Source organism: Stutzerimonas frequens, assembly GCF_024448335.1.
Classification (GTDB): Bacteria; Pseudomonadota; Gammaproteobacteria; order Pseudomonadales; family Pseudomonadaceae; genus Stutzerimonas; species Stutzerimonas frequens.
The window spans coordinates 1-106,819 of sequence record NZ_JAMOHM010000014.1; the positions used below are offsets into that span (position 1 = coordinate 1).

Genomic DNA, 106,819 nt, shown 5'->3' on the forward strand with positions numbered 1-106,819 from the left:
CCCGCACTGAGGGGCACTTTCGGTGTTCACACAACGCTGACTGAGAGCAATCAGTATCGGATGGCCAATCAACGAAATTGGTTCTTGCAACAAGATTTGATATTGTATCGATATCGAATTTCGGAGAGGCGGCATGATTTCAGGTCTGAATGGCGGCAACTGCATCTTAAGCTCTATGGCGAAAGAGAGGGTTAAGAGCGGCATGCTGAAACAAGCCCATATTTGTGGCAAAAAAGGGGCGTACACCGTGATTTTCCGTGGCACTGATTGGAAAGGCGAACCGCTAGTACTGAGTAGTTCTAGGCAACCTTATGAAGCCAGAATTTTTAAAAGCGTAGATGGTGCATTATCCGAGCTACTACGGATCGGACTAACAGAAGCGTCGATTGAAATTAGTCAGCCGTCCAACTAGCCGAAAGCAATTGAGATTAAAAGTGAAGATTCAAAAAGAAACTCTCTATTCTGAAATTGAAACCACAAATAGCAAACAACTGAAAGCTCTCAAGAAATTGCTGCCCAACTGCTTTGACATGAAAGGAAACCTTATCCAAGAGCGTCTCCTTGAAATCGTACAGAGCAGTGATATCGACTTATCAAAAGAAAGCTACAGCCTTAACTGGCTTGGCAAGTCGTATGCCCGCCTGCTCGCGAACCTCCCACCTAAATCCCTTATCAACGCTGATAACGAACACAATAGCGAAGCACCACACAAAAATAGCAAAAACCTGCTCATAAAAGGTGACAACCTCGAAGTTCTCAAGCATCTAATCAACGCGTACAGCGAGAAGATCAAGATGATCTATATTGACCCGCCATATAATACCGGGTCAGACGGGTTCGTGTACCATGACGATCGAAAATTTACCGCAGAACAGCTCTGCGACCTCGCCGGGTTAGATCTGGAAGAAGCTGAGCGTATCCTCAGTTTCACTGACAAAGGTTCTAGTAGTCATAGCGCTTGGTTGACATTCATATACCCAAGGCTTTACGTCAGCAAAGAATTGCTTACCGACGACGGTATTATATTTATATCGATTGACGATAATGAATTAGCGCAGCTCCGATTGGTGTGTGACGAGATATTTGGTGAGCATAACTTCATTGGCATTATCTCCCGCTCGACCGGAACCCGTATGGGTTCTGGCAGCAGAGGCGTAGCTAGAGAACTTGATTACCTAGTAGTCTACGCGAAGTCAGATGCAGGTACGCTTAACAAATTGCTAATGACTCCTGAGCAGACTGAGATATACAACGAAGAAGACGAAAAAGGTAAGTATCTACTTCGCTCTTTAAGGCGCACCGGCGGAGAAAACAGACGCGAAGATCGTCCCAGCATGTTTTACCCTGTAATCAATCCTGATGGCGAAGAGGTCTATCCACTTGCCCCTGAAGGATGGGAAAGCAGATGGGTTTGTGGTTACGATACATACAAAGAACTACTAAAAGCCAATGAGATCGTTTGGAGAAAAGTAAAGAAAGCAGAAATTGAAAAATGGCAAATATACCAAAAGCATTACTTGAATGAAGATGGACGAGAAGTGTCTGATCTATGGACTGCTGAGGCAGGTAATAAAAAAGCCACCAAAGAGGTGAGCGCTTTATTCGGCGGCTCAAAAGTCTTCACCAATCCGAAATCTGTCGACTTGATAAGTAAGACTATTCTTCTGGGCTCTAATGCCAACGATATAATTTTGGATTTTTTTGCAGGATCTGGAACCACTGCACATGCAGTTTTTGAGACCAACATCAAGCGAGAAGAAAATCGTAGCTTCATATTGGTGCAGCTACCAGAACTTACCGATGCCGACTCAGTCGCCTATGAGAAAGGGTACACATCAATATTTGATATCACCAAAGACAGAATTATAGAGGCGGCAAATACTCTTAGGCAGAAAAACCCCGAATATCAAGGCGACCTCGGGTTTAAGATATTTGAGATTACTGAAGACTTCAGAGTAACTGACGAGAATCAGGAGCTCACGCTTTCAAATCTTACAATGTTTGACGATGTATTACTCAACAAGCATCAGTACAACACTCTTCTCACTACATGGGCATTGTATGACGGAAGCGAGCTTACTTCGCCAATGCATGAAGTTGACTTAAACGGCTATAAGGCTCACCTCTGTGATAGACGTCTTTATCTTATAGACTCGGGCTTCACCACTGAGGCTCTGAAAGCACTAATCCTAAAGCTTGACGACACCAACGATCAAAATTTTGATCCGAACAAAATAATATACTTTGCTAACAACTTTGACAGCGTCAAACAAATGGAACTTAATGAGGCCCTAAGAAGCTACTCCAATAAAAAGTCCATTGAAATAGATATTGTGGTGCGAAACTAATGGCCAAGGGATTTACATTCGAGAAAAACCTCCCCCATCAAACTGCGGGAGTCGATGCAGTCCTTGAGATTTACAGGGGAGCAACGCTTGGACACTCATCGGACGCTGGTGTGCGTCTCCTGGCAAACCCCGAATTAAAGCTTGACAAGAAACAGTACGCCGAAAATGTCAAAGCTGTCCAAGAGCACAACAATATTGAAAGAATAAAAGCTCATTACGACGAAAATACACGTGTTATTGACGTATCTATGGAAACAGGTACAGGCAAAACATACACTTATACAAAAACCATATTTGAGCTGAATAAAGCCTATCAACTAAACAAATTTATTGTTGCCGTACCAACGCTTTCGATTAAGGCTGGCACAGTAAACTTTTTGAAAAGCGAAGCTTTGAAAGAACATTTCCGCGAAACCGGAAAAGAAATAAAGCTATATGTAGTTGAGAGCAAGAAGAGCGTCAAGAAAAACACCAAGTCTTATATGCCACAAGCAATCTATGACTTCGTTGAAGCCACTAATTATAATAAAAAATACATACACGTACTTATAATTAATTCAGGAATGATCAATTCCCCGTCATTGACAGACACCTATGACCGAGGTTTACTGGACAATAGATACAACACTCCTGTTGATGCAATAAGCGCGGTTAAGCCTATAATAGTAGTTGATGAGCCACATAAATTTCCGGCTGGCAAAAAAACTTGGGAAAACATCGCTAAATTCAACGCACAAGCAGTGATTCGCTATGGCGCGACATTCAACGAGCAATATTATAATCTAGTCTATCGCCTGACTGCGGTCGATGCTTTCAATAATGACTTGGTTAAAGGGATAAGTGCTTTCATAGAAGACATGGTCGGGGATGACTATGCAAGCCTTACTCTCAAACAGACAACCACGAAAGAGGCAGTATTTGAGCTTAACGAAAGCGGCTTGAAAAAAACCTTCAAGTTAAGCAAAGGTGAGTCTCTTGCAAAGACGCATCCGGTGATTCACGACCTGTATATTGAGTCGATGAATACTAAGATGGTCGTGCTGAGCAACGGAATTGAACTTAGAGTCGGCAAATCAATAAATCCGTATTCTTACTCGGACACGCTCGAGAACAACATGATCCGCCGAGCGATTAAAGAGCATTTCAAACTGGAACGAGAAATGCTCACGCAACGCCCGCGAATTAAACCACTCACCCTCTTTTTCATCGATGACATCGAGGGATATAGAGACGGAAATAATATCTCCGGCAGCCTAAAGTCTGTTTTCGAAGAGTATGCACTCGCAGAAGCAAAAGAACTCTTGAAAAACGAAAAAGATGCATTCTACAGAAAATATCTAGAGAAGACGATATCAGACATCAGCAATATTCATGGCGGCTACTTTTCCAAGGATAACAGTGAAAGCGATGAGAAAATTGAACAAGAAGTTAACGAGATCCTACATGACAAAGAACTTCTTCTGTCGTTAGATAATCCTAGACGCTTCATTTTCTCAAAGTGGACCCTTCGTGAAGGGTGGGACAATCCTAACATATTTAACATATGCAAGCTGCGATCGAGCGGTAGTAACACCTCAAAGCTGCAGGAAGTGGGAAGAGGTCTCCGCCTTCCAGTGAACGAGTATATGGCACGTGTAAACGACCGCCCGTTCACGCTCAATTACTTTGTAGACTTCACCGAGAAAGATTTTGTTTCTTCACTAATTGAGGAAATCAATACGACGTCCTATAAGCCTGAGGCTCCTGCTAAGCTGACCCCAGAAATAAAAGCAATGGTGGCTGCCGCCTACCCTGCTCTATCATGGCTTAAAATCATGATGAATTTGGTGCAGAAGGGCATAATTGACGAAAACGAAAACTTCACTGGCATCGATGCCTATAATCGATTTAGAGATGAATACCCTAATGCATTCCCAGCAGGTTTGAAACCTAATAAAATCAAATCTGCCAGCCTATCCAAAACCCGCGTAAAAATGCGTGAAGGGAAGTTTGAAGAGCTTCGAACTCTTTGGGAAATCATTAACCGAAAAGCGATCTTAGAATATAAAATTGCAAATGAAGATGAATTCTTTCATCTATTTAAAGCATATCTACAACAGGACTCCTTTAGATTCCGAAAAACTGGCATTCAAACCCGAATTGAGAAGTTGTATATTCATAATGACACTGCAATGTCGAAATCAGTCTTTGGGGACGACGACGACTTTGCAAGGTTAAGCACCATGAATTACAAAGAGTTTGTCAACCGGCTAGCGGAGACCACCTTCATTAAACGCTCCACGCTGCACAGAGCCTTTACTGAAACGCAAAATGTATTTGACATAACTGAATTTCTTAACATTCACACAATAAGAAAAATAAAGTCAGGATTTAACAAGTTCTTGCTCCTCAACTCGTTTGCAAAATTTGAACTTGGATACAATATTATTTCGAACTCCGTCCACCCGACGAAGTTCACCGATACCACGGGAGATCCTTTCTCTGAGGTAAATGCTTCGGACTTAGGGGTTCTGAGTGATAATTCGCTCAGACCGTTAGACAGCTATCTTTTTGAAAATGCTTTCTACGACTCCGAACTCGAAAAGCTTAATATTACTTACCATGAAATTGAGAGCGTGGTTGTATTCACTAAAATACCAAAAAACTCAATCAAAATACCCGTTTCTGGCGGATACACCTACTCTCCAGATTTTGCTTACGTAGTCAAAACTGCGAACGGTGAATATTTAAATTTCATTATTGAAACAAAGAATGTTAATGGGAATGACCAGTTAAGAAAAGAGGAAGAACGAAAAATTGAGCATGCAAAAGAGTTGTTCAGCAAAATAACCAAAGATATAAACGTTGAGTTCAAGACACAATTTGAAGAAGACGTCATTTACGACCTTCTAAAAAAAGCGCTTAACGCCTAATTCCAACTTCCAGTATAGGCCAGTATAAACACTGCGCCTATACATTTAGACGCTCATCACCTTAACAACTCATCTTTCACCGCCGAGTTAGCGAATGCAATTTCTATATATCTTACAACGTTAATAATTTCATCCAGTTGGCCATTCCGAAGCACCTCGTTGAATAGCTCTGCGGCGTAACCAGGGTCAGCACGAAACACTCTAGCCATAGCGTGGACATGAGAAACATCCTTCATCTGCATTCCTCCTGCTAGCTCTAAACTTGTGTTAAGCAAGTCCCTCCAGCCTGAACTATGTCATTTATGAGTCTTTAATATTTCCCCCATCTGTTCACAGAGCCGGGTCTGAAGTCGTCTAAAACTAACCATAAGGGTCTCCACATCAATCGGCCCTCCGCCCCTCACAGGTCCGGCTGATAGCAAAAGTTTCAAAAGGCCAGCGACCCGCCCAAGGTCTCCATTGATCTTACCCAAGTCTGCAATAGCTTGCAGGTCAACAATCGACCGGATTGGCTGATTCAAACCAACAGCTCGCAGGAACGCTGACTGAGACATGCCCGCTTGCGCGGCACGCTTTACCAGCTCAACGTGCTTATCTCCGTCACGAATACCTTAATGTATTCGTTCCGGGGCCGGGTGCCATAGGTCGTCTTTTTCTTCTCTGCCATTCGTCTCTCGCTCATGCCGGAGCGCCATCCAGGTGGGGCAGCAGCGCGCTTTTCCTTTGGTGCCGATCAGGCTTCCGTATCAGGTCGCGGCAGCGACTGTCTGCCTCGCAGAGCAAGATACTGTCGAGCCGCAGGCGAGTAAGGGGCGGTGGTGGAGGCCCTAGCTACGAAGTAGCGTAGGCCTACAACACACATCTTGCCAGCCATACTAACGCGATACTAGGCGATGAAAAGCGCAACTTAAAATATTCAATTCAAAATCGCGTACATTCGCATAGTGTCGCGCAGGATCGCATAGCGTCGCATAGCCTCGCGCACTGTCGCATTCAATCGCATAGATTCGCGTTAATTAAGTGCTAATACCCGAACTTATTAGATCCTGTTAATTTAATAATCGAATCGCACGATGCGCGGTTGGAATGACTAACCACACCACCACCGAATCAGACGGGTCACGCTATGGCACGAAAAACTTTATTGGATCGGCGCTCTGACGCTGTTCTTGAGCTAGAGACCGCAAAAGCAAAATTGGCGAAACTTGACAATGAAGCGGCAGAGAGAATTGCCCGAATTGCAATTAAGTCAGGACTGATTAATCTTCAATTGACGGACGAGAGAATCCGTGAAGAATTCGGCAGAATTGTGGAGCGAATCAGCAGAGAGGAATGATGATGAAGACAGCTCGCCGCATCAGCGCAATGGCTAATGAACTCAACGAACTCCAAGCCTGCCTGGGGCGGGCCAGCTTAAGGCCTTGCAACGACATTCAAGCAGCCCAACGCATTGCCGCTGAGCTGGCTTCGGCTTTGGAAGAATGGCACCTAGAGGCTTTGCACATCCCGGAGGCTGAGCGCGACGTATATCGATCTACAAACCCCTACTTTTTTCGCATTAACTAAAGTCTTTTCTATGCGAGCTTGAAGCCCACTTAGGTGGGCTTTTTTGTCCGCCAACCGTTAGAAGACGGACAATATCCCTTTAACGCAAGCCAGGAATCTAGCGGCACTCGTTCAATCTATTCAAAATGATTTACGGACAGTTTCCGGACAACGGAACAGCGCTCTAACGGATAGAATTCTATCCGCATATTCCAATATCTCTAACGACCCACAATAATGGATCTCGGAATATCCAAAAACAGAGGCTGCGACATGACGTCTAATCCACGTAATTCGCGTTATCGGAGCGCGTCGGTATCTGTCCGCAAAGGCATTATCAGCATCGTAACGAGCGGAGCCATAGCCTCAGGAGGTGTAACTTTCGTTACGCCGACTCCTGCTTACGCGATCTACTGCTCAAATTGCTCAACCTTCTATCAGCAAATGTTCGAGTATGCCGAAGCGGTAAACACCGCTTTAAACACTGCTGAGTCGCTTCAAACTCAAATCCGGCAATACCAGAACATGGTCATTCAGGGCACCGCCTTGCCGAGGTCAATGTTTAGCAGCATCGCGGCCGACCTTGGATCTGTCGTTAGCCTCTATAAACGCTCGCAAGCGATAGGTCGCCAAATCCAGAATATGGATTCGCAATTTAACGCGGCTTTCCCAGGTTTCGAGTTCTACCTGAGTCAGGCTGCGAACTCGGCAGAGGTCTCGGCACGGGATCGCTACCAGAAATGGTCGGCGCAAGGTCGAGACAACGTAAAAACAGCACTCGAAGCAGCGAACCTCAACACGAGTACATTTGAGTCGGAAGACGTCCGGCTAGACCGCATGGTGGCTCGCTCACAATCTGCCGTGGGACGGATGCAAGCCATTCAGGCGGGTAACGAGATCGCTTCGCAGAACGTGCAGCAACTGCAGAAGCTACGGGACCTTTTAGCGACGCAAATCAACATGCAGGGCAATTACATGGCTCAGGCAGACGACCGGAAGGCCGCTAGCGAAGCCGCCGAACAGCAATTCGAGGCCCGGGAAAATAACTGGGGCCCTTCGGAGGATTTCTGACCATGTTGAAACATAAGAGCTTTATCGCTGTGCTGTGCATCACTTCTGCTCTGGGTGGTGCCGCTGTATCCGGATTCGTTATTCCGGTTAGCACCGACTGCATGACTGCTCAGCAGGCTACGCCGGATGCCGACAGGAAATTCGAAGCCCGGAAAAACAATTGGGGACCTTCTGAGGACTTCTGACTATGCAACGCACGGCACTGCTCGCACTTTCTGGTGCTGCATTCTTGCTATGGGCCGGCACTGCTGCGGCCGCAGGTGACATAACCCAAGGTAATGAAATGAACGGGCTCTTGCGGATGCTCTATGGCGCCGCAAACGAATGGTCGCCCCGGCTACAGGGCTACGCCCTCACGCTGCTGGGGTCTCTTGCGCTCATCCAATTGGTGTGGACGTTCATCCCGTTGGCCATGAAGCAAGCGGACCTCGGCGAGATTCTCGCTGAGTTGATCCGTTTCTTCATGGTGATCGGTTTTTTCTACGCGGTAATTCAGCATTCCGTCCCTTGGGCGACGGCGATAGTAGATAGTTTCCGCGAGGCAGCGGGCACCGCTAGCGGTTTGGGTCGTGCGCTTCAACCGGGTGATATGTTCGCCGTAGCTGTCGATTTCTCGCGCACCATAGTAGAGGGAATCTCAGTTTTTTCTCCGGGGAAAGCGGTCCTCATCGCACTTGTGGGCTGCTTGGTTCTTCTGTGCTTCGCATTTATCGCGGCGTTCATGTTTGTGACGCTCGTGGAGTCGTACGTAATCATCAACGCGTCCGTGCTGTTCTTCGGTTTTGGTGGTTCGCAATGGACACGTGATTTTGCAATCGCCCCGCTCCGCTTCGTTATTGCGGTAGGAGCCAAGTTGTTCGTTTTGACGCTAATCGTAGGAATCATCGTCTCGTCTGCGAAGTCATGGTTAGCGGCCTATACCAACGACGAAGCATCTTTGATGACGTTGGCAGGCCTTGCTCTGGTATGTGCATACCTGACAAAGACGATCCCTGAACTGATCGGCGGAATGATCAGCGGCACATCGATGGGCGGCGGCTCGGCCATTGGCGGTATGGCGGCGGCCGGTGCTGCCGGCGCCGCAGCCGCTGTAGCAACTATCGCCACAGCCGGGGCGGCCGCTCCGGCTGCTGCCAGCGCGCTTGGCGCGACCCGTTCTGGTGGCACAGCCGCATCGGGTGCCAGTGGACTTGGCGCCGGGGGCCTAGCGAGTGCGACCAATTCCAGCTTTGCCGGAGGCGGTGCGCCCGCTGCGGCGGCCACCGGTAATAGCGCGGCATCTGGCCTCGGCGCTAGCACTGGCGGCCAAGCTACTGCCAAGAGCGCGTCGCCGAGCGGTGCCCGAGTAGGCGGCAGCTCAGCGTCTAAAATGCCAAGCGCCACGGAAAAGCAGCCCAACAGCGGCGTACAGCATGCCGCTAAGCAAGCTGCAAAGGCCGAGCACGGCAGCAACAATTCAGAGCAACAAGCGGCACCAAAAGGAAGAGCAATCAGCTCTGGCCTCGTCGCCCACCAAGCGGCAAATGGCGCGGCGAAGGTGCTCGGCGTGATGGCCTCGATGGGTGTGCCGGGCATGGAGAACGCGCACGCTTTGTCTCTAGGCGCAGGATCTTCTGTTCAGGACACCTCCACTTCGATCGATCCAGCTAACCCCGCAGAACCAGATGCGGAAGCAGGGCAAGCAGAAGATAACGTCATCCGCCCTGCCGCATACGAAAGCTCTAATGATGCTCAGCTTGCCTCGCTGAACGTGCCAGGTATGGCCTCGAATACTGACCAACCGGAGAAATAACCATGATCGACATTCTGATGTTCGCTGGATTTGTAGTATTCGCTTCAACATTTTCCATCGGTATGTGGGCGCTCGGCCGGTGGCTACGCAGCAAGGGCTACGGGCCAAAGCTCGATTGGCTGGATCGCCATTACACAGCCTTACAGCTTCGAGTCAGCCCGCTCGCCCTATCAGCGTCCTATCACATGTTTACAGGAGCACAGACTCTAAATCGCATACCGTTGCTGGGCAGCAAAAATAACGCTGCCCTGAACCTGCAAGTGCTAACGGCCGTCCAAGCCGCGCAGGACGCGCAGAAGCGCGCGAATCGCTGATCACTGGTCCGCCTCTCAGCAACCCCGCCTGAGTGCGGGGTTTTGTTTACCTATCTCATTTTCCTCCGTCTATTACACACCGGAAAGAGAGTGCTATGAGCACGGATCGGTTGTGGCGGAGCGCACCTTGGGTGGAGCCGCTGCCTATAGAAGCCCGGAACCGGGCTAGCAGCAGCCTGGAGATCCAAGCTGCCTAGTGAAAGAGCTGTTTGTGTTGATGTCCGCCACTCCGTCTATTACCCACCACCATCGCGCTAGCGATTTCCAATAATGCGCAGCCCTCACACCTCCGGTGGGTTTCCGCTCCCGTTGTGGTAGCCCTTTCCTTTTGGTGTCAGGCCGTAGGCCACCAAGCAAGCATGCGCAGCGCCCAAAGGCGCGGCGCTCAGCGCGCAGGGTAGAGATTCATGGAGAATCTTGGATCGACGGTGAAGGCTGGCTGCTAAGCCGCGGCTCGGGGGAAGGTCGGGCATCTGTCTGGATGCCGTTAACGTGGGCTATGGATGTCGAAAACGTGGGGGCCTGGTGTCGTTAACGTGGTGCTAACGTTGATTTTGGACGCTTTGGGACGCTCGATTAACCACTTCCCTTTGACGTATTCGCTCAACGTCCAGCCGACTGCAGCGAGCTCGCCTAACGCGTTGCGCGCTTTTTGGCGGCGTGCTTTTACAGTGTTGGCATTCTTCGCTTCGTCTGGCCAGATGTAGCCGCAAAGCGTGTCTAACTCAACCCGCCGGGACCTACCTGGGTCGATGAAACCGCATAGTCGTTGATGAATCAGCCTGGCAGGATCGGTCCGCAGAACCCTCACCTCGGCCATATCTATGCGAACGTGCTGCCCGCCCATCACTGCGCGAGCAATCATTGGATTTAACGCTACATACAATTTGCCTTGAAACTCATCTCTTCTGTATTCAGACAGCATGCGAAAACCCTGTCGTTTTCGGCCGACCTGGGCAATGACTGAAACTTTCCATAGCCTCTCGATACAATCGCGGACGGGTCTAGTATCTTCGATGTTGGCATAGCCTACCTCGCGTGCCAGCGACCGATAGCTGCCTTTGACTACCATCGCATCGTTCTGAATAGCTTCCCATTTCGGCTCAAGGAATTCGCGAAGTCGCTGGCCAGCTTCGGTCTGTGGGTCCGGAGACAGGATAAGGCCTGAAGGACCAGCCATCGCCACCAAGCCCTGCAAGATACGAAGGTCGTCTACGCCAAGTGGTTCTGGGCCACTAAACTCGATGCGTTTACCGTCCCCATAGTCATAAACCACGTCAAGCTTTCTGCGTTTGCGCTCCCCCCGCTTGAGGCTCCTAAACAAGCCCGGCGCCAAGCAGTGCGCCGGGTCATGTCGAGCGTGCGTCAAATCAAACTTGCTCACGGCGCCACCCCTTCCCGCCGGTATGCTTGGTGTCTAGCAGGTCCACCGGCAGCAATACGCCGCCACTGTGCTGCTTGTACCAACGCTCTCTCGAGGTGAGGCCATAGTTCTGTTTGTTAACACCGAAACGGACGAAGAAGCCACGGTGGTCTTCTCCGATAGGTTGCCCGCCATAGGCATGCTCAGTGAGATTCTGGGCTTCTTTGTCGGCCATTCTGGCGACAAATCCGCACCACCGAACATTATCGACGAGAGCGGAAGCGCCTCGTGCTGCCTGTTGCTGATCTGTCTGCCCATCGCGAGCGCTGCCTTTGCTGACATGATGAAGGTACAGAACCGACGCTCCAGTGCTGACCGCGACGTGCTCTAACGTAGCGACAAGCTGCGCCATCTCACCGTTGCTGTTTTCATCAAGGTTGTGAATCCGGCTCAAAGTGTCCAACACAATCAGCCGCGAATCCGAACAGTATTCGATGACACGGGCAAGGTGCCGATCGTCCATTACGTTCAAGCGCTTGCCCAATATCGCTTCGATAAGCAGGTTATCTGCGATGGCCTCACGCGCCTGCGGACCTAAATGTTTGCCGATGGCATGAATACGCCCGATCAGGGCTGATTCTGGGTCTTCTCCCGCAAAGTAGATAACACGGCCGGCTTTAGTAGGCGCGAGTCCTACCAGGTCGCCACCGACCGCTCGACTTTCAACGGTTGCACCGCAGGCAACGGACATTGCCGCCTCGAGCGCCCAAAAGCTCTTACCAGTAGCGCCCGGAGCAACCAGCGCTCCTACAGTGCTAGCAAGGAAGCCGGGCCATATAAAGTCCAGCGTCGGTGGCTCGCTCTCGAATGCTGCCCGTAAGTCAATCGCCACAGCTCAGCCCCCCATCCCTGGGCGATGTGCCGACCCTGAATGCGTGCATGAATCAATCCATGCCTCGACCTCAGCCAAATTCCACACGACCTTACGACTGCTAAGAGCGATGCGACGCGGAAACTTCCCTTTTTTCTCAAAGTTGTAAATCGTCCTTTCGCAAAGCGGGATCATGGCCAGCAATTGCTTCTTGCTGATCAGCACATTGTTCGTATTCCTCGCTTCCCTCTCCATACCGGAAACCTCGTCTTTGTCTTCTTTCGAGGTCGGATTTTTGCCCTGTTTTTCCAGTAATTTCCAGCACCGTTTGGCTATTTTTCTCTTTATAGATCAGTAGGTTACTGTCCCGAAAACGTCTAATTTTCGGACAGCCTACTTATCCTATTCCCTTGTTTTTCTTTTATTTTTTCTAGGTGAATCCGGAACATGGAGCTTGTCCCACAAACGTTAGTATCGGGACAAAAAATATTTACCTGTATAGTCTGGGTATCCGGATTAAGTGGTTGATGGGCCTTCCAGCCCCATCCAACCCTTAGTCCTTCCAGAAGGTTGATAGATCGACACCGAAGTTCTTCTCAGGCTCGGGGAGTCCCATGTTGTAGGTCATGGTGGCTCTGCCCAGAAACGGGGATTCCTTGACTTGTGGCGCCTTCTTCTTGTGCTTGGTGGTATAGAGCATCCGGGCTCGCATTACCTCGAACGAATAGCCCCGGCCATCACGGTTTTTGTCCTTGGCTAGGCGGTTTATCGACTACGTGAAAGCGTTGGTGATCGGGAGTCGGTCTCAAAGTAGGTCAGCATCTCTTCACGCCAGCCACTGACGGCGCTGACGAGATCCTTCCAAACCTCCTTCTGCCCCTGAGGGATGTTGTCAATCCAGGTGGCGAGAGCCTGTTCGGCACCACGCCGATTGGTACAGTCCCAGATATGGTAGAAGCGCTCCTTGTGCTCGTAAGCCGCCAAGAGCTGGGGGGAATGCTCCTGTCCAGGTTCTCCATGATGAGCCGTTCGCGGTCTGAAACGTCGTGAGCGCGCTTCAGCAGGATTTTCCGGTCACCTTTGAGGGTCCGGCGCTGATTGGGCTTCAACTCCTTCCTTAGGCCTTTGCGGATCTTCTCTAAGGCCTCGTTGGCCATGCGCACGACGTGGAACTTATCGACCACGATACGGGCCTGTGGCAGCACCGTCTGGAAGGCGCGGCGGTAGGGCTTCCACATGTCCATGCTGACGATCTCGACCTGGTGGCGGTTGGCCATGCTCATGAGGCGTCTTGTCACCCTCTCTTGCTGACGACCGGGTAGCAGGTCCAGCAGGGTGCTCTTCCAGATTGGTTAGGATGCAGCAGAGCCCTTGGCAGCAGTCGTGCATCAGGAACGTACAGCTGGCTCATGAAGGCGTGCCGCCTTATCAAGGCCCAGGACGCGCCTATTCCGGAAGTCAAGCATGCGATAGCGAAGACGCTAGGCGATTCAGCGGCGGCGGCTGCCTGGTTGATGTCGTATTTCCGCCCAAATAAAGAGGGCGACACCGAGGAAGATCCATACGTCCGCTAGGTTGAACGATGGCCAGTGCCACTGGGCATAGTGAAAATCGAGAAAATCCTCTACGTAGCCTAACCGCAAGCGATCTGCGACATTGCCCAACGCGCCGCCGAGGATCGCACTGAGGGCGAGCCGATAACTCAGTACGCGTGGTGAACGCCAAAGCCAGTACACCAGTAATATCGAGATAACCAGGGCCAGTCCGATGAAAAGCGGCTGCTGCCAACCGCCGACATCCGCGAGAAAGCTGAAGGCCGCCCCCGTATTGTGGCGGTGGACCCAATTGAAGAAGGGTGCGGCAGGCACGCTTTCACCATGCGCTAGCATGGTGCTGGCAAGGTACTTGCTCGCCTGATCGACAAACAGTAACAGGAGCGAGAGCCACAGCCAGCGCATCGCCTTTCCCGGCTCGTGGGCTTTCTCTGCGAGCCGACTGCCATAAGTAGACATATCCCCTTCCTCCTGACCCAATCTAGAATTTGCTCGCTGCTAAATAACAAGCGTCATGTACCCAACCGATGATGCCGACGAATTCGACGGAGCAGGAGCAGGCCGAGTCCGAGTGCGGTCAGGCCAAGGACAGGCCAATCCCGCCAGCGCACATAAGGGGGCGCGCCAGTTCGCGGTGTCACTTCGGCGCTGAGGGTGGCCACTTCGAACTGCGGAGCACGCTTGAGCACTTTGCCCTCATGATTGATGGCTGCTGTGATACCGGTGTTCGTGGCTCGAAGAAGGTCACGTCCGGTTTCGATGGCACGCATGCGTGCCATCTGGAAATGCTGGAGGGGGCCGAGCGAGCTGCCGAACCAGGCATCGTTGCTGACATTCACCAGTAACTGCGCTTCGGGCAGAAGCTCAGTGACTTCGGCACCAAAGACCGCCTCGTAGCAGATGAGTGCCCCTACGGGCACCCCTGCTGCATTCAGGACGTGCGCTTCCCGTCCCGGTGTGAAGTCGGACATGGGCGCCCCGAGCACGTCGAGGGCCGACCCCAAAAGATCCCGAAACGGAACATATTCACCGAAGGGCACCAGGTGGCGTTTGTAGTAGAAGCCTGAGGGATCGGAGAGGCTTACCACGGCGTTGTAGGTACGGCCCTCCGCCTCGCGTACCGGGACGCCAATCATTAACGATGTGCCTGCCTGATCGGCTAACGCCTCAAGCTCAGCAAGATATGCTTTGGCCTGGTCATGCCACATCGGGATTGCCGCTTCTGGCCAGATCACGATATCGGCTCCGAGATGCTGCGCGGTAAGCGCCTGATAGCGCTCAAGTGTGATGTCCCGGTATCTCGGGTCCCATTTCTTGTCTTGCGCGATGTTTCCTTGCAAGAGGACGACATCGATCGGGTCAGCGGCTGGCTGCGTCCATTCACGATCCAGCAGTTGCAAGCCGGCGAGGGTAGCGACTAACACGGCACCGACTACCGCAGCACGGCGCAGGCTTGGCCCCTGGACAACCCAGGCAAGCCCGCCAGCGAGAAGTGCCACCAGTAAACTCACGCCAAGCACGCCAAAGACGGGAGCGATAGTGGCAAGTGTGGTGTCGGTCTGGCTGTAGCCAATGAAGAGCCAGGGAAAGCCGGTCAAGAACCAGGTGCGCATCCATTCACTCAGCACCCATGCCGCAGGTAGCCCTAGCCAGAGTGCCATTGCATCCATCTCAGGGCGCAGGCAGCGCACGAGGTACGCGACGCCCCATGGAAAGAGGGCGAGCAGCGAGACAAAGGCCGCCGTGACTAACACCGCCACCACGGGGCCATTGCCGTACTGGCTAATGCTGATAAAGACCCAGGAGACACCCACGCCGAAGTAGCCAAGGCCAAAGAGGTAGGCCGACCACAGCGCCTGACGCCTTGAAGACTGCGCGGTCAGGACAAAAAATGTTGCCAGAGCGATCACCGCAAGCCATGCCCAGCCCACAGGGGCAAAGGCAAGCGGCATGGCGCCTCCAGCAAGTAGAGCCATCCCCCCTGTCAGAAGCGGCTTATAGCGCACGCCCGTGTATAGGCTAGAGGGTAGCGCGCACTTATCACCCAATGCTCTCTCGCCTCCGAATCCAGGATCAACCCTGTGGCTCATGCTTTCTTGCTCCGCTTAATCAAGCTGCGTCAATTCATTCGGCCGGCTGGCCAGGGTGGCAAAGTGAATGTTTCTGGACTCGACTAGGTGCGCCGTAAGCTGGGAGCTGCTTCGTATTCGGCCAGCACGACAGTGGCTGTGTTGGGGAGCAGTACGTTAGCTTTGCGATACCACCCCTTCCAAGCCCGCTGATACCAGAACGAACAGGACGAAGCCGCCTATGAAAGCCAGCGGTGAGATGTGCGTATCGTCACCGCTCTCGTGAGCCTCGGAGACCATATCTTCGATGGCAGCGACCGTGAGAAGGCCTGCCGTGAACGTCAGTGCCGCTAGCTTAAATGCCTCCGGCTGGTTCCTGAGTACGAAGTAAGCAAAGACGGCTGCCGAGAGCACAGGAATCGCGAAGGAAGCAGAGAGCAGTATCCGCTTGCTACGAGGGATTCCTTTATCTTTCATGGTGGCGATCGTCGCAAAGCCCTCAGGAACATCGGCGAGAACCTGACCCGCCGCCAGGATTATCGCGACCGACGGTGAGACCGCCGACCCCGCCCCGATCAGGAGGCCATCGCTGAACAGGTCGATGGATACGGCGATATAGATCATCCAGACACTCGTCTGACCGCCTTCTCCCTGCTGGCCTTGTCGCTTCTGGAGACTCTCAACGAGCTTCTCGATACCTACGTAAGCAATGCCGCCCAGCGCGAAAGCGAGGGCGATTACCCAGGCTGAGAGGTTCTCTAGCACGCGCGGCATGATTTCAACCGCCACCACCGCAATGACGAGGCCGGCAGCGCCGTGAAGGGCGTAATTGAGACGGCGCCCGGTAGTTCGGGAGGCCTCCGCAGCGAGCCCACCACTAAAATTGCCTAAGGCGGGCAACAGCGCCAGGCCGAGTACCAGCCAGATACTATCCATCATCTTCCTTCCTTGGTTGATTCCTAGATACGCTACCTTGCTGGCTCCGAGCCTTCGCGCTATATGCTGTCGTTCAGGCCTAGCGCGCTTGTACAGCCACTTCGATCAAGTGTCCCAGGCATCGATAGCTGCGTACCGTGCAGCCTCACCCCTTGAGCGCCAGGATGCGCCGAGCGCCGTTGAGGACGATCAGGCCCACGATGGTACCGATAATCAGGTCAGGGTAGCTGGACCCCGTCCAGGCGACCAAGGCACCGGCGGCGATGACGCCCATGTTGATCACCACATCATTGGCCGAGAATATCCAGCTTGCCTTCATATGCGCGCCGCCTTCGCGGTGCTTGGATATCAACAGCAGGCAACCGGTATTGGCGATCAACGCGACGAAGGCGATCGCCATCATCATCAGCGATTCAGGCTCACTACCGAAAACAAAGCGTCGCACCACCTCGACGAGTACGCCGATAGCCAAAATCAGTTGCAGTACCCCTGCCAGATGCGCGGCACGTACCTGCATTTTCGCACTGCGCCCTACGGCATAGAGAGCCAGGCCATAGACGGCTGCATCGGCAAACATATCCAGGGAATCAGCGATCAGGCCGGTAGACTGGGCGATCAGGCCAGCAGTCATTTCCACCACGAACATGATCGCATTGATACCGAGCAACACGCGCAGAGTGCCTGACTCCTGCGTAGCAGAGACTGCCGAGCTCTCAGCGGCCTTGATCGTCTCTGGGTCGGCAATGACGGTTTCCTGAAGAGAGGCGCCTAGCCCCAAGGTCGCCAGTTTCGCGGTAATGGGCTCAGCCTCGCCGTCATGCACGACCTCCAATCGGCGGTTCGACAAGTCGAAGGACAGCGTTCGAATCTCATCAAAGCCGTTCAGCGCCAAGCGGATCATCCGTTCTTCTGAGGGACAATCCATCTTCGGCACAGCATACACGCTGACCCATTCCCCTGACGCTTCGGAGGAGACCGGCATATCGGTATCCGCTGCAGGCGTTGCATCGCAGCTACATGGGCCACCACAGGCTTTACTCACGATACGGCTCCAGTTAACCAACATAGATTGCTAGTATTAAAAACTATATAGCTACTATAAGGTCAATGGGACAGATGATCCGTTGAGGAGTAAGCCTGATGCGCATTGGTCAGTTAGCCCAGATAGCGGGTATCGACACGCAGACGATCCGCTTCTATGAGCAGCAGGGCCTGTTGCCGCCGCCAGAACGGCAGGAGAATGGTTACCGTGTCTATACCGAGAAGCATGGCGAGTGGCTTGCCTTTATCCGCCGCTGCCGAATTCTGGACCTGTCACTGACAGAGATTCGCGAGCTACAGAGCTATCAGGACGACCCTCGCCAGCCCTGTACCGCCGTCAACGCCATGCTCGATGACCACATCTCTCATGTGCGGTCGCAGATAACTGCTCTGCAAGCGCTTGAGCAACAACTCGTTTCACTGAGGGCGAGTTGCAACGAGGGTCGGGAGATCAATGCCTGCGGCATCCTGACGGGGATCAGCGAGGAGAGCAAACAACAGCTGTATAGGGCTAGCTCAGGCCGTAAGGACTGAGCAGAGACATGCCGGACCTTGCAGTGACATTGTGAATGCATGGTGTGTTGATCGCGAAGCCTCACTGCGTATCTCGGCATGCGAACCTGGGCGTTGCTGCAAACTTGCAGGGGCCGTGAAGAAGAGTCGTCATCAACCAGGTAATCCGCTGAGCTGATGGTTGGTTCCGTCATCATGATATGAGCCAATCAACCAAAAAATCCGGATACCCTATAGTCTTTCGTACCGGTAGAAAATGCTCACTGGGGCTTAGTGCAAGGAGGGGTTTCAGTCACTAGTGGGGCGTTTTCGGATGGTCCATTCGTCAATCATGTCTGCCCAATCCTGAAGCATCGCCCTGCGCTGATCACGGTACTCAGCCTTGTTGTAAACGGCCCGTACACCTTTCTGCTCGTGTGCCAAGCATTTCTCGATCCAGTCAGTGTTGTATCCCGCCTCATGCAGCAACGTGCTGGCCGTGCGGCGCAAATCGTGCGGACCGAACTTGCCCAGCGATTGCCCCTCTTTCTGGGCTAAACGGTAGGTCAACGTCAGCACCTGATTGAGCGTTGCGCTGCTCATAGGCGCGTCGGAGTCATAGCGCGATGGAAGGACGTATTCCGAACCGCCTGCGAAGGTTTTCAGCGCTATGAAAATGTCCAGCGCCTGCCGGGAAAGAAACACCAAATGTGGATTGCGCCGCTTCATCCTCTCCTTGGGAATCGTCCAAAGCGCTTCACTGAAGTTAACCTCGCTCCACGTTGCATTGGTCAGCTCACTCTTACGCACCATGGTCAGTAGCAGGAGTTTGGCCGCCGCTCGCACCGAAGATGCCGTGCCGATACGCTCCATGTATTGGTACATCAAGCCGATTTCGTCAGGCGTCAGCGCTCGATCACGCGGCTCGAATCTGGCGATTGTCGCAGGACGCACCAAATCGGCAGGGTTCTCTACCTTCTGGCCACGTCCAATTGCCCAGCGGTACACCTGCAACACGATCTCCCGCGAATGCACTGCCGTGGCGGGTGCCCCACGCTCAACAATTGCGTCTGTAAGGGCTCTTAAGTCCTCGTGCGTAATTTCAACCAACTTCTGGTTGCCGAACCGAGGTTTCAGCTCGCGTTCATAGACCGAACGACGCATATCGCGGGTGCTATCCGCCATCTGGTAACCGCGCAGCCACTTATCGGCCCAGGCACCAAAGGTTTCTGCGTCCTTGATTCGCGCCTTATCTCGCGCTTTTTCCTTCGCTGGAGACTTACCGGCGGCAATCAATTTCTTCGCCTCGCCCAGTCGTTCACGGGCTTCAGCCAAGCTTATTCCGCCGACACCATAACGACCGAAAGTGATGGTCTCCTGCCTGCCGTGAATCGAGTAGTTGTACCGGAACGAGATCGAACCAGCAGGCGTGACGGCTACATAGAGGCCGTCACGGTCGTTCACTTTGTAGAGCTTGTCCTTCGGTTTGAGGTGTCGCAGCTTGGTATCGGTCAGCATGGTCTCCAGAATCCTCCTGCAAAAATACCATGCTCAAAAACCAATCTTCCGCATACATAAAATACTTTAAAATCAGCAGGATATAGGTTTTTGATACCATGCCGCACGAGAAAAACTCAGCATGGTACTCGGCCTGAGCATGGCATTGGGCTCGATCAATGCCCTGTACCATGCCATACAAAATCGTTGCTTGGCGATGCAAAAAGCTGCCAGTGATTGCCAGACGCAGAAACCAAAAAGCCCGCAATTACGCGGGCTTCAGGGCATTTTTTGCTAATCGGTGCCGGTTCGTTCCAGACGTCCGATCATTCCCACTCGATGGTCGCCGGCGGCTTGCTCGACACATCGTAGGTGACGCGGGAGATGCCTTCGATTTCGTTGATGATGCGGTTGGACACCTTCTCCAGCAACTCGTATGGCAGGTGCGCCCAGCGCGCGGTCATGAAGTCGATGGTCTCCACCGCGCGCAGCGCGACAACCCAGGCGTAACGGCGGCCATCACCCACCACACCGACCGATTTCACCGGCTGGAACACCACGAAGGCCTGACTGGTCTTGTGGTACCAGTCGAAGTTGCGCAGCTCTTCGATGAAGATATGGTCGGCGCGACGCAGCAGATCGGCGTACTCCTTCTTCACTTCGCCCAGGATGCGCACGCCCAGTCCCGGGCCCGGGAAGGGGTGGCGGTAGACCATGTCGTAGGGCAGACCGAGTTCCAGGCCGATCTTGCGCACTTCGTCCTTGAACAGCTCACGCAGCGGCTCGACCAGCTTGAGGTTCATCTCTTCCGGCAGACCACCGACGTTGTGGTGCGACTTGATCACATGGGCCTTGCCGCTCTTGGCGCCGGCTGACTCGATGACGTCGGGATAGATGGTGCCCTGGGCGAGGAACTGGATGTTGTCCAGCTTGCTGGCCTCGGCATCGAACACGTCGATGAAGGTGCGACCGATGATCTTGCGCTTCTTCTCCGGATCCGCCTCGCCTTCGAGGTTGGCCAGGAACTGCGCCTCGGCATCGGCACGGATCACCTTGACGCCCATGTTCTCGGCGAACATGGCCATCACCTGGTCGCCCTCGTGCAGGCGCAGCAGGCCGTTGTCGACGAAGACGCAGGTCAGCTGGTCGCCGATCGCCTTGTGCAGCAGCGCCGCAACCACCGACGAATCGACACCACCGGAGAGGCCGAGCAGGACGTTGGCATCACCGACCTGAGCACGCACCTGGGCGATGGCGTCCTCGACGATGTTGGACGGCGTCCACAGCGCTTCGCAGCCGCAGATTTCCAGGATAAAGCGCGACAGGATGCGACCGCCCTGGCGGGTGTGGGTCACTTCCGGGTGGAACTGCACGCCGTAATAGCCACGGGCATCGTCGCCCATGGCGGCGATCGGGCAGCTCGGGGTGCTGGCCAGGATGTGGAAGCCGGTAGGAATCTCGGTGACCTTGTCGCCGTGGCTCATCCACACGTCGAGGCCGAACACGCCGTCGTCATCCATGTGGTCTTCGATGCCGTCGAACAGCTTCGACTTGCCGACCAGATCGACGCGGGCATAGCCGAACTCGCGAACATCGGAGCCCTGCACCTTGCCGCCGAGCTGCTCGGACATGGTCTGCATGCCGTAGCAGATGCCGAACAGCGGCACACCGAGATCGAACACGGCCTGCGGCGCGCGCGGGCTGCCTTCCTCGTGAACCGACTCCGGGCCGCCGGCGAGAATGATGCCGCGTGGCGCGAAGGCACGGATATCGTCCTCGCTCATGTCCCACGGGTGCAGCTCGCAATACACGCCGATCTCGCGCACGCGGCGGGCGATCAGCTGGGTGTACTGGGAACCGAAGTCGAGGATCAGGATGCGGTGGGCGTGAATGTCTTGGTGAGCCATGAGCTTTCCTTCGGAAAGAGCCTGAAGCTGAAAGCCGGAAGCTGGAAGCCGAAACCAGGATTTCTCCCGGCTCCCGCTGCCAGCTTCCGGCGCCTGTCTAGCTGAGCGGATCAACCCACTCGGTAATTCGGGGCTTCCTTGGTGATCTGCACGTCATGCACGTGCGACTCGGCCATGCCGGCACCGGTGATGCGCACGAACTGCGGACGGGTGCGCATCTCGTCGATGGTGGCGCTGCCGGTGTAGCCCATGGAAGCGCGCAGGCCACCCATCAGCTGATGGATGATCGCCGCCAGCGAGCCCTTGTACGGCACGCGACCTTCGATGCCTTCGGGAACCAGCTTTTCGGCACCAGCGGACGAGTCCTGGAAGTAACGATCCGAGGAGCCCTGCGCCTGGGACATGGCGCCCAGGGAGCCCATGCCGCGGTAGGCCTTGTAGGAGCGGCCCTGGAACAGTTCGATCTCGCCCGGGGCTTCTTCGGTACCGGCGAACATCGAACCCATCATCACGGCGTTGGCGCCGGCGACAATGGCTTTGGACAGGTCACCGGAGAAGCGGATACCGCCGTCGGCGATCATCGGCACGCCGGTGCCTTCCAGCGCGGCGGAAACGTTGGCGATGGCGGAGATCTGCGGCACGCCGACGCCAGCGACGATGCGGGTGGTGCAGATCGAGCCCGGACCGATGCCGACCTTGACCGCGTCGGCGCCAGCCTTGACCAGGTCCAGCGCGGCTTCGGCGGTGGCGATGTTGCCGCCGATCACCTGCACCTGCGGGAAGTTCTCCTTCACCCAGCGCACGCGATCGATCACGCCACGGGAATGGCCATGGGCGGTATCCACCACCACCACGTCGACGCCGGCCGCAGCCAGCGCCTCGACGCGGTCACCGGTGTCGGCGCCGGTACCGACCGCCGCGCCGACGCGCAGGCGGCCCTGGCTGTCCTTGGACGCCAGCGGGTAGGTCTTGGCCTTCTCGATATCGCGGAAGGTCACCAGGCCGCGCAGGTGGAAGTTGGCGTCGACCACCAGCATTTTCTCGATGCGGTGTTCGTAGAGCTTGGTCTTGATTTCTTCCAGGCCAGTGCCCTCGAGCACGGTGACCAGCTTGTCCTTGGGCGTCATGATCGCCGCGACGGAATCACCGGCGTTCGGCGTGAAGCGCAGGTCACGACCGGTGACGATGCCCACCAGCTCTTTGCCGGATACCACCGGGAAGCCGGAGAAGCCCAGTTCATGGGCCTTGCGCAGCAGCTCGCTGATCTTGGTTTCCGGGGTGACGGTGACCGGGTCGTGGACGATCGCAGTCTCGTGGCGCTTGACCTTGCGCACCTCGGCGGCCTGCTGCTCGATGCTCATGTTCTTGTGGATGATGCCAATGCCACCTTCCTGCGCCATGGCGATGGCCAGGCGGGCTTCGGTGACGGTGTCCATGGCCGCGGAAACCAGCGGAATGTTCAGCTCGATTTCGCGGGTCAGGCGGGTCTTGAGGCTGACATCCTTCGGCAGAACCTCGGAATATCCCGGGATCAGGAGAACATCATCGAAAGTCAGGGCTTCTTGGCTGATACGCAGCATGGCGGGGGCTCCCAGGCGGGAAAAAGGAAGCGCGGCATTATACCCACGCACCCCCTTGCGCTCAATGCGGATGTGAGCGACGGCACGAAGGACGACAGGCACAGCCTCGCCGGAGTGACCGACCGGTCACGGCCGATCGATCACCAGCGCCACAGCAAACCCTAGGCGCTCGGCAAACTCGTCGAGAAACGACTGACGCAAGCCGGCCTCACCCCATCCGTTGAAAATGAAGCCCAGGTTGGAAAATGCGCAGGCCGGAATGAACAGGAAGCCATTGATGTCGTCCTCGAAGCCACATTCCGGACAGGTGAAATTGTCGGTCTGCTTAGGCATCCACTCGTCAAGGCTTTCAAACAACGCCTCGCCAATCTCGCGGCGGCACTCGGGGCAGCCTGCTTCCTCGGCGAAATCCCGTGTCGGCGTGTAAATGCAGCGCTTGGTGACCACTTCAAGGCCGTTGATGGCCGCGCCAAAGGGCAAATACTCCGGATGCTGCACGACACTGCGCGCACCGGAAGCGATGGCGTAACCCATGCCGCCAACACCGCGGCCACAGGTGGTCGGCAGCGACTCGACGATGCGCCGCTCGGCCAGCCAACGCAGAATCATCCGCGCCTTGGCTTCGTGCGCTGGGAACGTGGAAATGCGCGGCACGATGATGGCTTGACTGTGGCTCATGACGGCTCGGAACCGGAGATGGGGAAAGGCCGCGCAGCTTAGCGCCGCCCGTTGGCTGGTCAAGGCCCGCTGGACGGACGCCAAGCAGATTCGGTTTCCGCTTGGCCGCGCGCGGCTTATCATCGCCGCCATGCTCAAAGATCCCTTCCAGCGCCTCAATCTCGATCGCGAAGTGCTGACCGTCAGTCAGCTCAACGGTCGCGCCCGCCTGTTGCTCGAGGACGTGTTCGCCCAGGTCTGGGTCGAAGGCGAGATTTCCAACCTCGCCCGTCCCGCCTCCGGCCACGTCTATTTCACCCTCAAGGACAGGAACGCCCAGGTGCGCTGCGCCCTGTTCCGCCAGAATGCCGCGCGGGTACGTCAGGCACTGCGCGACGGCCTGGCGGTGCGGGTGCGTGGCAAGGTCTCGCTGTTCGAAGGCCGTGGCGACTATCAGCTGATCCTCGACATGCTGGAGCCGGCGGGCGACGGCGCACTGCGCCTGGCCTTCGAAGCGCTGAAGGAAAAGCTCGCCGCCGAAGGCCTGTTCTCCGCCGAGCGCAAGGCCGCCCTGCCCGCCCATCCGCGGCGCATCGGCATCGTCAGCTCACCGACCGGCGCAGTGATCCGCGACATCATCTCGGTGTTCCGCCGCCGCGCACCGCAGGTGGAGCTGACGCTGATCCCCACCGCCGTGCAGGGCCGCGAAGCCACTGGGCAGATCGTCCGTGCGCTGCAGCTGGCGGACGCCCAGGGCTTCGACGCCCTGATCCTCGCCCGCGGCGGCGGCTCGCTGGAAGATCTCTGGTGCTTCAACGAGGAAGCCGTGGCGCGTGCGGTGGATGCCTGCGTCACGCCGATCGTCTGCGCGGTTGGCCATGAGACCGATGTGTCCATCGCCGACTTCGTCGCCGATGTGCGCGCCCCGACGCCGTCCGCGGCGGCAGAGCTGCTGGCGCCTAGCAGTGCCGATCTGCAGCAGCGGCTGAACGGCCTGCAGCAACGTCTGGTACTGCGCATGCGTGATCGCCTGCACCGCGACGCCATGCGCCTGGACGGCCTGACCCGCCGCCTGCGCCATCCCGGCGAGCGTCTGCAGCAGCAGGCCCAGCGTATCGATGACCTGGAGCAGCGGCTGCTGCGTGCCGTCGACCGTCGGTTGTGCAGTGGTCAGGAGCGTCTGGCCCGGCTGGAAACGCGACTGGCCGCGCAGCATCCGGGGCGCACGCTGAATCTGCTGCGCCAGCGCCTCGACCATCTGTCCTCGCGCCTGCCGCGGGCGATGCAGGCCAATCTCAAAGGCCGCCGCCAGCAGCTGCAGGGCCTCGTACAGACGCTCAATGTGGTCAGCCCGCTGGCCACACTCAGCCGCGGTTACAGCATTCTGTTGGACGAGCGCGGCCAGGCGATCCGCAGCGCCAGCCAGACCGAGCCTGGCCAGCGCCTCAAGGCCAGGCTCGGCGACGGCGAGCTGGACGTTCGGGTGGAAGACAATCATCTGCAACCGGTCACCCTGCCACTGCTCTAAGCAAGCCGCGCCAGAAATCTCCTGACATCCCTGGCCCTTTCTCTTGCCCGAGGTTTACGCGAGGATTGGGCCATTTTCCGCAACGGACCCGCCCATGCCTCGTGTCTTCGCCCTGCTGTTCTCCCTCGCCCTTGCACTGCCTGCGCATGCCGAAGGCTTCATCACCCGTCTACTGAACAAGCCGGTGCCCGGCGGCGTCGCCGTGATCGAACTCGGCAATGGTCCGCACGCACCGCAGGCACGCTACCAGGGCAAACCGACGCTGGTGATACGCGAGGACGGCCAGCGCTGGATTGCCATCGTCGGCATCCCGCTGTCGGTCAAGGCAGGTACCCAGCAACTGGAGGTCGATGGCCGCAGCACGGGTTTTCAGGTTGGCAGCCGCGACTATCGCGCCCAGCACATCACCCTGAAGAATCAGCGCCAGGTCAATCCGAATCCGGCAGACCTCAAGCGCATCGAGCGCGAGCTGGACGAACAGACCCGCGCCTACCGGCAGTTCAGTGCCAACCAGCCAAGCAATCTGCTGTTCGATCGCCCGGTGGACGGACCTTTGTCCTCGCCCTTCGGCCTGCGCCGTTTCTTCAACGGCGAGGAACGCAACCCACACTCCGGCCTGGATTTCGCCGCCAAGAGCGGCACGCCGATCAAGGCGCCGGCAGCCGGCAAGGTCATACTCACCGGTGACTATTTCTTCAACGGCAAGACCGTGTTCGTCGACCACGGTCAGGGGCTGATCAGCATGTTCTGCCATTTGTCCGAGATCGGCGTGAAGGTCGGCGATCAACTGGCGCGCGGCGAGGTGCTCGGCAAGGTCGGCGCGACCGGCCGTGCCACCGGCCCGCACCTGCACTGGAACGTGAGCCTGAACGACGCCCGTGTCGATCCGGCGATCTTCATCGGTGCCTACAAACCCTGAACCACGAGGAAGCACAGCGATGCGCATCAAGGCAACGGATTCCACCCTGTTGATCGTCGACATCCAGGAGCGCCTGTTTCCGGTGATCCTGGACGCCGCCGCGATGGCCGAACACACCGCCTGGCTGCAACAGGTGGCCAAGCGGGTCGGCGTACCGGTACTGCTGACCGAGCAGTACAGCAAGGGCCTCGGCCAGACCATCGCCGCGCTGCGCGACGGCGTGGAAGACAGTGCGATCCTCGAGAAGCTGGACTTCTCCGCCGCTGGCGACGGCGAGCTGTTCAAGCGCCCCGGTGGTGAACGTCGCCAGTTCGTCGTCTGCGGCTGCGAGACCCACGTCTGCGTGCTGCAGACGGTGCTCGACCTGCGTGCCCGCGGCAACGAGGTGTTCGTCGTCGAAGAAGGCGTCAGCTCACGCCGCGCCAGCGACAAGGCCCTGGCCCTGGAGCGCATGCGCCAGGCCGGTGCGCAGATCGTCTCGCGGGAGATGGTCGCCTTCGAGTGGATGGAGCGCGCCGGCACCGAGTTGTTCAAGACGATCAGCCGCGAGTTCATCCGTTAAACCAGCGCCGCCAATCGCAGCCCGGGCACACCGCTGGGGCCGCCCGCCCACCCTTCGATGGAGAAACACATGTCTGACGATCTGGCCACCTGGCTGGACTGGCTCAGAGCCCATGCCGAACTGCAGACCCTACTTGCCAGCGCCACGCTGATCTTCGCCGCCTGGCTATCCAACTGGATCGTCAAACGCATCCTGGTGCGCGGCCTCTACCGCCTGTTACGGCACACGCGCGATGGCGAACTGCAGGATTTCGGCGTCATCAAGCGGCTGTCGAACATTGTCCCGGCACTGGTGCTGTCGATCGGCGTAAGGACGGTCCCCGGCCTGCCGGACGCTGCGGTGACCGTGGTGCAGAATGTCTGCGGCGGCTTCATCGTGCTGACCATCGCACTGGCCCTCGGCGCGGTGCTCGACATCATCAACGTGGTCTACCAGCGCCGGCCGGACGCCCGCCTGCACCCGATCAAGGGCTATCTGCAGGTGGTGAAGATCGTCATCTACGCGATCGCCACCATCCTCATCATCGCCACGCTGATCGATCGATCTCCACTGATCCTGCTGTCCGGCCTGGGTGCCATGGCAGCGGTATTGATGCTGATCTTCCAGGATACCCTGCTGTCGCTGGTGGCCAGCGTGCAGATCACCTCCAACGACCTGATCCGCGTCGGCGACTGGGTGGAAATGCCGCAGCTCAACGCCGACGGCGACGTGATCGACATCGCCCTGCATACGGTCAAGGTGCAGAACTGGGACAAGACCATCACCAGCATCCCGACCAAACGCTTCATTTCCGACTCGTTCAAGAACTGGCGCGGCATGCAGGAGAGTGGCGGTCGACGCATCAAGCGCAGCCTTTATCTGGATCAGCAGAGCGTGCATTTTCTCGACGCCGAAGAGCGCAAGCGGCTTTACCGCTTCAGCCTGCTGGAGGACTACCTGGTCAATAAGCGCAAGGAGATCGACGAGTGGAACGCCAAGCTCGCCGAGCGCGGGCAGGACCCGGTCAACACCCGCAGGGTCACCAATCTGGGGACGTTCCGCGCCTATGTCGAACGCTACCTGCGCGCCCATCCTGGCGTGCATCAGAACATGACGCTGATGGTGCGCCAGCTGAGCCCGACCGCCGATGGCCTGCCGCTGGAGATCTACTGCTTCACCAACACGGTGGCCTGGACACAGTACGAAGCGATCCAGTCGGACATCTTCGACCATTTGCTGGCGATCCTGCCGGAGTTCGGCCTGCGGGTATTCCAGCACCCGAGCGGTGGGGATATGCGGGACTGGCGTGATTCACTGATACCGCGCGGTAATGCCGCGCTGCAGCAGCCGGATGAGCACCCGACCGGGGAGAAAAGCTAATCGTAGGTTGGCGCTGAGGCACGAAGCGTGTGGCATCACCTTGGGCACTGCCCATTGCGTCATCCCTGACGCCAGCGCCGCCAGTGGCACCATCGCGCCCCGCGCCTCAGCGCCAACCTACGTCCGGAGCGGGGACGCCCCCGCTCCTTTACCGCTAGCGTTGCATTCAGAAACTCATGTCGACCCGCGCCCAGTACGTGCGCCCAGGCTCGTTCACCCGACTGGTGGGCTCGAGGCCGTAGTCGGCGAAGCCGGCGCTACCGGCGAGATTGAGATGCTCGCTGTAGTTCTTGTCCAGCAGGTTGTCGATGCCCGCGCTGAGCTTGAAGTGCTGGTTCACCCGATACGCGCCGTTGACCGCCAGCACGCCGAAGCCGGCGGACTCGCCGAAGTCCTTGCCGACCACGGTGCCCTGGTTCTCGGCGACCCGCCCCTGCGCGGCGACCACGCGCCAGAGGCCACTGGTGCTCCAGTTGTCTCGCTCGTAGGTCAGACCCAGGCGCCCTTCCAGCGGCGGGATCTGCGGTAGCGCGCGATCGTCGCTGCGGTTCTCGCCCCAGGCATAGGCCAGGCTCGCATCCCCCTTCCAGTTGCTGCTGAAGCGGTAGCTGGCGCCCATCTCGGCACCGGCAATGGTCGCGTCGACGTTGCTGACCTCGGCGCGGAGCATGCCGGGCATCACACCGGGTACGTAGCTGAACAGGATGTAGTCTTCCACCAGCCCCGCATAGGCTGAAACCCAGGCCTCCAGCGGCCCCTTGGCATACTGCAGGCCGACGTCCAGCTGTGTGGTCTTCTCCGGGCGCACGGAGTCGAACGGCTGCACGGTGCCCACTGGCCCCGGGTTGGAGACGAACAGCTCCCAGTAGTCGGGGAACCGCTCGGCATGGCCGAGGCCGGCATACCAGGTCGCCGGCAGGCTGGTGAGTTCTTCCTCGTAGCGCACGAAGCCGCTGTAGAGCGTGTCGCGACGGGTTTCGCCGGCGGTGGGGTTGTCCCAGTTACGCTTGACCATCGGCATGCTGGAAGGATCGTGGCTGTTGAAGAACTCGCGCTGATCCTCGGCCTCGTGTAGATCTACCCGTACGCCACTGACCACCTTTTGAGTGTCGGTGATATCCCAGGTCAGCTCGCCAAACAGCCCATAACTGTGCAGCATGGCATCTGGCACCCAAGGCAGCGCGGCGCTACCGGCCGCGAGCACCATTTGGTTAACTGCCTTGGTCGGGTCCATGACTTTTCGGTGCTCGCTACGCTGCGCATCGACACCCGCCTTCAGCTCGACATCGGTCCACTGCCAGGTGCCAACCAGCCGCCCGCCAAGGGTACGACGATCGACCCGCGAAAGCGTCGGGTCCGGCATCATCCCGCCCGGACTGCGCAGGCTGTAGTTGTCCATGATGTGGTCGGCGTAGTTGTAGTAGACCTGCGCCTCGAGGCCATAGAAGGTCTCACCGATGTTGGTCTTCTCGAAACGCAGGCCGAGGCTTTCACGCTGGAACTGGCTGCCGTCCATGCCGCGCCCTGCGTAACGCGCATAGCCATCGCCGCGACCTGCGGTCAGTTCGACGAGCGTGTCCGCATCCGGCGTCCAGCCCAGGGCGACATCGGTGTTCCACTTGTCGTAGCGCGACGGCATGGTGTCGCCATTGCCGTCGTCGTAATCGTCGGCCTGAGAGCTGTTGGCCATCAGCCGCGCGTAGCCCTGGGCGTTGCCTGCCGCGGCATCCAGATTGCGGTCGAAGCGCCCGTTGGTGCCGGTCAGCAGGCTGCCGTTGATGCGGTAGTCGGGCTCACTGAACTGCTCAGCCTCACGCTCGAACAGCACTGTGGCTGCTGACGCGCCGGGGCCCCAGAGCACGGTCTGCGGCCCCTTGATGACGGTCAGCTTGTCGAATGTATCCGGGCTGATATAGGAACTGGGCGAATCCATGCGGTTCGGGCAGGCGCCGAGCATCTCGCCGCCGTTGGAGAGCAGCTTGAGGCGCGAGCCGAACATGCCGCGGAATACCGGATCGCCGTTCACCCCGCCGTTGCGCACGGCGGAGAAGCCGGGAATGGTCTTCAGATAGTCCGCGCCGTCGCTGGCCGGCATCGGCTGGCGGGGAATCTTCGGGTCGGTAACAACGGTGAGTGGCGACTGCTGGCTGACACCGGTAATGACCATCGGTGCCAGTTCGACGCTGTCGGCCTGCTCGCCGTGGGCGGCATGATCATGCTCAGCCGCCAGCGCGCCACCGGCGAGCAGCGCCAGGAGTGCGGTATGAGCAACCTGCCAGCGCAAACGGGACGGCTGGACTGAAAATGATTCGGACAGGCGCGCACGCGCCGCACGGCCATGAGTAATGCTGGACATAGATACTTCCACTTCTGCGTGTGATTGAGCCGCCAGGAAGGCGGCTGATGAACATCAGCAATGCAGAAGCGGGGGCGCACGGGGATGGCCACTGCTACGGCGCGTGGCCGGCGGCAGCGGTTGCTCGGGAAGCGGTTGCAGAGTGCCTGGCTCATGCCGCGGCAAGACCAGGTCGACGGATAGGCTGAGCGGTGGATTGAGCGTCAGCAGTTCGCAGTAGCCGCAGAGTTCCAGCGCGGCCAACCATGCCGGTTCCCCTGCACGCGCCTGGCCATGATGACCGTGGGCTGCGGGCTCATGCTCGGCATGATGGTGATGCTGTGCGCTAGCTTGGGCGGCCTGGACGGCGGAGTACAACGGGCCGACATGAATCATCAGCATGGCGAACAGGCCAAGCCAGATACTCATTGTCGATAGCCGTTTGCGTGTCACCGGCATGTCCTTGGTTGACCCGAGCCAAGCCCGCGGGAGGTGCGCGGATGATCGCATGTCCGCCGTGCCTCGTCCGCTGCGACATGAGGCCGCAAGCCGGGCGAGCAATTGAACACGAAGATTTCCCCTGCGATAGAAATAAAACACTCACCAAGCTCAATAATCGAAATAAATCACCAATTTTTTTCCATGTATTGCAATGCGTGCGTACGAAGCAATAGCTTTGCACCATAAACCGGTGCCCGCACCGGGCAGACAAGTTGCTTAGCTCGAGCTTCACCTGGGGAAACGCCATGACCATGCTCAAGAATCCATCGACTAAATACCGCGCCTTCCCGGCCATCGACATTCCGGACCGCACCTGGCCGTCGAAGTCCATCACCCAGGCGCCGATCTGGCTGAGCTCCGATCTGCGCGACGGCAACCAGTCGCTGATCGAACCGATGGATGCCGGGAAGAAGATGCGTTTCTTCAAGACCCTGGTGCAGGTCGGCCTCAAGGAAATCGAGGTGGGCTTCCCCTCCGCGTCGCAGACCGATTTCGACTTCGTCCGCGAGCTGATCGAAGGCGCCCACATCCCCGACGACGTCACTATCCAGGTCCTGACCCAGGCCCGCGAAGACCTGATCACCCGCACCTTCGAGTCGCTCAAGGGTGCCAAGCAGGCCATCGTCCACTACTACAACGCCACCGCGCCGAGCTTCCGCCGCATCGTCTTCAACCAGGACAAGGCCGGCGTGGTTCAGATCGCCGTGAACGCCGGCAAGGTCATCAAGCGCCTGGCCGAGCAGAATCCGGAGACCAACTGGCGCTTCGAGTATTCGCCGGAAATCTTCAGCTCCACCGAGCCGGAATTCGCGGTCGAGGTGTGCAACGCGGTGATCGAGGTGTTCCAGCCGACGCCCGAGCAGAAGCTGATCCTCAACCTGCCGGCCACGGTCGAGGCCGCCACCCCGAACATCTATGCCGACCAAATCGAGTGGTTCTGCCGTCACATCGACCGACGTGACAGCGTGCTGGTCAGCCTGCACACCCACAACGACCGCGGCACCGGCGTGGCCGCCACCGAGCTGGGCCTGATGGCCGGCGCCGATCGCGTCGAGGGCTGCCTGTTCGGCAATGGCGAGCGCACCGGCAACGTCGACCTGGTCACCGTGGCGCTGAACATGTACACCCAGGGCGTCGACCCGCAGCTGGACTTCTCCGACATCGACGCCGTGCGCAAGGTGGTCGAGGAATGCAACCAGTTGCCGGTGCACCCGCGCCATCCCTATGTCGGTGACCTGGTGCATACCGCGTTCTCCGGCTCGCACCAGGATGCGATTCGCAAGGGCTTTTCCCAGCAGGATGCGGAAGGCGTCTGGGAGGTGCCGTATCTGCCGATCGACCCGGCCGATATCGGTCGCAGCTACGAGGCGGTGATTCGCGTCAACAGTCAGTCCGGCAAGGGCGGCATCACCTTCCTGCTCGAGCAGGAATACGGCATCAGCCTGCCGCGACGCATGCAGATCGAGTTCAGCCAGGTGGTGCAGAAGGAAACCGATCGCCTCGGCCTGGAGATGAGCGCCAAGCAGATCTACGCGCTGCTGGAAGCCGAATACCTGCAGGCGACCGCTCCCTATACGCTCAAGGGCCATCGCCTGCAGGAAGAGAACGGCACCAGCGCGGTGGACGTGGAAGTCGCGGCCGATGGCGAAGTCGCCCACTGGCGCGGCATCGGCAAGGGCCCGCTGGAGGCGCTGGTGGCCGCGTTGCCGGTCAAGCTGGAGATCATGGACTACCACGAGCACTCCATTGGCGCCGGCAGCAACGCCAAGGCCGCGGCCTATATCGAGGTTCGCCTGGATGGCGAGCGCCCGCTGCACGGCATCGGCATCGACGAGAACATCACCACCGCCAGCATCCGCGCCCTGTTCAGCGCCATGAACCGCGCGCTGCGTGAAACGCAGGTGGCAGCCGCCTGAGGCTGATCAGGCAGGTCGCTTACCCTGCCCTTGTAGATCCAGCGTAACGACGGGCGCCATCCGCGATGACGCCCGTTTTCGTTTCCAGCCGACAGCGCTCGTCGCCCAGCAGCTGCGAACAACTGAACTGTTCGCCTCCGAACACCCTCCCAGTTCGGTCACCAAGCCGGACCACCCACAGTCCCTTTCCGGCAGAAACGCGTCAGCCATCGGCAGGATTGTGCAAACGGCCCAGCGCCCGTCGCCGTTAGGCTTGGCCGACACATACCGATCAACCAAGGAGCCGTCATGAGCAATACCACCGCATACGCCGCCCTCGACCCGAACAGCCCGCTCGCACCCTATTCGTTCTCGCGCCGCGAAGTGGGGCCGAATGATGTGAAGATCGACATCCTCTACTGCGGCGTCTGCCATTCGGACCTGCATACCGCGCGCAACGAGTGGAACAACACGCTCTACCCATCCGTGCCAGGCCACGAGATCGTCGGCCGTGTGAGCGCAGTCGGCGCTAACGTCAGCAAATTCAAGGCAGGCGATATCGCCGGTGTCGGCTGTCTGGTCGATAGCTGCCGTACGTGCTCGTCCTGTGGCGAAGGGCTGGAGCAGTATTGCGAGAACGGTTTCGTCGGCACCTACAACGGTCCGGCGTTCGGCGGTGGCGAGAACACCCTCGGCGGCTATTCGGACAATATCGTGGTGGATGAAAAGTACGTGCTGCGCATCAACCACACCGACAACCTCGCCGCTGTCGCGCCGCTGCTTTGCGCGGGCATCACCACCTACTCGCCGCTGCGCCAGTGGAAGGTCGGTCCGGGGCAGAAGGTCGGCGTGGTCGGCCTCGGCGGTCTCGGCCACATGGCGGTGAAGATCGCCAACGCCATGGGCGCGAAGGTGGTGCTGTTCACCACCTCGCCGGACAAGCGCGAAGATGCGCTGCGCCTTGGCGCCGCCGAAGTGGTGGTATCGAAGAACAAGGAGGAGATGGCGGCGCACGTCAACAGCTTCGACTTCATCCTCAACACCGTTGCCGCGCCGCACAACCTCGATGCGTTCGTGAATCTGCTCAAGCGCGACGCCACCATGACGCTGGTCGGCGCACCGGCTTCGCCGCATCCGTCGCCCAGCGTGTTCGGCCTGATCTTCAAGCGCCGCCGCATCGCCGGCTCGCTGATCGGCGGCATCGCCGAGACTCAGGAGATGCTCGACTTCTGCGCCGAGCACGGCATCGTCTCGGACATCGAGATGATCCGCATGCAGGACATCAACGAAGCCTACGAGCGCATGCTCAAGAGCGACGTGAAGTACCGCTTCGTCATCGACATGGCCACCTTGAAAGCGGCCTGACCGTTCGGCTGGCGAGCCCAGAGGCGCGCCAGCCCTTCCCTCTTTCATGCGCAGCCGCTAAGGTCGCCGGCCTTCGTCGTGGAGGCGGCATGCGCTATTTGATCTTCGTCACCCTGCTCTGGGCCTTTTCCTTCAACCTGATCGGCGTCTACCTGGCCGGCCAGGTGGACAGCTATTTCGCCGTGCTGACGCGGGTGATCCTAGCCGGCCTGGTGTTCCTGCCGTTGACCCGCTGGCGTGGCGTGGCGCCCGGCTTCATCGCCGGCGTGACCCTGGTCGGCGCGCTGCAGTTCGGCGTCACCTACCTGTGCCTGTACATGAGCTTCAACGTGCTGACGGTCGCCGAGGTGCTGCTGTTCACCGTGCTCACGCCACTGCACGTGACGCTGATCGACGACGCGCTCAATCGTCGCTTCAACCCCTGGGCACTGGTCGCGGCAGCCGTCGCGGTGTTCGGCGCCGGACTCATCCGTTATGACGGCGTTTCCGGCGATTTTCTTGGCGGCTTCCTGCTCATGCAGCTGGCCAACTTCACCTTTGCCGCCGGCCAGGTGGCCTACAAGCATCTGGCGCAGCGTTACCCCTCTGACGTGCCGCTGCATCGCCGCTTCGGCTACTTCTTCCTCGGCGCGCTGCTGATCGTGCTGCCGGCGTGGCTGCTGTTCGGTAACGTCGAGAAACTGCCGACCACCACGACGCAGTGGTCCGTACTGATCTGGATGGGCGTGCTGGCTACCGCCCTGGGCCAGTTCTGCTGGAACAAGGGCGCCACGCTGGTGGATGCGGGCACGCTGGCGGTGATGAACAACATGTCGGTGCCGGTAGGCCTGGTGCTCAACCTGCTGTTCTGGGGCACCACGACCAACCTGCTACTGCTCGCGATCGGCGGCGCGATCATTCTCGCCTCGTTGCGGATCAACCGCCTGGGCCATATGAAGGCCGGATGACATCATGCAAGCCTTTGATTTTTATGATTTTTACTTAAACGAAAGGTAAGATGCCGGCCCGCGCATGGATGCGTCACTCGTTCAGTTGTCGAGAATTCCATGCGCCGCCTCAGTCTCTTTCTGCTTGCCCTGTTCTGCTGCACCAACACTTACGCCGATGCGCCTCGCACCTTCCGCGAAGCGAAGAAGGTGGCCTGGACCCTCTATGCCGACCGGCCGGTGGACTTCTACTGCGGCTGCAGCTTCAAGGGCAATCGCATCGACCTGCGCAGCTGCGGCTACGTCCCGCGCAAGCAGCCCAAGCGCGCTCAACGGGTGGAGTGGGAGCACATCGTGCCAGCCTGGGTCATCGGCCATCAGCGGCAATGCTGGCAACAGGGCGGACGCAAGCACTGCACCGCCAACGATCCGGTGTTCAGCCGAGCCGAGGCCGACCTGCACAACCTGGTCCCGGTGGTTGGCGAGGTGAACGGCGACCGCAGCAACTTCGGCTTCGGCATGCTCAGCGAAAAGCCCAGCCAGTACGGTGCCTGCCCTTTCGTGGTCAACTTCAAGCAGCGCACGGCCATGCCACCCGAGTACAGCCGCGGTGCCATCGCCCGCACCTATCTGTACATGAGCGAGCGCTACAAGCTGCGCCTGTCGAAACAGGACCGGCGCCTGTACGACATCTGGAACCGCCAGCATCCGGTCAGCGAATGGGAGCGCACGCGCAACCAGCGCATCGCCTGCGTGCAAGGCAATGCCAATCCCTTCGTGGGCCCGGCTGATCCGCGCAACTGCCACCGAGGCAAGAAAGCAGTCGCCGCACGCTGAACCGCCGACCGATCGCCTGCTTGCCGTGTCCCGCACATAGCGCCATGCTTGCCAGCACTCGGTCAGGACCGGACAAGATGCCAACAACCAACCTTAACCTTGCGCTCGGGCTGGCGGTTCTGCTGGCCCTGATTGCTTCTGGAATAGACCCATACGATCGCGCGACCTGGTTGCTGGAAGTGGCACCGGTGCTGATCGCCGCGCCGATTCTGCTTTCCACCTACCGCCGCCACCCACTCACGCAATTGCTCTATGTGCTTATCGCAGCCCACGCGCTGGTGCTGATTCTGGGTGGGGCCTACACCTATGCGCGTGTGCCACTCGGTTTCTGGGTGCAGGAGCTGTTCGAGCTGAGCCGCAACCCCTACGACAAGCTGGGGCACTTCATGCAGGGGCTGGTTCCGGCGCTGCTGGCGCGGGAAATCCTGCTGCGCGGGCGGTACCTGTCCCATGGCTGGATGCTCAATCTGCTGGTGGTCTGCGTGGCCCTTGCCATCAGCGCATTCTATGAGTTGATCGAGTGGTGGGTGGCCCTCGCGGCCGGACAGGGGGCGATCGAATTCCTCGGCACGCAGGGCGATCCCTGGGACACCCAGTCGGACATGTTTCTCGCCCTGATCGGAGCCCTGAGTGCACTGCTGCTGTTCGCCAGGTTGCAGGACCGTCAGCTCGCGGCGCTGCCGGGAGCCGAAGCTGCGGCAACCCGGCCATGATCCATCGCATCGGTGCCGACGCCCTGCTGCTTCTGCACCTGGGGTTCATTCTCTTCGCGCTGCTGGGAGGCCTGCTCGCACTCTGGCGTCCGCGGGCGATGCTCGTGCATCTGCCGGCAGCAGGATGGGCGATATTCGTCGAGCTGGCCGGTCGCGGCTGCCCGTTGACCCGCTGGGAGCAGTTACTGCGAGCGCGCGCCGGCGATGCCGGTTACAGCGAAGGATTCATCGAGCATTATCTGCTACCGCTGCTGTATCCCGACTGGCTCACTCTGCCGGTGCAATACGTGCTGGCAGGGGTGGTCGTGCTCTTCAATCTCGCGGTGTACGGCTGGGTTTGGTTTCAGCGGCGCCGGAACGCCGCCGAAGCGCCCTGAAGGCACCGGCCGGTCAGGGCTTGAGCTCGAACGCGTCACCGTCATGGTAGGCCGGGAAGCGCTCGCGGAACGCGGCCAGATCGCGCGCCCGCAGCGTGCAGCGAAGCACCGCGTCGCTGTCGCCGCCGTTAAGCAAGGTGTCGCCCTTGAAATCGAGCACCTGGCTGTCACCGCTGTAGGGGTAGCCCTTGCCATCCTCGCCGACCCGATTGACCGCCGCCACGTAGCAGAGGTTTTCGATGGCCCGCGCCGGCAGCAGACGATTCCAGGCATCGCGGCGCGCCGCTGGCCAATTGGCCGTGTAGAGCATCAGGTCGGTGCCGTGCGGATCGCGGCTCCAGACCGGGAAGCGCAGGTCGTAGCAGATCAGCGGGCGCACCCGCCAGCCATTCACCTCGAACAGCGCCTGTTGCAGCCCTGGCGTGTAGTGCTTGTGCTCGCCAGCCATGCGGAACAGGTGGCGCTTGTCGTAATGCAGCACCTCGCCATCCGGCCGGGCCCAGAGCAGGCGATTGCGATGACTGCCGTCGGCGGCCTCGATGATCACGCTACCAGTGACCACTGCCTCCAGCCGCGCGGCCTGACTGCGCAGCCAGGCATAGGTCGGCCCCTCCTCCGGCTCGGCCAGGGCCGCCGAGTCCATGGAAAAGCCGGTGGTGAACATCTCCGGCAGGACGATCAGATCGGCACCGCGGGCCTGCTCGAGCAGCCCGGCGAAACGCTCACGGTTGGCATCGGCATCCTGCCAGACCAGCGTGGTCTGAATCAGGGCCAGTTCGAGATCGGGCAGGCTGTTCAGATCGCGCATAGTCGTTCCGCCGCCTGACGCAGCGTCTCCTCTCGTTTGGCAAAGCAGAAGCGCACCAGCCTGAGATCGGCCGGCGCATCCTGGTAGAACACCGAGATCGGGATGCTCGCCACACCGTGCTCGCGGGTCAGCCATTCGGCCATGGCGACGTCGTCGAGGTCGGGGCGGATCGCCGAGTAATCGGCCAGCTGGAAGTAGGTGCCAGCGGCGCGGGTGAAGCGGAAGCGGGAGCCAGCCAGCAGGTCGCAGAACAGGTCGCGCTTGGCCTGATAGAACGCCGGGAGCTCGCGGACGTGTTCCGGATGCGCCGCCATGAAGTCGGCCAGGGCCCATTGCAGAGGCGTGACGCCGGTGAAGCTGACGTACTGGTGCACCTTGCGCAGCTCGCTGCTGAGAGCAGGCGGCGCCACCACGTATCCGGTCTTCCAGCCGGTGACGTGATAGGTCTTGCCGAACGAGCTGATGACGAAGGCACGCTGATACAGCTCCTCGTGACGCAGCACGCTGGCGTGCTCCCGGCCGTCGAATACGAGGTGCTCGTAGACCTCGTCGCTGAGCAGGTAGATGTCGCGCTCGCGGATCAGTGCCGCCAGCCGTTCCAGATCGCTGCCATCGATCAACGCACCGCTGGGATTGTGCGGGGTGTTGAGCACGATCATCCGCGTGCGCGGGGTGATGGCATCGGCCAGTCGCTGCCAGTCGATCCGGAAGTCCGGCAGGCTCAGCTGCTGGTGGATACAGGTGCCTCCGGCCAGTTGCACGGACGGCTCGTAACTGTCGTAGCAGGGATCGAAAACGATCACCTCGTCGCCGGGGCGGATCACCGCCTGGATCGCACAGAAGATTGCCTGCGTGGCGCCAGGGGTGATGGTGACTTCGCTGGCGACGTCCACCTGCCGTCCGTACAGGCCAGCCACCTTGGCCGCCACCTGCTCGCGCAGCGCCGGCAGACCGGTCATCGGGGCGTACTGATTGTGGCCGCTCATGACGTGGCGAGCGACGGCCTCGCGCAGCGCCTCGGGACCATCGAAGTCGGGAAAGCCCTGGGAAAGATTCAGTGCACCGGTGTCGGCCGCGAGCTGAGACATGGTGGTGAAGATGGTCGTGCCGACATTGGGCAATTTACTGGTGAGCATGACGATCGTCCGACAGGCCTGCCGTTTGGGACTCGGCAGCGAAGGCGGACAGGATAGCCGATGAGCGCGCCCCGATACGAGACGCGGCGGCCGACCGCCTGCCCGGGCTGCTACAGTTCAGGCAATGGCCAACCCCACCGACCATAAGGAACCTCAATGCCGAACCTTTCCGTCAGCGACCTCTGGAGTGACCTGCAGGCACAGGCGCAACGCGCCTTGGACAGCGAGCCGACCCTGGCCACGATCGTCAGTCAGAGCATCCTCGATCAGCCGGACTTCGGTGGTGCGCTCGCCCACCGTATCGGCCATGCCCTGGCCGACGGCGCCGAGCAGAGCCATACCCTGACCGATCGCTTCGCCGGCCTGCACCACCAGCTTCCTGCGCTCGCCGAGACGGCCTGCTGCGACCTGCAGGCGATCGTCAGCCGCGATCCGGCATTCGACAGTGCACTGGAAGTGTTCCTGTTCTCCAAGGGCTTTCTGGCACTGCAGGCGTATCGCATCGGACATCAGCTGCATGGTCGCGGCGAGCGCTTGCTGGCAATGTTCATCCAGGCGCGCTGCAACGAACGCCTCGGCATCGACATCAATCCGGCCAGCCGTATCGGCAGCGGGATCATGCTCGACCATGGCACCGGAATCGTCATCGGCGAGACGGCGGTGGTCGGCGACGATGTATCGATCCTGCAGGGCGTGACGCTGGGCGGGACCGGCAAGGAAGGCGGCGACCGTCACCCCAAGGTGCGCAGCGGCGTGATGATCGGCGCCGGAGCGAAGATCCTCGGCAACATCGAGATCGGCGAAGGCGCCAAGGTAGGCGCCGGCAGTATCGTCCTGCATCCCGTCGCGCCACATACCACGGTGGTCGGCAATCCGGCCCGCCAGGTCGGCAAGCCGCGCCATGCACGACCAGCCCTGGACATGGACCAGTCGTTCGACGGAGATGGCTGAGCGATCAGCGCTTCTTGTCGCGGCGCTTCTTCTCGGCCTTCTTGTGGTGCGACATGAGGCGGCGCTTCTTGTTGACCTGGCGGTCGGTGAGCGTGTTCTTCCTGCCCTCGTAGGGATTGTCACCGCCCTTGTACTCGATGCGGATCGGCGTGCCGACCAGCTTCAGCACACGCCGGTAGGTATTCTCCAGGTAGCGCGTATAGGACTTGGGCACCGCCTCAACCTGGTTGCCGTGGATCACGATCAGCGGCGGGTTGGCACCACCCAGGTGGGCATAACGCAGCTTGATGCGCCGGCCGTTGACCATGGGCGGCTGGTGCTCGCGCACGGCGTCCTCGAGGATCTGCGTCAGGCGGCTGGTCGGCCAGCGGGTGATCGCCGACTTGAACGCGGCCTGCACCGACTTGTACAGGTGCCCTACCCCGGTGCCGTGCTTGGCTGAAATGAAATGGATGTCGGCGTAGTCGACGAAGAACAGCCGGCGCTCCAGCTCGGTCTTCACGTAGTCCTTCTCGCCCTGCTCCATGCCGTCCCACTTGTTCAGCGCGATGACCAGGGCGCGGCCGGTCTCCAGCACGAAACCCAGCAGGTTGAGGTCATGCTCGACGACACCTTCACGGGCATCCATGACGAAGATCACGACGTTGGCGTCCTGGATCGCCTGCAGCGTCTTGACCACCGAGAACTTTTCCACCGCCTCGAAGATCTTGCCGCGGCGGCGCACACCGGCGGTGTCGATTAGCGTGTACTTTTCCTCGTCGCGCTCGAAGGGGATGTAGATGCTGTCGCGCGTGGTGCCGGCCTGATCGTAGACGATGACCCGCTCCTCACCGAGCATGCGATTGACCAGTGTCGACTTGCCGACATTGGGCCGCCCGATGATGGCGATCTTGATGCCTTCCTTCTCGCTCGGACCCGGGATGCGCTTGGGCTCCTGGCCTTCGGCGACGACTTCCTCGCCGTCCGCGGGCTCGCTGCCCTCCTCGCCTTCCTCGGTCTGCTCGGCATCGTCGCGGGGGAAGATGCCGAGTGCCTGCTCGAGCATATGACTGATGCCACGCCCATGGGCGGCGGCGATCGGTAGCGCGTCGCCCAGGCCCAACGGGCTGAACTCGGCACGGGCGATGTCCGGATCGACGCTGTCGACCTTGTTCGCGACCAGGAAGCAGCGCTTGTTCCGCTTGCGCAGGTGTTCGCCGATCATCTGGTCCGCGGCGGTCAGTCCGGCGCGCGAGTCGACCATGAACAGCACGGCATCGGCTTCCTCGATGGCCTGCAGCGATTGCTCGGCCATCTTCGCATCGATGCCTTCCTCGTCACCGGAAATACCACCGGTGTCGATCACGATGTAGGTGCGCCCCTGCCACTTGGCCTCGCCATATTGGCGATCACGGGTCAGCCCGGCGTACTCGGCGACGATGGCGTCGCGGCTCTTGGTCAGGCGATTGAACAGGGTGGATTTGCCGACGTTCGGACGACCCACCAGGGCGATTACGGGAACCATACGGCTCTCCACTGCGATATTTCAGAAAACACGAAGGCCGCTGCAAGGCAGCGGCCGAATATTCATGGCTCCGCCAGGCGGAGCTGGCGGCTCAGCGGGTGGTCAGTCAGCCTGACGGATCGTCAGCGCCACCAGCTTGCCGTCATTGGCGAAGGCATACAGCCAGTCACCCTCCACCACTGGGCGTGCCCGTACACCAGAGCTGTCGATCCGCTCGCGAGCGACAAAGCGGCCATCGACCTGACTCAGGAAATGCAGATAGCCCTCCCGGTCACCGACCACCACATAGCTGGAAAGCACCGCAGGGGCCGAAAGCTGACGACGGGCCAACGAATCATTGCGCCACAACGCGGTGGTGGAGCGCTCGTCGATGCCCTCGACGGTACCATCTGCCAGGCTCAGGTAGACACTGCCATAGCCGAGCGCCACTCCGGAGTAGCTGGATGCGTCACGCTGCCAGAGCACTCGGCCGCTTTCCAGCTCCAGCGCTGCAGCGCGGCCCTGGTAAGTCGCGACGTACAGCGTGCCGCCAGACAGCAGCAGGCCACCATCGATGTCCACCACCCGCTCCAGCTCGGAGCGACCTTGAGGTATCGCCACTCGCTGCTCCCAGACCGGCAAACCGCGGCGGGTATCCAACGCAATGACCTTGCCACTGGAAAGGCCGGCGATCGCCAGCTGATTGGTCAGCAAAGGCGCTCCGGTACCGCGCAGGGTGAGTACCGCGGGCGAGCTCTCGTAGCTCCAGCGCTGCGCGCCTGTGTCGATTTCCAGGGCGATCAGCCGATCGTCCTGGGTCTGCACCAGTACGATATCGCCGTTGACGGCCGGTGCAGCCAGCACTTCGCTGCTGACCTGGCTGCGCCAGCGCTCTTCGCCGGAACTCACATCCAGCGCCAGCACCTCGCCACGCAGGGTGCCGATCAGCACCAGACCGTAGCCGGCACCTACCGCACCTGACACCGGCGTATCGAGCTTCTTCTTCCAGTTGACCTTGCCGGTCAAGCGATCCATCGACACCACCAGCCCCTCGACATCGGCGGCGTAGATCTGGTCGCCATAAACGACCGGCGTCAGCAGGTTGTAAGTCTCACCCTGACCTTCACCAATCGAGCGGCTCCACTCCTCCTTCAAGGAGATTTCTGCCTCGAACTTGGTCAGCTCGGCCGGCTCCGGCTCTTTGGTGTTGTTGCTGCTGCAACCGGTGGCCAGTACGGCCAGGGTCAGCAACGCGGCAGTTTTCCAACACATCGATTACGCCTCCCCTCGGGCCAGATCATCCAGTTTCATTTGCAGGCCGCCGATGGCCGCATCCTGAGACAGCGACTCCTTGGCCTTGCTGTAAGCGGCATGCGCCTCGTCATCGCGACCGAGTTGCACCAACAGGTCACCCTTGAGTTCCTCACGGCTGGCAGCGAAGGCTTTGTCAGCCTCACCGTCCAGCAGCTTTAGCGCTTCATCCGCCTTGTCCTGCGCCGCCAGTACCCGCGCCAGGCGTTGACGGGCGAGCTCGTCCAGCGTCTTGTCGGCTGGCTTGTCGAGGATCGCACGCAGTTCGCTTGCGGCCTCATCGAGACGACCGGCCTCGACCGCAACCTTGGCGATGAACAGGCTGCCGTACTGCGCATAATGCGTCCCGGCGAAATCCTTCTTGAGCAGATTGCCCAGACGCGAAACTTCGGCGGCATCGACTTCACCCGACTCCAGCGCGGCAGTCAGCAGCTGCTGGTAGAGGACCGAGGCACTCTGCGCCTGATTGATCTGGTGCTTCTGCCAGAATTGCCAACCGAACACCAATACCAGGGCAATCACGGCGCCGAGCATCAACGGCTTGCCGTTGCGCTGCCACCACTCTTTGATCTGCGCCAGTTGCTCTTCTTCAGTACCCGAGGTCACGCTGTCACTCCTTTTTATTCGCTAAGTCTCAGACCTGCTCGAGGCAGGCAGCCAGACGCTCGGGCAGAGCATCCCAGGCAATGCTTTGTTGCTCGCTGTCGTCGCGCAGCGGCTTGCAACCTACCACGCGCCCGGCCAGTTCGTCGTCACCCAGAATCAGCGCATAGCGCGCACCGCTCTTGTCGGCCTTCTTGAACTGGCTCTTGAAGCTACCGCCGCCGGCATTGACCAGCAGGCGCAGCCCCGGCAGCTCGTCGCGCAGGCGCTCGGCCAGGGCCAGTGCGGCCAGCTCTGCGGCCTCGCCGAATGCACAGATGTAGGCATGCGGCGTCGGGTTCAAAGCCTCCGGCACCAACTCGAGGGTCTCCAGCAGCAGCACCAGACGCTCGACGCCCATGGCGAAGCCGACACCCGGCGTCGGCTTGCCGCCGAACTGACTGACCAGGCCATCGTAACGCCCGCCTGCACAGACAGTGCCCTGCGCACCCAGCTTGTCGGTGACCCACTCGAAAACGGTGCGGCCGTAGTAGTCCAGGCCGCGAACCAGCTTGGGGTTGATCTCGTAAGCGATGCCGACTGCATCGAGACGCGCTTTCAGGCCTTCGAAATGCACGCGCGACTCTTCGTCGAGGTAGTCATGCAACGTCGGCGCATAGGCCAGCAGCGCCTGAGTCTGGGCATTCTTGCTGTCGAGAATGCGCAAAGGATTGGTCGTCAGGCGACGCCGACTGTCCTCGTCGAGCTGGTCGAAACGCTGCTGCAGGTATACCACTAGGGCATCGCGATAACGCGCACGTGCTTCACTGGAACCCAGGCTGTTGAGCTGCAGCGTCACTGCATCAGCGAGGCCGAGCTGCTTCCACAGGCGCGCGGTCAGTACGATCAGCTCGGCATCGATATCGGGTCCCGGCTGGTTGAACACTTCCACACCAATCTGGTGGAACTGCCGGTAGCGACCCTTCTGCGGTTTCTCGTAGCGGAACATCGGCCCGGTGTACCAGAGCTTTTGCACTTGCCCGCCACCAGCCATGCCATGCTCGAGCACGGCGCGCACGCAGCCGGCGGTGCCCTCGGGACGCAGGGTCAGGGACTCTTCGTTGCGATCGAGGAAGGTATACATTTCCTTGTCGACCACATCGGTGCCTTCGCCGATGCCGCGGGCGAACAGGTCGGTGAACTCCAGGATCGGCAGACGGATCTCGCTGTAGCCGTAGCTGTCCAGCAGCTGCGCGAAGGTGCCTTCGAGGTAGCGCCAGATCGGTGTCTGCGCAGGCAGGATGTCATTCATGCCACGAATGGCTTGCAGGGACTTGCTCAATGGGATTCCTTAAAGATCAGCTGCGCGCGATAACCGCCGCGTCGGACGCAAGCTTCTCAGCGGCCTTGCGCCGGATAAGCTGCTCCAGCTCATCGACGAGGTTTTCGTTGTTCAGTTTCTGCGCCGGCTTGCCATCGATGTAGACCAGGTTGTTCGGGCTGCCACCGGTCAGGCCGACATGGGCTTCCTTGGCCTCGCCCGGCCCGTTCACCACGCAGCCGATCACCGCGACGTCCATCGGCACCAGCAGGTCCTCGACGCGGTTTTCCAGCTCATTCATGGTCTTGACCACATCGAAGTTCTGCCGCGAACAGCTCGGGCAGGCGATGAAGTTGATGCCGCGCGAGCGCAGACGCAGGGACTTGAGGATATCGAAACCGACCTTGATCTCCTCGACGGGGTCGGCCGCCAGCGACACGCGAATGGTGTCGCCAATACCTTCGGCGAGCAGCATGCCCAGGCCCACCGCGGATTTCACCGTACCGGAGCGCAACCCACCCGCCTCGGTGATGCCCAGGTGCAGCGGCTGCTCGATCTGCCCGGCCAGCAGCCGATAGGCTTCCACCGCCATGAATACATCGGAGGCCTTGACGCTGACCTTGAAGTCCTGAAAGTCCAGACGGTCGAGATGATCCACATGACGCAGCGCAGATTCCACCAGCGCCTGCGGTGTCGGCTCGCCGTACTTCTTCTGCAGATCCTTCTCCAGCGAACCGGCGTTGACGCCGATACGGATCGGGATGCCTTTGTCACGTGCAGCATCGACCACGGCACGGACACGATCTTCGCGGCCGATATTGCCTGGATTGATACGCAGGCAATCGACGCCGAGTTCGGCCACGCGCAGGGCGATCTGATAGTCGAAGTGAATGTCGGCAACCAGCGGTAGCGTCACACGCTGCTTGATCCGCCCAAAGGCTTCTGCGGCTTCCATAGACGGCACCGAGACCCTGACGATATCGGCACCGGCATTGGCCAGGCGCTGGATTTGCCCGACCGTTGCGTCGACATCACAGGTTTCGGTGTTGGTCATGCTCTGTACGGAAATCGGCGCATCGCCACCGACCGCAACGCCACCCACCCAGATCTTGCGGGATTGGCGACGCTTGATAGGAGATTCGGAATGCATGATCACTGTCCGAGCTTGAGGCGCGCTGTCTCGCCGCGCATATGAGAGGCGAGGCTCACGGCCTCACCGTTGTAACTGAGCTGAGCACCACGGGCATATCCCAGATGCACATCCAGCGGCGCCTTGCCGCTAACCGTCCGGCTGGTTCCGGCCTTGGCCAGCGCGCTGTAGAGCACACGTCCTTCCGCGTCCGCTACCCGCGTCCAGCAGTCAGCAGTGAAACGCAGTTCGAGAACCGCCTCACCGGGTGCCGTCGCGCTGGCGCTTTCCGAGGTCTCCACTGGCACGGTTGCATTGCCGGAAGGCAGCTCGACCGGTGTAGATTCTGCCGGCGAGGACGCGACGCCGGACTCAGACTCGGTCAAGGGAAGCGATTGAGCCGCCTCTACACCCACCTCGCCGGATTCGGCATCGGTCGAGGCCTGCGAGCTCTCGACAGGCGTCGACATTTCACCAGGCGACAAGGCTGATCCTTGTTCCGTCGGCTCCGCCAGCTCGACCGCAGCATCCTCATCCGCCCGATCGAGAAGATGGATTTCGGTCGTCCCGTCCGCACCCTCCACTTCGATCCGCTCCAGGGCGGAAACTGGCGGAGTCAGGGCCTCACGGGTTGAGCGCTCCTGCCACCAATACCAGGCTGCCGCAGCAAGAACGAGGAGCAGCACGAAGCCGAACAGGCGCATGAAGCTACGCGACAGCCGGCCCGGCTCCTCGATACGGCCGAGGCTGTTGACGTTACTGCCAGAAGCATTGGTACCCGTGTGCAGATCGAACTCCTGCACAAGACGGGTCTGATCAAGCCCGAGCAACTTGGCATAAGCCCGCACATAACCACGGGCAAAGGTGTGTCCCGGCAACTGGCTGAAGTCGCCGGCTTCGATACGGGCCAGCGCCCGCTCGGTGAGATTCAATTGCTGCGCTACCGCCGCGAGGGTCCAGCCCTTTTCTTCACGCGCAGATCGCAGCGTCTCGCCCGGGTTGTTGCCCATTGGTACAGCGGATTCTTGGTGCGGCGCGGTCATCGTTGCTCCGAAAGATATTGCTTGTACTCATCCGTGCCGGGATACAACCTTCTCAACTGCAGTCCGAGGCTCGCAGCCGTGTCGCGGTCCTGATGGATGTTGGCCAGGCGAATGCCAAGCAACAGGCTACGCGCATTCTGCTCGGCCAACTGGCTGAAGCTGTCGTAATAACGTTTCGCAGGAACGTACTGCTTGTCCTCATAGGCCATGAGCGCGAGCTCAAGCAGGGCTCGCGGTTGCCGGCCGTCGAGACGCAGAGAGCGGGTGAAATATCGTTCGGCCTCGTCCCGCTGCCCCATCTGCAGCGCAGTCATACCGAGGTTCTGAAAGACCCGCGCACGCTCCGGATACAGGTTGTCCTCGGCGGCCTGGCTGAAACGCTCCATCGCTTCGGCATACCGTTTCTGCTCGAACAGAAAGCTGCCGTAGTTGTTGAGGATACGCGCGTCCTTGCGAGCGGAGAGCGCCTCGCGGTAGTGCTTGTCGGCCAGATCGTTCTCCATTTCGGTCTGGAACACCAGAGCCAGCGCGGCATGGGCGTCGGCGCTACGCGGGTCGATCTCGAGCGCCTTGCGTAAAGGGGTCTTGGCGCGGCCGGCAGCGCCTTGCTGCAGATAGCCGATACCCAACTGGATGTAGGCATCACGCGCCTCACGCCGTCCCTGGTCGGTCCTCAGCGGATCAACGGTGCCAGAAGACACACAACCGGCCAACAGGCCGGTCAGTAGAAGCAGCAGCGCAGCGCGCAGAGTCATCAGCATCCCCCTCAGGATCGGTTCGAAGCCATGTGCGCCGCACCCGGCTCGCTCTGCAGCTCGCGCACAGCGATGTAACGCTCGCTTCGACGCGTCCGGTCCAGAACCTGGCCGACCAGCTGACCGCAGGCCGCGTCGATGTCTTCGCCGCGGGTGGTACGCACCGTCACATTGTGCCCGCCTTTGTGCAGGATGTCCTGAAAACGGCGGATGGCATTGTTGCTCGGCCGCTCATATCCGGAATGAGGGAACGGATTGAATGGAATCAGATTGATCTTGCACGGGATACCCGCCAGCAAGGCGATCATCTGCTCGGCGTGCTCGGGCTGATCGTTGACACCTTTGAGCAAGGTGTACTCAACGGTCAGCACACGCTTCTCGCCAAGCCTCGAGACATAACGCTTGCACGCCTCGAGCAGGACATCCAGCGGATACTTCTTGTTGATCGGCACCAGCTGATCACGCAGCGCATCGTTCGGAGCATGCAGCGACAGCGCCAGCGATACATCGATGACCTTCGCCAGCTCATCGATCATCGGCACGACGCCGGAGGTCGATAGAGTCACCTTGCGCTTGGATATGCCGTAGCCGAGATCATCCATCATGATCTGCATAGCGGCGACGACATTGTCGAAATTCAGCAACGGCTCGCCCATCCCCATCATCACCACATTGGTGATGGCGCGATCGATCTTCGCCGGGACGGTGCCGAATGATTTGTTGGCAATCCAGACCTGACCGATCACCTCGGCCGCCGTGAGATTGCTGTTGAAACCTTGCTTGCCGGTGGAACAGAAGCTGCAATCCAGCGCGCAGCCGGCCTGGGAGGAAACGCACAGCGTGCCGCGGCCACCTTGCGGGATGTAAACCGTTTCCACACAGCTGCCCGAAGCGACACGTACGACCCATTTACGGGTACCGTCGCTGGAGATGTCTTCGCTGACGATCTCCGGGCCGCGAATCTCGGCACAGGCCTTGAGCTTTTCGCGCAGGGCCTTGCCGAGATTGCTCATGGCATCGAAATCATCGACGCCAAAGTGGTGAATCCATTTCATCACCTGACCGGCGCGAAAACGCTTCTCTCCGATGGACTCGAAGAAGCTTTCCAGTTGCGACTGGGTCAGACCCAGCAGATTCACCTTACCGGTCGTGGCAATCATTGGATTCACCTTCGCTCACTCAGCGAATGCGTGCGCACACTTCGGTGGCAGCGAAGAAGTAGGCGATTTCGCGGGCGGCCGAGGCTTCCGAATCGGAACCGTGAACGGCGTTCTCGTCGATGGAGACAGCGAAGTCAGCGCGGATGGTACCCGGAGCAGCTTCCTTCGGGTTGGTAGCGCCCATCAGCTCACGGTTCTTGGCAATGGCGTTCTCGCCTTCGAGCACCTGAACGATGACCGGACCGGAAGTCATGAAGGCAACCAGATCCTTGAAGAAGCCACGCTCGCTGTGCTCGGCGTAGAAACCAGCGGCTTCGCGCTCGGACAGCTGAACCATCTTGGAAGCGACGACGCGCAGGCCGGCCTTCTCGAAACGGGTGGTGATTTCGCCGATCACGTTCTTGGCGACAGCGTCAGGCTTGATGATGGAGAAGGTGCGTTGCAGGGCCATGTAGGACTCCAAAACTGATGGGTTAAAGCGAACGAGTAAACCCGCGGATTATACGCGGGTCGCTGGCAAAACATAAGGGTAGAGGGCAGTACCTGGACGAGCCGACCGGCCGCCGAACGGCTGCATCGGCCGCATTCCAGGCAGGAGCGAAAAAAACGCGACGACCTACTCGGCCTCTTCAATCCAGGCAGACTGGATCGCTTCGAGCACCTTCTCGCCGCCTCGCCCTGGCTCGTCGGTAAAGTTCGGCAGCTCCATCACCCAGCGATGCAGATCGACAAAATTCACGAAGCGCGGGTCGACATCGGTCTTGCTCTCGGCCAGCTCGATGGCGATCTCTTGTACATCCGTCCACTTCAGTTGCATGGTCCGCTTCCTCAATGCCCTTCCGACACCTGATTGATCGTGTACTTGGGTATTTCCACGACCAAGTCGGTATCCGCCACAACCGCCTGACAGGAGAGCCGCGAATTCGGCTCCAGCCCCCAGGCCTTGTCGAGCATGTCATCTTCGAGTTCGTCTGACGCCTCGAGCGACTGGAAACCCTCGCGGATCACCACATGACAGGTCGTGCACGCGCAGGACTTCTCGCAGGCATGCTCGATATCGATGCCATTACGCAGCGCGGCGTCCAGCACAGTCTCGCCAGCCTGAGCCTCGATGACAGCCCCTTCGGGGCAATGGTCAACGTTAGGCAGGAAAATGATTTGCGGCATTCGGGTTAATCCTCGATATCGTTGAGCCGCCGTCCGGCCAGCGCGGCCTTGACGGTGGAGTCCAGACGACGCGCAGCAAAGGCGTCGGTGATCTGGCTCAGGCGTTTGGTCTGGCGCTCGATGGCGGACACGTCTTGGCTGTCGAGCAGCGTGCGCAACTCTTCCATCTGCGCTTCGATGGCAGCGCGCTCCTCAGCAGCAAGCAGGCGCTCGCCATCGGCTTCCAATGCTGCCTCGACGGCCTCCAGCAGACGCTGAGCCTCAACCAGCTGCTCACGCAAGGCGCGCGCATGACGATCGTCGTCCGCCTTGCGGAACGAATCCTCCAACATTCGGGCTATTTCGCCATCGGTCAGCCCATAAGACGGCTTGACCTGAATGTTGGCCTCGACCCCTGATGCGAGCTCTCGAGCAGAAACACTGAGCAGGCCGTCGGCGTCGACCTGGAATGTCACGCGAATCTTGGCAGCACCGGCAACCATCGGCGGAATGCCGCGCAGCTCGAACCGCGCCAACGACCGGCAGTCAGCGATCAGCTCGCGCTCGCCCTGCAGCACGTGAATCATCATGGCCGTCTGGCCATCTTTGTAGGTGGTGAAGTCCTGAGCGCGAGCCACCGGTATCGTGGTGTTGCGCGGAATGATCTTCTCCATCAGTCCGCCCATGGTTTCCAGCCCCAACGACAGCGGGATCACATCGAGCAGCAGCAACTCTTCGCCATCACGATTGTTGCCAGCCAGCGTTTCGGCCTGGATCGCGGCGCCGATCGCCACGACTTCATCAGGATCGATATCGGTCAGCGGCTCACGACCGAACAGCTGCCCGACCGCGGAGCGCACCCTGGGCACCCGCGTCGAGCCGCCCACCATGACCACCGCGGTGATTTCTTCAAGCTCCACGCCGGAATCACGCACGGCGCGCCGGCAGGCCTTCAGGCTACGCGCAACCAAGGGCTCGATCAGGGAATCGAAAGTTTCCCGGCGCAGCTCGCCCGACCAACCAGCGTAATTGATCGTGACCGCGTCAGCCGAACTGAGGCGTTCCTTCGCATCACAGGCGAGCTTCAGCAACTCGCGCTGGCTACCCGGAGTCAGGTCGCCGGAGACACCAGCCTGCACGACGATCCAGTCAGCCACGGCATGATCGAAGTCATCACCACCCAGCGCGGTATCGCCGCCGGTCGCCAATACTTCGAACACCCCCTTGGTCAACCTCAGAATCGAGATGTCGAACGTGCCACCGCCCAGATCGTAGATCGCGACGACGCCCTCTGCTTGCCGATCTAGGCCATAGGCCACAGCCGCAGCGGTCGGCTCGTTGAGCAGCCGCAGCACGTTGAGCCCGGCAATACGTGCGGCATCCTTGGTTGCCTGGCGCTGAGCATCGTCGAAATATGCCGGCACGGTGATTACTGCACCGACAAGCTCGCCCCCCAGACTGGCCTCTGCCCGCTGACGCAACGTTCGAAGTATCTCAGCGGACACCTCAACCGGACTCCTGGCCCCCTGCACCGTCTCGATGAAAGGCATTTGCGATTCGCCTTCGCGGAAACGATAGGGCAACTGCTCCCCCAGCTGCTTGACGTCGGCCAACCCACGCCCCATCAGGCGCTTGATCGAACTGATGGTATTGAAGGGATCGCTCGCGGCGGCAAGCTTGGCTTGCGCACCCACCTCAACATAATCAGGGTGATAACGCACGACAGAAGGCAGAATCACCTGTCCTTCGGCGTCGGGCAGCGGCGCGGTGATACCACTGCGCAGCGCAGCCACGAGGGAATTGGTGGTGCCCAGGTCTATTCCTACAGCCAGGCGGCGTTGATGAGGCTGTGGGCTCTGTCCTGGCTCGGCAATCTGAAGTAAGGCCATGTCTGTCTGATATCGGGCGCAGCGTCTGGCACTGCGCGGGGTTAATCGTCGAGGCGCTCTTCGAGTTGGCGCACTTCCTGGGTCAGCTTGTCGAGAAACTGCATTCGCCGCACCAGCCGTTCGGCATCGGCGCGACGCGCCGGAAGTTGCCAGACCTGCGCAAAGTCGTCGTTCAGCTTTTGCTGGGCCTGCTTGAGCCGCGACTTGAAGGCAGCGACGCCGTCCAAATCCGCCTGTTCATGGAGCTCTTCGAGCTCCTCGCGCCAATGCATCTGCTGCATCAGGAAATCAGGATCCTGAACCGTGGCCTCCAGCGGCACGTCATGCCCTTCGAGGGCTAGCAGATAGCGCGCCCGCCGACTCGGAATCCGCAGCGTCTGGTATGCCTCATTGAGATTGGCAGACCGCTCGAGCGCTTGACGCTGCTCGCTCTCGCTGGCATCCGCAAAACGGTCGGGATGAGTCTGACGAGCGAGCTCGCGGTAACGATCGGCTAGTCGCTCAAGATCCAGATCGAAATCCGGCTTCAGCTCGAACAATGCGAAATGACAAGGAGTACCCACAGCGTCCTCAGATGTTGAAGCTCTCGCCGCAGCCGCACTCGCCACGAACGTTCGGGTTGTTGAACTTGAAGCCCTCGTTAAGGCCTTCACGAACGAAATCGAGTTCGGTTCCGTCGAGATAGACGAGACTCTTGGGGTCGATGATCACCTTGACCCCGTGGCTTTCGAACACCGAGTCCTCGGCGGCGGTCTCGTCGACAAACTCCAGCACGTAAGCCAGACCAGAGCAGCCGGTGGTGCGAACTCCCAGCCTCACGCCCACGCCTTTGCCGCGCCCCTCAAGGGAGCGGCGGACATGCTGCGCGGCAGCGGGCGTCATGGTGATAGCCATCGCAACGCTCCTTAAAGCAGACCTTTCTTTTCACGGTAGTCACGCACTGCCGCCTTGATCGCGTCTTCGGCGAGTACCGAGCAGTGAATCTTGACCGGCGGCAGCGCCAGCTCTTCGGCCAGCTGCGTGTTCTTGATGGTCTCCGCTTCTTCCAGGGTTTTGCCCTTCATCCACTCGGTAGCAAGCGAGCTGGAGGCGATGGCGGAGCCGCAACCATAGGTCTTGAACTTGGCATCTTCAATGACACCCTGCTCGTTGACCTTGATCTGCAAACGCATCACGTCGCCACATGCCGGCGCGCCTACCATGCCGGTACCGATGCTCGGGTCTTCAGCGTCGAACTTGCCGACGTTGCGCGGGTTTTCGTAGTGGTCGATGACCTTGTCACTGTATGCCATGGTGAAATCCTCTCTATATCAGGCGATGCGGCGTTAGACGCCAGTCAGTGGGCTTGCCACTCGACCTTGGAAATGTCGACGCCATCTTTGAACATGTCCCACAGGGGCGAAAGCTCTCGCAGCTTGGTCACGGCTTCGCAAACCTTCTGCGCTGCGTAGTCGATTTCCTCTTCGGTGGTGAATCGACCAAAACTGAAGCGAATGGAGCTGTGCGCCAGCTCATCGTTGCGCCCCAATGCACGCAGCACATAGGAAGGCTCCAACGAAGCAGATGTACAGGCGGACCCAGAAGATACCGCCAGATCCTTGAGGGCCATGATCAGCGACTCACCCTCGACATAATTGAAGCTGAGGTTGAGGTTGTGCGGGACACGCGCAGTCATGCTGCCATTGACGTACAGCTCTTCCAGGTGCTCGACCTGCTTGTAGAAGCGATCCCGCAGAGCGCGAATACGCTCGTTTTCCTGAGCCATCTCCAGCTTGGCCAAATGAAAGGCCTCGCCCATTCCGACCAGCTGATGAGTAGCCAGGGTACCGGAGCGCATGCCCCGCTCGTGGCCACCGCCATGCATCTGCGCCTCGAGGCGCACGCGCGGCTTACGGCGAACATAGAGCGCACCGACCCCCTTCGGGCCGTAGGTCTTATGAGCAGAAAAGGACATCAGATCGACCTTCATCTTCTCCAGATCGATCTCGACCTTGCCGGTCGACTGCGCCGCATCGACGTGGAAAAGAATGCCGCGAGAGCGCGTCAGCTCGCCAATGGCGGTGATGTCATTGATGGTGCCGATTTCGTTGTTCACGTGCATGACCGACACAAGAATGGTGTCGTCGCGCAATGCAGCTTCAACCATCGCCGGCGTGACGATGCCATCCTCGCCCGGCTCGATGTAGGTCACCTCGAAGCCTTCGCGCTCGAGCTGTCGGGTGGTATCCAGTACGGCCTTGTGCTCGATCTTGGTGGTGACGATGTGCTTGCCCTTGGACGCATAGAAATGTGCGACGCCCTTGATGGCCAGGTTGTCCGACTCGGTCGCACCAGATGTCCAGACGATCTCCCGCGGGTCGGCATTGACCAGCTCGGCAACCTGACGGCGCGCATTTTCCACCGCCTCTTCGGCTTTCCAGCCGAAGGCGTGGGAGCGTGAAGCCGGGTTACCAAAATTGCCTTCATTGGTGAGGCATTCGATCATCTTGGCAGCGACACGAGGATCCACCGGGGTAGTGGCGGAATAGTCGAGGTAAATCGGCAATTTCATTCAGATATCTCCTATCAGGCGGTCGCCCTGCTCATTCGATGGCGGACGCTTCTATCTTGTCCATTTGCGGCAACGAGCCCCCGGCCTTGCGCATATCCTGGCGCAGAGCGACCTGCTGCACGTCCTGGCGATTGACCAGGTCGGCCAGACTGATGCCACTGAGGAATTCATGGATTCGATCACTGAGATCGCACCACAGGTGATGGGTCAGGCAGGTATCGCCGGAGTGACAGCCTCCTAAGCCTTGGCAACGTGTCGCATCGACGGATTCGTTGACCGCATCGATTACCTGAGCGACCTGAATATCGGCCATGTCGCGCGAGAGCTGATAACCGCCCCCCGGGCCACGCACACTGGTCACCAAAGCGCTGCGGCGGAGCTTGGCAAACAGCTGCTCAAGATAGGAAAGCGAGATCCCCTGACGTTCGGAAATATCGGCCAAAGAGACCGGACCATGCTGGGCATGGAGCGCCAGATCAAGCATGGCGGTCACGGCATAACGGCCTTTGGTGGTCAATCGCATCGGTCTGCACCAAGCATTACGGTTTGGCGCAAGTATGCTATTCCCGAGTATTTAAGTCAACTATAAGACCTATTGATTTAGTCGGGCTTTATTTGTCTGCAGGTGAAGACCGCCCGATCGGAAACAGCCGCATGATACCAGCTGCTGCCAGCACCCGCACTTCATGCACGCGGCTCGCCGCCTTCGGATTTCACCTCCACGAAATCCTCCTCGCGCAGTTCGGGCAACTCCTTGGCGCAATAGTCACTCCCGAGCGCCTTGAGCGCCCCGCACATGCCCTCCAGACGCTCTTCAACCGCCTGCACGTGATCCAGCAACTGCCCAATCGCTCGCGCTACCGGATCGGGCATGTCCTCGCTGACCCCATAGGCATCGAAACCGATCTTCTCGGCGATGGCCTTACGTCTTGCTTCCTGCTCGTCGCTGGACTTCACGATGATGCGCCCCGGTATCCCGACGGCCGTGGCGCCTGGCGGAACCTCGCGCGTCACGACCGCATTCGAACCGATCTTCGCGCCCGCCCCCACAGTGAAGGGGCCGAGAATCTTCGCGCCCGCACCGACGATCACGCCATCCTCGAGCGTCGGATGGCGCTTGCCCTTGTTCCAGCTGGTCCCACCCAATGTCACGCCGTGGTAGAGCGTCACGTCGTCACCGATCTCGGCGGTCTCACCAATGACGATACCCATCCCGTGGTCGATGAAGAAACGACGCCCGATCCGTGCACCCGGGTGAATCTCCACCCCGGTCAGCCAACGCCCGAGATTCGACGACATGCGCGCCAGCCATTTCCACTCATGCGTCCACAGCCAATGGGAAAGTCGATGGATCCAGATGGCGTGCAGCCCCGGATAACAGGTCAGCACCTCGAACGCGTTGCGGGCTGCCGGATCGCGATGGAATACGCTTTGGATGTCTTCGCGCATGCGTTCGAACATCAATCACTTCTCCGCTTGTGAGGTTCGCCGCGGGCCGCCTTTTGCGTCTCGGTGAGAATGCCCCGCAGGATGTTCATCTCCAGCTTGCTGATTCCGCTGCGCCCGTACAGCCTGCGCAGGCGCGGCATCAGATGGCGCGGCTTGGCCGGGTCGAGAAAACCGATATCCACCAGCGTCTGCTCAAGGTGGCCGAAATAGTTTTCCAGCTCGTCCACCGTGACCGGCTGCGCGTCGAGCATTGCCGTGGTCTCCAGCTTTTCCACCTTCGTCGGCCGCCCCTCTGCCGCCAGCCAGGCCATGCGCACCTCGTAGGTAAGCACCTGGACGGCAGCGGCGAGATTCAGCGAGCTGAACTGGGGATCGGACGGGATATGGACATGGTACTGGCAGCGCTGCAGCTCTTCATTGGTCAGGCCGGCGTACTCACGACCGAACACCAGCGCCACGTCGCTACCGGCGGCAGCCTGCTCCACCGATACAGCGGCGCACTCGCGCGGGTCCAGGAGCGGCCAGGGTATGCGCCGATCCCGGGCACTGGTGCCAAGCACCAGACTGCAGCCGACCAGCGCCTCTTCCAGCGTGGCGACGATCTGGGCCGAATCGAGAATATCGGTCGCGCCGGACGCCCGGGCGACCGCGTCCGGGCTAGGAAAATCTTCCGGATCAACCAGCACCAGACGCGACAGGCCCATGTTCTTCATGGCCCGCGCCGCGCCGCCGATGTTGCCGGCGTGGCTGGTATTGACCAGCACCACTCGAATGTTCTGCAACGACACGATGAGTCTCAGCAAGAAAACCAGCGGAAAGCTTACAGGAAGCCGCTCGCCGTCCGCCATCGACCAAAGCCTGCAGCGAGGCCGGTGACGCTACATGCGCCCGAGCTTTCCTGATAGAATTTCGCGCTTTCTTTAACGACCAGGTAATTGATCCATGCAGCCCATGCTGAATATCGCGCTGCGCGCCGCCCGCAGCGCCGGCGAACTGATTGTCCGTTCCACCGATCGCCTGGATGCAATCTCGGTCAACGAGAAAGAAGCAAAGGATTACGTCACCGAGATCGACAAGGCGGCCGAGCAGAGCATCGTTGCAGCGCTGCGCAAGGCCTATCCGAATCACGGCATCCTTGGCGAGGAAGGTGGACTGCTCGAAGGCAGCGGTGACGGCGCCGATTACCTGTGGATCATCGACCCGCTGGATGGCACGACCAACTTCGTGCGCGGCATTCCCCACTATGCCGTGAGCATCGCCTGCAAATACCGCGGCCGTCTCGAGCATGCCGTCGTCCTGGACCCGGTCCGTCAGGAAGAATTCACCGCAAGCCGCGGCCGTGGCGCAGCCCTGAATGGCCGGCGCCTGCGCGTCAGCTCGCGCAAGAGCCTGGACGGCGCCCTTCTCGGCACGGGCTTTCCGTTCAAGGACGGCCAACTGGACAACCTGGACAGCTACCTGAACATGTTCCGCAGCCTGGTCGGCCAGACCTCCGGCCTGCGACGCGCCGGAGCGGCGAGCCTCGATCTGGCCTACGTAGCCGCGGGCCGCTTCGATGCGTTCTGGGAGTTCGGCCTTTCCGAGTGGGACATGGCGGCCGGCGCACTTCTGATCCAAGAGGCTGGCGGCCTGGTGAGCGACTTCAGCGGCGGCCATGAATTCCTCGAGAAGGGACAGATCGTGGCCGGCAATACCAAGTGCTTCAAGGCTGTGCTGACGACCATCCAGCCCCACCTTACGCCGTCGCTCAAGCGCTGAGCGTGAGGCAAAAGAAAAACGCCCCAACAGGGGCGTTTTTTTATGCAGCTTGTTCAGTTCACTGCTGAGACACCATCAGCTGCCCATCCTGTACCGGAATCTGACTGCCCGGATCACGATCCATCCGTACGCGCCCGACCTTGCCAGCCAGATCGTACTTGACGTCATAGCCGACGATCTTGTCGTGCGTGTCGGTGACCGTGCTGCAGCGGGTCTCGGTGGTGGTGTAGGTGCTGTTGGCTTGCATGCGCCCCTGCACCTGATTGCCGGCATAACCACCGCCGACCGCACCGGCGACCGTGGCGATCTTCTTGCCATTGCCGCCACCGACCTGGTTACCCAGCAGACCACCGACGACGGCGCCCACTGCGGTACCTGCGATCCGGTGCTCGTCCTGCACAGGCTTCTGCCGGGTCACTGTGACGTCCTTGCAGACTTCACGCGGCGTTCGGATGGTTTCCTTGATAGGTTCGACCGCCAGCACCTCGGCGAACTTCGGACCGCGATCGACCAGGCTATAAGTAGCGAAAGCTCCACCAGCCGTGGCAACGACCACTCCAAGTGCCGTACCGACCAACATGGACTTGTTCACTGTGACATCCTCTTCCTTCGGGCTGCGCCCGTTCCGCAGCCTTGGACCTCGCAAGGCTGCGGAAGTTCGAAAGAGGATCAGGGGCGCTCGTCGGCCTCTTCTTCCACCACCGGCGGAATCAGATCGTCACGCGTGAGTTTGAGCCAGACCAGCAGCGTGCCGGCAACGTAGACCGACGAGTAGGTACCAACGCCGACGCCGATCAGCAGCGCCAGCGAGAACCCCCACAGATTCTCGCCGCCGAAGACCATCAGCGCCCCAACTGCCAGCAGCGTGGAGACCGAAGTGGCCATAGTGCGCAGCAGCGTCTGGGTGGTGGAGATGTTGATGTTCTCCAGCAGCTCAGCCTTGCGCAGCATGCGGAAGTTCTCGCGGATCCGGTCGAAGATGACAATGGTGTCGTTCAACGAGTAGCCGATCACCGCCAGCACAGCCGCCAGCACCGTCAGGTCGAAGGAGATCTGGAAGAAGGAGAACACGCCCAGGACCACGATCACGTCGTGGAACAGCGACAGCACGGCGCCGAAGCCAAACTTCCACTGGAAGCGGAACGCCACGTACACCAGGATGCCGCCCAGCGCCAGCAGCATGCCGAGACCACCCTGATCGCGCAGCTCTTCACCGACCGCCGGCCCGACGAACTCAACGCGCTTGACGCTGACCGCGTTGCCGCCATCGGCGTTGCGCAAGGCGCTGGCGATGCGCTCACCCAACTGGGGATCGTCGCCCGGCATGCGCACCAGTACGTCGGTAGTCGCGCCAAAGCTCTGCACCACGGCATCGGTGAAGCCGGCCTGGACCAGCTGACCACGAACCTGCTCGAGCTCGACTGGACGCTCGTAGCCCAACTCGATCAGCGTGCCGCCGGTGAAATCCAGCCCGAAATTCAGCCCCTTGACCACCAGGCTTCCCAGCGAGGCGACCGTGAGCAGCACGGTAAGGGCGAAGGCCACATGGCGGACGCCCATGAAATTGATAACGCGCTTCATCGTGCTAGCCCCTTAAATCCACAGCTTCTTGAGATCGCGGCCACCGTAGATCAGGTTGACCATGCCGCGCGTCACGATGATTGCGGTGAACATCGACGTCAGGATGCCGATCGACAGGGTCACCGCGAAACCCTTGATCGGGCCGGTACCCATGGCGAACAGGATGCCGCCCACCAGCAAGGTGGTGAGGTTGCCGTCGAGGATCGCCGAGAAGGCCCTGTCGAAGCCCTCGTGGATGGCCCGCTGGATCGACATGCCATTGGCAATCTCCTCACGAATACGCGAGAAGATGAGCACGTTGGCGTCCACCGCCATACCCATGGTCAGCACGATACCGGCGATACCTGGCAGGGTCAGCGTGGCGTTGAGCATCGACATCAATGCCGTCAGCGCGACCATGTTGAACAGCAGCGCAATGGTGGCAAGCACGCCGAAGAACTTGTAGATCAGCACCATGAAGATGGCGACGAAGAGGAAGCCCCACATCGCGGCCTGCACGCCCAGCTTGATGTTCTCGGCGCCCAGGCTCGGACCGATGGTGCGCTCCTCGGCGAAGTACATCGGCGCCGCCAGACCACCAGCGCGCAGCAGCAGGGCAAGTTCCGACGATTCGCCCTGACCATTGAGGCCGGTAATGCGGAACTGACTGCCGAGCGGCGACTGGATGGTCGCCAGACTGATGATCTTCTTTTCTTCCTGGAAGGTTTCGACCCGCACTTCCTGCTCGACGCCATCGACCATCTGCCGCACGTAGCGAGTCAGCGGCCGCTGCTCGATGAAGATCACCGCCATGCTGCGCCCGACGTTGCTGCGGGTAGCGCGGTTCATCAGATCGCCGCCATGTCCGTCGAGGCGAATATTCACCTGCGGGCGGCCGTTTTCGTCGTAACTGGCTTGCGCATCGGTCACCTGATCACCGGTGATGATCAGGGTACGCTCGAGCTGCACGGGCGGACGACCTTCCTCGCGGAACTCGAAGGTTTCGGTCGAGGCGCGCGGCGCATCGGACTCGGCCGCAAGGCGGAACTCCAGATTGGCCGTCTTGCCGAGAATGCGCTTGGCTTCGGCAGTGTCCTGTACGCCCGGCAGTTCGACCACGATGCGGTTGGCCCCCTGGCGCTGCACCAGCGGCTCGGCGACGCCCAGCTCGTTGACGCGGTTGCGCACGGTGGTCAGGTTCTGCTTGATCGAATATTCGCGGATCTCAGCCAACTTGGCCTCGGTCAGCGTCAGACGCAGCACGAATTGGCCGTTGCGCTCGCTGGTGGTCAGCTCGAAATCGGTGAAGTTCTTGCGAATCAGCGACTGAGCGGCGCTCAGGGTTTCCTGATCGGCGAAGCCCAGCTGCACGGCATCCTTCAGATTCGGCAGGCTGCGATAGCGCACGCGCTCTTTGCGCAGCAGGCTTTTGACCTCGCCTTCGGAGACATTCAGCCGCGTCTCGATGGCCTTCTCCATATCGACTTCCAGCAGGAAGTGCACGCCGCCGGAGAGGTCGAGACCGAGCTTCATGGGGCTGGCACCGAGACTGCGCAGCCAGTCTGGAGTGGTCGGTGCAAGGTTGAGCGCAACGACATAGGCATCACCCAGCGTGCGCCGAACGATATCTTTGGCCGGCAGTTGATCATCCTGACGCTCCAGACGCACGAGACCACCACGGCCCTGTTCGTCGAGCGAAGCGGACTTCACCGCAATGCCGCCTTCCTCGAGCGCCTGGCTTATGCGCTCGAGATCGGCCATACCGATCTCCTGTGCCGCGCTGGCACCGGTGACCTGGATCGCCGGATCGTCCGGATAGAGGTTGGGCGCCGAATAAACAAAAGCAACCGCGAGCACTGCCAGAATCAGCAGGTATTTCCAGAGAGGGAATCTATTGAGCATGACGCAGCCCGTTTAATGAACGCGGGGCGCCTTGCGCGCCCCGTCGGTGTTGAATGAAGTCAGCTCAGATCGCTTTCAGCGTGCCCTTGGGCAGCGTGGCGGCGATAGCCACTTTCTGGAACTTCAGCTCAACGTTGTCGGAAACCTCGATCACCACGAAATCGTCAGCGACCTTGGTGACCTTGCCGGCGATGCCGCCGGAGGTGACCACTTCGTCGCCCTTCTGCAGGCCGGCGATCAGGTTCTTGTGTTCCTTGGCCCGCTTGGCCTGGGGGCGCCAGATCATCAGATAGAAGATGACCAGAAAACCGACCAGAAACACCCACTCGAAGCCGGTGCCGGCAGGACCAGCGGCAGCCTCCTGGGCATAGGCGGCGGGAATCAGAAAGCTCATGTAGCACTCCTGTTGCAGAAAGGATTGTTTTGCTCTGGCACGTCACGCAAGCGGCGGCGTTGGCAGACCGCGCTTGGCATAAAAGGCGTCGACAAAGGCCGCCAATGTACCCTGTTGAATGGCGTCGCGTAAACCAGCCATCACCCGCTGGTAATGCCGCAGGTTGTGGATGGTATTCAACATGCTACCCAGCATTTCGCCGCATTTATCCAGGTGATGCAGATAGGCGCGGGAGAAGTGTTTGCAGGTGTAACAATCGCAGCTCGGATCGAGTGGCGAATCGTCGTGCTTGTGCACCGCGTTGCGAATCTTGATGACGCCGGTGTCGGTGAACAGATGGCCGTTGCGCGCGTTACGCGTCGGCATCACGCAGTCGAACATGTCCACGCCCCGCCGCACCCCTTCGACCAGATCTTCCGGCTTGCCCACGCCCATCAGATAGCGCGGCTTGTCGGCTGGCATCTGCGGCGGCAGGAAGTCCAGCACGCGAATCATCTCCTCTTTCGGCTCGCCCACGGAAAGCCCGCCAATCGCCAGGCCGTCGAAGCCGATCTCGCACAACCCGTCCAGCGAGCGCATGCGCAGCGACTCGTGCATGCCGCCCTGAACGATGCCGAACAGTGCCGACGGGTTGTCGCCATGAGCGACCTTGGAGCGCTTGGCCCAGCGCAGCGACAATTCCATCGAGCGGCGCGCGACGTCCTCGTCAGCCGGATAGGGCGTGCACTCATCGAAGATCATCACGATATCCGAGCCCAGGTCACGCTGGACCTGCATGGACTCTTCCGGCCCCATGAACACCTTGGCGCCATCGACCGGCGACGCGAAGTAGACGCCCTCCTCCTTGATCTTGCGCATCGCCCCCAGACTGAACACCTGAAAACCACCGGAATCGGTAAGGATCGGCCCCTGCCACTGCATGAAGTCGTGCAGGTCGCCGTGGCGCTTGATCACCTCGGTGCCGGGTCGCAACCAGAGGTGAAAGGTGTTGCCCAGGATGATCTGCGCACCGATCGCTTCGATGTCCCGCGGCAGCACGCCCTTGACGGTACCGTAGGTGCCTACCGGCATGAAGGCCGGCGTTTCCACGGTTCCGCGAGGAAAGGTCAGACGCCCCCGACGCGCCTTGCCATCGGTGGCGAGTAGCTCGAAAGACATGTGGCAGGTACGGCTCATCGGGTTTCCTCGGGACCGCGCGCGGCGGGGTTGCGGGTAATGAACATGGCGTCGCCATAGCTGAAGAAGCGGTAGCGCTGAGCCACAGCCTCGGCATACGCCGCCATGGCTTCCGGGTAGCCGGCAAAGGCGGAAACCAGCATCAGCAGCGTCGACTCGGGCAGATGGAAATTGGTCACCAGCGCATCGACCACATGAAAAGTCTTGCCCGGGTAGATGAAGATATCGGTGTCGCCACTGAACGGCTTGAGCTCGCCGTCGCGTGCGGCCGTTTCCAGCGAGCGGACACTGGTGGTACCCACCGCGATCACCCGACCGCCGCGTGCGCGGCAGGCCGCCACCGCATCGACCACCTCCTGCGTCACCTCCAGCCACTCGCGATGCATATGATGCTCTTCGATGCGCTCCACGCGCACCGGCTGGAAGGTGCCGGCGCCGACATGCAGGGTGACATAGGCAGTCTGGACCCCAGCATCGTGCAGCGCACCCAGCAGAGCCTCATCGAAATGCAGCCCGGCGGTCGGAGCCGCCACGGCGCCGGCTCGCTGCGCGTAGACGGTCTGGTAGCGCTCGCGATCGGCGGCATCGTCCGGCCTGTCTATATAAGGAGGCAACGGCATGTGACCGATGCGCTCGAGCAGCGGCAACACGTCCTCGTCGAAGGCGAGTTCGAACAGGGCATCGTGCCGCGCGACCATTTCAGCTGTGCCGCCACCGTCGAGCAGGATCTGAGAGCCGGGCTTGGGGGACTTGCTCGAGCGCACATGCGCCAGCACGCTGCGATTGCCGGTCACGCGCTCGACCAAGATCTCCAGCTTGCCGCCGGTAGCCTTCTGCCCAAACAGCCGCGCCGGAATGACCCGCGTGTTGTTGAAGACCATCAGATCACCGGGCCGCACGTAATCCAGCAGGTCGGCAAAGTTGCGGTGCGACATCTGCCCGGACTGACCATCGAGCACCAACAGCCGGCTCGCTCTGCGCTCGGCAAGTGGATGACGGGCAATCAGGGCGTCGGGGAGCTCGAAGTAGAAATCGGCGACTTGCATGGGCGGTTTCGGGGCGCGGAAAGGGCGCAGATATTAGCCGAAACACGTCGATCTGACCACGCCAAACGATTGACCACTCAGCCCGGCATCCCTATACTGCGCCGCCACTGTGCCTCGATGGCGGAATCGGTAGACGCAGCGGATTCAAAATCCGCCGTTGGTAACAACGTGAGAGTTCGAGTCTCTCTCGGGGCACCATCACAGTATCAAGCCAGTGTTCGGCGAACTCAGATCGATACGCGCACGGGCAATTAACACCCAGTTCCACTGCCTTCTCGCTGACTGACTAACAATGCAGCCAGCCGTGGCCTTGACGATCCGCAGCAGCGGAGCAGCACGTCAAACCACCCTTCACAAGCGCCGAAATGGCGCCGCCTGGACAGGCAAATTCTATGGCTCCGTGGGGTTGGCATTCCCCAGCGAGTTATCGTAGAGTGTGCCCACTGTGTTTGCATGGGTCGCTGTTGAATCGTGACCTGGTGCAGTAGATCTTCAGATCCGCTACTCCGCTCGACTCTCTTACTCCTTGCAACCAGTTCCAGCCTCCTGTTTTTGCGGGAAGCAATTCTACTTTTGAGTTTCAAGGATACAAAGACATGTCGAATCGTCAGAACGGTACCGTCAAGTGGTTTAACGACGAGAAAGGTTTTGGTTTCATCACTCCCGAGAGCGGTCCGGATCTGTTCGTGCACTTCCGCGCGATCGAAGGCAACGGCTTCAAGAGCCTGAAAGAAGGCCAGAAAGTCAGCTTCATCGCCGTGCAAGGTCAAAAGGGCATGCAGGCCGACCAGGTTCAGATCCTGGGCTAAGCCTTCTCTCCGAAAAGCCCCTGATGGCAACATCAGGGGCTTTTTTATGCGCGCAATTCCGTAGAATGCCCCGCCTTCCACTTGATCGAGACACGCAATGCGCCGACATCTGCTGAGCCCGCAGGGCCAATTCCCCGCCGCCGGTCTGATGCGACGACTGGCAGCAATGTTCTATGACAGCCTGCTCTGCATCGCCCTGATGATGGTGGTGACCCTGTTCTATCAACAGGTGCTGCTGCGCCTGCTGTATGGCAGTGAACAGCTGAAGATGCTCGCCGAGGCCGGCCGCCTGGACATCGACCCCCTGCTTTCGACGCTACTGCTGTTCAGCCTGTTCGGCTTCTTCGCCAAGTTCTGGACCCACAACGGTCAGACACTGGGCATGCAGGTCTGGGGCATCCGTATCCAGAACAGCGACGGACGCGCCATCGATCTGTGGCAGGCGCTGCTGCGCTTCCTCATCGCGATCGTCTCGCTGCTGTGCCTGGGAATGGGTTATTGGTGGATGCTGATCGACAAGCAGAAGCGCACCTGGCACGACATCTACTCCGAGAGCCAGGCGGTGCAACTGCCGAAGAACATCCACAAGAAATAATCGCAGCGCCCGGCCATCTCTCACGCCCGGGCGCTTGCCCCTCAATCCATCGCGACCGCCATGCGCGACGGCGTAGCCTCAGCCGGCGCGCCTCAGCAACCAGGCGCCGATCAGCGCACAGACACAGGCCGGCAACACCACCGCCAGCAGCGGCGAGAAACCGAACACCTGGCTCGCCGGCCCCAGCAGATCCTGAATGATGCGGAACACGAAGCCGACGACCACGCCGGTGAAGATCCGCTGCCCCAGCGTCACCGAACGCAGCGGTCCGAAGATGAAGGAAATCGCCAGCAGCACCAGCGCAACGGTGACCGCCGGCTGTAGAACCTTGGTCCAGAAAGCCAGCCAGTAACGGCTGTTGTTCAGCCCCTGCTCGCCTAGATAGTGGATATAGCGCCACAAGCCGGTGATCGACAGCGCCTCCGGCTCCATCACCACGGTGCCGAGCAGCTGCGGCGTCAACTGGACGTCCCAGCGCTCCTCTGGCGCGCGCATGACTTCGGTGTGATCACCGCGGAAGTGGGTGGTGGCGATGTTCTCGAGCCGCCAATGGTCGCCCTGGTAGCTGGCGCGGCGCGCGAAACTGGACGACAGCAGGCGACGCTCTTCGTCGAAGCGGTAACGCGTGACGCCCACCAGCACACCGCCGGGCTGCACCGCGTTGACGTGCACGAACTCGTTTTCCTGACGATGCCACAGCCCACGCTTGCTGCTCTGCGCCTCACCTGCCCCCTGCGCCAGGGAGCGCCTGGCCTGGGCGATGTCTTCGCTCAGCGGCGCGACATACTCGCCGATGAGGATTCCGGCGACGAGCAGGACGAGCATTGGCTTCATCACCGATAGCACGATGCGTCCCAGGGAAACCCCGGCGGCGCGCATGATGGTCAGCTCACTACTGCTGGCCAGCGTGCCGAGACCGATCAGGCAGCCGATCAGCGCCGCCATCGGCAGCATTTCGTACAGCCGGCGCGGCGAGGTCAGCAGGACGTATTGCAGAGCGTCACCCAGACCGTAGCTGCCCTGGACGTCACCCAGCTCGTCGATGAACGCGAACAACAGCGCCAACCCAACGATGATGCCGAGCACCGTGAGGATGGCAAGAAAGACATGGATACCGATGTAGCGATCGAGCTTAACCACGAGCCACCTCCAGCTGCGCGTGGCGCTTCTTCATTCGCAGCCTGATCGGCTCCCAGAACAGCATCAGCAGGCCGATCGCCAGGAACAGCCCGTGCACCCACCACAAGCCCAGAGCCATGGGCAGGCGACCCTTGTCCAGCGCGCCGCGCACCGCGATCAGCAACGCGAGATAGGTCATGTACAAGAGGATGGCCGGCAGTAGCTTGAGGAAGCGCCCCTGCCGCGGGTTGACCTTGGCCAGCGGCACGGCGAGCACGGTGACGACGAACACCAGCAGCGGCAATGACAGCCGCCATTGCAGCTCGGTTCGGTGCCTGAGGTTGTCGCTGCCGAGCAACTCGTGGGTCGGCATGGCCTCGCGCTCGCTCAGCTCCATGCTCACCTCCGGTTTTGGCAGCAACACACCATAGGTGTCGTACTGGATCGCCCGGTAATCCGCCTGCCCCGGGCTACCGTCATAGCGGTAGCCATTTTCCAGGATCAGATAACGACTGCCGTCCGGTTGAATTTCCTGACGCCCACTTTCGGCAACGAGCACGGACAGCCCGCTTTCCTTGCCGGTCTGGCGTGAAACATTGGTCTCGGAAATGAACACCCCGCCCAGCTCGCTACGGTCGGCCGACAGCTCACGGGTATAAGTCACGCGCGAACCGCCGCGCAGGGTCTGGAAACGCCCCGGAACGAGGGTGTCGAACTCGGTCAGCGAATCCTGCTGATTGAGTATCCGATCCACCTCGGCGATGCCTTGCGGCGCCAGGCCCAGGCTCAGCCAGCCGACCAGCGCGGCGACCAGCGCAGCCGGCACCAAGCTGTAGACCAGCAGCCGGCGCTGGCTCATGCCGGTAGCCGAAAGCACGGTCATTTCGCTTTCCAGATAGAGGCGCCCGTAGGCCAGCAGGATGCCGAGGAACAGCCCCAGCGGCAGGATCAACTGCAGAAAGCCCGGCAGGCGGAAGCCCATGATCAGCAGCAGCACGCCCGGATCGAGCACCCCCTGCGCAGCCTGGGCCAGATACTTGATGAAGCGGCCGCTCATGATGATCACCAGCAGCACGGCACTGACCGCGCTCATGGTGATCAGCAGCTCTCGGGACAGGTAACGAAAGACGATCAAACCAGACACTCCAGGGTTGTCAGGCTCTGGCGGCAACGCTCAAACTAGCCGCCAGTTGCCGGCCCGCCGCAGCAGACCGTTGGAATTGGTAATGGCGCGCAAGTCGCGTCGGCGCGATCACTGACAAGCTCAGGTGATTGCAACGTTTCTAGCCTAGCGCAGTCGCTAACAACGACCGAACAGGCGAACCACCGGAAAATAAGCCCGGCATTATCCTGCAAACCCGACTCTTTGTCTTGGGGACACCACGTCATGGAATTTGTTGTCAAAAGCGCCAAAGCCTCCACCCAGAAGACCGCCACCCTGATCCTGCCGCTCGGCGAGAACGGCCTGCTCGGCAGCGTCGCACAGAGCGTGGACAGCGCCAGCGCTGGCGCGCTCAGCACTGCGCTCAAGCGGGGCGACATCCAGGGCAAGCCGGGACAGACGCTGCTGCTGCACGGCCTGCCCGGCCTCAAGGCCGAGCGGGTGCTGCTGGTCGGCACCGGCAAGGCGGATGAACTCGACAGCAGCCAATGGCGCAAAGTGGTCAATGCAGCGCTGGCTGTCATCAAGAATCTGGGTGGTGGCGATGCCGCTTTCGCCATGCAGGACGTGCAGGTCAAGGGGCGCGACAGCTATGCCCGCACGCGCCTGCTGGTGGAGATCGTTGCCGACGGCCAGTACGTATTCGACCAATTCAAGAGCAAGAAGGCCGAACCGCGCGCACTGCAGAAGATCATCCTGCTCTGCGACAAGGCCGAACAGGCCGGTGTCGAGCGCGCCGCCCGCGAGGCCTCGGCGATCGCCACCGGCATGGCCTTCACCCGCGACCTGGGCAACCTGCCGCCGAACGTCTGCCACCCGACCTTCCTCGCCGATCAGGCCCGGCAGCTGAGCAAGGCCTACAAGGGTGTCAAGCTCGATGTGCTGGACGAGAAGAAACTGCGCGAACTCGGCGCCGGCGCGTTCCTCGCGGTATCCCAGGGCAGCGACCAGCCGGGCTGCATCATCGTTCTGCAGTACAACGGCGGCAAGAAAGGCGACAAGCCCTATGCCCTGGTCGGCAAGGGCATCACCTTCGACACCGGCGGCATCAGCCTCAAGCCGGGCCTGGGCATGGACGAGATGAAGTACGACATGGGCGGCGCCGCCAGCGTGCTCGGTACGCTCAAGGCCGTGCTCGAACTGCAGCTGCCGATCAACCTGGTCTGCCTGCTGGCCTGCGCCGAGAACATGCCCAGCGGCGGCGCGACTCGTCCGGGCGACATCGTCACCACCATGAGCGGCCAGACCGTGGAAATCCTCAACACCGACGCCGAAGGCCGATTGGTGCTGTGCGACACCCTGACCTACGCCGAGCGCTTCGAGCCACGCGCCGTAATCGACGTGGCCACCCTGACCGGCGCCTGCATCGTCGCGCTGGGCAGCAACACCTCGGGCCTGCTGGGCAACAACGACGAGCTCATCCAGCAGCTGCTGCAGGCCGGCGAGAGCGCCGCCGACCGCGCCTGGCAATTGCCGCTGTTCGACGAGTATCAGGAGCAGCTGGACAGCCCCTTCGCCGACATCGCCAATATCGGCGGACCCAAGGCCGGCACCATCACTGCCGCCTGCTTCCTCTCGCGCTTCACCAAGAAGTACCCCTGGGCCCACCTGGACATCGCCGGCACCGCCTGGACCAGTGGCGGCAAGGAAAAAGGCGCGACTGGCCGTCCCGTGCCCCTGCTGACCCAGTACCTGCTGGACCGGATCAACGGATGAGCCCGATCACCGCGCGTGACAGCGGCCGGCGCGGCCCCGCGCTCGCCGGCCCGACGGGCGCACGCCCATGACACGCATCGAGTTCTACGTGCTGCCGGACGACAACCCGCTCGGGCGGCTGCGCGCGGCCTGCCAGCTGGCGGCCAAGGGCTGGCAGCATGGCCTGCAGGTGGTCGTCCGTTGCAGCGACGAAGAACAGTCGACCCGGCTCGACGAGCTGCTCTGGAGCTTTCGCGCGGAACGGTTCATCCCGCACGAGCAGTACGCCGAGGAGGTGCAGGCGCCAGTGGTCATCGGGCTCGAACAGGAACCACCGACCGCCCAGGGTCTGCTGATCAACCTGGCACCGACACTCTCGGCACATATCGACCGCTTCAGCCGGGTCATCGAGATCGTCAACCAGGAGCCGCAGCTGCTGACCGCCTGCCGGGAGAATTTTCGCCTGTATCGGCGCCAGGGCTATGATCCCAAAAGGGTCGAGCTCTAGCCGCTCCAATTTAGATAGCAAGGGATCCCCCCTGGCAAACAGCCGGGATGCACCAGCCCGGAACCACGCAGATGACACCGAAAGCCCCGAACAAACCCGCCGAACTGCTAAGCGATCTCGAATCCATTCGCGCACTGCTCGGCGACGATTTCCCCGACACCGCCACAACAGGCGCCCCGGTGGATCCGGACAGCATTCCGCTCCTGTCCGATATCGTCGAACCCGGACCGGCCGTCGCAGCCACCACCCCCTGCGACGACGAGCCACGGGAAACCAATGTGCGCAGTGCCTTCCGCTCCCTGGCCGAGCGGCATATCGACCACGAGCTGCGCACCGCCGCCAACCTGATCCTGCAGGAAGTGATCGACGACTTCGTGCCGCAAATCGAGGCCGAGCTCAAGCGCCGCCTCGAGAGCCGCATCGACCGCCTGGTGCGTACACCGCCGCCCCGCCCCTGAGCCATCCCGCGCCAATGCAGAGTTAATCCGCACGGCCGCGAAATCTCGCGGCCGTTTGCCTTTATACTTGCCCGTTTTTCCGACCAGCCGTTTTAAGGGTCCCGCCGCATGGACAAGACCTACCAGCCGCACGCCATCGAGACTTCCTGGTACCAGACCTGGGAATCGAACAACTACTTCGCCCCACAAGGCTCCGGCGAGCCCTACACCATCATGATTCCGCCGCCGAACGTCACCGGCAGCCTGCACATGGGCCATGGCTTCAACAACGCCATCATGGATGCGCTGATCCGCTGGCGCCGCATGCAGGGCCGCAACACCCTGTGGCAGCCAGGCACCGACCATGCCGGTATCGCCACGCAGATGGTGGTCGAGCGCCAGCTGGCCGCGCAGGGCACCAGCCGTCATGACCTGGGACGCGAGAAGTTTCTCGAGAAGGTCTGGCAATGGAAAGAAGAATCCGGTGGCAACATCACCCGGCAGATCCGTCGCCTGGGCAGCTCGGTGGACTGGTCGCGGGAGCGCTTCACCATGGACGACGGCCTTTCCGAGGCGGTCAAGGAAGCCTTCGTACGCCTGCATGAAGACGGCCTGATCTATCGCGGCAAGCGTCTGGTCAACTGGGATACCAAGCTGCACACCGCCATTTCCGATCTGGAAGTGGAAAACCACGACGAGAAGGGTCACCTCTGGCACCTGCGTTATCCGCTGGCCGATGGTTGCAAGACCGCCGATGGCCTGGATTACCTGGTGGTCGCCACCACCCGCCCGGAAACCATGCTCGGCGACGCCGCCATCGCGGTGCACCCGGAGGACGAGCGCTACAAGAGCCTGATCGGCCGCCACGTCATGCTGCCGCTGGTCAACCGCCTGATTCCCATCGTGGCCGACGATTACGTCGACCTCGAGTTCGGTACCGGCTGCGTGAAGATCACCCCGGCGCACGACTTCAACGACTATGAGGTGGGCAAGCGTCATCACCTGCCGCTGATCAACATCTTCGATCAGAACGCCTGCATCCTGGCCCGTGCCCAGGTGTTCAACATCGACGGCTCGGTGAACGACAAGATCGACGGCAGCCTGCCGGACGGCTACGCACATATGGACCGCTTCGATGCGCGCAAGGCCATCGTCGCCGAATTCGACGCCATGAGCCTGCTGGAGAAGATCGACGACCACGCGCTGAAAGTGCCGCGCGGCGACCGCTCGGGCACCATCATCGAGCCCTGGCTGACCGACCAGTGGTACGTTTCCACCAAGCCGCTGGCCGAGAAGGCCATCGCCGCCGTGGAAAGTGGCGAGATCCAGTTCGTGCCCAAGCAGTACGAAAACATGTATTTCAGCTGGATGCGCGACATCCAGGACTGGTGCATCAGCCGTCAGCTCTGGTGGGGGCATCGCATTCCGGCCTGGTACGACGAAGCCGGCAACGTCTATGTCGGCCGCGACGAAGTGGAGGTGCGCAGCAAGTACAACCTCTGCAACAACGTCGAACTGCGTCAGGATGAGGACGTGCTGGACACCTGGTTCAGCTCCGGCCTGTGGACCTTCTCCACCCTCGGTTGGCCGCAGCAGACGGATTTCCTCAAGACCTTCCACCCCACCGACGTGCTGGTCACCGGCTTCGACATCATCTTCTTCTGGGTCGCCCGGATGATCATGCTGTCCACCCACCTGACCGGACAGATTCCGTTCAAGACCGTGTATGTGCACGGTCTGGTCCGCGATGGCCAGGGACAGAAGATGTCCAAGTCCAAGGGCAACGTGCTCGACCCGCTGGACATCGTCGACGGCATCACCCTCGATGAACTGCTGACCAAGCGCACCAGCGGCATGATGCAGCCCAAGCTGGCCGAGAAGATCGCCAAGCAGACCCGCGCCGAGTTTCCCGAAGGCATCGCCAGCTACGGCACCGACGCCCTGCGCTTCACCTTCTGCTCGCTGGCATCCACCGGTCGCGACATCAAGTTCGACATGGGTCGCGTCGAGGGTTACCGCAACTTCTGCAACAAGATCTGGAACGCGGCCAACTTCGTCTTCGAGAACACCGAAGGCAAGGACACCGGCGCCAACGACGAACCGGTGGAATTGTCCTCGGTGGACCGCTGGATCATCTCCGCGCTGCAGCGCACCGAGGCCGAAGTGACCCGCCAGCTGGAGGCCTTCCGCTTCGACCTGGCCGCGCAGGCACTCTACGAGTTCATCTGGGACGAGTACTGCGCCTGGTACCTGGAGCTGGTCAAACCGCTGCTGTGGGACGAGACCGCCAGCGCCGAACGCCAGCGCGGCACCCGCCGCACCTTGGTGCGCGTTCTGGAAACGGCGCTGCGCCTGGCCCATCCGTTCATACCGTTCATTACCGAGGAAATCTGGCAGCGCGTCGCGCCGCTGGCCGGCAAGTCCGGCCCAACGCTGATGCTGCAGCCCTGGCCGGAGTTCAACCCGGAGCGCATCGACGAAGCCGCCGAAGGCGATATCGAGTGGGTCAAGGCCTTCATGCTGGGCATTCGGCAGATCCGCGGCGAGATGAACATCTCCATGGCCAAGCGTATCGACGTGGTGCTCGGCAACGCTTCGGCTAGCGACCAGCGCCGCCTGGCGGACAACGAGCCGCTGCTGAAGAAACTGGCCAAGCTGGAAAGCGTGCGCCTGCTCGGCGACGGTGAAGAAGCACCGCTATCGGCCATTGCGCTGGTGGGTGACATGCAGGTGCTGGTGCCGATGGCCGGGCTGATCGACAAGGATGCCGAGCTGGCGCGTCTGGACAAGGAGATCGCGCGACTGGACGGTGAGGTCAAGCGCGTCGGCGGAAAGCTGTCCAACGCCGGCTTCGTCGACAAGGCGCCGGCCGAGGTGATCGACAAGGAGCGCGCCAAGCTGGCCGAGGCCGAACAGGCCAAGGCCAGGCTGCTGGAGCAGCGCCAGCGGATCGCCTCGCTCTGATCCGCGAAGCGGCAAAAATGAAAAGGCCAGCCCGAAAGGTGCTGGCCTTTTTGCTTAAGGAGGTCATCTTGATTGATGACAAGTTATTACCGGCAAGGCTGTTACACTATGTCGCACACGAAACACCCTTTACAAACTGGCAGGCCGTTAATGCCCAGACGATCAGCTCGACAACATGAAATGAGCCCTCAGCAGCGAGGCGTGATGCCTGATGCATTCCGCTGACGCGCGACCGTTTTCCCGTGGCAGGCGACTGCCTCACCTTCGCGGTTCCCGACTTGTTTCACCAGTGACAGCCAATCGTGCCCCTGCCAGCCGCCGAGGCTGCGTCGCCACGTCCGCATGCCCGGCAAGGTTCCTTAAGATGGAGTCCCTCCGATGTATGCACTCATGGCTGTCGTGTTCGTCATAGGCTATCTATGCATAGCCTTTGAACATCCACTGAAAATAGACAAGGCCGCCGCGGCGATCCTTACCGCCGTGCTCACCTGGACCATTCTGGTACTGGGCGCCGACCACATCCTGCCGCTGCTGCAGCATGGCAGCCATGACCCGGCCGACTCGTCGGCGGTGGTGGTGGAGGCGCTGCGTCACCACCTGGGCGAAGTCTCGGAGATCCTCTTCTTCCTCCTCGGGGCGATGACCATCGTCGAGCTGATCGACTCCCACGAAGGCTTCAAGGCCATCACTGACCGCATCCAGACCCGCAAGCGCGTACACCTGCTGTGGATCGTCGGTTTCCTCACCTTCTTCCTCTCCGCGGCGCTGGACAACCTGACCACCACCATTGTCATGGTCTCGCTGCTGCGCAAGCTGATCCGCGGCCGCCCTGAGCGCTGGCTGTTCGTCGGCGTGGTGGTGATCGCTGCCAACGCTGGCGGTGCCTGGTCACCGATCGGCGACGTGACCACCACCATGCTCTGGATCGGCAGCCAGATCACCGCCTCGGGCGTGATCAGCGGACTGTTCCTGCCGAGCCTGGTGTGCCTGCTGGTGCCACTGATCATCCTCAGCTTCACCCTGCGCGGCGAAGCGCCACGGCCGCGGCCGCGTGCCCACCTGGCCGAGAAGCATCCGCCGACCACTACGGTCTTCGAGCGCAACCTGGTGCTGGGCCTCGGCCTCGCCGCCCTGCTGTTCGTGCCGGTGTTCAAGACCGTGACCCACCTGCCGCCGTACATGGGCATTCTCTTCGGTCTCGGCGTGCTCTGGGTGACTACCGAATTCATCCACCGCAACAAGAACGCCGAGGACAAGCACCCGCTCTCGGTGGTCGGCGTACTGCGCAAGGTCGACACGCCCAGCGTGCTGTTCTTCCTCGGCATCCTGCTGGCGGTTTCCAGCCTCGCCACCGCCGGCCACCTGACCCAGGTCGCCACCGCGCTGCGCGAGTCGCTGGGCCATATCTATGCGATCAACTACGCCATCGGCCTGCTCTCGGCCGTGGTCGATAACGTGCCGCTGGTGGCTGGTGCGATGAAGATGTACCCGCTGGTCAGCGAGAAGATGTTGGCGGCAACCGCTGCAGAAGAACTCGGCTGGATGTCGCAGTTCGTCGTCGACGGTAACTTCTGGGAAATGCTGGCCTACTGCGCCGGCACCGGCGGCAGCACGCTGATCATCGGCTCGGCCGCGGGTGTCGCCGCGATGGGCATGGAGAAGATCAGCTTCACCTGGTACATCAAGCGCGTCAGCCTGCTGGCCTTCCTCGGTTACACTGCGGGCGCCGCGACCTACATCGGCATGCTCGCCCTGCGCTGAACGTAGCGAGCCCGGCCAGGTCGCTGTCCCCACAGACGACCTGGCCAGGGACCTTCCATGACCGTCAGCAAGACCAAAACCAGCTTCTACCGTCGACTCTACGTCGCCTGGCTGATCGACAGCGGCACCGCCTGCAGCGTCCCGGCGCTGATGGAAGCCACCGGTATGCCGCGCCGCACCGCCCAGGACACCCTGGCCGCCCTGGCCGATCTGGACATCGACTGCGCGTTCGTCCAGGACGACGGTGAACGCCACAACGCCGGGCACTATGTGATCCGCAGCTGGGGCGCCATCGACAAGGGCTGGATCGAACGCCAGCTGCCGCAGATCAAAGCCATCCTCGATTACCCCTGATTGCCATGAACGGCGATCTGCTTCTGGTCCTCGCCCTGCTGGCCGGCTGCGTCGGCCTGTTCGTGCTGAACAGGCCGCGCATGGACGTGGTCGCGCTGCTGGCCATGGTCGCCCTGCCCCTGACCGGCGTGCTCAGCGTGCAGGAGGCATTGGCCGGCTTCAGCGATCCGAGCGTGGTGCTGATCGCCGCACTGTTCGTCATCGGCGACGGCCTGGTACGCACCGGCATCGCCTACCGCCTGGGCGACTGGCTGATGCGCGCCGCGGGCAGCAGCGAAACGCGCCTGCTGGTGCTGCTGATGCTGGCGGTCGCCGGGCTCGGCTCGGTGATGAGTTCCACCGGTGTGGTGGCCATCTTCATTCCCGTGGTGCTGGGTATCGCCAACCGCATGAAGGTCTCGCCGCGGCGCCTGCTGATGCCGCTGGCCTTTGCCGGTCTCATCAGCGGCATGCTGACCCTGGTGGCGACGCCGCCGAACCTGGTGATCAACAGTGAACTGCGCCGCGCCGGGCTCGACGGTTTCGCCTTCTTCGATTTCACGCCCATCGGCCTGGCGATCCTGCTGCTCGGGACTGGCTACATGCTGCTGGCACGTCGCTGGCTCGGCTCCGACAAGCACGGCCCCGCCCTAGAACCGCGACACACCCTGGCCGATCTCGCGCGAGATTACCGGCTCGACGAGCGCGAGCGACGCCTGCGCGTGCTGCCCGGCTCGATCCTGGCCAACCAGGCACTGGACGCCCTGCGTCTGCGCAGCGAGTACGGCATCAACGTGATCGCGGTAGAGCGCCACGAACGTTTGCGCAACCTGCTGCTGATAGCCACCGGCAACACCGAACTGTTCGTCGGCGACGTCTTGCTGGTGGACCTGGCCAGCCCGGCCATCGGCCTGCTTGGTGCCTACCGCGAACTCGGTCTGGAGCCGCTGCAGCTGAGCACCTCCTACTATGCCGACCACGCCCGCGAGCTGGGCCTGGCGGAAGTGGCGCTGCCACCGGATTCGCGCCTGCCGGGCAAGACCATCCAGCAGCTGGGTTTTCGCAGCCGGCACAAGCTCAACGTCGTCGGTCTCAGGCGCAACCGCGAGGCGTTGCAGGGGCTGCTAGTGGACGAGAAGCTCAAGCCGGCCGACACCCTGCTGGTTGCCGGCAGCTGGAAGCACATCCACCGCCTGCAGGGCCTGAGCCGCGACTTCCTGGTGCTGAGCCTGCCGGCGGAGGTGGACGACGTGGCGCCCGCGGCCAACCAGGCGCCATTCGCCTTGCTCGGCCTGGCGCTGATGGTCGCACTGATGGTCAGCGGCCTGGTGCCCAACGTGCTGGCGGCGCTGATCGGCTGTCTGGTCATGGGCCTGTTCCGCTGCATCGACATGGACAGCGCCTACAAGGCGATCCACTGGCAGAGCCTGGTGCTGATCGTCGGCATGCTGCCCTTCGCCCTCGCGCTGCAGAAGACCGGCGGCATCACCCTGGCCACCTCGGGGCTGGTCGGTCTGCTCGGCGATGCCGGGCCGCACGCGCTGCTCGCCTGCCTGTTCCTGCTCACCGCACTGATCGGCCTGTTCATCTCCAACACCGCCACCGCCGTGCTGATGGCACCCGTCGCACTGTCCACCGCCGAACAGCTGGGTGCCTCGCCCTACCCGTTCGCCATGATCGTCGCACTCGCCGCCTCGGCCGCCTTCATGACGCCGATCTCCTCGCCGGTGAACACCCTGGTGCTCGGCCCGGGGCAGTACCGTTTCGGCGACTTCGTGCGCATCGGCGTGCCCTTCACCGTGCTGGTGATGATCGTCGCGGTGCTGCTGGTACCGCTGGTATTTCCGCTCTGAGGGCGGCATCACGCAGGGCACCGTGACGCTCAAAGTGGCATGGCGGGCAAGCGGCACAGCCGTTAAGCTCGGGGCCTCATTCGAAAAAGAACAACTCCATGCCTCAACGCGTCGCGCTGTTTCCGGTCCTGCTGGCCGGTGCCATTCTCTTGCTGGTCGTCCACGGCCTCGGCCGCTTCGTATACACCCCGCTGCTGCCCTGGCTGGTGGAAGACGGTCTGCTGAGCGTGCAGGAAGGCGCCAGCATCGCCAGCTGGAACTACCTCGGTTACCTGATCGGCGCGCTGCTCGCGGTGCGCTGGCACCGCGTCACGCAGATCCGCCGCAGCCTGCCCTGGGCACTGGCGTTGCACGTGCTGAGCAGCCTGCTGCAGACCCAGGCCGAATCCGCCGATGCCCTCGCCGCGCTGCGCCTGGCCAACGGCATCAGCAATGGCCTGGTGTTCGTCCAGGCGCCCTCGCTGATCCTCGAGTGGCTGGCACGCCAGCAACGCGTGTCGGCCAGCGGGCTGGTCTACCTCGGGGTTTGCGTCGGCCTTATCCTGTCCAGCCTGCTGGTCAGCCTGAGCGACGGTTACCTGCTGGGCGCCGATCGCTGGTGGCCGGCGGCGCTGCTGTCGATACCGCTGGCCTGGTGGGGCTGGCGCCAGCTGTCGCGGCTGGACCTGCCAACCGAGCAGGCACCCGCCCCGTCCGCGACGACGCCGAGTGGCAAGCTGCTCGACCGCGCCAGCACGCCGCTGTTTCTTTCCTACGCCGGCGCCGGGATGGGCTACATCCTGCCGATGACCTTTCTGCCCATGGTGGCGCGCCTGCAGGTGGAGCCCGGCGACTTTCTCATCGGCGGCAGCTGGCTGGTGGTGGCGCTGGCAACCCTGCCCTCGCCCTGGCTGTGGAACCGTCTGGGTGTGCGCCTGGGCGACGACATCGCCCTGCGCCTGAGCTATCTGACCCAGCTGCTCGGCGTGCTGGCCGCGCTGCTGTTGCCGGGCGCCGTCGGCATCCTGCTGTGTGCGGTGCTGGTTGGCGGCACCTTCCTCGGCACCGTGCTGCTGACCCAGCGCCTGGCCCGCGCGCTGCAGCCGCATCAGGGCCCGCGGCTGTCGGCGGCACTGATCGCGCTGTACGGGCTGACCCAGCTCGCCGCGCCCTGGCTGACCAGCATCTGGATGGGCATGGGCGGCAGCCTGCACAGCGCCTTCTGGCTTGGCGCCGGCGCGCTGCTCTGGGGGCTGCTGTGGATGCTGATGGTGCCGCGCCGGCACTAGCCAGCCGAGGCGGTTGTGGGACAATGCGCGCCCAGCCGCCAATCTCCAGTCGATCCGATGCCACGCAAAACCTCGTCCCAGCCGCGCCCTGCCGAGCCGAAGGCCGTGCTGCATCCACGCAACCGCCACAGCGGCCGCTACGACTTTCCCAAGCTGATCGCCGCCTGCCCGGAGATGGGCGAGTACGTCATCCTCAATCCCTACGGCAAGCAGAGCATCGACTTCGCCAATCCGGATGCGGTGCGGGTATTCAATCGCGCGCTGCTGCGGCAGTTCTACGGCATCCAGCACTGGGACATTCCTGCCGGCTACCTCTGCCCGCCGGTGCCGGGACGGGCGGATTACCTGCACGGCCTGGCCGACCTACTGGCCGCCGATAACGGCGGCGTCATCCCGCGTGGCGCCGCGGTCCGGGTGCTCGATATCGGCACCGGCGCCAACTGCATCTACCCGCTGATCGGCCATCGCGAATATGGCTGGCGCTTCACTGGCAGCGACATCGACGCCACGGCGCTGGCCTCGGCGCGCACCATCGTCGCCGCCAACGGGCTCGACAAGGCCATCGAACTGCGCCGGCAGGACGCGCCGAAGCAGGTCTTCAAGGGCATCCTGGCGGCGGAGGATCGCTTCGAGCTGACGCTGTGCAATCCGCCATTCCACGCCTCGCAGGCCGAGGCTGCCAGCGGCAGTCAGCGCAAGTGGCGCAATCTCGGCAAACTGGACCCGAGCCGCAAGCTGCCGAAGCTGAACTTCGGCGGCCAGGCGGCAGAGCTCTGGTGCGAGGGTGGCGAGGCGGCATTCGTCGCGCGCATGGCGGACGAGAGCGTGGCGTTCGCCAGGCAGGTCTACTGGTTCAGCACGCTGGTATCGAAGGGCGGCAACGTGGCACCGCTGATGGCGCGCTTGCAACGCCTGGGTGCGCGGCAGGTTCAGGCTTTGGATATGGCCCAGGGGCAAAAGAAAAGCCGCTTCGTCGCTTGGACCTTTCTCGATGCAGCCGAACAGGCTGGCTGGCGCGCCGAGCGCTGGCCGCGGACCTGAACCGCGGCGGCGCTCGACTGCAGATGCATCAGACGGCGAGATCCCAGACCTGACGGTCCTTGAGCGCCAGCGTACGGATGTAGCGCGGCTCGCCGTTGATCTCTTCCAGTTCGGTCATCCCGGCCAGCTCGCCTACCACGCGGTATCGCTTGCCGACGCGCTTGTCCTGCAGCGGATAGAGCTTGGCAATTTGCTGGGCGAGTTCGGTGAGAGTGGACATCGGTTATTGCTCCATTGACTGCGTGCGGCAGGTATTTACCAATTGTTGATGACGGTTATGCGACAGCCGCGCCTGGAATCAGGGACCCGGACTGCCGCGTGTTTATGGGCGTGCACGCACAAATGCCGATAGCTTGCTGCTAAGAACCGGCGATTTGTTCTTAACTTCTTCTACGCCGCTTCGTCTTTGAGCAGTGATTGGCCGATTGATTCCCTACCCGCCGTACCGTTTGGCGGCCGTTGCGGTCGCCAGACTGCGGGAGCGGAAGAAGAAAACGGATCGAACGAGGAAACCGGCGGCACAGCCGCCAGGCTCAGCAGGTGCCCAGGCCCAGCTGCAGCAGCGCCAGACCACCACGCTGCCAGCCCCACCAGGCAAGTAGCGCCAGCGCGCCCAATAGCAGGACACTGGCCGCGCCGAGCCAAAGCCGACGCATCAGCTGGCCTGCGCCGTACGCAACCTATCCACCGGCTGCTCGCGAATCGGCCAGTTGAGCAGCGCGGCGATCAGGCTGAGGGCGATCGCGATCTGCCAGACCAGGTCATAGCTGCCAGTACGGTCGTACAGCCAGCCGCCCAACCAGCCGCCGAAGAACGAGCCCAGCTGATGGAACAGGAAGGCGATGCCACCGAGCATGGACAGGTTGCGCACGCCGAACATGGTCGCCACCGTGCCATTGGTGAGCGGCACCGTGGACAGCCACAGCAGGCCCATGGCAATGCCGAACGCATAGGCGCTCCAGACGGTCAGCGGCATCAGCAGGAAAACACTGATCACCACCCCGCGGATCAGGTACAGCCCGGCGAGCAGCTTCGGCTTGGAATAACAGCTGCCCAGCCAGCCGGCGGTATAGGTGCCGACCACGTTGAACAGCCCGACCAGCGCCAGCACGGTGGTGCCGACCTGCGCCGGCAGGTGCTGGTCGACCAGATAGGCCGGCAGGTGCAGACCGATGAACACCACCTGAAAGCCGCAGACGAAGAAGCCCAGCGCCAGCATGCGGAATCCGGAATGGCCAGCCGCCTCGCGCAGCGCCTCGCCCAGCGACTGCTGCGTACCGGCCGCTGCCGGTGCCTGCGCGGGACTGCGCATCATGCCGGCGAGCGGCACGATCAGGGCGACCAGCAAACCCAGCGCCAGCAGCGCCGAAGACCAGCCCAGCCATTCGATCAGCCCCAGGCTGCCCGGCAGCATGATGAACTGGCCGAAGGAGCCTGCGGCACTGGCGATGCCCATCGCCATGCTGCGCTTTTCCGGCGGCACCGCCCGGCCGACTGCGCCGAGAATCACCGAAAAGGAGGTACCCGACAGCCCCAGTCCGATCAGCAGCCCGGCGCTGAGGGTCAGCGTCATCGGCGAATCGGACAGCGCCATCAGCGCCAAGCCCACCGCATAGAGAATGCCGCCGATGAGCACGGCACGCGCGACGCCGAAACGATCGGCCAACGCGCCGGTGACCGGCTGCACCAGGCCCCAGATCAGGTTCTGCACGGCGATAGCAAAGGCGAACACTTCGCGCCCCCAGCCGAACTCGGCACTCATCGGAGGCAGGAACAGGCCGAAGCCGTGGCGTACCCCCAGCGAGATGGCGAGAATCAGCGAACCACCGGCGAGGATCCAGGCCGAGTTGCGCCATGCAGCAGTCATGAGCGTCATTCCTTGGAGAAAAGGCGAGCAGTTTACTCAGGATACCCTGAGCCTTAGCAACTGCTCGTCGAACTGTCCCGCTCGGTTAAACTGCAGCTGTTCTACCCACCTCTATGAGTGCCTCATGCCGATTCGCCACTGCATTGTTCATCTGATCGAGAAAAAGCCGGACGGAACCCCAGCCGTCCTCCACGCCCGCGATTCGGAGCTGGGCGAATCGCAGGCCATGGAAAACCTGCTGGCGGACCTCAACGAAAGCTACAACGCCAAGCAGGGCAAGGCCTGGGGCTTCTTCCACGGCGAATCCGGCGCCTATCCATTCAGTGGCTGGCTGGCGCAATACATGGAAGGCAGTCAGGACTTCACCGCGTTCAGCCGCCAGGCCGTGGAGCACCTGCAGAAGCTGATGGAGGAATCCAACCTGTCCACCGGTGGCCACGTGCTGTTCGCGCATTACCAGCAGGGCATGACCGACTACCTGGCCATCGCCCTGCTGCATCACAGCGAAGGCGTGACAGTGACCGAATCGCTGGATGTGGCGCCGGCCAAGCATCTGGATCTGGGTCAGCTGCATCTGGCGGCGCGCATCAACATTTCCGAGTGGCAGAACAACAAGCAGTCGAAGCAGTACATTTCCTTTATCAAGGGCAAGAACGGCAAGAAAGTATCGGAGTACTTCCGCGACTTCATCGGCTGCCAGGAAGGCGTCGACGCCCCGGGCGAGACGCGCACCCTGCTCAAGGCCTTCAGCGATTATGTGGAGAGCGAGGACCTGCCGGAGGAGCAGGCGCGCGAAAAGACCTCGGCACTGGTGGACTACGCCAGCACCCAGGCCAAGCTGGGCGAGCCGATCACCCTCGAGGAACTCTCCGGGGTGATCGACGAGGACCGCCCGCGGGCCTTCTACGAGCACATCCGTAACAAGGATTACGGCCTGTCGCCGGAGATTCCGCCGGACAAGCGCACCCTCAACCAGTTCCGCCGTTTCACCGGCCGCGCCGAGGGGTTGTCGATCAGCTTCGAATCGCACCTTCTGGGCTCGAAGATCGAATACGACGAGGACCGCGACATGCTGATCATTCGCCAGCTGCCCACCCAGCTCAAGGACCAGCTCAAGCGCCGCAAGGACTGAATCTGCCATGCGCCTGCCGGATAGCCTGCTCGACGACTGCCTGTGCGACCCCGGCGCGCCGCTGGGGCGCGATCCGGCACGGGACTATGGTCTCGACAAACAGCAGGCACAGGCGCAGCTGGCAGCCCTGAAGGACTGGCTGCGCGAGCAGCAGAGCATGCTCATGGCCAACCGACGTGACGCTCCGCTGCTGGTGCTGCAGGGGCCCGACTGCTCGGGCAAGAACGGCGTGGTGCGCCGCGTTCTTGCCGGCCTCGACCCGCTCGGCATGTCAGCCATCGGCTTCCAGGCGCCGAGCCCGGACGAGCGTCGCCAGGCATTTCTGCAGCGCTACCGCGAGCGCCTGCCGGCCCCGGGCACGCTCGGCGTGTTCAACCGCAGCTACTACGAGGCGCTGGTCAGCGATGTACGTGACGGCCTGTGCGCGGCGGCGGAGCTGCCACAACGCTACGCGGCGATCGCCGAGTTCGAACAGCAGATGGCCACACGACGGATTCACCCGCTCAAGTGCTATCTGCAGCTTTCGCTCGCCGAGCAGAAGCAGCGCCTGCATAGCCGTCTGGATCATCCGGAAAAACGCTGGAAACTGACCCTCGGCGATCTGCGCGACCACCGCCACTTCGCCGAGTATCAGGCGCAATGGGCCGATGTGCTGAGGCGGACCCACCGCGACGCGGCACCCTGGTATGTGATTCCTGCTGACCATCGCTGGCTGCGCGACCTCATCGTCGCCAGCCTGCTGGCCCGTGACTTCGAACGCCTGGCGTTGAGCTGGCCGAGCGGCCCGGCGCCGTTCAGCCATGCCGACCTGGACGGCACGTCATGAGCCGTTTCGCCTGGCTGCTATGGCTGGTGTCGTTGCTGGCGCGGGCGCAGGACGGCGGCGCGACGCCCGAGCCGTCGGTGGACGCGGTGCGTTTCACCGTGGCCAACGCCGAGTTCACCCTGATGCACGAAATGGGGCACCTGCTGATCAGCGAAATACAACTGCCCGTGCTCGGTCGCGAGGAGGACGCTGCCGACCAGCTCGGTTTCATGGGCCTGTTCCTGCTGCAACGCGAACAGCACCGCGACGACTTCTACGCCAAGCTGATGGATGTCGCCGATTACTGGCGGCTGGAGTGGCAAGGCGCCGAGCGCAGCGGCACGGAGGTGCCGGTTTGGGACAGTCACGCGCTGGACGCCCAGCGTTTCTACAACATTGCCTGCCTGGCCTATGGCAGCGATCCGGACCAACTGGACTGGGTGCTGGAAGTCAGCGGGCTGCCGATGGAGCGCGCACTGTACTGCCCCGACGAGTACGAGCAGGTCGCCCATGCCGTGCAGTGGTTTCGTGAGCACTTCGGGCGCAGCAGCACGCAACCGCTGCGACACCGAATCAAGGTGGTCTACGACACGCCACCTGCGCACCTCTCCGGTGGTGCCGAGCTGCTGGTGAAGATCCGTGCCAGCGGCGAACTCGAAGCGGTGGCGGCCAAGGCCAGCGAAGCCTTCGCGTTGCCACGCGATCTGACCCTGCGCATGTCCACCTGCGGCGCCCCTGATGCCTGGTTCAACCGCATCAGCGGCGAGCTCACCCTATGCTACGAGCGCATCGCCTACTTCCGCGAACTGGCCGCGGAGCTGCCGAACGTGCGCCGCGCGGCCCCGGCGGCGCAGTAGGTCTCAGCGCGCCTCGATGCGATAGCCGCTGCGCGGGAAGTGCACATGCACGACGCCGGCGCGATCGTCGCTGCGGCGCAGGATCAGCTCCTCAGCACCAGCGAACACCAGCTCACCCTCGACCGGGTCGGCGCCGTAGTCCACCGCGGCGATCGTCACCGGCTGGCCTTCCTGGAAACCGTTCGGATCGACGAATGCTTCCTCGGGCAGCGCCGCCGGCTCGGCCTCGCGCGCGACGCGCACAGCATCCTCGCCGGACATCTCGCTGCTCGAGCCATGGCCGACGCCCAGCACCTTGCCCAGCCACGCATGGATCTCCGGATAGCCGTCCACCAGCGGTGCGGTGACCGGCGTCGCGCGCAGGAACCAGAGGCAGTGCGCGACCGCGAAATCCGCCAGCGAAGGCGCAGCGCCGAGCAGGAACTCGCCCTCCTCGCGCGCCAGCTGCTGTTGCAGGCGCGACATGAACACCGGCCAGTTGCTCTTGGCCTGCTCCAGCGGCACCCGGTTCACCGAGCCGTTGGCGAACAACTGCGCGCGGTCCTGGCTGAACACCTGGACGAACTCCTTGGGCACCTGGGCGAAGCGCACGGCCATGGATTCAGGCTGGAAGACCAGGCTTACGGCATTCAGGAACAGCACCGAGTCGGCCCACTGGGCAAGTGTCGCTGCGGTGAATTCCTGGCCTTCGGGGAACAGCGCCGGGGTGGCCTTTTCGGCCTCGAGTCGACGCGCGATCAGGGCGGTGTCGCAATAGATGTCGGCGCCGACCTGCAGCACCGGGGTGCGCCGGTAACCACCGGTCAGCGCGGTGAGATCAGGCTTGGGCATGACCGGCGGGATCATCACCGAACGCCAGGACAACTGCTTGAATCCGAGCATCAGGCGCGCCTTCTCGGCGAACGGTGAGGTGGGATAGTGGTGCAGGATCAGCTCGTGCATGACAGGTTCCGCCAGAGTGGATTGGATCGAGGAGCATCAGCTTAGACGCTCCGCTCCGGCGAGCCTACCGGCTGATTAGCGCGTCATTCACGCGACGGTGCCGGCCGCGCTAACCAGACGCTCCTTGGCGCGCTTGTCCAGACGCTTGATGGCAATTTCCCGGCGCAGCGCATCGCCCTTGCTGGCGCAGGCCTCGACATAGACCAGCGCCTGCGCCGGGCTGGAATGGAAAAAGCGCGCGCCACGCCCGCGCTGGTGCTCGGCGAAACGCCGCTGGGCATCGTCGCTGATGCCGCAGTACAGCGCACCGTTGGCGGCACGCACCAGGTAGACGAACCAGGGCTTGGGCTGGACCTCGGTCATGTTTGGCAACGATCTCGGCGTCGGGGACAACAGGGCCGGCATTATGCCGAACTGCCGCGCCGCGGTCGTCCATCCGGGCTGCATCTAGCAGAGAGGCCGTTCGCTGTCCAGATATGGTGGCGGTTCGCCTTTGCGTATACTGCGCCGATGTTTGCCCATTCCCTGTTCCGCAAGCGCTGCGCCACCTGGCTGTTGGCGATCGGAATCTTCCTGATGCTCGGCAGCTGCGCCGAAAAGCCCAGCGAGCTCGAGCGCATTCAGGAGGAAGGCGTACTGCGCGTGATCACCCGCAACAGCCCTTCCACCTATTTCCAGGATCGCAACGGCGAAGCCGGCTTCGAATACGAACTGGTCAAGCGCTTCGCCAATACCCTCGGCGTCAAGCTGCAGATCGAAACCGCCGACAACATCGAAGAGATCTTCAACCGCCTCAATCGCCCTGGTGGCCCGGCACTCGCCGCCGCCGGCCTGGTGGCCAGCGAAGGTCGGCAGGAGCTGGCGCGCTTCACCCGCTCGTATCTCGACGTCACCACCCAGGTCGTCTACCGCAGCGGCCAGCGCCGGCCGACCAGCCCGAAGGATCTGATCGGCAAGCGCATCATGGTGCTCAAGGGCAGCAGCCAGGCCGAGAAGCTGGCCGCGTTGCAGGCCGAGTATCCGGACCTGCGCTACGAGCAGTCCGATGCGGTAGAAGTGGTCGACCTGCTGCGCATGGTCGATGAGGGGCAGATCGACCTGACCCTGGTGGAATCCAACGAGATGTCCATGAACCAGGTGTACTTCACCAACATCCGTGCCGGTTTCGACGTCGGCGAGCAGAACAGCCTGGCCTGGATCGTACCCAAGGGCGAGGACGACAGCCTGCTCCAGGCAGCCAACTCCTTCCTTGAAAAGGCCCAGGAGAACGGCACGTTGCAGCGCCTGCGCGAGCGCTACTACGGCCACGTCGACGTGCTCGGCTACGTCGGCGCCTATGCCTTCGCCAAGCATCTGCAGCAACGCCTGCCGCGTTATGAGAAAGCTTTTCGCGAGACGGCCAAGAAGCATGGCATCGACTGGCGCCTGCTGGCCGCCATCGGCTATCAGGAATCCCACTGGCAGCCGGAGGCCACCTCCAAGACCGGCGTGCGCGGGCTGATGATGCTGACCCTGCGCACCGCCAACGCCATGGGCGTGACCAATCGCCTCGACCCGGTGCAGAGCATCCAGGGCGGTGGCAAGTATCTGGTCAAGGTCCATGCCGGGCTGCCGGAAAGCATCCTGGAACCGGATCGCACCTGGTTCGCCCTGGCTGCCTACAACGTCGGCGGCGGCCATCTGGAGGATGCGCGCAAGCTCGCCGAAGCCGAAGGGCTGGACCCCAACAAGTGGCTCGACGTGAAACAGATGCTGCCGCGCCTGGCGCAGAAGCAGTGGTACAGCAAGACCCGCTACGGCTATGCCCGCGGCGGCGAACCGGTGCATTTCGTGGCCAACATCCGCCGCTACTACGACATCCTCACCTGGGTGACCCAGCCGCAGATGGAGGGTCAGCAACTGGCCCACAGCGAACTGCACATCCCCGGCATCAACTCCACCGACCTGATGGAAGAGCTGCCGCCGCTCTGACCGGCACGCCGCCCGTTCCGCCTCAGGACGTGCCGACACCCATGCGCCGCAGCAGCGCCTTCTCGACCTCCAGGATCACCAGCACCGCCACCCCGGCCAGCACTACCAGCGCACCGGTTGCCAACGGCAGGGCCTCGGAGGCGAACAGCGACTGCATGAACGGCGCGTAGGTGAACAGCAGCTGCAGCGCGAACACACCGAACACCGCCAACAGTACCCGCGGCGTGCCTTTCACGCCCTGTACGGTGAACGACGGTGCTTTCAGATAGCGCACGCTGAACAGGTAGAACACCTCCATGCACACCAGTGTGTTCACCGCCACGGTCCGCGCCGTCTCCACCGTCGCGCCCTGCGCCAGCATCCACTGGAACATGCCGAAGATTCCAGCGAGGAACAGCGCGGAAACGAAGAAGATCCGCCAGATCACGAAGCGCGACAGCATCGGCTCGTCCGGGCGCCGCGGTGGACGCCGCATCACATCCGCCTCGGTCGGCTCGAAGGCCAGCACCATGGCCAGTGCCACGGAACTGACCATGTTGACCCAGAGCACCTGCACCGGCGTGATCGGCAGTGCCAGACCAAGCAGCACCGCCAGCAGCAGCGACAGCGACTCGCCGCCGTTGATCGGCAGCAGGAAGGTCACGGTCTTGCGCAGGTTGTCGTAGACGGTACGTCCCTCTTCCACCGCATGCGCGATGGAGGCGAAGTTGTCGTCCGCCAGCACGATGGCACCGGCCTGCTTGGCCGCCTCGGTGCCCTTCATGCCCATCGCCACGCCGACATCGGCCTGCTTCAGCGCCGGCGCATCGTTGACGCCGTCGCCGGTCATGGCGACCACCTCGCCATTGGCCTGCAGCGCACGCACCAGCCGCAGCTTGTGTTCCGGGCTGGCACGGGCGAACACCCGGGCCTCGGCGACGGCCTGGCGCATGGCCGCATCGTCCATGGGCTCCAGCTCCGGCCCGGTGATCGCCTTGATCTCCTCACCCATGCCCAGCTGTCGGGCGATGGCGCTGGCGGTCACGCCGTGGTCACCGGTGATCATCACCACGCGAATGCCGGCCGCACGGCACTGCGCCACCGCACGGATCGCTTCGTCACGGGGCGGATCGATGATGCCCACCAGGCCGAGCAGGGTCAGCCCGCTGGCGACATCGGCATGCTCGAGGTCCTCCTTGCCCGCCTCCAGCCGGCAGCGGGCAAAGGCCAGTACCCGGCGTCCGGCGCGCGCCTGCGCCTCGATCTGGTTGTGCCAGTGCGCCTCATCCAGCGCCTGCTCGACGCCATCGGCCTGCAGCTGCTGCGAGCACATGGCCAGGATGCGTTCCGGCGCGCCCTTGACCAGCACTTCGCTGCCGCCGTCGCAGGCGTGCAGGGTGGCCATAAAACGGTGCTCGGATTCGAAGGGAATCACGTCCAACCGCGGCCGATCGACCTGTCGTGCGGTAGGTGAAAGCCCGGCCTTCATCGCCAGGGTCAGCAGTGCGCCCTCGGTAGGATCGCCGGCCAGCACCCAGTGCTGATCCTTCTCATGCAGGCTGGCGTCATTGCACAGCGCGGCGGCCTCGACCAGCGCGGCCGCGGCCGGCGAGCGGGTGGTCAATGCAGCCGCATCGACCGCTGCGCCCTGCAACAGCAAGCTGCCAGTCGGCGCATATCCGGCGCCCTCGACCTCCAGTGACTGGCCTGCGCAGATCACCTCTTGCACCGTCATCTCGTTGCGCGTCAGGGTGCCGGTCTTGTCCGAGCAGATCACTGTCACCGAGCCTAGCGTCTCCACCGCCGGCAATCGACGGATCACCGCGTTGCGCGCGGCCATGCGCTGCACGCCGATCGCGAGGGTGATGGTCATGATCGCCGGCAGTCCCTCGGGAATCGCCGCGACCGACAGGCCGACCGCGGCCATGAACATCTCGCCAGCGCCCATGCCACGCACCAGCGTGCCAAACAGGAACAAGAGCGCACCAGCCGCGAGAATGACCGCCGTCAACGCACGGGCAACCTCGGCCATCTTGCGCAGCAGCGGCGTGGTGCCCTGCTCCACCGATTCGAGCATGCGGCCGATACGGCCGATTTCGGTGGCCGCGCCAGTGGCAACCACCACCGCCCGCGCCTGCCCCTGGGTGACCAGCGTGCCGGCGTAGCCCATGCAGAGCCGATCGCCGATCGCCGCGTCATCGACGATGGCATCGACCTGCTTGTCCACCGGCACCGACTCCCCGGTCAAAGCCGCTTCATCGACGCGCAGATTGCGCGCCTGCAGCAATCGCACATCGGCCGGCAGGCTGTCGCCGGAGGCCAGCAGCACCACGTCGCCGGGCACCAGATCGGCGGCATCGATGTCCTGCTGCCGGCCGTCGCGCAATACCACCGCATGCGGCGCCAGCAGATGCCGGATCGCCTGCAGCGCCTTTTCCGCCTTGCCTTCCTGGACGAAACCGATCACCACGTTCACCACTACCACCGCCAGGATCACCGAGGTATCGACCCAATGTCCCATCAGCCCGGTGACCAGCGCCGCGGCCATCAGCACGTAGAGCAACAGGTTGTTCAGGTGGCGCAGCAGGCGCTGCAGGATGCTCGCCGGCTTGGCCTCGTCGAGCCGGTTCGGCCCGTAGCGGAGCAGTCGTTCCCGTGCTTGCTCGTGCGTCAGGCCAGCGCTGGTGGACTCCAGTTCCAGCAGGGCCTCCTCGGCCGGACGAGCGTGCCAGCGGGTCGATTGGGTCTGCTGTTCGGGCATTGGGTCCTCCGGGGTGGCTGATTCATTGCCGGCGCACTGCAAAGCTAGCCCATGAGAGCCGAAACAGAGCGGTTCTGACCATCGCAACGAAACGGCTTGCAACACTCGGGCAGTGGTCGATTGCCGCATGCCGGCCCGCTGCGCGCCGAGCCGATCCTCGCGCTATTCTTGCCCTCTTCATGAACTTCGAGATTGTTCCATGCCAAAGAACATACTGATTGTCGGCGCCTCCCGCGGCCTGGGCCTCGGCCTGGCGAAGCAGTTTTCCAGCGCAGGCTGGCAGGTGATCGCCACCGTGCGTGATCCGCAGCGCGCCGACGCGCTCAGTGGAATACCACAGCTGCGCATCGAAACCCTGGACATGGATGATGCAGCCAGCGTCGACCAACTGGCCGCGCGCCTGGCCGACATCCCGATCGATGTGCTGTTCGTCAACGCCGGCATCGCCGGGCCGCAAGACAAACCGGCCACCCAGGCCAGCCGGGCGGAAGTCGGCCAGCTGTTCTTCACTAATGCCGTTGCGCCGGTGCGCCTGGCCGAGCGGCTGCTGCCGCGGGTGAACCCCGATCAGGGCGTGATCGTTTTTATGAGTTCAATCCTCGGCAGCGTCGAGGTTGGCCCGGGCATGGGCATGGACCTCTATGGCGCGAGCAAGGCGGCGCTCAATCACCTGACCCGCACCTTCGTCGCCGCGCTCGGCGAGACGAAGCTGACAGTGCTGTCGATGCATCCCGGCTGGGTCAAGACCGATATGGGCGGCGACCAGGCACCGCTGGATGTCGAGACCAGCGCTCGCGGCATGGCCGAGCAGGTGACCCGGGCCATCGGTCAGGGCGGGCATCGATACATCGACTATCTGGGAGACGCGCTGCCCTGGTGAGGAGGCAAGACCGTGATCGACCGTGAACGGACTCTCCCGCTGCAGTTCCATTCGCGGTCGAGACCGGCGCACTAACCAGCCCTTGGCAGCCCCCCGCGGCATCCCTTATCGTTCCGCCCCGCGGAAGAGGCAACCCTCCGCCCCTGGATCAGCAGACAGGGCATAACTGAGCTGGCTACTCTGAACTCAACCCTTCAGGAGAAAGCCGGCCATGCCTGCTGAGCGTATCTGGATCAAGAACCCCCTCGCCCTGTTCACCGCCAACGACACCCAGGCCCCTGGCGGGCTGGTGATCGAGAACGGCGTCATCGTCGAAATGCTCGCCGCCGGGGCCTCGCCCGCGCTGCCGGTGAACGAGACCTTCGACGCCCGCGAACACGTGGTGCTGCCGGGGCTGGTCAACACCCACCACCACTTCTACCAGACCCTGACCCGCGCCTGGGGGCCGGTGGTCAACGAGCCGCTGTTCAACTGGCTGCTTACCCTCTACCCGGTCTGGGCACGGCTGACGCCGCAGGCGCTGCAGCTGGCGAGCAAGGTGGCGCTGGCCGAGCTGCTGTTGTCCGGCTGCACCACGGCGGCGGATCACCACTACCTGTTTCCGGACGGGCTGGAGGACGCCATCGACATCCAGGTCGGGGCCGTCCGCGAGCTGGGCATGCGCGCCATGCTCACTCGCGGTTCGATGAACCTGTCCAAGGAGAACGGCGGCCTGCCATGCAAGAGCGTGGTGCAGGACGCCGAGGCCATCCTCGCCGACAGCGAGCGGCTGATCGACCGCTACCACGAGCGCGGCGACGGCGCGCAGATCCAGATCGCCCTGGCGCCCTGCTCGCCGTTCTCGGTCACCACCGACATCATGCGGACCTGCGCAGAGCTGGCCGAAGCGCGGGACGTGCGTCTGCATACGCACCTGGCCGAGACCCTGGACGAACAGGAGTTCTGCGCGAAACGCTTCGGCATGCGCACCGTCGACTACCTGCAGAGCGTCGGCTGGCTCGGCCCACGCACCTGGCTGGCCCATGGCATCCATTTCAACCAGGTGGAAATTCACCGCCTGGGCGCAGCCGGGGTCGGCATCTGCCATTGCCCGAGTTCCAACATGCGTCTGGCCTCCGGCATCTGCCACACGCTCGAGCTCGAGGACAAGGGCGCCATCATCGGCCTGGGCGTGGACGGTTCGGCCTCCAACGACGCCTCCAACATGATGCTCGAAGCGCGTCAGGCGTTATTCATCCAGCGCCTGCGCTACGGCGCCGAGAAGATCACCCCGCAGAAGGTGCTCGGCTGGGCGACCCGCGGCTCCGCGCGCCTGCTCGGACGCAGCGACATCGGCGAGTTGGCGGTCGGCAAGCAGGCCGATCTGGCCCTGTTCAAGCTGGACGAACTGCGCTTCTCCGGCAGCCACGATCCGGTCGCAGCGCTGCTGCTGTGCGCCGCCGACCGGGCCGACCGGGTGATGGTCGGCGGCAAATGGCGCGTCGTCGACGGTCAGGTCGAAGGCCTCGACGTGCAGGGACTGATCGCCGATCACCAGCAGGCCGCCCGGCAACTGGTAAACGGCTAAACAACCACGATCGAGGCTTGCACCAAAGCTGGGCGCCGTGGATTACTGGCGCACCAGCGCAAGTCTCGATCGAGCCTCGGCGTCGCGTCGAATCGGCCGCAACCCGGCACAACGAAGGTATCTGTCCAGTTGGTCAGCTTTTTGCTAACCAGCTATCAGCCAACACAGGCTCTGTAGCTAGACAAACAGGAGCGTCACCCGCCATGCAGAACAACTCACGGAAAACCCTGCTGCGCGCCCTTGCCGCAGCGATCGGCTTCAGCGCCGCTCTCACCACGGCCGCCGCTTCGGCCGCCGATCCGCTGAAGGTCGGCTTCGTCTATATCGGCCCGATCGGCGACCACGGCTGGACCTACCAGCATGAGCAGGGTCGCAAGTACATGGAAGAGAAGCTGGGCGACAAGGTGAAGACCAGCTTCGTCGAGAACGTGCCGGAAGGCGCCGATGCCGAGCGGGTCATCCGCAACATGGCCAAGAGCGACTATGACCTGATCTTCACCACCTCCTTCGGCTACATGAACCCCACGCTGAAGGTCGCCAAGCAGTTCCCCAAGGTCACCTTCGAGCACGCCACCGGTTACAAGCAGGCGAAGAACGTCGGTACCTACCTGACCCGTTCCTATGAAGGCCGCTACGTCGGCGGCTTCCTCGCGGCGAAGATGACCAAGACCAAAAAGGTCGGCTACATCGCGTCCTTCCCGATTCCGGAAGTGATCCGCGACATCAACGCCATCCAGCTGGCGCTGGACAAGTACAACCCCGGCACCGAGATCAAGGTGGTATGGGTCAACACCTGGTTCGATCCGGGCAAGGAAGCCGACGCCGCCAACGCGCTGATCGACCAGGGCGTGGACGTGATCTTCCAGCACACCGACAGCCCGGCACCGATCCAGGCCGCCGAGCGCCGTGGCGTCTATTCCGTCGGTTACGCCTCGGACATGCAGCACTTCGGGCCGAAGGCCGTGCTGACCTCCATCGTCAACGACTGGGGCCCGCACTACACCAAGTCCGCCGAAGCGGTGATGGCCGGCAACTGGAAGTCCGAGGACTTCTGGGGCGGGCTGGCACAGGACAGCATCAGCCTGCCGATCAGCGATCTGGTGCCGGCCGATGTGAAGACCGAAGCGGAAGCGATCATCGCCAGCATCAAGAGCGGTGAATTCCACCCGTTCACCGGCCCGATCAAGGACCAGGCTGGCGAAGTGCGCATCGCCGAGGGCGAGACCGCCAGCATCAAGGACCTCGCCTCGATGAATTACTACGTCGAAGGCGTCAAGGCTGAAATGCCGAAGTAAGCGTCACCTGCGCCGGCCCGACCGGCGCACTGCGGAATCTCGCGTGCCGTCCCGCCTCCGGGCGAACCGCACGCAGGGGGCATTGCCCTCGAAGGCCGCCGGTACGAGAAGACCGGCGGCGCCGTACCCGGAGTCAGCCATGAACTCACTGCCCATCATCGATATTTCGCCGCTCTATAACGCCGACGAGGCCGGCCATCTGGCCGTCGCCGAGGCCATCGACCGCGCCTGCCGCGAGTGGGGCTTCTTCTATATCAAGGGTCATCCGATCAGCGCCGAGCGCATCGCCACCCTCACCGACCATGCCAAGCGTTTCTTTGCCCTGCCCGCCGACGAAAAGCTGAAGATCGATATCACCAAGAGCCGCCATCACCGCGGCTACGGTGCCGTCGCCACCGAGCAGCTCGACCCGAGCCAGCCGTGCGACCTCAAGGAAACCTTCGACATGGGTTTCCATATGCCTGCCGATCATCCCGAGGTACTGGCCGGCAAACCACTGCGCGGGCCCAACCGTCATCCGCTGCAGATCGAAGGCTGGACCGAGCTGATGGAAGGGCACTACCGCGACATGCAGGACCTTGCCTGCACGCTGCTGCGTGCCATCGCGCTGGCCCTTGGCATCGAGCGGGACTTCTTCGACAAGCGCTTCGTCGAGCCCATCAGCGTGTTTCGCATGATCCACTACCCGCCCCGGCAGACCGCCACCAGCGCCGATCAGCAAGGTGCCGGCGCGCACACCGATTACGGCTGCGTCACCCTGCTCTATCAGGACCAGGCCGGCGGTCTGCAGGTGCAGAACGTCAAGGGCGAGTGGATCGACGCGCCGCCCATCGAGGGCACCTACGTGGTCAACATCGGCGACATGATGGCGCGCTGGAGCAACGACCGTTACAAGTCGACGCCCCATCGCGTGATCAGCCCGCTGGGCGTGGACCGCTACTCCATGCCGTTCTTCGCCGAGCCGCATCCGGACACCGAGATCGCCTGCCTGCCCGGTTGCTACGACGAAACCACCCCGCCGAAATACCCGAGCACCACCTGCAGCCGGTACATGCTCTCGCGCTTCGCCGAGACCTACGCCTACCGACGGCAGGGCGAGGCCGAACCCGTCTGAACGGGCTTTAATTGCAGTATGAAAACATGGGCGAGCGCATCGATATGCCTCGCCCGATCTGCGCGCGCCTGCCGCATTGACTTTTGAGTCAGGAATTAGTTGACCGAAAAGTCAGATAGCGATAGTTTGCGCGTCAGAACAACAACAGCGGAGGCATCGCCTTGATCCAGTTTCTCCTCAATCGAGAACTGCGCAGCGAACGCGCGCTCGATCCCAACACCACGGTGCTGCAGTACCTGCGCGAGTATCGTGGCAAGACCGGAACCAAGGAGGGCTGCGCCTCCGGTGACTGTGGCGCCTGTACCGTGGTGGTCGGCGAACTGGTGGGCGACCGCCTGCGCTATCGCACCCTAAACTCCTGCCTGACCTTCGTCTCCGCGCTGCACGGCAAGCAGCTGATCAGCGTCGAAGACCTCAAGGACCAGGGCCGGCTGCACAGCGTCCAGCAGGCGATGGTCGACTGCCACGGCTCGCAGTGCGGCTTCTGTACCCCCGGATTCGTCATGAGCCTGTTCGCCCTGCAGAAGAACGCCGGCGCGGTCAATGAATACGATCCGCACCAGGCCCACGAAGCCCTGGCCGGCAACCTCTGCCGCTGCACCGGCTACCGGCCGATCCTCGAAGCCGCCGAACAGGCCTGCTGTGCCAAGCAGCCGGACCAGTTCGATGCCCGCGAAGCCGAGACCATCGCCCAGCTCAAGGCCATCGCCCCGCGTGAAATGGCCGAGCTCAGCGACGGCGAAAAGCGTTGCCTGTCGCCGCTGACCGTCGCCGAACTGGCCGAGTTCTACGCCGCCAATCCCGACGCACGGCTGCTTGCCGGTGGCACCGATTTGGCACTGGAGGTCACCCAGTTCCATCGCGAGCTGCCGGTGATGATCCATGTCGGTCAGATCACCGAGATGAAGCAGGTCCAGATCGCGGACCGCCATATCGAGATCGGTGCAGCCGCCCCGCTGACCGACTGTTACGCCGCGCTGGCCACCGAGTACCCGGATTTCGGCGAGCTGCTGCAGCGCTTCGCCTCGCTGCAGATCCGCAACCAGGGCACGCTCGGTGGCAACATCGGCAACGCCTCGCCGATCGGCGACTCGCCGCCGCTGCTGATCGCCCTGGGTGCCGAAGTTGTCCTGCGCAAGGGCGCCAGCAGCCGCACCCTGCCGCTCGAGGATTACTTCATCGACTACAAGGTCACCGCGCGCCAGCCTGGGGAATTCATCGAGAAGGTACGGGTGCCGCGCGCCACGCCGGATCGCCTGTTCCGCGCCTACAAGGTTTCCAAGCGCCTGGACGACGATATCTCCGCTGTCTGCGCCGCGTTCGACCTGCAGATCACCGATGGCGTGGTCGCCGATGCCCGTGTCGCCTTTGGCGGCATGGCGGCGATTCCCAAGCGCGCCGCGGCCTGCGAGGCGACCCTGAACGGCGCACCGTGGAACCAGCAAACCGTGGAAGCCGCCTGTGATGCACTGGCCGAAGACTTCACGCCGCTGACCGACTTCCGCGCCAGCCGCGAGTATCGCCTGCTGGTCGCACAGAACCTGCTGCGCAAATGCTTCCTCGAACAACAAGCACCGAAGACCGAGACGAGGGTGACCGCTTATGTCTAACCACGTAACCACCCGCACTCAGGAAGAAATCGCGGCGCTGTTCACCCAGGACCTGGTCACCGGCGTCGGTCGCAGCGTCAAGCACGACAGCGCGCCCAAGCATGTCTCGGGCGAGGCGGTGTACGTCGACGACCGGCTGGAGTTTCCCAATCAGCTGCACGTCTATGCGCGCATGAGCGAGCGCGCCCACGCCCGCATCGTCCGCATCGACACCGCGCCCTGCTACCAGATTCCGGGCGTGGCCATCGCCATCACGGCGAAGGACGTGCCGGGCCAGCTGGACATCGGTGCCGTGATGCCCGGCGACCCGCTGCTGGCCGACGGCAAGGTCGAGTTCATCGGCCAGCCGGTGATCGCCGTGGCTGCCGACAGCCTGGAAACCGCACGCCAGGCGGCCATGGCCGCGATCATCGAATACGAGGATCTGGAGCCGGTGCTCGACGTGGTCGAGGCGCTGCACAAGAAGCACTTCGTGCTCGACAGCCACACCCACAAGCGCGGCGACTCGGCCACCGCCCTGGCCAGCGCGCCGCGTCGGCTGCAGGGTTCGCTGCACATCGGCGGGCAGGAGCACTTCTACCTGGAGACACAGGTGTCCTCGGTCATGCCCACCGAAGACGGCGGCATGATCGTCTACACCTCGACGCAGAACCCCACCGAGGTGCAGAAGCTGGTGGCCGAAGTGCTCGGCGTTTCGATGAACAAGATCGTCATCGACATGCGCCGCATGGGCGGCGGCTTCGGCGGCAAGGAAACCCAGGCCGCGGGACCTGCGTGCCTGTGCGCGGTGATCGCGCACCTCACCGGTCGGCCGACCAAGATGCGCCTGCCGCGCATGGAAGACATGACCATGACCGGCAAACGCCACCCCTTCTACGTCGAGTACGACGTCGGCTTTGACGATGACGGTCTGCTGCACGGCATCGAGATCGATCTCGCCGGTAACTGCGGCTACTCGCCGGACCTTTCCGGCTCGATCGTCGATCGCGCCATGTTCCACTCCGACAACGCCTACTACCTGGGCGACGCCACCATCAATGGCCATCGCTGCAAGACCAACCTCGCCTCGAACACCGCCTACCGCGGCTTCGGCGGCCCACAGGGCATGGTCGCCATCGAAGAGATCATGGACGCGGTGGCCCGCGAGCTGGGCAAGGACCCGCTCGAGGTGCGCAAGCGCAACTACTACGGCAAGACCGAGCGCAACGTCACCCACTACTACCAGACCGTCGAGCACAACATGCTCGAGGAGATGACCGCCGAGCTGGAAGCCAGCAGCGACTATGCAAAGCGACGCGAAGATATCCGCGCGTTCAATGCCACAAGCCCGATCCTGAAGAAGGGCCTGGCGCTGACGCCGGTGAAGTTCGGCATCAGCTTCACCGCCAGCTTCCTCAACCAGGCCGGCGCGCTGGTGCACGTCTACACCGACGGCAGCATCCACCTGAACCACGGTGGCACCGAGATGGGCCAGGGCCTGAACACCAAGGTCGCCCAGGTGGTGGCCGAGGTGTTCCAGGTGGATATCGAGCGCATCCAGATCACCGCCACCAACACCGACAAGGTGCCCAACACCTCGCCGACGGCAGCCTCCAGCGGCGCCGACCTCAACGGCAAGGCGGCGCAGAACGCGGCGCAGACCATCAAGCAGCGGCTGGTGGAGTTCGCCGCACGCAAGTGGCAGATCTTCGAGGAAGACGTCGAGTTCAAGAACGGCCAGGTGCGCCTGCGCGACCACTACATCAGCTTCGAGGAGCTGATCCAGCAGGCCTATTTCGGCCAGGTCTCGCTGTCGTCCACCGGCTTCTACCGCACGCCGAAGATTTACTACGACCGCAGTCAGGCGCGCGGGCGGCCGTTCTACTACTTCGCCTATGGCGCGGCCTGCTCGGAAGTGATCGTCGATACCCTGACCGGCGAATACAAGATGCTGCGCAGCGACATCCTGCATGACGTCGGCGCCTCGCTGAACCCGGCCATCGACATCGGCCAGGTCGAGGGCGGCTTCGTCCAGGGCCTGGGCTGGCTGACCATGGAAGAGCTGGTCTGGAACGACAAGGGCAAGCTGATGACCAACGGCCCGGCCAGCTACAAGATCCCGGCGGTGGCGGACATGCCGCTGGATCTGCGGGTCAAGCTGGTGGAGAACCGCAAGAACCCCGAAGACACCGTGTTCCACTCCAAGGCCGTGGGCGAGCCGCCGTTCATGCTCGGCATTTCGGTCTGGTGCGCGATCAAGGATGCGGTGGCGAGCCTGGCCGACTACCGGGCACAGCCGCAGATCGATGCTCCGGCGACCCCCGAGCGCGTGCTCTGGGGCGTGGAACAGATGCGCAGGTCGAAGCAGGCGGCGAGCAAGTCTGCGACAACGGAGACCACCCCGGCCTGACGCAGGGTGGACAACGCTTTGCTTGTCCACCCTTAGCGCAACACGAACGTCCCGGTGGCGACGCTTTGCACGCGCCACCGGGCGATACGAAGGACAGAACCATGAGCAACACGGCCTGGATCGAAGCACTTGCCGACCTGCAGCAACAAGGCGAACCCTGCGTGCTGGTCACCATCATCGAGGAGCGCGGCTCCACGCCGCGCAATGCCGGCTCAAAGATGGTGGTCAGCCGTGAGCGCCTGTACGACACCATCGGCGGCGGCCACCTGGAGTACAAGGCCCAGCAGATCGCCCGCGAAATGCTGGAAAAGCGCAGCCGTGACACCCGCCTCGAGCGCTTCTCCCTCGGCGCCAGCCTCGGCCAGTGCTGCGGTGGCGCCACGGTGCTGCTGTTCGAGCCCATGGGCCAGCCACAGGCGCATATCGCCGTGTTCGGTGCCGGGCATGTCGGGCGCGCGCTGGTGCCGCTGCTGGCCAGCCTGCCGTGCAAGGTGCGCTGGATCGATTCGCGCGATAACGAATTTCCCGCCGATATTCCGCGCGGCGTGGAAAAGGTGGTCAACGACGATGTGGTCGAGGAAGTGGATAACATGCCCGCCGGCAGCTACTTCATCGTCATGACCCACAATCATCAGCTCGACCTGGAACTGACCGCCGCGATCCTTTCGCGCAACGATTTCACCTACTACGGGCTGATCGGCTCCAAGAGCAAACGCGCCAGGTTCGAACACCGTCTGCGGGACCGCGGCTTCCAGCCGGAGACCGTGCAGCGCATGCGCTGCCCGATGGGCATCGCCGAGGTGAAGGGCAAGCTGCCGGTGGAGATCGCCGTGTCCATCGCCGGCGAGGTGATCGCCACCTACAACGCGCATTTCGGTGAAAAGGGTGGGGAGAACGCCGAGGACGGAGAAAAGCCGGTACCGATGCTGGTCCCCGCTTCGCGCCGCGCCCATACCAACTGACCACTCGACATTGTTGCAGGCACGCCATCGGCGGCGGCCTGCCCATGTCAACGCATCACCCTCATACAACGATTTTCGAGAGTCACCATGCCAAGCACCAAAGCCTACCGTGCCGCCCTGCTCCACTGCCTCGCCGACCCGCGCGAAGGGGGCATCGAGCAATCCCATGAATACTTCGAGGACGGCCTGCTGGTCGTCGAGGACGGCAAGGTCGCGCGCATCGGCCACGCCGCCGAACTGCTGCCGACCCTGGCGGCCGGCACCGAGATTGTCGAATACCCGGACGCGCTGATCACTCCGGGTTTCGTCGACACCCATATCCACTACCCGCAGGTCGGCGTCATCGGCTCCTACGGCGCGCAACTGCTGGATTGGCTAGAAACCTACACCTTCCCCAACGAGGGCCGCTTCAGCGACATGGCCCACGCCCGCCAGCAGGCCGAGCTGTTTCTCGGCGAGCTGCTGCGCAACGGCACCACCACCGCGCTGGTGTTCGGCACGGTGCACAAGCAGTCAGTGGACGCCTTCTTCGAGGCGTGCGAGAAGCGCAATCTGCGGATGATCGCCGGCAAAGTGCTGATGGACCGCAACGCCCCGGAGTTCCTCACCGACACCGCCGAGTCCGGCTACGCCGACAGCCGCGAGCTGATCGAGCGCTGGCACGGCAAGGGCCGTCTGCATTACGCCGTCACCCCGCGTTTCGCCCCGACCAGCACGCCGGAGCAGCTCACCCTGGCCGGCAAGCTGTTCGCCGAATTCCCCGACCTGTACATGCACACCCACATCTCCGAGAACAAGCAGGAGGTCGAGTGGGTCAAGGAGCTGTTCCCCGAGCGCAAGGGCTACCTGGACGTCTATGACCACCACGGCCTGATCGGCCCGCGCTCGGTGTTCGCCCACGGCATCCACCTGTGCGACGACGAGTGCAAACGCCTCGGTGAGACCGGCTCGGCCGTTGCCTTCTGCCCCACCTCCAACCTGTTCCTCGGCAGCGGCCTGTTCGACCTGGCCAAGGTGGAAGGCTTCGGTGTGCGCGTCGGCCTGGGCACCGACGTCGGCGGCGGCACCAGCTTCTCGCAGCTCGCCAGCCTCAACGAGGCGTACAAGGTGTTGCAGCTGCAGGGCCAGAAGCTCGACGCGTTCAAGGCACTCTATCTCGCCACCCTCGGCGGCGCGCGGGCGCTCTATCTGGACGACCGGATCGGCAACCTGCAGCCGGGCAAGGAGGCCGACTTCGTGGTGCTCGACTACAAGGCGACGCCGCTGATCGACTATCGCCTGAGCCAGGCGACGACCCTGCAGGAAAAGCTTTTCGCCCTGATGATCCTCGGCGACGACCGCGCGGTAAAGGAAACCTTCGCCGCCGGCGTCTCGGTGCATCGCAAGGCTGGCTAGGGCTGCAACACCTGCATCAGCGTATCGAGGTTGTGCTCGAACATGCCCAGGTAGGTGCTGGCCGGCCCTGCGCTGGCCAGCGCATCGGAGTACAGGGTGCCGCCGACCGTGGCGCCCGCCTCTTCGGCGATCTGCTCGATGAGCCGCGGATCACGAATGTTCTCCACGAACACGGCCCTCACCCCTTCCTCGCGGAGCTGGCGGATCAACGCGGCCACGTCGGCGGCCGAGGGTTCGTCATGGGTCGACAGCCCCTGCGGCGCGATGAACTGGAGCTGCCAGGCCTGCCCCAGATAGCCGAAGGCGTCATGGCTGGTCACCACCTTGCGCTGGCTGGCCGGCAGGCTGCCGATACGGGTATCGGCCTTCTTCAGCAGCGCGTGTAGCCGGCTCAGGTAGGCGTCACGGCGCTGCTCATAGTCGTTGCGATGCGCCGGATCGAGCGCCACGAGCGCCTTGGCGATATTGCGCACATAGATTTCGGCATTGGTCAGGCTCTGCCACGCATGAGGGTCAGGCACCGCCTCGCCCTCCTCTTCCAGCATCAGCGGCACCACACCCGCGCTGGCATCGATCCGCTTGCCCTTGGGCTCGCTGCTGGCCAGCAGGCGCTCCAGCCAGGGTTCGAAGCCCAGCCCGTTGGCGATGATCAGGTCGGCGCGGAGCAAGGCCTGGGCATCATCCGGGCTGGGTTCATAAAGGTGCGCGTCGGCGTCGGGACCGACCAGATTGGCCAGTTCGATATGCTCGCCACCGACCTCCCGCGTCATGTCTGCAAGAATGCTGAAGCTGGTCACGACGCGGATCTTTTCGGCCGCCTGCAGGGAAAGGGGCAGCCAGAGGGCCAACAACAGAAACAGGTAACGCATGGGTTGATACCTCAGACGGTCTGGATTGAAGCGGGCGAACGCAGCAGGCCATATACCGGCCCCGCAACGACTGAAATCAGGTAGAACGCCCCCGCCAGCAGGACGATGCACGGCCCGCTGGGCAGGCTGGCGTAGAACGACAGCAGCAGCCCCAGCCATACACACAGGGCGCCCAGCAGCGCAGCCAGCGGCAACAGTACGGGCAGGCGTCGGCTCCAGAAGCGCGCGGCCGCAGCCGGCAGCATCATCAGCCCCACCACCATCAGCGCACCGATGGCCTGGAAGCCGATCACCAGGTTGAGCACCACCAGTGTCAGAAAGCCCGCATGGGCGAGTGGCCCGATTCGGCTGACGCTGCGCAGGAACAACGGGTCCAGGCTGTCCAGCGCCAGGGCGCGGTAGATCAGTGCCAGCACCAGCAAGCTGAACGCCGCCGTGGCGAGCATGCCGCTGAGGGTGTCGGCGTCCACGGCCAGCGCGGAGCCAAACAGCAGGTGCAGGAGGTCGAGCTTGCGTCCCGCCAGGCCGAGCAGCAGCACGCCGCTGGCCAGCGAAATGGGATAAAGCGCGGCGAGGCTGGCATCTTCGCGCAAGCCGGTACGGCGGCTGACCCAGGCCGCTGCGCCGGCCATGCCGAGCCCGGCGGTCAGCCCACCGAGCGTCAGGGCCGGCAGGCTGAGACCGAACAGCCAGAATGCCAGCGCCGCACCCGGCAGGATGCCGTGGGCGATGGCATCGCCGATCAGACTCATCCGCCGCAGGATCAGGAAGACACCCAGCGGCGCCGCGCTGCAGGCCAGCGCCACGCCGCCGAGCAGCGCGCGGCGCATGAAGGCGAACTCGGCAAAGGGGCTCCAGAGCAGATCGACCGTCACGCCACTCGTCCGAGCGGATCATGATCGAGTAGCTGATCGATCGGCGCTGCGACGCAGCCGTTGCGCGCGATACGCAGTGCGTTGCAGCGCTTCTCCCGAAGGCGGTCGAGGTTGTGGCTGACCAGCACCAGCGTTCTGCCTTGCTGCTGCCAGCGTCGGAGGTGCTGCCAGAGCAGATCGACACCGGTCTCGTCGAGTGCCGCCTCGGGTTCGTCGAGCAGCAGTACCTGCGCATCGGTCAGGCTCATCCGGGCCAGCAGCGCCCGCTGCAGTTCCCCACCAGACAGCGCGTGCAGGCCCTGGGTCTGCAGATCGAGCAAGCCCCAATCGGCCAGTACCTGACGTAGCCGAGCCTGGCGTTCGCCACGGCCGAGCCGACTGCCCCAGAAACCGCCCCTGACCAGCTCCAGCAGACGTATCGGAAACTGCCGGTCGATCTGTTGCTGCTGCGGCAGATAGGCCACACCGCCCCGACGCGCCACGCTCATTCGAATGTGACCGGCCAGGGGGCGATCCAACCCGGCCAATACCCTGAGCAGGCTGCTCTTGCCCGAACCATTGCTGCCGATCACCGCGGTCAGGCTGCCGGCCGGCAGCTTCAGGTTCAACGGTGGCGTGAGGGCCCGCCCGCCGGCGCCCCACTGCAACTCACGACATTCGATCACGATCAAGAAATTCCATCTCCGCACCGCCCGAAAAGCGGTATCAGCAGCCAAAACTGTAAAAGTTATAACATAACGTTTATCAACAGGCACAGCGCGGTGACAGAGCGCTTCAATAGGCGTGAAGAGAGAGATTCAGCTGGCGGCTGGAGACTGACGCTGCCGCCTGCGATGCCGCACCGACTCAGGAAAGATGGCGAGGCCAACTGGGAAGGCGCGCTGCCGCCTGCAACGGCAGCGCGAGGTGAGGTCAGCGGGGCGTACGCGCCTTTTTCTTCATCAAGGTCAGATGCGAGAACACCGCGTGCAGGTCGTTCGAGGCGCTTTCTTCCTCGAGATTGAGCTTGCTGTCGATGTGGTCCATGTGATGCATCATCAGATGCACGGCCTTGTCGGCGTCGCGCGCGGCGATGGCATCGATCAGCTCGTTGTGCTCGTCGTACGAGCAATGCGAGCGACTGGCCCCTTCGTACTGCGCGATGATCAGCGAAGTCTGCGACACCAGGCTGCGCTGGAAGCTCACCAGTGGCGCGTTCTTCGCCGCCTCCGCCAGCTTGAGGTGGAACTCGCCTGACAGACGGATGCCAGCGCCGCGATCGCCGCGCGCGAAGCAGTCGCGCTCGTCGATGACCATCTGCCGCAGCTCGGCCAGTTGCGCGTCACTGGCGTGCTGCACGGCCAGTTCGGTAATGGCCTTTTCCACCAACCGACGGGCGAAGAAGATCTGCCGTGCCTCCTCGACGCTCGGGCTCGCCACCACCGCGCCGCGATTGGGGCGCAGCAACACCACGCCCTCATGGGCCAGCCGCGACAGTGCGCGGCGGATGATGGTGCGGCTGACACCGAAGATCTCGCCCAGAGCTTCCTCACTGAGCTTGGTGCCAGGTGCCAGGCGCTGTTCGAGGATGGCATCGAAGATGTGTGCATAAACGATATCGTCCTGCGTCCCGGTGCGAGTCTTGCCGGTCTTGGTCGGCTTCTTCAGGGGCTGCAACTGTTCGTTCATCGATGGCTCGCAAGTGAAGTGTCGTCAAGGCCGAACTTTACTGCGTTAGCTGCTCCACTGGCAGTCGTCGAGCAAATAAAACGGGCAAAATCATCGCTCCGCTTGTGCACAATCAATTCCACGCCATCTTTTCACCAAAGGCAGCTCAATTCGCCGCCCTCAGCTCACATGCCAGCCGACGCTGAAGCGATGGCGAATTATTGTTTGCATTTCTTGTATACAAAAGCATAATCCGGACAGCCCTTCCTGACCTTTCGGTCAACTAACAGAACGAAGGGCACACCATCACCCGCCCCTCGGGAGTGTCGTGCTCCGGGTGATCGACAACAAGAACGATGAGGAAAGCCCAGTGGAAAGCATCAAGCGCAAGCCCCAGGCAGCACCCTTGCAACGCACCGCACCCGGCTGGCTGGACCGCCTGTTCAAGCTCAGCGAACACCGCACCAGTATCCGCACCGAACTGCTCGCCGGCCTGACGACCTTCGTCACCATGGCCTACATCATCTTCGTCAACCCGAACATCATGGCCGACGCCGGCATCGACCACGGCGCCGCCTTCGTCGCGACCTGCATCGGTGCGGCGCTCGGCTGCCTGTTGATGGGCCTGTACGCGAACTGGCCGGTGGGCCTGGCACCAGGCATGGGCCTGAACGCCTTCTTCACCTACACGGTCGTCGGCGAGATGGGCTACAGCTGGCAGATCGCCCTGGGTGCGGTGTTCATCTCCGGCGTGCTGTTCATGATCATGAGCCTGTCGCGCATCCGCGAATGGCTGCTCAACAGCATCCCCATGAGCCTGCGCTTCGCCATGGGCGCCGGGGTCGGCCTGTTTCTCGGTCTGATTGGCCTGAAGACCGCCGGCATCGTCGTCGACAGTCCGGCCACCCTGCTCACCATGGGTTCGTTCGGCGAACCCACCGCCCTGCTCGCCGCGGTGTGCTTTCTGATGATCGCGGTGCTCAGCCACCGCAACGTCTTCGGCGCGATCCTGCTGAGCATGCTGGCGGTCACCGGTATCGGCTGGGCGATGGGACTGGTCGAATACAACGGCCTGGTATCGATGCCGCCGAGCCTGGCGCCGACCTGGCTGGCGATGGACATTGCCGGCGCATTCAACGTGGCGATGGTCAGCGTGATCCTGGCGTTTCTCTTCGTGAACATGTTCGACACCGCCGGCACCCTTATGGGCGTCGCCCATCGCGCCAACCTGGTGAACGAGGACGGCAAGATCGAGAACCTCTCCCGTGCGCTGAAGGCCGACAGCAGCTCCAGCGTGGTCGGCGCCTTCGTCGGCTGCCCGCCGGTGACCAGCTACGTGGAAAGCGCCTCGGGCGTCGCCGCCGGCGGCCGCACCGGGCTGACCGCCGTGACCGTCGGCGTGCTGTTCCTGATCGCCATGTTCTTCGCCCCGCTGGCCGGCATGATTCCGGCATACGCCACCGCCGGCGCGCTGATCTACGTGGCGATGCTGATGATGAGCGGGCTGGCCAACATCGATTGGAAGGACCACACCGACACCATCCCGGCGATCGTCACCGTGGTGATGATGCCGCTGACCTTTTCCATCGCCAACGGCATCGCCCTCGGCTTTCTCACCTATGCCACGCTCAAGCTGCTGACCGGCCAGCGCGATAAGGTGTCCCTGAGCCTGTACGTGCTGTGTGTGGTATTCATCGCCAAATTCGCGTTCCTCTAAACGAGGCGCGCATCGCCGCCCCGTCGCTTCGCGGCGGGGCTTTTTCATTTGTCTGGAGGGTGTGATGAGTCTGGAAATCTGGTTGTTGTATGCGAGTGCGGCGCTGGTGGTGATCCTGATCCCCGGCCCGCTGTCGCTGTTGATGATCAGCAACAGCCTGAACCATGGGGTGCGCCGCTCGTGGCCGGCGTTCCTCGGCGGGGTGACCGCCTCGATCCTTCTGCTCAGCGCCTCGGCGCTGGGCCTTGGCGCCATCCTGATGGCCTCGGAAAGGCTGTTCAGCACACTCAAGCTGATCGGTGCGCTGTATCTGTTCTATCTGGCCTGGCAGAGCTGGCAGGAAGCCCGTCAGGCGCCGGCAGCACGCGAGATCGCAACCCCGGCCCTCGCTCCGCGTTTCAGTCGGCTGTTCGGCCGGGCGTTCATCCTGGGTGGCAGCAACCCCAAGGACATCCTCTTTTTCGCCGCTTTCCTGCCGCAGTTCCTCAACGCGGAGCAGCCGTTGCTAACGCAGTTGCTGGTGATGATCCTGACCTGGTCGGCGCTCGACCTCTGCTGCAAGCTCGCCTATGGCCTGGGGGCGCAAAGCGCGGCGCGCTATCTGCGCACCGGTAGAGGGCATGTGTGGTTCAACCGGACCAGTGCGGCACTGTTTGGAGGCGCGGGGGCGGCGTCCTTGCTAAGCCGGTGACTTGGCTGCGCTGGTAGCACCGACTCACAGCTTAATGCGGGGCGATACACCTTCCTCGGCGCAACCTGTGGCCCCGCGCACAACAATGCACGCCGACCAGACTCAACCCATAAAAAACCCGCCATTACGGCGGG

101 protein-coding genes, 1 tRNA gene and 1 pseudogene are annotated in these 106,819 nt (G+C 61.8%); 48 read left to right on the top strand and 55 right to left on the bottom strand.

The annotated features are described in order from the left end of the window. The first annotated feature begins 133 nt into the window (after positions 1-133). Genes NAO55_RS17035 through NAO55_RS17045 form a run of 3 tightly spaced genes read left to right on the top strand, consistent with a single transcriptional unit; the run spans position 134 to position 5,260 of the window. Positions 134-412 carry a hypothetical protein gene (locus NAO55_RS17035; RefSeq protein WP_197932483.1) on the top strand — a complete coding sequence of 93 codons (279 nt, stop codon included), beginning with the start codon at positions 134-136 and terminating at the stop codon, positions 410-412. Further along, positions 387-2,348, top strand: coding sequence for a site-specific DNA-methyltransferase (locus NAO55_RS17040; RefSeq protein WP_219725462.1), 1,962 nt, complete (start codon positions 387-389; stop codon positions 2,346-2,348). Before NAO55_RS17035 ends, NAO55_RS17040 begins: the two co-directional genes overlap by 26 nt. Beyond that, the gene (locus tag NAO55_RS17045) at positions 2,348-5,260 is read left to right on the top strand and encodes a type III restriction-modification system endonuclease (RefSeq protein WP_102839870.1); all 2,913 of its coding nucleotides are present in this window, start codon (positions 2,348-2,350) and stop codon (positions 5,258-5,260) included. The genes NAO55_RS17040 and NAO55_RS17045 overlap by 1 nt, the downstream gene beginning before the upstream one ends. Positions 5,261-5,316: 56 nt before the next feature. On the opposite strand, the gene NAO55_RS17050 is transcribed toward NAO55_RS17045, so the two are convergent. Further along, positions 5,317-5,496: a hypothetical protein gene (locus NAO55_RS17050; RefSeq protein ID WP_102839869.1), complete on the bottom strand. Its 180-nt coding sequence runs from the start codon at positions 5,494-5,496 to the stop codon at positions 5,317-5,319. A 60-nt stretch (positions 5,497-5,556) separates the two neighbouring features. Further along, positions 5,557-5,814, bottom strand: coding sequence for a plasmid mobilization protein (locus NAO55_RS17055; protein WP_439794659.1), 258 nt, complete (start codon positions 5,812-5,814; stop codon positions 5,557-5,559). Positions 5,815-6,386: 572 nt separating this feature from the next. Here NAO55_RS17055 and NAO55_RS17060 point away from each other — a divergent pair. The 6 genes from NAO55_RS17060 (at position 6,387) to NAO55_RS17085 (ending at position 9,982) form a co-directional block, all read left to right on the top strand. Then, positions 6,387-6,596, top strand: coding sequence for a TraC family protein (locus NAO55_RS17060; RefSeq protein ID WP_102839868.1), 210 nt, complete (start codon positions 6,387-6,389; stop codon positions 6,594-6,596). Next, positions 6,593-6,826 carry a hypothetical protein gene (locus NAO55_RS17065; RefSeq protein ID WP_232244564.1) on the top strand — a complete coding sequence of 78 codons (234 nt, stop codon included), beginning with the start codon at positions 6,593-6,595 and terminating at the stop codon, positions 6,824-6,826. The genes NAO55_RS17060 and NAO55_RS17065 overlap by 4 nt, the downstream gene beginning before the upstream one ends. Before the next feature lie 216 nt (positions 6,827-7,042). Further along, entirely contained in the window at positions 7,043-7,876 is an 834-nt protein-coding gene (gene trbJ, locus NAO55_RS17070; RefSeq protein ID WP_232244565.1) for a P-type conjugative transfer protein TrbJ, read from the top strand. A 2-nt stretch (positions 7,877-7,878) separates the two neighbouring features. Then, positions 7,879-8,061 carry a hypothetical protein gene (locus NAO55_RS17075; protein ID WP_102839865.1) on the top strand — a complete coding sequence of 61 codons (183 nt, stop codon included), beginning with the start codon at positions 7,879-7,881 and terminating at the stop codon, positions 8,059-8,061. Positions 8,062-8,063: 2 nt separating this feature from the next. Continuing rightward, positions 8,064-9,668, top strand: a complete 1,605-nt coding sequence (gene trbL / locus NAO55_RS17080; protein ID WP_102839864.1) for a P-type conjugative transfer protein TrbL — start codon at positions 8,064-8,066, stop codon at positions 9,666-9,668. A 2-nt stretch (positions 9,669-9,670) separates the two neighbouring features. Beyond that, positions 9,671-9,982: a hypothetical protein gene (locus tag NAO55_RS17085; protein ID WP_102839863.1), complete on the top strand. Its 312-nt coding sequence runs from the start codon at positions 9,671-9,673 to the stop codon at positions 9,980-9,982. Positions 9,983-10,469: 487 nt separating this feature from the next. Here NAO55_RS17085 and repC read toward each other — a convergent pair whose 3' ends face one another. From repC to NAO55_RS17125, 8 genes and pseudogenes are all read right to left on the bottom strand, one after another. Continuing rightward, positions 10,470-11,366, bottom strand: a complete 897-nt coding sequence (gene repC / locus NAO55_RS17090; RefSeq protein ID WP_102839862.1) for a replication protein C, IncQ-type — start codon at positions 11,364-11,366, stop codon at positions 10,470-10,472. Continuing rightward, positions 11,353-12,237: a helicase RepA family protein gene (locus NAO55_RS17095; protein WP_102839861.1), complete on the bottom strand. Its 885-nt coding sequence runs from the start codon at positions 12,235-12,237 to the stop codon at positions 11,353-11,355. The genes repC and NAO55_RS17095 overlap by 14 nt, the downstream gene beginning before the upstream one ends. Before the next feature lie 3 nt (positions 12,238-12,240). Then, positions 12,241-12,471, bottom strand: coding sequence for a helix-turn-helix transcriptional regulator (locus NAO55_RS17100; RefSeq protein ID WP_102839860.1), 231 nt, complete (start codon positions 12,469-12,471; stop codon positions 12,241-12,243). A 298-nt stretch (positions 12,472-12,769) separates the two neighbouring features. Beyond that, positions 12,770-13,578: pseudogene (locus NAO55_RS17105) on the bottom strand (ISL3 family transposase); the annotation flags it as partial. A gap of 128 nt (positions 13,579-13,706) precedes the next feature. Next, positions 13,707-14,228 carry a signal peptidase II gene (lspA, locus tag NAO55_RS17110; protein WP_008930575.1) on the bottom strand — a complete coding sequence of 174 codons (522 nt, stop codon included), beginning with the start codon at positions 14,226-14,228 and terminating at the stop codon, positions 13,707-13,709. A 53-nt stretch (positions 14,229-14,281) separates the two neighbouring features. Then, positions 14,282-15,721 (bottom strand): apolipoprotein N-acyltransferase, encoded by a 1,440-nt coding sequence (lnt, locus tag NAO55_RS17115; protein ID WP_009686176.1) that lies wholly within the window; start codon positions 15,719-15,721, stop codon positions 14,282-14,284. A 294-nt stretch (positions 15,722-16,015) separates the two neighbouring features. Then, complete coding sequence (locus NAO55_RS17120) at positions 16,016-16,777, bottom strand: ZIP family metal transporter (protein WP_009686175.1); 762 nt, start codon at positions 16,775-16,777, stop codon at positions 16,016-16,018. A 142-nt stretch (positions 16,778-16,919) separates the two neighbouring features. Then, entirely contained in the window at positions 16,920-17,816 is an 897-nt protein-coding gene (locus NAO55_RS17125; RefSeq protein WP_008928737.1) for a cation efflux transmembrane domain-containing protein, read from the bottom strand. A gap of 98 nt (positions 17,817-17,914) precedes the next feature. Here NAO55_RS17125 and cadR point away from each other — a divergent pair, with 98 nt between their 5' ends. Beyond that, positions 17,915-18,349 carry a Cd(II)/Pb(II)-responsive transcriptional regulator gene (gene cadR, locus NAO55_RS17130; RefSeq protein ID WP_008175821.1) on the top strand — a complete coding sequence of 145 codons (435 nt, stop codon included), beginning with the start codon at positions 17,915-17,917 and terminating at the stop codon, positions 18,347-18,349. 267 nt (positions 18,350-18,616) lie between these two features. On the opposite strand, the gene NAO55_RS17135 is transcribed toward cadR, so the two are convergent. The 4 genes from NAO55_RS17135 to NAO55_RS17150 form a co-directional block, all read right to left on the bottom strand. After that, positions 18,617-19,825 (bottom strand): tyrosine-type recombinase/integrase, encoded by a 1,209-nt coding sequence (locus NAO55_RS17135; RefSeq protein WP_102839859.1) that lies wholly within the window; start codon positions 19,823-19,825, stop codon positions 18,617-18,619. Between the two features lie 305 nt (positions 19,826-20,130). After that, positions 20,131-21,711 carry a glutamine-hydrolyzing GMP synthase gene (guaA, locus tag NAO55_RS17140; RefSeq protein WP_020307002.1) on the bottom strand — a complete coding sequence of 527 codons (1,581 nt, stop codon included), beginning with the start codon at positions 21,709-21,711 and terminating at the stop codon, positions 20,131-20,133. A 110-nt stretch (positions 21,712-21,821) separates the two neighbouring features. Further along, complete coding sequence (guaB, locus tag NAO55_RS17145) at positions 21,822-23,291, bottom strand: IMP dehydrogenase (protein ID WP_102839858.1); 1,470 nt, start codon at positions 23,289-23,291, stop codon at positions 21,822-21,824. 126 nt (positions 23,292-23,417) lie between these two features. Continuing rightward, positions 23,418-23,969, bottom strand: a complete 552-nt coding sequence (locus tag NAO55_RS17150) for a sugar ABC transporter ATPase (protein ID WP_102839857.1) — start codon at positions 23,967-23,969, stop codon at positions 23,418-23,420. A gap of 130 nt (positions 23,970-24,099) precedes the next feature. On the opposite strand from NAO55_RS17150, the gene xseA reads away from it, so the two are divergent. The 4 genes from xseA (at position 24,100) to NAO55_RS17170 (ending at position 28,316) form a co-directional block, all read left to right on the top strand. Continuing rightward, positions 24,100-25,476, top strand: a complete 1,377-nt coding sequence (gene xseA, locus NAO55_RS17155) for an exodeoxyribonuclease VII large subunit (protein ID WP_102840387.1) — start codon at positions 24,100-24,102, stop codon at positions 25,474-25,476. A 94-nt stretch (positions 25,477-25,570) separates the two neighbouring features. After that, the gene (locus NAO55_RS17160) at positions 25,571-26,395 is read left to right on the top strand and encodes a M23 family metallopeptidase (protein ID WP_102839856.1); all 825 of its coding nucleotides are present in this window, start codon (positions 25,571-25,573) and stop codon (positions 26,393-26,395) included. A 19-nt stretch (positions 26,396-26,414) separates the two neighbouring features. Next, positions 26,415-26,957 carry a hydrolase gene (locus NAO55_RS17165; protein WP_102839855.1) on the top strand — a complete coding sequence of 181 codons (543 nt, stop codon included), beginning with the start codon at positions 26,415-26,417 and terminating at the stop codon, positions 26,955-26,957. 69 nt (positions 26,958-27,026) lie between these two features. Next, on the top strand, positions 27,027-28,316 hold the full coding sequence (locus NAO55_RS17170) for a mechanosensitive ion channel family protein (RefSeq protein WP_003284620.1): 1,290 nt from the start codon (positions 27,027-27,029) through the stop codon (positions 28,314-28,316). A gap of 166 nt (positions 28,317-28,482) precedes the next feature. Here the strand turns inward: NAO55_RS17170 and NAO55_RS17175 are convergent, their stop codons facing one another. Then, positions 28,483-30,672 carry a TonB-dependent copper receptor gene (locus NAO55_RS17175; protein WP_102839854.1) on the bottom strand — a complete coding sequence of 730 codons (2,190 nt, stop codon included), beginning with the start codon at positions 30,670-30,672 and terminating at the stop codon, positions 28,483-28,485. A gap of 54 nt (positions 30,673-30,726) precedes the next feature. Then, positions 30,727-31,080, bottom strand: coding sequence for a DUF2946 domain-containing protein (locus NAO55_RS17180; protein WP_063542484.1), 354 nt, complete (start codon positions 31,078-31,080; stop codon positions 30,727-30,729). 317 nt (positions 31,081-31,397) lie between these two features. Between NAO55_RS17180 and leuA the strand changes: the two genes are divergently transcribed. The 6 genes from leuA (at position 31,398) to NAO55_RS17210 (ending at position 37,265) form a co-directional block, all read left to right on the top strand. After that, positions 31,398-33,068: a 2-isopropylmalate synthase gene (gene leuA, locus NAO55_RS17185; RefSeq protein ID WP_102839853.1), complete on the top strand. Its 1,671-nt coding sequence runs from the start codon at positions 31,398-31,400 to the stop codon at positions 33,066-33,068. A gap of 288 nt (positions 33,069-33,356) precedes the next feature. Then, the gene (locus NAO55_RS17190; protein ID WP_102839852.1) at positions 33,357-34,412 is read left to right on the top strand and encodes an NAD(P)-dependent alcohol dehydrogenase; all 1,056 of its coding nucleotides are present in this window, start codon (positions 33,357-33,359) and stop codon (positions 34,410-34,412) included. Between the two features lie 89 nt (positions 34,413-34,501). Then, the gene (locus NAO55_RS17195; protein WP_102839851.1) at positions 34,502-35,359 is read left to right on the top strand and encodes a carboxylate/amino acid/amine transporter; all 858 of its coding nucleotides are present in this window, start codon (positions 34,502-34,504) and stop codon (positions 35,357-35,359) included. A gap of 99 nt (positions 35,360-35,458) precedes the next feature. Further along, the gene (locus NAO55_RS17200; protein ID WP_102839850.1) at positions 35,459-36,175 is read left to right on the top strand and encodes an endonuclease; all 717 of its coding nucleotides are present in this window, start codon (positions 35,459-35,461) and stop codon (positions 36,173-36,175) included. A gap of 77 nt (positions 36,176-36,252) precedes the next feature. After that, the gene (locus NAO55_RS17205) at positions 36,253-36,888 is read left to right on the top strand and encodes a DUF2238 domain-containing protein (protein WP_102839849.1); all 636 of its coding nucleotides are present in this window, start codon (positions 36,253-36,255) and stop codon (positions 36,886-36,888) included. Further along, positions 36,885-37,265 (top strand): DUF2784 domain-containing protein, encoded by a 381-nt coding sequence (locus NAO55_RS17210; protein ID WP_102839848.1) that lies wholly within the window; start codon positions 36,885-36,887, stop codon positions 37,263-37,265. Before NAO55_RS17205 ends, NAO55_RS17210 begins: the two co-directional genes overlap by 4 nt. A 13-nt stretch (positions 37,266-37,278) precedes the next feature. Here the strand turns inward: NAO55_RS17210 and NAO55_RS17215 are convergent, their stop codons facing one another. Both NAO55_RS17215 and NAO55_RS17220 read right to left on the bottom strand, forming a co-directional pair. After that, positions 37,279-38,073 (bottom strand): amidohydrolase, encoded by a 795-nt coding sequence (locus NAO55_RS17215; protein ID WP_102839847.1) that lies wholly within the window; start codon positions 38,071-38,073, stop codon positions 37,279-37,281. Then, on the bottom strand, positions 38,061-39,209 hold the full coding sequence (locus NAO55_RS17220; protein ID WP_102839846.1) for a pyridoxal phosphate-dependent aminotransferase: 1,149 nt from the start codon (positions 39,207-39,209) through the stop codon (positions 38,061-38,063). Before NAO55_RS17220 ends, NAO55_RS17215 begins: the two co-directional genes overlap by 13 nt. Positions 39,210-39,365: 156 nt before the next feature. On the opposite strand from NAO55_RS17220, the gene cysE (NAO55_RS17225) reads away from it, so the two are divergent. Further along, positions 39,366-40,160, top strand: a complete 795-nt coding sequence (gene cysE / locus NAO55_RS17225; RefSeq protein WP_102839845.1) for a serine O-acetyltransferase — start codon at positions 39,366-39,368, stop codon at positions 40,158-40,160. Positions 40,161-40,164: 4 nt separating this feature from the next. Here the strand turns inward: cysE (NAO55_RS17225) and der are convergent, their stop codons facing one another. The 19 genes from der to trmJ form a co-directional block, all read right to left on the bottom strand. Further along, positions 40,165-41,664 carry a ribosome biogenesis GTPase Der gene (gene der / locus NAO55_RS17230; protein WP_063542465.1) on the bottom strand — a complete coding sequence of 500 codons (1,500 nt, stop codon included), beginning with the start codon at positions 41,662-41,664 and terminating at the stop codon, positions 40,165-40,167. 102 nt (positions 41,665-41,766) lie between these two features. Further along, a complete protein-coding gene (gene bamB / locus NAO55_RS17235; protein ID WP_102839844.1) occupies positions 41,767-42,915 on the bottom strand; it encodes an outer membrane protein assembly factor BamB in 1,149 nt (382 codons plus the stop codon). Between the two features lie 3 nt (positions 42,916-42,918). Then, a complete protein-coding gene (locus tag NAO55_RS17240; protein ID WP_063542461.1) occupies positions 42,919-43,560 on the bottom strand; it encodes a YfgM family protein in 642 nt (213 codons plus the stop codon). A gap of 28 nt (positions 43,561-43,588) precedes the next feature. Beyond that, entirely contained in the window at positions 43,589-44,878 is a 1,290-nt protein-coding gene (gene hisS, locus NAO55_RS17245) for a histidine--tRNA ligase (RefSeq protein WP_102839843.1), read from the bottom strand. Positions 44,879-44,894: 16 nt separating this feature from the next. Continuing rightward, positions 44,895-46,007 carry a flavodoxin-dependent (E)-4-hydroxy-3-methylbut-2-enyl-diphosphate synthase gene (gene ispG, locus NAO55_RS17250; protein WP_063542457.1) on the bottom strand — a complete coding sequence of 371 codons (1,113 nt, stop codon included), beginning with the start codon at positions 46,005-46,007 and terminating at the stop codon, positions 44,895-44,897. 2 nt (positions 46,008-46,009) lie between these two features. Further along, complete coding sequence (locus tag NAO55_RS17255; RefSeq protein WP_102839842.1) at positions 46,010-47,029, bottom strand: helix-turn-helix domain-containing protein; 1,020 nt, start codon at positions 47,027-47,029, stop codon at positions 46,010-46,012. Continuing rightward, positions 47,026-47,784, bottom strand: a complete 759-nt coding sequence (pilW, locus tag NAO55_RS17260; protein ID WP_102840386.1) for a type IV pilus biogenesis/stability protein PilW — start codon at positions 47,782-47,784, stop codon at positions 47,026-47,028. The genes NAO55_RS17255 and pilW overlap by 4 nt, the downstream gene beginning before the upstream one ends. 11 nt (positions 47,785-47,795) lie before the next feature. Continuing rightward, a complete protein-coding gene (rlmN, locus tag NAO55_RS17265) occupies positions 47,796-48,944 on the bottom strand; it encodes a dual-specificity RNA methyltransferase RlmN (RefSeq protein ID WP_102839841.1) in 1,149 nt (382 codons plus the stop codon). A 19-nt stretch (positions 48,945-48,963) separates the two neighbouring features. Continuing rightward, positions 48,964-49,395, bottom strand: a complete 432-nt coding sequence (gene ndk / locus NAO55_RS17270; protein ID WP_102839840.1) for a nucleoside-diphosphate kinase — start codon at positions 49,393-49,395, stop codon at positions 48,964-48,966. 165 nt (positions 49,396-49,560) lie between these two features. Beyond that, complete coding sequence (iscX, locus tag NAO55_RS17275; protein WP_102839839.1) at positions 49,561-49,761, bottom strand: Fe-S cluster assembly protein IscX; 201 nt, start codon at positions 49,759-49,761, stop codon at positions 49,561-49,563. Between the two features lie 11 nt (positions 49,762-49,772). Continuing rightward, the gene (gene fdx / locus NAO55_RS17280) at positions 49,773-50,111 is read right to left on the bottom strand and encodes an ISC system 2Fe-2S type ferredoxin (RefSeq protein ID WP_102839838.1); all 339 of its coding nucleotides are present in this window, start codon (positions 50,109-50,111) and stop codon (positions 49,773-49,775) included. A gap of 5 nt (positions 50,112-50,116) precedes the next feature. Then, positions 50,117-51,979 carry a Fe-S protein assembly chaperone HscA gene (gene hscA, locus NAO55_RS17285; RefSeq protein WP_102839837.1) on the bottom strand — a complete coding sequence of 621 codons (1,863 nt, stop codon included), beginning with the start codon at positions 51,977-51,979 and terminating at the stop codon, positions 50,117-50,119. A 41-nt stretch (positions 51,980-52,020) separates the two neighbouring features. After that, positions 52,021-52,542: a co-chaperone HscB gene (hscB, locus tag NAO55_RS17290; RefSeq protein WP_063542443.1), complete on the bottom strand. Its 522-nt coding sequence runs from the start codon at positions 52,540-52,542 to the stop codon at positions 52,021-52,023. 7 nt (positions 52,543-52,549) lie between these two features. Then, the gene (gene iscA, locus NAO55_RS17295) at positions 52,550-52,873 is read right to left on the bottom strand and encodes an iron-sulfur cluster assembly protein IscA (RefSeq protein ID WP_013983648.1); all 324 of its coding nucleotides are present in this window, start codon (positions 52,871-52,873) and stop codon (positions 52,550-52,552) included. A gap of 11 nt (positions 52,874-52,884) precedes the next feature. Next, positions 52,885-53,271, bottom strand: coding sequence for a Fe-S cluster assembly scaffold IscU (iscU, locus tag NAO55_RS17300; RefSeq protein ID WP_003284664.1), 387 nt, complete (start codon positions 53,269-53,271; stop codon positions 52,885-52,887). A gap of 44 nt (positions 53,272-53,315) precedes the next feature. Beyond that, the gene (locus tag NAO55_RS17305) at positions 53,316-54,530 is read right to left on the bottom strand and encodes an IscS subfamily cysteine desulfurase (protein WP_063542441.1); all 1,215 of its coding nucleotides are present in this window, start codon (positions 54,528-54,530) and stop codon (positions 53,316-53,318) included. A gap of 31 nt (positions 54,531-54,561) precedes the next feature. Further along, entirely contained in the window at positions 54,562-55,053 is a 492-nt protein-coding gene (iscR, locus tag NAO55_RS17310) for a Fe-S cluster assembly transcriptional regulator IscR (protein ID WP_102839836.1), read from the bottom strand. Positions 55,054-55,214: 161 nt separating this feature from the next. Next, positions 55,215-55,991, bottom strand: a complete 777-nt coding sequence (gene cysE / locus NAO55_RS17315) for a serine O-acetyltransferase (RefSeq protein WP_102839835.1) — start codon at positions 55,989-55,991, stop codon at positions 55,215-55,217. Further along, positions 55,991-56,827: a tRNA (cytosine(32)/uridine(32)-2'-O)-methyltransferase TrmJ gene (gene trmJ / locus NAO55_RS17320; protein ID WP_232244566.1), complete on the bottom strand. Its 837-nt coding sequence runs from the start codon at positions 56,825-56,827 to the stop codon at positions 55,991-55,993. Before trmJ ends, cysE (NAO55_RS17315) begins: the two co-directional genes overlap by 1 nt. Positions 56,828-56,921: 94 nt before the next feature. Here trmJ and suhB point away from each other — a divergent pair, with 94 nt between their 5' ends. Then, positions 56,922-57,737 (top strand): type III secretion system regulator SuhB, encoded by an 816-nt coding sequence (gene suhB / locus NAO55_RS17325; RefSeq protein WP_011914141.1) that lies wholly within the window; start codon positions 56,922-56,924, stop codon positions 57,735-57,737. Between the two features lie 58 nt (positions 57,738-57,795). On the opposite strand, the gene NAO55_RS17330 is transcribed toward suhB, so the two are convergent. The 6 genes from NAO55_RS17330 to queA form a co-directional block, all read right to left on the bottom strand. After that, on the bottom strand, positions 57,796-58,329 hold the full coding sequence (locus NAO55_RS17330; protein WP_013983652.1) for a glycine zipper 2TM domain-containing protein: 534 nt from the start codon (positions 58,327-58,329) through the stop codon (positions 57,796-57,798). A gap of 77 nt (positions 58,330-58,406) precedes the next feature. After that, positions 58,407-59,318 carry a protein translocase subunit SecF gene (secF, locus tag NAO55_RS17335; RefSeq protein WP_011914143.1) on the bottom strand — a complete coding sequence of 304 codons (912 nt, stop codon included), beginning with the start codon at positions 59,316-59,318 and terminating at the stop codon, positions 58,407-58,409. Positions 59,319-59,330: 12 nt separating this feature from the next. Next, positions 59,331-61,199, bottom strand: a complete 1,869-nt coding sequence (gene secD / locus NAO55_RS17340) for a protein translocase subunit SecD (protein WP_013983653.1) — start codon at positions 61,197-61,199, stop codon at positions 59,331-59,333. A gap of 64 nt (positions 61,200-61,263) precedes the next feature. Beyond that, the gene (gene yajC, locus NAO55_RS17345; RefSeq protein ID WP_014597404.1) at positions 61,264-61,593 is read right to left on the bottom strand and encodes a preprotein translocase subunit YajC; all 330 of its coding nucleotides are present in this window, start codon (positions 61,591-61,593) and stop codon (positions 61,264-61,266) included. A 42-nt stretch (positions 61,594-61,635) separates the two neighbouring features. After that, complete coding sequence (gene tgt / locus NAO55_RS17350) at positions 61,636-62,751, bottom strand: tRNA guanosine(34) transglycosylase Tgt (RefSeq protein ID WP_102840384.1); 1,116 nt, start codon at positions 62,749-62,751, stop codon at positions 61,636-61,638. Positions 62,752-62,765: 14 nt separating this feature from the next. After that, on the bottom strand, positions 62,766-63,815 hold the full coding sequence (gene queA, locus NAO55_RS17355; RefSeq protein WP_102839834.1) for a tRNA preQ1(34) S-adenosylmethionine ribosyltransferase-isomerase QueA: 1,050 nt from the start codon (positions 63,813-63,815) through the stop codon (positions 62,766-62,768). A gap of 111 nt (positions 63,816-63,926) precedes the next feature. On the opposite strand from queA, the gene NAO55_RS17360 reads away from it, so the two are divergent. The 3 genes from NAO55_RS17360 to NAO55_RS17370 all read left to right on the top strand — a co-directional run bounded on the left by NAO55_RS17360 (position 63,927) and on the right by NAO55_RS17370 (position 65,219). Further along, positions 63,927-64,013 (top strand) — tRNA-Leu (locus NAO55_RS17360). Between the two features lie 398 nt (positions 64,014-64,411). After that, positions 64,412-64,624, top strand: coding sequence for a cold-shock protein (locus NAO55_RS17365; RefSeq protein WP_003246255.1), 213 nt, complete (start codon positions 64,412-64,414; stop codon positions 64,622-64,624). A 97-nt stretch (positions 64,625-64,721) separates the two neighbouring features. Beyond that, positions 64,722-65,219 carry an RDD family protein gene (locus tag NAO55_RS17370; protein ID WP_011914148.1) on the top strand — a complete coding sequence of 166 codons (498 nt, stop codon included), beginning with the start codon at positions 64,722-64,724 and terminating at the stop codon, positions 65,217-65,219. Positions 65,220-65,297: 78 nt separating this feature from the next. Here NAO55_RS17370 and lptG read toward each other — a convergent pair whose 3' ends face one another. Together lptG and lptF are read right to left on the bottom strand one after the other, a co-directional pair. Then, on the bottom strand, positions 65,298-66,359 hold the full coding sequence (gene lptG, locus NAO55_RS17375) for an LPS export ABC transporter permease LptG (protein ID WP_017246451.1): 1,062 nt from the start codon (positions 66,357-66,359) through the stop codon (positions 65,298-65,300). Beyond that, positions 66,352-67,473 (bottom strand): LPS export ABC transporter permease LptF, encoded by a 1,122-nt coding sequence (gene lptF, locus NAO55_RS17380; RefSeq protein WP_102839833.1) that lies wholly within the window; start codon positions 67,471-67,473, stop codon positions 66,352-66,354. The genes lptG and lptF overlap by 8 nt, the downstream gene beginning before the upstream one ends. A gap of 252 nt (positions 67,474-67,725) precedes the next feature. On the opposite strand from lptF, the gene NAO55_RS17385 reads away from it, so the two are divergent. The 9 genes from NAO55_RS17385 to rlmF all read left to right on the top strand — a co-directional run bounded on the left by NAO55_RS17385 (position 67,726) and on the right by rlmF (position 79,360). Next, complete coding sequence (locus tag NAO55_RS17385; RefSeq protein WP_102839832.1) at positions 67,726-69,216, top strand: leucyl aminopeptidase; 1,491 nt, start codon at positions 67,726-67,728, stop codon at positions 69,214-69,216. A gap of 67 nt (positions 69,217-69,283) precedes the next feature. Continuing rightward, positions 69,284-69,703, top strand: a complete 420-nt coding sequence (locus NAO55_RS17390; RefSeq protein ID WP_102839831.1) for a DNA polymerase III subunit chi — start codon at positions 69,284-69,286, stop codon at positions 69,701-69,703. Between the two features lie 71 nt (positions 69,704-69,774). Further along, positions 69,775-70,161: a DNA polymerase III subunit chi gene (locus tag NAO55_RS17395; RefSeq protein WP_102839830.1), complete on the top strand. Its 387-nt coding sequence runs from the start codon at positions 69,775-69,777 to the stop codon at positions 70,159-70,161. A 108-nt stretch (positions 70,162-70,269) separates the two neighbouring features. After that, positions 70,270-73,104, top strand: a complete 2,835-nt coding sequence (locus NAO55_RS17400; protein WP_102839829.1) for a valine--tRNA ligase — start codon at positions 70,270-70,272, stop codon at positions 73,102-73,104. A 378-nt stretch (positions 73,105-73,482) separates the two neighbouring features. Beyond that, the gene (nhaD, locus tag NAO55_RS17405) at positions 73,483-74,865 is read left to right on the top strand and encodes a sodium:proton antiporter NhaD (protein ID WP_063542413.1); all 1,383 of its coding nucleotides are present in this window, start codon (positions 73,483-73,485) and stop codon (positions 74,863-74,865) included. A gap of 57 nt (positions 74,866-74,922) precedes the next feature. Then, positions 74,923-75,219 carry a winged helix-turn-helix domain-containing protein gene (locus tag NAO55_RS17410; protein ID WP_102839828.1) on the top strand — a complete coding sequence of 99 codons (297 nt, stop codon included), beginning with the start codon at positions 74,923-74,925 and terminating at the stop codon, positions 75,217-75,219. 5 nt (positions 75,220-75,224) lie between these two features. Further along, the gene (locus NAO55_RS17415; protein WP_102839827.1) at positions 75,225-77,051 is read left to right on the top strand and encodes an SLC13 family permease; all 1,827 of its coding nucleotides are present in this window, start codon (positions 75,225-75,227) and stop codon (positions 77,049-77,051) included. 98 nt (positions 77,052-77,149) lie between these two features. Next, on the top strand, positions 77,150-78,319 hold the full coding sequence (locus NAO55_RS17420; RefSeq protein ID WP_102839826.1) for a YbfB/YjiJ family MFS transporter: 1,170 nt from the start codon (positions 77,150-77,152) through the stop codon (positions 78,317-78,319). 57 nt (positions 78,320-78,376) lie between these two features. After that, a complete protein-coding gene (gene rlmF, locus NAO55_RS17425) occupies positions 78,377-79,360 on the top strand; it encodes a 23S rRNA (adenine(1618)-N(6))-methyltransferase RlmF (protein WP_102839825.1) in 984 nt (327 codons plus the stop codon). A gap of 28 nt (positions 79,361-79,388) precedes the next feature. Here the strand turns inward: rlmF and NAO55_RS17430 are convergent, their stop codons facing one another. From NAO55_RS17430 to NAO55_RS17440, 3 genes are all read right to left on the bottom strand, one after another. Then, positions 79,389-79,580, bottom strand: a complete 192-nt coding sequence (locus tag NAO55_RS17430; RefSeq protein ID WP_063542403.1) for a hypothetical protein — start codon at positions 79,578-79,580, stop codon at positions 79,389-79,391. 313 nt (positions 79,581-79,893) lie between these two features. Continuing rightward, entirely contained in the window at positions 79,894-80,016 is a 123-nt protein-coding gene (locus NAO55_RS17435; protein WP_256070254.1) for a hypothetical protein, read from the bottom strand. Then, entirely contained in the window at positions 80,016-81,227 is a 1,212-nt protein-coding gene (locus NAO55_RS17440; protein ID WP_102839824.1) for an MFS transporter, read from the bottom strand. The genes NAO55_RS17435 and NAO55_RS17440 overlap by 1 nt, the downstream gene beginning before the upstream one ends. A 124-nt stretch (positions 81,228-81,351) precedes the next feature. Between NAO55_RS17440 and yejK the strand changes: the two genes are divergently transcribed. From yejK to NAO55_RS17455, 3 genes are read left to right on the top strand one after another with little or no spacing between them, the layout of a single operon-like run. Continuing rightward, positions 81,352-82,359 carry a nucleoid-associated protein YejK gene (gene yejK / locus NAO55_RS17445; RefSeq protein WP_020307039.1) on the top strand — a complete coding sequence of 336 codons (1,008 nt, stop codon included), beginning with the start codon at positions 81,352-81,354 and terminating at the stop codon, positions 82,357-82,359. Positions 82,360-82,366: 7 nt separating this feature from the next. Further along, the gene (locus NAO55_RS17450) at positions 82,367-83,185 is read left to right on the top strand and encodes a polyphosphate kinase 2 family protein (RefSeq protein WP_102839823.1); all 819 of its coding nucleotides are present in this window, start codon (positions 82,367-82,369) and stop codon (positions 83,183-83,185) included. Further along, positions 83,182-84,021, top strand: a complete 840-nt coding sequence (locus NAO55_RS17455) for a DUF4344 domain-containing metallopeptidase (RefSeq protein ID WP_102839822.1) — start codon at positions 83,182-83,184, stop codon at positions 84,019-84,021. The genes NAO55_RS17450 and NAO55_RS17455 overlap by 4 nt, the downstream gene beginning before the upstream one ends. Before the next feature lie 3 nt (positions 84,022-84,024). Here the strand turns inward: NAO55_RS17455 and NAO55_RS17460 are convergent, their stop codons facing one another. Further along, on the bottom strand, positions 84,025-84,963 hold the full coding sequence (locus tag NAO55_RS17460) for a glutathione S-transferase family protein (RefSeq protein WP_102839821.1): 939 nt from the start codon (positions 84,961-84,963) through the stop codon (positions 84,025-84,027). Positions 84,964-85,050: 87 nt separating this feature from the next. Continuing rightward, the gene (locus NAO55_RS17465; RefSeq protein ID WP_044316459.1) at positions 85,051-85,326 is read right to left on the bottom strand and encodes a GIY-YIG nuclease family protein; all 276 of its coding nucleotides are present in this window, start codon (positions 85,324-85,326) and stop codon (positions 85,051-85,053) included. Between the two features lie 147 nt (positions 85,327-85,473). Here NAO55_RS17465 and mltF point away from each other — a divergent pair, with 147 nt between their 5' ends. After that, a complete protein-coding gene (mltF, locus tag NAO55_RS17470) occupies positions 85,474-86,934 on the top strand; it encodes a membrane-bound lytic murein transglycosylase MltF (RefSeq protein WP_044316460.1) in 1,461 nt (486 codons plus the stop codon). Positions 86,935-86,956: 22 nt separating this feature from the next. Here mltF and NAO55_RS17475 read toward each other — a convergent pair whose 3' ends face one another. Continuing rightward, the gene (locus NAO55_RS17475) at positions 86,957-89,674 is read right to left on the bottom strand and encodes an HAD-IC family P-type ATPase (protein WP_102839820.1); all 2,718 of its coding nucleotides are present in this window, start codon (positions 89,672-89,674) and stop codon (positions 86,957-86,959) included. 199 nt (positions 89,675-89,873) lie between these two features. Between NAO55_RS17475 and NAO55_RS17480 the strand changes: the two genes are divergently transcribed. The 8 genes from NAO55_RS17480 to guaD all read left to right on the top strand — a co-directional run bounded on the left by NAO55_RS17480 (position 89,874) and on the right by guaD (position 100,886). Next, the gene (locus NAO55_RS17480) at positions 89,874-90,554 is read left to right on the top strand and encodes an SDR family oxidoreductase (RefSeq protein WP_102839819.1); all 681 of its coding nucleotides are present in this window, start codon (positions 89,874-89,876) and stop codon (positions 90,552-90,554) included. 211 nt (positions 90,555-90,765) lie between these two features. After that, positions 90,766-92,121, top strand: a complete 1,356-nt coding sequence (locus tag NAO55_RS17485; protein WP_102839818.1) for an 8-oxoguanine deaminase — start codon at positions 90,766-90,768, stop codon at positions 92,119-92,121. Positions 92,122-92,324: 203 nt separating this feature from the next. Then, the gene (locus tag NAO55_RS17490; RefSeq protein ID WP_013983678.1) at positions 92,325-93,416 is read left to right on the top strand and encodes a BMP family ABC transporter substrate-binding protein; all 1,092 of its coding nucleotides are present in this window, start codon (positions 92,325-92,327) and stop codon (positions 93,414-93,416) included. 139 nt (positions 93,417-93,555) lie between these two features. Then, the gene (locus tag NAO55_RS17495; RefSeq protein WP_102839817.1) at positions 93,556-94,530 is read left to right on the top strand and encodes a 2-oxoglutarate and iron-dependent oxygenase domain-containing protein; all 975 of its coding nucleotides are present in this window, start codon (positions 93,556-93,558) and stop codon (positions 94,528-94,530) included. A gap of 161 nt (positions 94,531-94,691) precedes the next feature. Beyond that, on the top strand, positions 94,692-96,140 hold the full coding sequence (gene xdhA / locus NAO55_RS17500) for a xanthine dehydrogenase small subunit (protein WP_102839816.1): 1,449 nt from the start codon (positions 94,692-94,694) through the stop codon (positions 96,138-96,140). Then, the gene (gene xdhB / locus NAO55_RS17505) at positions 96,133-98,529 is read left to right on the top strand and encodes a xanthine dehydrogenase molybdopterin binding subunit (protein ID WP_102839815.1); all 2,397 of its coding nucleotides are present in this window, start codon (positions 96,133-96,135) and stop codon (positions 98,527-98,529) included. Before xdhA ends, xdhB begins: the two co-directional genes overlap by 8 nt. A gap of 101 nt (positions 98,530-98,630) precedes the next feature. Further along, complete coding sequence (xdhC, locus tag NAO55_RS17510; RefSeq protein WP_102839814.1) at positions 98,631-99,491, top strand: xanthine dehydrogenase accessory protein XdhC; 861 nt, start codon at positions 98,631-98,633, stop codon at positions 99,489-99,491. 87 nt (positions 99,492-99,578) lie between these two features. Further along, positions 99,579-100,886, top strand: a complete 1,308-nt coding sequence (gene guaD / locus NAO55_RS17515) for a guanine deaminase (protein ID WP_102839813.1) — start codon at positions 99,579-99,581, stop codon at positions 100,884-100,886. Here guaD and NAO55_RS17520 read toward each other — a convergent pair. The 4 genes from NAO55_RS17520 to NAO55_RS17535 form a co-directional block, all read right to left on the bottom strand. Continuing rightward, on the bottom strand, positions 100,883-101,755 hold the full coding sequence (locus NAO55_RS17520) for a metal ABC transporter substrate-binding protein (protein ID WP_102839812.1): 873 nt from the start codon (positions 101,753-101,755) through the stop codon (positions 100,883-100,885). The two genes, guaD and NAO55_RS17520, sit on opposite strands and share 4 nt — an antisense overlap. An 11-nt stretch (positions 101,756-101,766) precedes the next feature. Beyond that, the gene (locus NAO55_RS17525; protein WP_166082538.1) at positions 101,767-102,585 is read right to left on the bottom strand and encodes a metal ABC transporter permease; all 819 of its coding nucleotides are present in this window, start codon (positions 102,583-102,585) and stop codon (positions 101,767-101,769) included. Between the two features lie 41 nt (positions 102,586-102,626). Beyond that, positions 102,627-103,301, bottom strand: a complete 675-nt coding sequence (locus NAO55_RS17530; RefSeq protein ID WP_102839810.1) for a metal ABC transporter ATP-binding protein — start codon at positions 103,299-103,301, stop codon at positions 102,627-102,629. A 241-nt stretch (positions 103,302-103,542) separates the two neighbouring features. Next, positions 103,543-104,298 carry a GntR family transcriptional regulator gene (locus NAO55_RS17535; RefSeq protein WP_102839809.1) on the bottom strand — a complete coding sequence of 252 codons (756 nt, stop codon included), beginning with the start codon at positions 104,296-104,298 and terminating at the stop codon, positions 103,543-103,545. A gap of 349 nt (positions 104,299-104,647) precedes the next feature. Here NAO55_RS17535 and NAO55_RS17540 point away from each other — a divergent pair, with 349 nt between their 5' ends. Together NAO55_RS17540 and NAO55_RS17545 are read left to right on the top strand one after the other, a co-directional pair. Further along, the gene (locus tag NAO55_RS17540; protein WP_102840383.1) at positions 104,648-105,994 is read left to right on the top strand and encodes an NCS2 family permease; all 1,347 of its coding nucleotides are present in this window, start codon (positions 104,648-104,650) and stop codon (positions 105,992-105,994) included. Between the two features lie 64 nt (positions 105,995-106,058). After that, positions 106,059-106,685, top strand: a complete 627-nt coding sequence (locus NAO55_RS17545; protein WP_102839808.1) for a LysE family translocator — start codon at positions 106,059-106,061, stop codon at positions 106,683-106,685. Positions 106,686-106,819 lie beyond the last annotated feature (134 nt).

Excerpts from the sequence above, each read along its gene's own strand:
- NAO55_RS17190 (WP_102839852.1), top strand. The coding sequence starts at position 33,357 with ATGAGCAATACCACCGCATACGCCGCCCTCGACCCGAACAGCCCGCTC.
- xdhC (WP_102839814.1), top strand. The coding sequence starts at position 98,631 with ATGAGCAACACGGCCTGGATCGAAGCACTTGCCGACCTGCAGCAACAA.
- NAO55_RS17480 (WP_102839819.1), top strand. The coding sequence starts at position 89,874 with ATGCCAAAGAACATACTGATTGTCGGCGCCTCCCGCGGCCTGGGCCTC.
- NAO55_RS17200 (WP_102839850.1), top strand. The coding sequence starts at position 35,459 with ATGCGCCGCCTCAGTCTCTTTCTGCTTGCCCTGTTCTGCTGCACCAAC.
- NAO55_RS17365 (WP_003246255.1), top strand. The coding sequence starts at position 64,412 with ATGTCGAATCGTCAGAACGGTACCGTCAAGTGGTTTAACGACGAGAAA.
- NAO55_RS17535 (WP_102839809.1), bottom strand. The coding sequence starts at position 104,298 with ATGAACGAACAGTTGCAGCCCCTGAAGAAGCCGACCAAGACCGGCAAG.
- NAO55_RS17035 (WP_197932483.1), top strand. The coding sequence starts at position 134 with ATGATTTCAGGTCTGAATGGCGGCAACTGCATCTTAAGCTCTATGGCG.
- NAO55_RS17385 (WP_102839832.1), top strand. The coding sequence starts at position 67,726 with ATGGAATTTGTTGTCAAAAGCGCCAAAGCCTCCACCCAGAAGACCGCC.
- NAO55_RS17255 (WP_102839842.1), bottom strand. The coding sequence starts at position 47,029 with ATGACCGCGCCGCACCAAGAATCCGCTGTACCAATGGGCAACAACCCG.
- NAO55_RS17165 (WP_102839855.1), top strand. The coding sequence starts at position 26,415 with ATGCGCATCAAGGCAACGGATTCCACCCTGTTGATCGTCGACATCCAG.
- trbJ (WP_232244565.1), top strand. The coding sequence starts at position 7,043 with ATGGATCTCGGAATATCCAAAAACAGAGGCTGCGACATGACGTCTAAT.
- NAO55_RS17545 (WP_102839808.1), top strand. The coding sequence starts at position 106,059 with ATGAGTCTGGAAATCTGGTTGTTGTATGCGAGTGCGGCGCTGGTGGTG.
- NAO55_RS17430 (WP_063542403.1), bottom strand. The coding sequence starts at position 79,580 with ATGTCCACTCTCACCGAACTCGCCCAGCAAATTGCCAAGCTCTATCCG.
- NAO55_RS17415 (WP_102839827.1), top strand. The coding sequence starts at position 75,225 with ATGAACGGCGATCTGCTTCTGGTCCTCGCCCTGCTGGCCGGCTGCGTC.
- NAO55_RS17370 (WP_011914148.1), top strand. The coding sequence starts at position 64,722 with ATGCGCCGACATCTGCTGAGCCCGCAGGGCCAATTCCCCGCCGCCGGT.
- bamB (WP_102839844.1), bottom strand. The coding sequence starts at position 42,915 with ATGTGTTGGAAAACTGCCGCGTTGCTGACCCTGGCCGTACTGGCCACC.
- iscR (WP_102839836.1), bottom strand. The coding sequence starts at position 55,053 with ATGCGATTGACCACCAAAGGCCGTTATGCCGTGACCGCCATGCTTGAT.
- NAO55_RS17435 (WP_256070254.1), bottom strand. The coding sequence starts at position 80,016 with ATGCGTCGGCTTTGGCTCGGCGCGGCCAGTGTCCTGCTATTGGGCGCG.
- NAO55_RS17460 (WP_102839821.1), bottom strand. The coding sequence starts at position 84,963 with ATGCACGAGCTGATCCTGCACCACTATCCCACCTCACCGTTCGCCGAG.
- NAO55_RS17520 (WP_102839812.1), bottom strand. The coding sequence starts at position 101,755 with ATGCGTTACCTGTTTCTGTTGTTGGCCCTCTGGCTGCCCCTTTCCCTG.
- NAO55_RS17065 (WP_232244564.1), top strand. The coding sequence starts at position 6,593 with ATGATGATGAAGACAGCTCGCCGCATCAGCGCAATGGCTAATGAACTC.
- cadR (WP_008175821.1), top strand. The coding sequence starts at position 17,915 with ATGCGCATTGGTCAGTTAGCCCAGATAGCGGGTATCGACACGCAGACG.
- NAO55_RS17465 (WP_044316459.1), bottom strand. The coding sequence starts at position 85,326 with ATGACCGAGGTCCAGCCCAAGCCCTGGTTCGTCTACCTGGTGCGTGCC.
- rlmF (WP_102839825.1), top strand. The coding sequence starts at position 78,377 with ATGCCACGCAAAACCTCGTCCCAGCCGCGCCCTGCCGAGCCGAAGGCC.
- yajC (WP_014597404.1), bottom strand. The coding sequence starts at position 61,593 with ATGAGCTTTCTGATTCCCGCCGCCTATGCCCAGGAGGCTGCCGCTGGT.
- guaD (WP_102839813.1), top strand. The coding sequence starts at position 99,579 with ATGCCAAGCACCAAAGCCTACCGTGCCGCCCTGCTCCACTGCCTCGCC.
- NAO55_RS17490 (WP_013983678.1), top strand. The coding sequence starts at position 92,325 with ATGCAGAACAACTCACGGAAAACCCTGCTGCGCGCCCTTGCCGCAGCG.
- ndk (WP_102839840.1), bottom strand. The coding sequence starts at position 49,395 with ATGGCCCTGCAACGCACCTTCTCCATCATCAAGCCTGACGCTGTCGCC.
- tgt (WP_102840384.1), bottom strand. The coding sequence starts at position 62,751 with ATGTCTTTCGAGCTACTCGCCACCGATGGCAAGGCGCGTCGGGGGCGT.
- NAO55_RS17195 (WP_102839851.1), top strand. The coding sequence starts at position 34,502 with ATGCGCTATTTGATCTTCGTCACCCTGCTCTGGGCCTTTTCCTTCAAC.
- yejK (WP_020307039.1), top strand. The coding sequence starts at position 81,352 with ATGCCGATTCGCCACTGCATTGTTCATCTGATCGAGAAAAAGCCGGAC.
- NAO55_RS17175 (WP_102839854.1), bottom strand. The coding sequence starts at position 30,672 with ATGTCCAGCATTACTCATGGCCGTGCGGCGCGTGCGCGCCTGTCCGAA.
- mltF (WP_044316460.1), top strand. The coding sequence starts at position 85,474 with ATGTTTGCCCATTCCCTGTTCCGCAAGCGCTGCGCCACCTGGCTGTTG.
- fdx (WP_102839838.1), bottom strand. The coding sequence starts at position 50,111 with ATGCCGCAAATCATTTTCCTGCCTAACGTTGACCATTGCCCCGAAGGG.
- NAO55_RS17395 (WP_102839830.1), top strand. The coding sequence starts at position 69,775 with ATGACACCGAAAGCCCCGAACAAACCCGCCGAACTGCTAAGCGATCTC.
- secD (WP_013983653.1), bottom strand. The coding sequence starts at position 61,199 with ATGCTCAATAGATTCCCTCTCTGGAAATACCTGCTGATTCTGGCAGTG.
- suhB (WP_011914141.1), top strand. The coding sequence starts at position 56,922 with ATGCAGCCCATGCTGAATATCGCGCTGCGCGCCGCCCGCAGCGCCGGC.
- iscA (WP_013983648.1), bottom strand. The coding sequence starts at position 52,873 with ATGGCTATCACCATGACGCCCGCTGCCGCGCAGCATGTCCGCCGCTCC.
- NAO55_RS17170 (WP_003284620.1), top strand. The coding sequence starts at position 27,027 with ATGTCTGACGATCTGGCCACCTGGCTGGACTGGCTCAGAGCCCATGCC.
- NAO55_RS17450 (WP_102839823.1), top strand. The coding sequence starts at position 82,367 with ATGCGCCTGCCGGATAGCCTGCTCGACGACTGCCTGTGCGACCCCGGC.
- NAO55_RS17120 (WP_009686175.1), bottom strand. The coding sequence starts at position 16,777 with ATGATGGATAGTATCTGGCTGGTACTCGGCCTGGCGCTGTTGCCCGCC.
- NAO55_RS17495 (WP_102839817.1), top strand. The coding sequence starts at position 93,556 with ATGAACTCACTGCCCATCATCGATATTTCGCCGCTCTATAACGCCGAC.
- nhaD (WP_063542413.1), top strand. The coding sequence starts at position 73,483 with ATGTATGCACTCATGGCTGTCGTGTTCGTCATAGGCTATCTATGCATA.
- NAO55_RS17410 (WP_102839828.1), top strand. The coding sequence starts at position 74,923 with ATGACCGTCAGCAAGACCAAAACCAGCTTCTACCGTCGACTCTACGTC.
- leuA (WP_102839853.1), top strand. The coding sequence starts at position 31,398 with ATGACCATGCTCAAGAATCCATCGACTAAATACCGCGCCTTCCCGGCC.
- NAO55_RS17180 (WP_063542484.1), bottom strand. The coding sequence starts at position 31,080 with ATGAGTATCTGGCTTGGCCTGTTCGCCATGCTGATGATTCATGTCGGC.
- NAO55_RS17400 (WP_102839829.1), top strand. The coding sequence starts at position 70,270 with ATGGACAAGACCTACCAGCCGCACGCCATCGAGACTTCCTGGTACCAG.
- NAO55_RS17210 (WP_102839848.1), top strand. The coding sequence starts at position 36,885 with ATGATCCATCGCATCGGTGCCGACGCCCTGCTGCTTCTGCACCTGGGG.
- cysE (WP_102839845.1), top strand. The coding sequence starts at position 39,366 with ATGCCGAACCTTTCCGTCAGCGACCTCTGGAGTGACCTGCAGGCACAG.
- NAO55_RS17075 (WP_102839865.1), top strand. The coding sequence starts at position 7,879 with ATGTTGAAACATAAGAGCTTTATCGCTGTGCTGTGCATCACTTCTGCT.
- secF (WP_011914143.1), bottom strand. The coding sequence starts at position 59,318 with ATGAAGCGCGTTATCAATTTCATGGGCGTCCGCCATGTGGCCTTCGCC.
- rlmN (WP_102839841.1), bottom strand. The coding sequence starts at position 48,944 with ATGATTGCCACGACCGGTAAGGTGAATCTGCTGGGTCTGACCCAGTCG.
- NAO55_RS17440 (WP_102839824.1), bottom strand. The coding sequence starts at position 81,227 with ATGACTGCTGCATGGCGCAACTCGGCCTGGATCCTCGCCGGTGGTTCG.
- queA (WP_102839834.1), bottom strand. The coding sequence starts at position 63,815 with ATGCAAGTCGCCGATTTCTACTTCGAGCTCCCCGACGCCCTGATTGCC.
- xdhB (WP_102839815.1), top strand. The coding sequence starts at position 96,133 with ATGTCTAACCACGTAACCACCCGCACTCAGGAAGAAATCGCGGCGCTG.
- guaB (WP_102839858.1), bottom strand. The coding sequence starts at position 23,291 with ATGCTGCGTATCAGCCAAGAAGCCCTGACTTTCGATGATGTTCTCCTG.
- iscU (WP_003284664.1), bottom strand. The coding sequence starts at position 53,271 with ATGGCATACAGTGACAAGGTCATCGACCACTACGAAAACCCGCGCAAC.
- pilW (WP_102840386.1), bottom strand. The coding sequence starts at position 47,784 with ATGACTCTGCGCGCTGCGCTGCTGCTTCTACTGACCGGCCTGTTGGCC.
- NAO55_RS17455 (WP_102839822.1), top strand. The coding sequence starts at position 83,182 with ATGAGCCGTTTCGCCTGGCTGCTATGGCTGGTGTCGTTGCTGGCGCGG.
- cysE (WP_102839835.1), bottom strand. The coding sequence starts at position 55,991 with ATGTTCGAACGCATGCGCGAAGACATCCAAAGCGTATTCCATCGCGAT.
- NAO55_RS17045 (WP_102839870.1), top strand. The coding sequence starts at position 2,348 with ATGGCCAAGGGATTTACATTCGAGAAAAACCTCCCCCATCAAACTGCG.
- trmJ (WP_232244566.1), bottom strand. The coding sequence starts at position 56,827 with ATGGCGGACGGCGAGCGGCTTCCTGTAAGCTTTCCGCTGGTTTTCTTG.
- NAO55_RS17305 (WP_063542441.1), bottom strand. The coding sequence starts at position 54,530 with ATGAAATTGCCGATTTACCTCGACTATTCCGCCACTACCCCGGTGGAT.
- NAO55_RS17150 (WP_102839857.1), bottom strand. The coding sequence starts at position 23,969 with ATGAGCCACAGTCAAGCCATCATCGTGCCGCGCATTTCCACGTTCCCA.
- NAO55_RS17060 (WP_102839868.1), top strand. The coding sequence starts at position 6,387 with ATGGCACGAAAAACTTTATTGGATCGGCGCTCTGACGCTGTTCTTGAG.
- NAO55_RS17205 (WP_102839849.1), top strand. The coding sequence starts at position 36,253 with ATGCCAACAACCAACCTTAACCTTGCGCTCGGGCTGGCGGTTCTGCTG.
- hscA (WP_102839837.1), bottom strand. The coding sequence starts at position 51,979 with ATGGCCTTACTTCAGATTGCCGAGCCAGGACAGAGCCCACAGCCTCAT.
- NAO55_RS17220 (WP_102839846.1), bottom strand. The coding sequence starts at position 39,209 with ATGCTCACCAGTAAATTGCCCAATGTCGGCACGACCATCTTCACCACC.
- ispG (WP_063542457.1), bottom strand. The coding sequence starts at position 46,007 with ATGCATTCCGAATCTCCTATCAAGCGTCGCCAATCCCGCAAGATCTGG.
- NAO55_RS17135 (WP_102839859.1), bottom strand. The coding sequence starts at position 19,825 with ATGCTGACCGATACCAAGCTGCGACACCTCAAACCGAAGGACAAGCTC.
- NAO55_RS17390 (WP_102839831.1), top strand. The coding sequence starts at position 69,284 with ATGACACGCATCGAGTTCTACGTGCTGCCGGACGACAACCCGCTCGGG.
- NAO55_RS17085 (WP_102839863.1), top strand. The coding sequence starts at position 9,671 with ATGATCGACATTCTGATGTTCGCTGGATTTGTAGTATTCGCTTCAACA.
- NAO55_RS17215 (WP_102839847.1), bottom strand. The coding sequence starts at position 38,073 with ATGCGCGATCTGAACAGCCTGCCCGATCTCGAACTGGCCCTGATTCAG.
- NAO55_RS17100 (WP_102839860.1), bottom strand. The coding sequence starts at position 12,471 with ATGGAGAGGGAAGCGAGGAATACGAACAATGTGCTGATCAGCAAGAAG.
- NAO55_RS17475 (WP_102839820.1), bottom strand. The coding sequence starts at position 89,674 with ATGCCCGAACAGCAGACCCAATCGACCCGCTGGCACGCTCGTCCGGCC.
- der (WP_063542465.1), bottom strand. The coding sequence starts at position 41,664 with ATGGTTCCCGTAATCGCCCTGGTGGGTCGTCCGAACGTCGGCAAATCC.
- xseA (WP_102840387.1), top strand. The coding sequence starts at position 24,100 with ATGCTCAAAGATCCCTTCCAGCGCCTCAATCTCGATCGCGAAGTGCTG.
- lspA (WP_008930575.1), bottom strand. The coding sequence starts at position 14,228 with ATGTCTACTTATGGCAGTCGGCTCGCAGAGAAAGCCCACGAGCCGGGA.
- NAO55_RS17055 (WP_439794659.1), bottom strand. The coding sequence starts at position 5,814 with ATGTCTCAGTCAGCGTTCCTGCGAGCTGTTGGTTTGAATCAGCCAATC.
- trbL (WP_102839864.1), top strand. The coding sequence starts at position 8,064 with ATGCAACGCACGGCACTGCTCGCACTTTCTGGTGCTGCATTCTTGCTA.
- NAO55_RS17420 (WP_102839826.1), top strand. The coding sequence starts at position 77,150 with ATGCCTCAACGCGTCGCGCTGTTTCCGGTCCTGCTGGCCGGTGCCATT.
- guaA (WP_020307002.1), bottom strand. The coding sequence starts at position 21,711 with ATGGCTCACCAAGACATTCACGCCCACCGCATCCTGATCCTCGACTTC.
- NAO55_RS17050 (WP_102839869.1), bottom strand. The coding sequence starts at position 5,496 with ATGAAGGATGTTTCTCATGTCCACGCTATGGCTAGAGTGTTTCGTGCT.
- lnt (WP_009686176.1), bottom strand. The coding sequence starts at position 15,721 with ATGCCGCTTGCCTTTGCCCCTGTGGGCTGGGCATGGCTTGCGGTGATC.
- iscX (WP_102839839.1), bottom strand. The coding sequence starts at position 49,761 with ATGCAACTGAAGTGGACGGATGTACAAGAGATCGCCATCGAGCTGGCC.
- NAO55_RS17525 (WP_166082538.1), bottom strand. The coding sequence starts at position 102,585 with ATGCGCCGCGCGCTGCTCGGCGGCGTGGCGCTGGCCTGCAGCGCGGCG.
- NAO55_RS17485 (WP_102839818.1), top strand. The coding sequence starts at position 90,766 with ATGCCTGCTGAGCGTATCTGGATCAAGAACCCCCTCGCCCTGTTCACC.
- NAO55_RS17160 (WP_102839856.1), top strand. The coding sequence starts at position 25,571 with ATGCCTCGTGTCTTCGCCCTGCTGTTCTCCCTCGCCCTTGCACTGCCT.